Genomic DNA, 86,673 nt, shown 5'->3' with positions numbered 1-86,673 from the left:
GCTGAAGCGGCAACACAAGGCCAGCGACACCTAACACTATTGAAAGCGGCAACCCTAGCCGGTGGATATATCGCAACGGGCCGAATAGATGAACAAACCGCTATTTATGCGTTAGAAACCGTAGCAAGCGAGTGGCCGAATTTTACAAAGTCACAGAAAACAATTCGGGATGGAATCCGCAACGGTTTAACAAAACCGATTTATCCAGAAGAACAGGCAAAAGGTAGTTCCCGACCGGCTAACCCCCGCCCTGTTATAGTTCGTACTATAGCTGAACAATTGGCCCGGCCCGGTTCGATTCTTAAACCGGATGAATCGCAACTTGAGCGGTTAACGGTTGATTCATGCAATCAGTATCCGGTTGATTGGGCCTTATAAACAAAGCGAGTATCTATAACCAATCATATAGCATTGTATAGTTTCATTACTTCCTGTATACGGCGTTCGTGTTCTTCATCGCTGTAAAAGTTTCCGGCTTCAGCGTCCCAGCGTCGCTGTACCGATTGCCGGGCAATGGCTCGTTCCTGTCGCTCTTCTATAGGCAAACGCCAGATTGCTTTCAAATGGGGCTTATGCTCATCTAGCCAATTGCTCCATTCCATATCCTTACCTTTTCGTGGCCCTCCATCTTTTGTGGCATATGGATTTTCTTCATCTTCTACCATATAATTAAGAGTACTGAGTTTATTTTTGATTGACCTTTCGAAAACATACCCGTCCACTATGATTACCTTCATAGTTGTTAAAAAGTTGATTCCAATATGTAATTACTTTACCATTCCGAAGTTTCAATGTTAATGCGGGTTTGTTAAGATTTATTTTATCTGCAATCATAAACGAGCCATCATTCACTGACCTAAAATATAATTCAAACGAATCACCTTTATCATACCCTTGACACTCTAACTCATACCAAGTCTGGATGCCTATTGCTGTATATTTACAAAGATTCATCCCTCTGTATTTTTCATCAATTTTCAAAACGTACTCTACTCCGGTATCTTCAAACCTCCAAGTCCCAATCCAGTTTGTATTAACTTTATTACTTGTTAAAACAATTTTATTGGTATTTTTTATTTTTGGTTGTGAGTCACAAAGAAGCGAAATAGCAAAATAAGACAGTGCAAGTAATGTAAACTTCATAATTGATTATTTTAATATTTAGACAAATTAAATTCAAGTTGAACGCCTACTAGTTACATTTTTTGAATCAAAAAACGGATTTCCCTTCAACTATTGCTATTTCCTCATCCGTCAACCCATACAACCCATAAACTAAACTATCAATCTCCGCTTCTAAAGCGGAGGTATCAGCGGTTGAATCAATAGCTTTAGCGGTTAGGATTTTATTGACTATATCTGAAATTTCTTCTTGTTCTTGATTATCTGCTTTAACAATCGGAATTTGTTTTATATCACTTGGATTTAGTTTTGGAAATATATCTTTCCCGAAATTTGGCAAGGTTTTTTGACCGTAAAAACTTATAAGTTTTGAATTAGAACAACCAATTATAAAAGGGATTTTAGATGTATGAATTTCAAAAGGTTTAAAGGGGCTAATACTATGACCATGATAATATACCTCTTTAACAGCGCAAGCTTGTATACGCTTGTTTACACCCGGAATCTCACGAAATAAAATTCTATTCCCTTCGAAAAATCTCTTTTCACGTGGGGCGGCAAGCCATTCGCCATATCTTAACCATTCACCACCCCATTTTTGGACATACCTTTCTATATGCTTACCATCTAACCATTTGCCTGATGTATCATCTATAAATTGATTAGAATGAAAAACGCGGTTTTTAATAGTTTCTTTACTGTGCCCCCGATAGCTATCATAAGGAGTAATACCTTGAATGACTTCACCATATTCAGAAAGCCTGAAAGAATTTTGTTCTATTTTCTGAATCAAAGAATATATTATTGGGGGAATCCTGTACTCGATTTTTTTATTTATGTTAAGTTTCCATTCTGAAAGCTGTATTTTCCAGCTATTCTGACGATAAGTAATTTCAAAATATTCGTTTGTTACCGATTTTTGACAAAGAAAAGTTGCTGTATTTACAACTGCATCTTCAAAGACATTTTCGCCCCACACATTAACTGTTGCTAAAAAAGCATTATTTGCAATATAATCTCTAAGTTTTTGAGTTGTTTCAAGGTTCAGCCATAGTTCAGGTGCTATGTAGCATAAGATGCCTTTATCGCTTGCTATTTTAAGCCCTAATTCACTAAAGTATATGTAAGCATCAAATTTATACTGATAGGTTTTATATGAATTTTTAATATACTCCTTTTCTTTAACTGAAAATAAATCTCCATAAGGTGGGTTGCCGATAATCGCATTAAATCCAACAAAATCACCTTTATCATTCAGTACTTCAGGAAATTCAAAACGCCATTCAAACGAGCCGCGATAAAGGGCGTTGTTTTCAATGTTTGCTATTTCTGTTTCAATTTGTTCAATGTACTTGTCTGTTCGGCTAATTTCGGCGGCAACCAGTTTAGGGTCTTTTATTGGGTTGCCGAAAATATCAATATTGTTATTCAGCAAGACCCGTTGCCCACGCAGGTCGGCTAATTTTTTTCGTTTGGGGTCTCTATTAGATACCGTTTCGCGGAACTGGCTTTTTATTTCGTTAATGAAGCGTTGAAGTTCAGATTTAGCATCTTTTGTCTTTACTTCTTTGTAAGCTGTTACCGCGTCTTTATACGTTCTTAAGCTAAACTTCTGCTTTTTGAAAACGTCGCTTAAATCTTCGGTCAGGCTAAACTTGCTTAATAGGCTGTTCCCCTGTTTAATGTTTATATCAATGTTGGGTAAGGTTTCCAGTTCCGTAAAGCCAGATTCATCGGTATAGTAGGCGTTTTTTAATAGCTCAATCCAGAGCCGCAACCGACAAATCTTTACGGAGTTGGGGTTTATATCGACCCCAAACAGGCAGTTTTCAATGATAGACTGTTTTTCGTGAAACAAGGTCTTTTGTACCCGTTGGCGTTCGGCGGTCGGTTTGCCCGTTGCTCCCAAAACATACTGAAACGGGGTTTCGTCCTCATCCTGTACAATCAGTTCATCGTTCAGGATGCTTACGGTATAATCCTTTATCCGCTTGCCGGTTGCGTCCTGTAAGATGCCTAAGTCAGACTTTACCGCTATCAGTTCGTTTAGGGCCGACACCAGAAAGTGACCTGAACCAACGGCAGGGTCGCAAATGCGAACTTCATTAATCAGGGTATTGGCTTCAGCCCGGTCAAGGTCTTTGTTTTCGAGGTCGGCAAAGTCTTTACAATCCCAGCCTTTGGCATCGTTGAACTTTTGAACGACCGCTTTACGGATGGTTTCGCGGCACATATACTCCGTAATGAAGCCCGGCGTATAGAAGGAACCGTCTTTGTAGCCGTTTATCTTCTCAAAGATCAACCCTAGTACACTGGCATTAATCAGCGTCCGGTTCTTCTCCTGTATTTCTTCCCGGCTCTCTGATGCAAAATCATACGCGTCTAAGAAGGCAAACAGGTAAGCCAGCGTACTTACCTCTTTGGTGTTTTTATAAGCCGGGTTATCACTAAGAACACTGTTACGAAGTATGGGCAACGTTAGGCCGTTATCTAGTTGGTTGACCCCTATACTATCATTTTCTAATTCCGTTGTCTCAAACAGCGAGCTATTCAGGTACGGAACCCGGCCAAACTTGGTTTGAATGGATGCTTGCCGTTCGGACGGTTTACGGGCCAATACGCGAAAGAATAGTTTATTGAGTTCGTCAAAATCGGGTATCGTTTCCCGGTTTAGAAAGGTATAGTCTTTGTTGCCGCTGTGATACTTGACCAATTGCGACTCTAACAGCTTTAAAAATAGAATCCGATTGACCCACGTAATACATAGTTCCAACGCAACGCTAAACAGTTGCTCATCCGTTGTTGCTCCATACTGGCTACGGTCGTGAAGCTGGTAGAACTTACCGGATGAATCCAGTTCGATTAACGTATTTTCAAGTAATGAACCCTCATCCCGTTTGCCCGCTTCTTTGCGCCGTATGACTTTTTTACCGCCTTCTTTGACCTCCTCTAAGCCGATGAGGTGTAATAGTTCAGAATAGAATTTAGGGTTTAGGCGGTTGCTATCGGTAGCCGTTGGCAACTTCAGCAAATGCGTAGGAGACAGTATTTTATAGAGAGACAGTAAAGCCTTATCGTTTACCTTATCGGCATCGGCTACTATTTTCTGATAGTCCCGTATATCGAAATAGGTAAACGGTATTTCGTCGGTTAGTTCGGCCAAAAAGGGCTTTACAATTTCATTATAGAACAGGTCATTGTTCTTGCTGACCTTTTGGCCCGTTGCCCAGGCTTTGTACTCTTTGGTTAAATGAGCGTTACGGTAGAATAGCCGATCAATCAAAGCCGCGTCAAAGATGAACCATTCGAATACGTTGGTAATGACACAATGCCGAATGTCGCTGTTTTGGGAGCGTTGCCGTTCTTGAAAGTAGTATAGAAGTAGTTCGTGAAAGGCTTTAACGTTGAGGTTTTGCCGGGTTATCATTTCGCCCTTGTTGGCCGGACGCTTAACTTCAAACAGTACCCCGGCCTGAGTAGTGGCGTCCTTGCCTAAGTGAATGACAAAATCCGTTTTACCTTTTGGCGCAACAACGTGAGCATCCCGGTAATAGACCTCTTTCAAAAAGTCCATCAAGTGGTCTTTTACATTCTCTTCACTTTCCTTCTCATTTATGAGGGGTAAGAGCTTTAGGTAACTGGTTTTAAATCGCTCAATTTGTTCACGGGTAGCGGGTTGGAGAGCATAAACACGATCAAGGGATTTTGCCGGTGTGCGGGCGGTAAGCTGCATTCTTTTTTGTATATTTAAAGGGGTACCAAGTAAGGCAAAAAGCAACCTACTTGCAACCCCGCCAACCGGAATATATTAAAGGGTTTCATTCTGAAATAGAATAAAAATAGAATTTCTCATGCCATTTGAAACAGGACGGAGCAAAACCGGCGGTCGAACAACCGGAACCCCGAACAAGGCTGTAAAGGAATTACGGCACCAATTACAGGCCATTGTTCAAACCTCTTTAGATGAGTTGCCAGATACATTGGCCGCAATGGAACCCACCGACCGGGCGCGATTACTTACCGCTCTGTTACCCTATGTAATGCCCAAACTTAACAGCGTTGAACTCCGATCTGAACAAACAGAGGATGAACCAAAGAAAGGTTTACCCGAATGGTTAGGCGTTGCCGCCAGCAAAAAAGAAACGATCTACACCCATAAAAACTAACTCCTTATTATGGCTTTCGAAAAAGGACGCGAAAAAACAGGCGGTCGGAAAACAGGCAGTACCAACCGGGCAACCCTTGATATTAAATCGAAAATAGCCGCGCTAATCGACAACCAGTTTGATTCGATTGAAGCCGATTTAGAAGCGTTAGAGCCAAAAGACCGGGTAGCCGCCTATCTTAAATTCATGGAATACGTAGTGCCCAAACAACGGGAACAGAAAATAGACCTATCGACGCTGACGGACGAACAGGTAGACGACTTATTAAATAAGGCAATGGCTAAACTAGACTAACCATGAAGTTTATGGGCCTAAATCGGTCATTAAAGACACGAATCTTACTCAAGCTGTTAGAGGGGCAAACGGCCCCTTTAGCCAGCCTAAGAAAACCGCTTAGTCCTGACTTATCACAATGGACAAACGAAGAGTTACAAACCGAATACGAGCGTATACGGCAAAAGCAATACCGGCAAAAAGGGGTATTACCTCCGCCAATGCCTAACTTTGGTGCAATGAGTCTTGAGCAATTGTATAGCTACAAAGCCGCCCGTTTTAAAGCCATTTGATAACAGCTAGCTATGAAGCGAACTGAAAAGGTTCTATTACTGACGGCGTTAATAAAAGGTACGGTCACATCTAAACAGCTAGCCGATTTAAGGCAAAGTCAAGAGCCAATATACCTGACGTTAAATCTCGGAACTGACGACAACCCTATGGAGCAAAGCCCCAACGAACCGACCTATCATATTGACGTTTATTCGGATTGTACGGTAAAATGCTACGACCGCTACCCGAATAAAAAAATGAATAGAGACATACCTTACGACAATTAAAATTCTGTATGCTCAAACACCCTAATTTTATAAAAGTATCATATTTGAATTAAACTTCGAAAAGATACTTTGAACTAATCATTACTAAGTTAGCTATAGCAGATTTTAGTCAGAGTAATCTTAGTGAGATTATAAACCATATTAATAATCAACTTATGGATTTTTTAAACTTTACAAATGCATTGGAAGATCTTGTTGAAAAAGTAAATTTATCTTTACTCGCAGGAGTTTTAGCAGGATTAATTGCCATAGTCGCAGCAGTTGCTCAATGGAAAGATAAAAAAGAAGAAGAAAAGGAAGCTGAATCAAATAGGCTAAAAGTAGAAGCGGCACAAAAAGAAATAAAAATCTTGCAACTGAAAAGCCTAAAGAAAACAGATGAATTAGAGAAAGTATATATAGATTTAAATAATGCTAATAAGAAAATTATTGACCTTCAAGGTGAATTAAAGAATGAAATTACTGGAGGTGAAAGTAGACCAGTGCTAAGAATTTACAGCAGTGGACTGGTAACACATGAAGTATCTAGAAAAAAATATTTTATCCTAAACTTTGATCTTTATAATCCCAACAAATACGCACTACAAAATATACGAGTAGTATTTCACGATCTTTGGGGAAGAGAAATGATGCAATTAGGAGTTGTGCATTTTAGAGACGGATTATCCGTTGGTCTTAGGCCCCCAACCGTAGACGAACTTAATAATAGAATCTCTGTACATCATTTTGATAACATTGGTAGTTTAGCAAAAAATAATACCTATCCATTATATACTACAACTTTTTGTCCTGAACTAGCTAATATGGATACACCTGGATATGCTGTTGAAGTGAAATGGTACAATGGTAGTTTTGTGTATTTTGTAAATCTAAAAATCGAAAATGATAAATTGATAAATTTCGGAACAGAGATGTCTTTTAATGGACAAAAGGTAGATCATGAAAAATATATCGAGTTTCATTAGCATAAATCTCCATGTTTCTTAACACATTTCTTTTCGTAACAAATCATCGTCCTAAAAAAAGTAAAATTACAATCAATTATCTGTTACAATATAGAAGTAGATTTCCCGTTGAAAATGATTTAAAATAAACTATATATAACAATAATAATAAAGGCATGAAACGAATTGAAAAGATTGCTTTGCTTATGAAGATTGTAGATGGGAAAGCTAGTGTTGAAACCTTAAACAAATTACGCCAGTCTAAAAACCCCGGTGCTGTCGTTATTATCTATCAGTTTGAAGCATTCAACCCCGGCCCCGATGAGGTTGTTAGTTTTCATCATAAAGGCAAGCGAGTAACTATGCCTTATAAAGATATTCAGGCTTTCACACGGTATGAGTCGTTAACTATTTGTATGATTCCAGACAATGGCCGTAGAAAAGTACCTGAATCAAGATGAGTCGGAATACCTTGAACGGCAAACGCCAATTGCTTGCCGATCTGTTTGCAGGTAATACCGACAGTTTGCAGCAGTATCGAACCAGTCAGCAACAAGTAAACAGTCCGTACCGATGGATTGTAAATGATACCATAGCCGGGACGGTGTACGGTGTTGGTAAAGACGGTAGCCAGCACCCGCTTACGCCTAACGATTTAGCTGAAGCACCGCCAAACACCGTTTTTCAAATCGTTGACCATTCAGGCGGTAAACGAATACCTGAACCCGATGAGGACTACAACGCAAGTTTATAGAAATCCCTCTTTGTTTTTCTCGGTCTCTTAAAAAGAGGAACTCAAGTGAGTTCTACCCCTTTAATTGTATCCCAGTAAATAATTAATATACTTGAGTACTAAAACTATGAAACAGTAGATTTTACAGCAAACTCTCTTAATGCTTTCCGCCTAGTTTTACTATTTATTATTTCTTGAGGGATACTGTGAAATTTATTATCTGCTCTTAAAATCTCTAGAAGCCAATTATTTTTACTTAATTTTATAATCAAATCTTCTATTTTTTTTTCAACTTCGGGATTATTATTTTTGTTTAAACTTTTTTTATCGTCATCAGAGAATATTCTTTCAATTAACGTTAAATATACAAGTTCTATTCCCACTATATCTTTTAACTTTTCTAATACTGTAAGCTTAATAAAATCATCTAAAATTTTTGTATAGTTTTTGTCTTCAATATTATATTCTAAATTCCTTGCAAGATTCACTAAAAACGGGACATAAAACCGAGCTAATTTTTTTGAAATAACCCTCGATTCATAAACTTTTTTTATAACATTATTTAGTTTGTTAAACACTTGATCTTTACTATTAAAACGCACATCCCAGTATTGGTGATATTTTCTAGTAGATATGTCAGTAATATAGTAGTTTTGAAAAACAAGGAATTCATTTAATTCATTTTTAAGGTCTTCGTCTATAAATATACCTGCTCCTTTAAACCTTTCAATAATACCATATAGCTTTGAAGATTCTACCCCAAACCCGTATGTAAACACAACTCCTTTTATATATTCATCTTCAATTTGAATATCTTCATCATTCTTATCTAAATTTAAAATTCCTTTTATAATAGCGGCTCTAAACATAAAAGATTTTTCTACAAGCAAATTATATCGTAGTTCCTCTAAAAACTTAAGAAGTTTATCAATATTATTACACTGTATATAGCAATAATCTCTAAATAAATGAGCCTGAAATGAATACAATTCATTACTATCAGTTAATACTGCATTAAATGCAATATTAATTTGACCTTTAAAACTATTAATAGCTTCGATAAAAGCCTTAGGGTCGTCTTCAGCAAGTTCCCTTATACCAATAAGCTCAATAATAGAAGAGTAAGCCATATCAAAACCATTTTAGTGCTTGCCAAATAAAAATACTCTAATTAAATGTGAGTAGACTAATAAAGGTTTAAGATCATTAATTGTAAAGAATTTACACATCTTTAATTTAAAATTCTCAGGTTTCCTATCAAAATGACTCGTAATACCCCGTAGCGCCTTAGAATCTTTGGGACGTTTTGTTACCACAACAAACGCAAAAGGTTCCTCTAAAGAACTATCAAACTTTTTTAGAGCACCTAATATTTTCCTCCTACTCAATTGGCCTCCGAGTTTAGGAGCCTTTAAAAGTATTTCGATTATTTCCTCTTCTCGCATTTTTCTTTTGTTTTTTTCTGGCTCATTTGTGTTTTTAGAATTTGGACCATTAGGATTATTGTTTGTGGGTGTATTATTAAAAATACCACCATCAACGAATCTACTCCAAATTTCAATGAACTTGTCACCGTTCAACTTGTCCGTAACTGAATCTCGGGCGCATGAAGAGAAAGTAATGAACGTATCGTCATCTTTTATCGAATTCCCATAAGATAGTAATTGGCTATCTCTTGCAAAGATTGCCTTCGCTTGTGAAAAGGATTGTTTTGCAGAGATGGTAGAATATAAACTCCGTATTATTGGATGAGAGTAAAAATATAATGTATCTAAAAATACATCTGCTATTATATTGTGAACTGCCTTTTTAAAAAAGCTTCTCGATGAATCGCTTTCTTTCTCATCTTCATAATCTAATTCATATTGTTTATCAAATGACGGCCCTACTTTTGTATTTAAACTATTTTTATTTTTAGTTTTCTTAATATCTACTCCTACAATAAATGATGTATCTAAGTACTCGTTTAATTTATCAGGCTTATTGTGATTAGAAATAATATTTCCATCAATATCTATTATAACCCGAACAAGGTTTTTCCAAGCAGGATCGTTTTCTTTACCCCAAGTTTCTAGATAATTCAATAAATCAACGCTCGATTTTCGTTGTATCCTACTAAACTTTACTTTACTCCTTTTTATCAACCCATTATATTCAGATCCAGAAAATCTTTGCATAAGGTGCATGATAACAGTATTTATTTCGTCAAACGCATCATCATTCGCAATAGATAAATATATTTCATTCTGTACTGTACTTCTATCTGTTATAAAAATTGTATATCTATCTATATACTCAGGTTGTGGAACTAGTATTAAATTAAAACGTTTGACAGCATCTTGAATATTTAGGCCGATTCCGCCATAAATACTTTCTCTAACGTACCTATTCTTTATATTGTTGAAGGCCGCAGCTAAACAATGCACCTTTGCTTTGTCAACCTGACCACTTTGCAAACCAATAGCATAATTATTAACTATAATTGGGGCACCACTAACACCGCCCCAATCATGGATAGAATCAATCCTTAATTGTATCCAATAATCGTCATTACTTTTCAGCTTTACTTTATCTATAACTTTACCAGAGAAGGTAAAGCCTATATCTTCTGAAATATCTTCCGAAAAGCCTTTAGTTACAAAAAGTTTATTAATATATTTTATAGAGAAATCTTTTAAAGGTATGTAAGGTATCCTTAGAGATTTAAATCTTTTATAACTACTTTCAACTACTTTAAGTATTGCATAGTCAATAGCTTTTTCTTCGACATATTGACTTTCAATTAATTCTGCTTCTAAAGATTCCCTTCCGCTATTGGTAAAAATATTATAATGCAGCAAATTTGGATTTTCTATATCAGAGAAACCATGTCCTGCCGTCATTATCAGACCGTTGCTTGAAAAAAACCAACCTGTTTGCCAAGAGTTTTTAATAGATACTTTTACTATTGCTTCTTTTTGCAATTCTTTCATTACTTTGATGCTAGGTAGTGGATATAAGAAAGGAAATATAAGTCACTTATTAGAACAAGTATTACTAGCTCTTTTTCCATTTCATTGTAACTTTTGCTGTGCCTTCTGTTTGCACACCAATTATCCAACCTCCCGCAGACAAACTTATTGAAATCTCAATTTCTAACTCGTTAGGGCTAGATTCATCTATATACTCATTTAATTCTTTTCCGAAGGAGCGAATTATTTCCCCAACAGCTTTTTTTAAACCTACTCTAAACTCAGTTGAGTGACCAGCAGACGTTGTAGAAGCTTTAATACCGCCTTTTTTTTCATCTAACTTTACTTCATTAGATTCAGAAATTTCAGATGTAGGAGCTACATACACATTTATGTCACCAAATTGTTCGTATATGCCTTTCATAGTCAGGGGTTTGGGTGTGGTTTTAACCAAATGTGAATTATGTGAACCTTTTTTTCAAATGCAAATTTTTTTACTTTATTTAGTAAATGAACCATATACTGCACAAGGTCTTCCTTCAATATGATAGTTGTAGTGACAGAGCTTAGTCTACCCAAAAGCACTCTACAAGTTTTGTATCCTATCTGTACCACGCAAAATAATACTCTCTTATATATAATTGACTATCAATCAGTTATAACATGTAATTACATTCTGTATCGGAAAGTAGTCTCTGGCAACACGTTACTAGTATTAAGCAGGAAGGCGGGTATCCATCAGATACCCGCCTTCCTGCTTAATAGCAATATCCTACAGCAGACCATATATTTTGGTCAACAGTAACGTCCTGAAAACGAACAAAGCGCAGAACATACGGCCCAAAGACCAAAAATGCCTTTTTTATTATAGGCACTTTTATGGTAGATTTCGTTTCTGAAGTTTCACTGCACCATTAAACCCGATACATCGTATGCGCTCCAGGATAATGCTTTCCCCTTTATTGCATGCAATTCATTTCAATCCTACAGGAATGCGGCAACGGCCACCTGGCTATCCAGTTACGCAGTCACAAAGACAAATAACTATTCGTATAGGATAGACCTTTAGTATGCAGAACCCTTTCTTTGAGAAACCCATTCTTAATTCTCCTTACGCCTACCCAACCCGCCATTGGGAGCTGGATAAAGATGGTCAGCCTACACAAAACATCATTCATGACCGGCGACCTGCCGAGTTTATAACCCCCATCCCGAAGCCACGGAAGCGGAAACGAGCCGAAAACCAGCAATCCATCGTATTCGATGAAGGAAAGGGGCTGTCGACAACTAAACAGGAGTACGACCCCACGCCCTATATCAATCAGGTACGTCAGGAAGTAGAGAAGTGGCGGAGTTTGCCCAACCCGAATCAGTGGCAGGTGACGCCCGAAACAGCTCGGCTCCTGCAACACTGGCGTAACCATCCATTTAGCAGTATACGACCGTTCTTCTGTCAGGTAGAAGCGGTTGAAACGGCCATCTGGCTGTCGGAGGTGGCAGGTAACTCCAAAACAGGCAAAGCCATTCTGGAGCGCCTTGCCAACGCCAATCTGGACGCCAATCCGGAGCTGATGCGTGTTGCACTGAAACTGGCGACCGGAGCAGGGAAAACGACCGTTATGGCCATGCTCATTGCCTGGCAAACGATCAATGCCGTGCGTCGACCACAGAGCAAAAACTTCACGCGCGGATTCCTGATCGTAACCCCCGGCATTACCATAAAGGACCGCCTGCGAGTGCTGATGCCCAATGACCCGGAGAGCTACTATGCCAGCCGGGAACTGGTGCCGCCTGATATGCTCGATGACCTGCAACGGGCCAAGATCGTAATTACGAACTACCACGCCTTCAAGCTTCGCGAACGGATCGACATCTCGAAAGGGGGCCGGTTACTGCTTCAGGGGAAAAACGGGGAGGCTCTTGATACCCTGGAGACCGAAGGCCAGATGATTCAGCGGGTGATGCCCGATCTGATGGGGATGAAGAACATCATGGCCATCAACGACGAAGCCCACCACTGCTACCGGGAAAAGCCCCAGGCCGAGGAAGATGTGGCCGACCTGACGGGCGAAGATAAAGCCGAAGCCGAACAAAACCGGGAAGCGGCCCGGCTCTGGATCTCCGGCCTGGAAGCTGTTAAGCGAAAGCTGGGCATTATTCGGGTCATGGACCTCTCGGCTACACCTTTCTTCCTGAGCGGGTCCGGGTATGTAGAAGGAACATTGTTTCCCTGGACCATGAGCGACTTTTCGCTGATGGATGCCATCGAGTGTGGTATCGTGAAACTCCCCCGTGTACCCGTTGCCGATAACATTCCGGGAGGAGAAATGCCTATGTTCCGCAACCTTTGGGAGCATATTCGCACCAAAATGCCGAAGAAAGGGCGCGGGAAAGGCGCTGAGCTAGACCCGTTAAGCCTGCCGCCCCAACTACAGACGGCCCTCGAAGCCTTGTATGGCCACTATGAGAAAACGTACAAACTCTGGGTCGAGTCGGGCATCAAGGTTCCGCCCTGCTTTATTGTGGTGTGCAACAATACGTCCACCTCAAAACTGGTGTACGATTATATCTCCGGCTTTATCCGGCCCAACTCCGACGAGTCCGAAAGCTTTGTGGCCGGTCGGCTGCCGTTGTTCCGCAATTTCGATGAGAACGGCAATCCACTGGCCCGGCCCAACACGCTCCTGATCGACAGCGAACAACTGGAATCAGGCGAGGCACTGGATGATAACTTTCGCCAGATGGCCGCTCCTGAAATCGAGAAGTTCCGTCGGGAAATCGTTGAACGGTCGGGGAATGCGGAGGATGGCAAGAATATTTCCGATCAGGAACTGCTGCGCGAGGTCATGAACACCGTTGGTCGACCCGACAAGTTGGGTGGCTCCATCCGTTGCGTGGTGTCGGTGTCGATGCTCACCGAGGGCTGGGATGCCAACACCGTCACCCACGTGCTGGGCGTGCGGGCCTTTGGTACGCAACTACTGTGCGAACAGGTCATTGGCCGGGCATTGCGTCGGCAGTCCTACGAGCTTAACGAAGAAGGACTGTTCAATACCGAATACGCCGATGTGCTGGGTATCCCGTTCGACTTTACGGCCAAACCCGTCATTTCCAAACCGCAGAAACCCCGCGAAACCATTCAGGTGCGGGCCATGAAGCCGGAACGTGACCATCTCGAAATCCGATTTCCCCGCGTGGAAGGCTATAAAGTGGATTTACCCGAAGAACGTCTGACCGCCATTTTTACCGAAGACTCGGTTATGGAACTGACGCCCGATCTGGTTGGCGCTACAGAAACCCAGCAATCCGGCATCATTGGTGAACGTGTTGACCTGAACCTCGTCCATACGGGTGATGTGCGCCCCTCGCAGGTGCTATACGAACTGACGTCCCATCTGCTGTTTACGAAGTTTCGCGACCCCGGCGAAGCCCCCAAGCTGCACCTGTTCGGGCAGTTGAAACGGATTTGCAAGCAGTGGCTCGACACCTGTCTGGTATGCACCGGTGGCACGTACCCAGCTCAGCTCCATTACAAAACGCTGGCCGATAGGGCTTGCGAGCATATTACAGCGGGTATTACGAGCGCGTTGGTGGGCCAGAAACCCATCAAGGTCATCACCGACCCCTATAACCCCATTGGCTCCACCCGCTTTGTGAACTTCAATACCTCGCAACTGGACCGCTGGGAAACCGACGCCCGGAAATGCCACATCAACTGGGTCATTCTGGATAGCGACTGGGAGGCCGAATTCTGCCGCGTGGTAGAGCAACACCCGCGTGTGAAGGCCTATGTGAAAAACCATAACCTGGGCCTGACGGTACCCTACCGCTTTGGCTCCGAAAACCGGACCTACATCCCCGACTTTATTGTGCTGGTTGACGACGGACATGGCCCCGACGACTTACTGAATCTGATTGTAGAGATAAAAGGCTACCGGCGCGAAGATGCCAAAGTGAAGAAAACCACCATGGATACTTACTGGATACCCGGCGTAAACAACAGCAAACAATATGGCCGCTGGGCCTTCGCCGAATTTAGGGCCGTCTACGAAATTGAAGCTGACTTTGCGGCCAAAGTAGAACGGCAATTACACGAACTGATCGACGCAACCTTACCGGTTGAGACCTTATAATGGCAAAAAATACCCCTACTGATAAACTCATTACGTCCTTTACCCACGAGGACGAAACGCGCAAAAACATCCCGACGGCGGAATACCAATCCATGATGCAGCGGGCTGCCAAAGACCCTGTTCAGGTAGCCTACGAACGGCGCAATCGCGACCTGGACCCACAATTGGTGTGGCGTGGTAAAGACGAGCAGGACTGGAGCAATCTTATGGTACAGGCTCCCCCGCTGTATATTCAGGAGAAAGTACAGCCTAAAGCCCTCATTGACGACCTATTACGACAGAGCAAGGCGCAGGAACACGCGCAGGGTAAACTCGTGGCCGATCTGTTTTCCGACTTCAACGGCATTCCTAATGGCGTGGATAAAACGGAATTCTACCAGCATGATCAGCACTGGACCAACCGAATGATTCTGGGCGACTCCTTACAGGTAATGGCGAGTTTAGCCGAGCGTGAGGGCCTGCGCGGCAAGGTTCAGTGCATCTACTTCGACCCCCCTTACGGCATCAAGTTCAACTCCAACTTTCAGTGGAGCACCACGAGCCGTGATGTAAAAGATGGTAAAACCGACCACATCACCCGCGAACCCGAACAGGTAAAAGCCTTCCGCGATACCTGGCGCGACGGCATCCACAGCTACTTAACGTACCTGCGTGACCGCCTGACCGTAGCCCGTGACCTGCTCACCGACTCGGGCTCCATTTTCGTGCAGATTGGCGACGAAAACGTTCACCGGGTGCGTGCCGTTATGGATGAGGTGTTTGGGGATGAGAATTTTGTCGGTTTGATTGCGTATGCAAAGACCACAGGCTTCTCTGGTAATTACCTTTCCTCTGTTTGCGATTACCTGATTTGGTTTGCAAAGTCAGCGCCAAATATGAAGTATCGTAGTTTGTACGATGTGAAGCAGGCTGGTGGAGAAGGGGCATCAAAATACAGACCTGCATCTTCCATTGACGCACTCAAAAATTCTCCAATTGTGTTGACTCGCCTTGCGACGTCAGATCAGCTGACGTCGCAAGGCGAGTCAACACAATTGGAGAAACAGAAGTTCCAGTTTCGAAACTCGTCTTGGCAACCGTCTGCGGGACTTCATTGGAAAACGACTGTAGGTGGGCTAAACAACTTAGCGAAAGCGGAACGTATTATTCATGAGGGTAAGTCAATCCGATACGTACGATTTTTAGATGATTTCTCAATCTATCCTCGAACAAATGTGTGGCTAGATATTGGCGGTGTACAAAGTAGGACAGACCCTAAAGTTTATGTAGTTCAAACTGCTACTGAGGCAGTAAAGCGTTGTATTCTCATGGCCTCCGATCCAGGCGACCTAGTCCTTGACCCTACATGCGGATCTGGCACGGCGGCTTACGTAGCAGAACAATGGGGCCGCAGGTGGATTACCATTGATACATCGCGCGTTTCGCTGGCTTTGGCTCGTGCCCGCATCATGGGTGCCCGTTATCCATTCTATTATCTAGCCGATTCACCTGATGGGCAGTTAAAAGAAGCGGAAATCACCCGTAGTGCCATCAGTACCCAACCTACGCGGGGTAATCTCCGTCACGGTTTCGTCTATGAGCGGGTACCGCATATTACGCTTAAATCCATTGCCAACAACGCTGAGATTAATGTAATCTGGGATAAGTGGCAACAGAAACTGGAGCCCCTACGCGAAGCCCTCAACACCAAATTGGGCAATAACTGGCAAGAGTGGGAAATTCCCCGCGAGGCCAAACCTAGTTGGTCAGACGAGGCCACGAAGCTACACGCCGATTGGTGGCAGGCTCGCATTGCCCGGCAAAAGGAGATCGACGCCAGCATTGCCGCCAAAGCCGAGTCGGAGTACCTCTACGACAAACCTTACGAAGACAAAAAGAAAGTCCGCGTGGCCGGTCCGTTCACCGTCGAGAGTCTCAGCCCGCACCGGATGCTGGGCGTCGATGAAAACGATGAACTCATAGACCCGCTCCAGGTCAACAACCGCGCCAGGGCCTACGGGGGCGTTGAACGTACCTTCGAGCAGATGATTCTCGAAAACCTCCGCACTGCGGGTGTTCAGCAGGCGCATAAAGAAGACCGCATTACGTTTACCGCCCTCACCGGCTGGCCCGGCGATCTGATCTGCGCCGAAGGTCGGTACCCGGAAGGGGATCAGGAACGGCGGGCGGGCATTTTCATCGGTCCGGAGTTCGGCACCGTCCAGCGCGCCGATCTGGTAGCCGCTGCCCGCGAGTGTGGCGACGCCGGTTTCGATGTGCTCATTGCCTGCGCCTTCAACTACGAAGCCCACGCCACCGACTTCAACAAACTTGGCAGTATACCCGTACTGAAAGCCCGCATGAACGCCGACCTGCACATGGCCGACGATCTCAAGAACACCGGCAAAGGCAACCTCTTCGTCGTCTTCGGCGAGCCGGATATCGACGTGCTGCACCCCGACAAAGAAATGGTACAGGTGAAGATCAACGGGGTCGATGTGTTTCACCCCAACACCGGCGAGGTACGCTCCGACGGGGCAGAGGGCATTGCCTGCTGGTTTATCGACACCGACTACAACGAAGAGAGCTTTTTTGTCCGTCAGGCGTATTTCCTGGGCGCAAACGACCCCTACAAGGCACTCAAAACCACATTGAAGGCGGAGATCAATCAGGAAGCCTGGGAGTCGCTCAACAGCGATGTATCGCGCCCATTTCCAAAGCCAAAATCGGGCCGTATAGCCGTGAAGGTGATCAACCATTTAGGGGATGAAGTCATGAAAGTATTCCGTGTCGCGTAGACCGGGTTTTACCGTTCACACCTCTGCGATTCTTGAAAATCGCAGAGGTGCTCTTAACCACACTCAATAACATGGAATTTCGAATTGCGGACACCTTTACCGGTAGTCTGGGCAAACTCACCGGCGACGAGCAGAAAGCCGTAAAAAACACCGCGTTCGATCTACAGCTCAACCCGGCGCACCCCAGCCTGAGTTTTCATAAACTCGACAAAGTCAGGGATAAGAATTTCTGGTCGGTACGGGTCAGCAGCGACATCCGGTTGATCATCCACAAGACCGAAGGCAGCTTCTTGCTCTGCTACGTCGATCACCACGACGATGCCTACGCCTGGGCCGAGCGCCGAAAACTGGAAGTTCATCCCAAAACTGGTGCCGCCCAATTCGTTGAAATCCGCGAAACGGTACAGGAAATCCGGGTGCCGGTCTACCTACCTGCCGAAGCACCGGCCAATGTCGGAAAACCAACAAAAGGCAGCAAACCTGCCCCCAGAAAGCTATTCGAGCGGGTGTCTGACGATACCCTGCTCAGCTACGGCGTACCGCCGGAATGGCTGGCCGATGTGAAAGTTGCGGACGAAGATTCGCTGCTGACCCTGACCGACCACTTGCCCGCCGAAGCGGCAGAAGCCCTGCTGGAACTGGCTACGGGTGGCACCCCCAGCGTACCCAAACCGCTGCCCCTGGCAGCAGACCCCTTTGCGCACCCCGATGCCCTGCGTCGGTTCCGTACCATGTCCAACATGGAGGAGTTGCAGCGGGCGTTGGACTACCCCTGGGACAAGTGGGCCGTATTCCTCCACCCCGACCAGCGCGGCACCGTCGAACGCTCGTTTGCCGGTCCGGCGCGGGTGTCGGGTTCGGCAGGCACGGGCAAAACCATTGTTGCCCTGCACCGGGCCGTTTACCTCGCCCGGCAAAACCCCGACAGCCGGGTATTGCTCACCACGTTTTCGGATATTCTGGCCAACGCGCTGAAGGTTAAACTCCGTCGGCTAATCAGCAACGAGCCACATCTGGCCGAGCGAATTGACGTAGAAGCCATCAACAGAGTCGGGTTACGATTGTACAAACGTACGGTGGGCGTTCCGGTTGTGGCCCCATCCGCTCAGGTGATAAAATTGATCAGTCAGGCAGCCGCCACCGTACCAGAACAGAAATTCAGTGTATCCTTCCTGCTCTCGGAATGGGAGCAGGTGGTGGATGCCTGGCAGCTCAAAACCTGGGAGGATTACCGGGACGTAAAGCGGCTTGGTCGCAAAACGAAATTACCGGAAAACCAGCGGGCCAAATTATGGTTCATTTTCAGTCAGGTGATTAACGGTCTGACCGAGCTAAAGCTGGTCACCATGGCTGAGGTGTTCACCCGCTTAGCCACTTCCGTATCGGCAAAGCCCCCGTATGAGTTCGTCATCGTCGATGAAGCGCAGGATATAAGCGTGTATCACCTGCGTTTGCTGGCGGCCATAGGCGCAACGCGTCCAAACGCCCTGTTTTTTGCGGGCGATAGTGGTCAGCGAATCTTCCAGCAGCCCTTTTCCTGGAAAGCCCTGGGCGTATCGATACAGGGTCGCAGCAAAACGCTGACGGTCAACTACCGAACCTCGCACCAGATTCGCCGAAAAGCGGATCAACTGCTGGGCAACGACGTGTCGGACGCAGACGGAAATCTGGAAGAAAGGAGTAAAACCGTTTCGGTATTCAATGGCCCAATACCGGAGTTCACCTGCGTCGATACACCGGAGCAGGAAATCGCTTTCGTTGGCAACTGGATCGCTGCCCTCCATCGTACGGGTTTATCCCCCCACGAGATCGGCGTATTTGTTCGTTCCGACCGGGAAATAGACCGGGCCAAATTGGCGGTTCAGGCATCTGGCCTGCCGTTTCTGGTTTTGGACGAACAGGTAGAAACCATCAGCACCAAAGTGGCCGTCAGCACCATGCACCTGGCCAAGGGGCTGGAGTTCAAAGCCGTGGTCGTGATGGCCTGCGACGACGAAGTGATCCCCTCCCAGGAGCGAATCGAGTCGATCACCGATACGGCCGATCTGGAAGACGTGTATAATACCGAACGCCACCTCCTGTACGTGGCCTGCACCCGCGCCCGCGATCAGTTGCTGATCACCAGCGTCAATCCGAGTTCGGAGTTTCTAGATGATATTAGTATGTGAGGTGTGTTGAGGCTTCTTTACTATTCCTGAATGGAGTAGTCAGTATTTATTAAAACCAATGCGGACATTTTCATAAAATCAGCGACAACGATGGGCCTTTTTACTATTCCAGAAATCGAGTACTTCCACGAGGTCCAAGGTCGCACGTATCACGCTGGCGTGCTCGAAGATGAACTATTAGGCCATGTACTTTCTGACGGAGTATGGGAGAAAACAAAGCAGTGGGCTAAGTCTGTTCAAAGGTCTGAAATCGGGTTTGAGGTATCGTTCAGGAAGTCGTGGCAAAAGTCTGGTTGGGATAATGGTCGTGTTGCCCAAATCAAACCTTACACTTGGGCCAGAGTATTCAAACCGGGGGATGATGGTAAGGGCATTTACTTTACCATTGGCGTTGATGCAGGCTCACAGAGTTTACTGATAAAAATTCATTACCAGGAACAAGCCCGGGAACAGGCGAAAGCGTTGTTAACACCCCTACAGAGACAACTTTGCGAACGGCTCATAAAGTCAGCCGATGGATCGTATACTTATTGTCAGGAGATACGCTTACAAAACGTTGAGGAGTATTCTCTGGAGCGCCTAACCGCCGAAACGATTGCATTTATACAGAAATATGAATCGACGTATGACTTGATTATGCGGATGGTTTGGCCAACGTTAACGCTACCGCCTTTACCCCCGCCTGGACCAATATCGTTCGAGCCTGGTCTAGGCCCCAAATCAACTAATCCAAATGGGGTGTTGTACACAAAGCCAGAACAGACTATACAGCCAGCCCTAATCCATTTACAGGTCAGTTTGGCACTTCATAGGCATTTGTCGGAAATCTATGGTCACCAAGCTGTTAGCCGTGAAATGCACAAGAGTAACAACACACTTATTGACATGGTACGGCAGGAAGGTGACGGACTACTGTTCTACGAAATCAAGACGTATCCCTCTATTCGGACGTGCATTCGTGAAGCTATTGGTCAATTGCTGGAATACTCATACTGGACAACTGGTCAACTGGCAAAAGAGCTGATCATCGTTACCCCTTTGCCGGCAGATGAGGAGACACGGAGCTATATGAACAATCTTCGAACAACACTGAACTTACCGGTTTGGTATCAGCAATTCGATTTGTCTCAGAACACACTTAGCAGCAAGGTGTAAATGGTAATTTCGGATTCAGCTAACCGGTAATTTCACCTTAAATTTACCATATTAAATGGCTGGTTACCTTGCTATTAAGCTGACTGCACTGGTACAGGGATATTGATCGGTTTGCTGCGAAATCAACTGACCAATGGTCCTGAAATCTCCACGGTGTGCCCACATCGAAGCGCCTGACCTGCAGCACAGCACCTACCTGACCCGGCTGGACGGCCAAACCCTGTGGCTGGGCTTCATTCACATCAAAGGGCTGGACAAAAAACTGATTCAGGCCCTGCTGGATCAGCGTAGCAAGCAGCCCTTCACGAACCAGGAAGATTTCACCCAGCGCGTACCGGCGGGGCTGGAGCAACTCCTGATCCGGGTGGGGGAATTCCGGGGCCTAGGGTCGACCAAAAAGAAATTACTGTGGCAGGCCCACGCGCTGGTAAACAACTACACCCGCCACCTGACCGAAGTGGACCTGTTTACCTTACCTGAGCTGAACTGGTCGCTGCCCGCACTCTGGCAGGATGCGTTGGAAGACACCTACGATGAACTGAAACTGCTGGGGTTTCCGCTGAGGTCTCCATTTGCTCTGCTGGCCGGTGCCGTGCAGGGCATCAGGGCGGCTCAACTGCGGGGCCACGCAGGCAAGTGGGTAGCCATGACGGGCTACCCACTTGCCTGCAAGCGCATTACGGCCAAAAACGGTCGCCCCATAGTGTTCGGGTATTTTATGGACGTGGCCAGGCAGTATTTCGATACGACGTATTTTCCCCAAACGCAGGAGCGGTATTCGCTGCGAGGTGCCGGGCTGTACCTTCTGGAAGGCAAGGTCGTGCTGGAGTACGGCTTCCCCAGCCTGGAGGTTCGTCGGCTGGAGAAATGTCAGTTCTTGGGTGATTCACGGGAAGTATGATATTCCTAACGATGTACTTCACATCACCCAAGTATATCTTGCTATGCACTTGGGAGTGAATCTGAATGGCGCGCGACGATGAAACAGGCGTTTGATGCCCATACTATCAACTTCTCTGTCACAACAAGTTCACCATTTCGGCGGGTGTTATTACCGGTAGCTGGCTTTGGTCTGCTAGCCGGAAGTCTTTGGTATTACCCGTCACAAAGTACTGGATTGCGCTGTTGCCTAGGGCCGTCTGGTATTGAAACCCGTCCTCCAGATCGCTAATGGTCATCAACTGGCTGGCCGATAGAAAGGTCCCTTTATCGGCTCCCGCTACCTGCACCAGATGCAGGAAAGCCTGCAACGCTTCACGCTGTTTTTGCCCTCGCTTCCCGGCCCGGTGCAATACATAGGTCACGGTATACACCGAACCGGCAGAGATATAAATGGTCAGGCGATGTTCTTCAGCAGCCAGGAACAGGGTGGTCGCTTCTTCGGCAAACGTATCTTCACGATCCAGTAACCAGTCAAGAATTACGTTTGTATCCATAAAGATGGTCATAGGCCATAGCGGTCTTTGTACATCATGGCCCGAATCTGCCTGTCGGTTTTCTGGCTAAGCGATCCTTTGGCAATACCTCGTAGCTGTAAAGCGCCGGGCATGGCTGGAGCCGTTTCGGGCAGAACACTACTCACCGGATTCAGTAATTCCTCGATCATAGCCGACAGGGATTTGCGCTGCTGTCTGGCCAGCAACTTGGCACTGGCCACCACACGTTCATCCACCGTCAGGGTTAATTTCACCTTACCCATACACGTATCTTTTTATTTCTCATGCGAATATACGTATTAGATGAAAATTACGATCACTTGTCCTAAGAAAGCCAGGGCCTGCCACAAGCTCGCCTTATTCAAATTGCCTTAGACCCATGCAGACTGGCAGCCCAATTACAACAAATTAAATAGTGCATTATTCTACACCATTCAGTTAATATAAACGTTCAACTGCATATATTTATCCAAAAAAGGGCAGTACAATGCACCAATACTATATAATTGATACAGTCAAAAATCGTCGGGATGTTCTTCACATCACCCAGGAGTATCTGGCCGAACTGTCGGGGGTGAGTTTGCGTACCATTAAACAGATCGAATCCGGCAAGGGGAACCCAACCGTCGAAACACTGAGTAAACTGGCGGATGTTTTGGGTATGGAATTAACACTGGTCATTAAGCAACTGAATCCGTAACACCATGCGTCAGGCAGCAGTCTATCGAAACGGCGAACTGGCGGGCTACCTCATGGAGGAAAACCGCCGACAGTATCTTTTCCGCTACGACGAGCTTTGGCTTGCCGATCCGCATAAACCTGCTATCAGTCTTACTCTTCCCAAAACCCAATCAGAATACCGAAGTGATGCGCTATTCCCGTTCTTTTTCAACATGCTGAGCGAAGGGGTAAATCGGCGGTTACAGAGCGTTCAACTTCGGGTCGATGAGGCCGACAGCTTTGGCCTGCTGCTAGCCACCGCACAATACGACACGATTGGTGCCATCACCCTACGCCCGGTAGCTGACTTATGAGTTTACCCGTTATAAAAAATTGCCCCGGTACACTGGCAGAAAGCTTTACAACCTACAGCCCGCTCTGTTTGCGCACGGTATTCAATGGGCGCAAAGTCAGCCCTATCCTACCCTACGAGCTGCCCCAGAAAAGCGAGATCGTTGCTGAGTTGTTTATGGAAAATCGGAAACGAATTTCCATATCAGGGGTGCAGGAAAAGGAAAGCTTGGTTCTGGAGAAGAACAGCTTACGGCTGACCCATCCAGGCGAACAGGGAACCTACATCTTAAAGCCCATCCCCCGCGATATCAAAAAGGTGGATCAGGTACCGGCCAATGAACACCTCACCATGCAGATTGCCCGGCAGGTGTTCGGCATTAACACGGCAGCCAATGCCTTGATTTTCTTCCAGGATGGCTCTCCAGCCTACCTGACCAAACGCTTCGACGTAAAACCGGACGGCACGAAATGGGGTGTAGAGGACTTTGCGGCTTTATCGGGGCGAACCCACCATAACGCAGGCCCCAACTTCAAGTACACCTACAGCTACGAAGAAATAGGCCTATTGATCCGAAAGTACGTACCAGCCTGGCGAGTCGAAATAGAACGATACTTCGCCCTGGTGGTCTTTAATTTTCTGTTCTCCAACGGCGATGCGCACCTGAAAAACTTCTCGCTGATGGAGTCGGCCAACGGGGATTACTTGCTGAGCCCAGCCTATGATCTACTCAACACCCGTCTGCACGTAGACGACACGGATTTTGCGCTGGACAAAGGCTTATTTGCTGACGGTTATCAATCGGACGTATTCAAACGCACCAATCACCCGGGGGTTGCCGATTTTACGACCTTTGGCCAGCGCATCGGTATTCCGGATAAACGTATTGAGAAGTTGCTGGCCCCCTTTCGGGAACGGCAGGCTAAGGTCGATGTCCTGATCAACCATTCCTTTCTGGATGAAGCCAATAAGCGCGGATACCAACTGGGCTACAATACGAAACGAAATCAGTTGAATCAATAAATGCGTAGGGGGCAGACGGATATACTTGGTGGATTGGGCCCTTTTAGGGCTTTTTTTATGCTTGATTATCAATCCTTCGATTAATAATTCTCAGAAAGTCTACCAAATCTTATGAATAAAATAGGGTTTAACAAATCAGGACAATTCTTAGACTGATTACCCAGATGTTGGTATTGATACCGCTAGTTTAATGGCCTACTTTTAAGTCGTTGTTTGTTAGGCTTGACCACTATACTTTTTAAAACTCAAAACTATTTCAGATTACTACTGATCACGTTTCTGCACTAGCCGCCATTACTAATAAAACTAGAATCAACCAACATGCGTACTGCTTTCTGTTTTCTTATCTATCTGGCCCTGTCAACAACAGCATTAGCACAGTCTACTTTTCACGCCATTATCGTATCAGCTACGACCGATCCAATACTTTCGGTGCCCTGCCAAATTGATGCAGCAACAACTCAAGGGCTGTTTGGCTCTATTGCCAAAGCCCTCGGCTATCGCTACAAGCCTACTTTATTGATGGGTAGCCAATTCACATTCAATGCGTTATCTACAACGATTGATAGTTTGTCGTGCGCTCCCGATGATATCATCGTGTTTTATTTTACCGGACATGGATTTAATTACAAGAAAAACAACAGTGACTTTCCGTTGCTCCTTATGGACACCACTGCCCTTGATAAAAATCCCCCCCTGGCAGATGTACACGAGGTGCTCATGAGCAAAAAAGCCAGATTTTGTCTGACGTTCGGCGATTGCTGCAATCGGCTTATTGATCAAAAATTAGAAACTACACGATCCTTCGTGAAAGGCACTTCCTGCAACGCAGAAATTTATCGACAACTCTTCCTGGGCGAACGCGGTGGTATTCTGGTCAGTAGCAGTAAACGCGGACAGGTGTCGGGTGCCTCACTCAATGGCAGCCACTACACCTGGGCATTTTTACAGGCTCTGGATTATGCCTGTCACTATAACGAGCAGGTTAGCTGGAAGAGCCTGCTGGACGATACGCAAAGCCGGATGATGCAAATCACATCGGCCCGCGTGGCTGGTCAGGCGTCTATTTATTCCATCGGTGCTACCAATGCTGCCGCACAGGCAACGCTGGCAGGTACCAGCGCATATCCTACTCCGGCTAATCAAACGGCTGTTTCAAGGCCTGCTCCCAACAACGGGAATAGCCAGGTTTTAGTCGACCCACCAGCAACAGTGGCCGCTAACACGCAACCTGCCATATCGACGCCAGGACAGGCCCCTTCCTTCAGCGAGGTCAACCAGTTGTTGAACACCCTGACCGACGAGTCGTTGAGCTATGCCTATCGTAAAGGGCAACACGGACAAGCCAGCCGGTTTCTGTCATCAAATGCGAAGGTGCGGGTGTTTGTCAATACAACCGAAGTAGAGTGGGTGCCGGTAGACCGACTTATGGAACGGTACTCATTACTGGCGGCCAAAATTCAGCAGATAAACGTGGTTGAGAAACAATCCAAACTCGATGCATCAGGCCAGCATTATGAAGAACTGGCCGTTCAGGAAATATGGAAATGAGCCTTAATAAATCCTATCCTTCTGTCTAATTGCCTAACTAAAGTGATTACCCTATTCACCCAGTTTCTACGTAAAAACCAATTTTCATCATGAAATACATACTGTCACTCCTTATCTTAGTATTTGCCAGCCGGGGACAAAGTCAGTCACCGCTGTCAAATCAGGAGTTAGCGGATTTCCAGATACGAGCACGTACCCGCATCGAAGAACTGGAGAGTTACATCAGCACCATTGCGGATAAAGACCTTTCATTCGACGAACGGAATCAGGCTATTACAAACGCGCTGAAGCTGTTCACCAGAAATGCAACCATTCAGGTTTCACGGACATCAAACCCCAGCAGCATTAAAAATTCAGATGGCCCCGTTTCTCAGCCTATCCCCATTGCAACCTACTTTCAACGACTTAAAAATTTGCCTTACTCACAAGTAAAGGTAACTAACTTCAATGCAGCCAGGGTAGACGACTGGGTACTACAAAAAGATGGTTCGTACCAGGCAACAGGCTATTACTTCCAGAATTTCAAAGCCTGGCGACGAATAAATGGTCGATTGATTCCGGTAGTAAACCACCTCGATAAGAAAAAGATTGATGTGGATTTACGCATGCGCGACGACCCGGAATTTAAAGAAAAGCACTGGATGGTCTTATTTGAGAACATTAGTGTTTCCGCTACAGGTAAGGCAGCCGCTCAATAACTGCATCCGGCATTATGGTATACTACCTTATTTTCTGGTTAGCCAGCCTGCAGTTGAAAGAACGGCCTTCTCCCCTACCGATACCACTACTCGTTGGGAAACACATGGAAAGACCAGGCCTGTTTGTACAAACCGATACGTTGCCTCAACCGGTACTACCGTTTCGGTCCGACACGACCAGTCGGCTGAGTGCCCAACCGGATACCGTATCAGGGGGAATTGCACCGGTTAGGGAAAGCCTCCCGGGCGATTCACTTCCAATACCGAATGAGCCATTTATCACTGTAGACCGGCGAGAGGCCGAACCCTTTATGGGACAAAGCATTGCGTTTGTACGGGACTTCATAAACCGGCTCAATTACCGACGTACGCCCATGAACCAGATAGTTGATTCGTCAAGTCGACAGATGTACCCACGGGTTCGTTACATCCGATCCCTATTTGATGAACAGGACCCCCGCACCAGTCCACGCTCGGGGAAATTCAACCGGATTTATGAACAACTGGTCAACGAGTTTGTCGACGAGGTCGCCAGTGACACAGCTCAGGTATACATTCCCGAAATAGCCCGCAACTTATTTGGTGATGTAACGTATTCCGTGCGCTACAAAGGGGTTCTGAAATCAATACGTTTTTATCTGGTTATGACCCGTACCGAAAAATATTATGAGTGGAAAATCATTGATGTAGAGGCTCCATTTTTAAAGCCTGCTTCGACCGATACAGTCCAGCAATACGTAGCTCAGCGTGACACATTGCTTTTTATCGCTTCGCAAACGCACGAAACGCAGTTTCTGGCTCTGTACAACCACTTGCACGCCCGCCGAAATCTGATGGCGTTTGCTATTGATAACCCGCCTGCAAGGGGAAGGCTGGTCGCTCTATCGAAGGCTATAGAGAACGGCTCCCTATCCGTTGAAACAACTCAGTCGGTTAGCTTATATCTAAATACGGGTCGTGGCTGGGTTTTACGTCTGAATGATCTAAACCGTGAAAAAGAAAACTCAGGCTGGCTTATTACCGAGCTCTATGGACACAACAGCCTGAGCTTATTACCCCCATTACTGACTCAATACATTGATTTACGACCGGCTAATTCACCCAAATAATAGTTTTCTATCCACACCATGAAATTCATCATTCATGTTCTTCTCTTACTTATTACCTACGGGGCTTTTGGCGGGCAACCGATAGCCAGGCCTGATACGACCCGCCTTCCGGCAACGACAACGCAGGAGATTTCACGCTGGCTGGCTGATTTTCAACAGACTATCAATCAGTTGTCGGGCCAGGCTGATACGAGTCTGGCAAGGGATCAGCAGGCGTCTTTACTTGATCGATTTTTTGTAGCCGACACAGTCCACCTGCCGGGCCTGCTACGTATAGGCTTACCCGTGAATCGGGCAGCTGACTGGTTGACACGAATGAAAGCTGCATTTTGGGAGAGGAACTTCCGATTTGACATCGACCAACGAACGCGTTCCATTCAGGTAGTATCGTCCAATCGCCATTCAGTGCAACTACAGGTACTCGTCCCTGTTACCTTATTCGGTATTTACATAGCGAGTCGAAAACCTGTTCAGTACCGAGGTCAGTGGCGTATGACCCTCCGGGTCGATAAACACAAGGACAAACTGACCAACTTTCGAATCCAGTCGGTAGAAGCAAAAAAATGGGGTGATGAGCCGTCTGGATTAACGCTAGACATGGTGTCGCATTACCACCAGCAGTTAGAGGCCAGTCTGCTTCAGGTGCTGGGCGGGGGACCGAATCAGACAGAAGCGCTGTCCCGGATCAGGCAGTTGATACCCCAGGATACATTACTGCTTCGTACAGACCACCGTACAGATACCTTAGTCATTAGTCAACTAGGGGCTTCGGTCCAACAACGAAGCGGGTGGAATCTGTACCGTATTGCCTCATTTGATCTGCACTTCTGCACCGATTTTCTGCGTACTGCGGATGGTCACTACACAGGACGGCTCACCGTTTTGGAAGGAGTAACGGCGTCACTGGCGACCCCGCAACTCTACAAAAGCCAACGCACTGACGTAGTGCCTGTAGATCCCGAGATTGCCCAAAACAGCAGTTACAGGGCTACTTTATCGAATGTCGTATTAACCAACGAACCAAAATGAACCGCTTTCTGCTTGTCTTAATTCTATGCATGGCTGGCTTCTGCGCAATGGCACAGGATAAGCAAACGCTGCTTAAAAATGCCGATGAAGAGCGCGACTCATTAAAAGCCATACAGCTTTACAGCAAGATAATCGAGCAACATCCCACCGAATCACTTGCTTACTACGGGCGGGCTATTGTCAGGCGGCAGGCGGGGCAGCTCACCGAAGCGATCAACGACATTGAGCAGGCCATAAGGCTGAATGACAGTTCGGCTGTCTATTATGCTCAAAAGGCCTTTATTTACCTGTCCCTGAGCGAGTATGACCGGGCAGCCAACGATATTCGGCAGGCAATCAAACTAAGCCCTGGCACAGCCAACTTTTACAGCACACTAAGCTATTGCCAAACCAAACAGGGACGTTTTGACGAAGCTGAAAAAACGGCTCAACGCGGTATTGATCTGGACCCGACCTCTCCTTTTCCCTATAGAAATCGGGGGCGGGCAAGGTTGTACAAAGGACAGACCGATTTAGCCATCGCCGATTTTGAGGCCAGTCTGCAGCGTAAACACCGTGAGCCATTTCGTGTGTACAGCGACTTAGGCGAAGCGTATCAGCAGAAGAAGCAGTCGACAGAAGCCCTACGGTATTATAACCTGTCGCTAACCACCCAGCCCAGTTATATAGAGGCCCTCGTGCTGAAACGTCAACTGGAACGTCAGCTTCAGACCGGTGCAGTGCTGCCTACGTCAACCTTCTCAGGTCGGCGAGTGGCTCTGGTCATTGGCAACAGCGGCTACCGCAACGTCAACAGCCTGAACGGGCAACCTCTCAACGATGCCCGCGCCATGAAAGACCGCCTGGACAAACTGGGTTTCGTAACAGAGATTTTAACGGATATACACTACGACACGACACAGGCTGCCCTTAACCGATTCTATGCCAAGGCGAAAGGAGCCGATGTTGCCCTGCTGTTCTACGCCGGTCATGGTATTGAGCATAAGGGAACCAACTACCTGCTGCCGGTAGACGTAAACCTCAATCTGGAACGGCCAGATTCCGTAGAACAGCAGGCATTTTCGGTAACGACCGTGATCGACCAGCTCCAGAATGCCCAGCCACGTTACTGCATCCTGATTCTGGACGCCTGCCGCGACGACCCATTTAAACAATCTGCCACTGTGCCACCAACGCCCGTCAAACGGGATAGCAGTCGCGTCCGATCGACGACCGGCAAGCAGGCTCAGCCTCGACTACCGGTACATTCACTTCCCGATGATGGTACTCATCGGGGCTTTCGACCGGTACGGGTTGAAAGCAAAATCCGCAATTGTTATGTGGCGCTCGCCACAGCCCCTGGTGCTACGGCACGCAACGGCCCCAACCAGAACGGCTATTATACCGAGGCACTTCTGAAATACCTTCACCAGGGACGGCGGCTTGATGAAGTACTCCGGGATACCCGTAATGAGGTTATTCAACAAACGCAAAAAACGGGCAATAGCCAACAGCCAGAGTACATTGACCGGACCTGTGAGATTATGATTCTCTAACTATCCTCTAGCCATCCCTATGAAACGACTGGTACTCTTGTTTTGCTTACTGCCCTTACTCGCCCCTGGGCAGTCGTCAATCCGGTTCTCGCGGGGAGACAGCTTAAAATTCATAATTGAGTGCCGAAATGCATTCGAACTGTATATTACCCACCTGAACGGGATCGTCACCGATGCCCCTTCGCCGGGCGAGGCTTTATTTTTCCAGCAAACCGTCAATAAAGAGCACTTTTTATCAGACTCGGTGAGGGTCTATGATGACGTAGCCGAGCGGGAGGGAGAACAATATCCGGCCACTGAGTATTTAGGGCAGTTTTATAACAAGCGAGCTGTTTTGACGGTCCCGTTCGGCAAAGAAAGTTACCGACTAGGTCGTACGCCCGCAGGAAAACTCGAACTGGTTACCTACGTCGAACAAAGTGTGGAGTTCGGCAAGGTGCTCAAAGCCCGTATCAAACGAAAAAATCTGATCGGGGTTCATTTCGTGTTTAGTGTCTTTGCGGGCAACAGCGGGTATGAGCCCAAGGACTTCCGAATTGCCCTGATCGAACGCATCAAGGCAATTCCGGCAGGTCTGGCACCCTTTCCCACATCCATTAACCTGGACTCGATTCGCGCTCGTGAGCGTGATTTGAGCTGGATGGCCCACCGGGTGGCGCGGGCCATTCGGGAAAAGCTTCCTGCCAATATCAAAACCGTTTACTTAACTAAATTCTCTTATGAGAACAGCAACATTACCAATCCATTCTCGGATGAACTGATGAGTGCGCTCAGCTTTCGGTTACGCACAGACGAAGGATTAACGGTCGAACCCGCTTCTTCGGCGCAGGGTGTTGGCGTTCGGGGAGCTTACCGCCAGAAAGCCGATTATGTTGAAGTAACCGCTGAAATCTATGATATATCCACAGACAAATCCCTGGTTGCTCTCAAACCGAACACCGACCTACCCATGAACTGGGTGTACGAAAAGGGGTTGAAACTTAAGCCGGAAGGAAATGATCAGGCCATTACGACGCAGCAAAAACTGAACGAAGGCGCGCCCCCTTCTCCGCCCGGCCCGCCCAAACCAGATGCGCTGAAAATACAGCTGGCCACGTCGGCCAAAGTAGGCAAGCACATTGAATTCTGGCAAAACGACACGCTTTACGTTAAAGTGCGGGTCAATAAACCCTGCCACGTACGGCTGCTTTACATCCAGGCCGACGGGTCACCTTCGCTGCTCTGGAACGATTACGAAATCAAACCTGGCCAGGAAAATCAGGACATATGGTTTCCCGAACCATTTGTCTGCGTGCCCCCCTACGGCCAGGAGACATTAATAGCTGTAGCGGCCAATAACTCATTTTGCCCGGTCAGTACCAAGCAAAACATCTACGGTGTCGATGTATTGGAGGGAAGCCTCAACGACGCACTTAAAAGCGTTCGATGTACTAGCCGAGCAGTGGGCAGAGTGCCTCAGCAAGCCGAAACCAGACTGGTTGTAACAACGCGCTCAACAGATGTTGCAAAAAAATAACGTACTCTTTCCTATTCTTCAATCAATTAATTATGAGAAATCTAATCCTTTCTAGTCTGCTTGGCACACTGCTAACCCTGTTGCCACACCTTTCCTTTGCCCAGTCGGAAGTGGCGCAAAGCGTAAAACTCGAGAATGCGACGATTGTTGAGTTCAAAGCTCCGTTTCGGGAGATGTATGTTTCCTTTGAAGAGGACGACGACAACAGACACAGTGTGATTACGATTCAGGACACCACGCTGTTTATGAAGAAATCAGCATTCAACAAGCGTAAAAAAAGTACGATCAAACCCGATGAATTCATGCAGGCCATTGATTTTCGGGCAGGTATGAAAATCAATCTACAGGTGGATTACTTTCAGATTACTCAGCGGAACCTGGCTATCCGTATCTGCTTGCAGGAAAAATACTATGGTCCGACCACTATTACCGGACTATACGAGCGGCTTGAGGGCGACAAAGCTACCATTGATGGCCAGATGGTGGTTCTTACACTCGATAAAGGCAAGTCTATTGAAGGGCGCGAGGAATGGAAAAACAAGAAATTCACCTCTTTCAATGACATGCAGCTTGGCAGCGAAGTGCAGGTATGGGGCGAACGTAAACCGGATGGTATTATTTACGCCACCAAGGGTACCAACCGGCCATCCATGATGAGCAAAGAGGACTACCTGCTGCGAAAGGCGACCAACCAGGAGTTGAAGGTCACCAAAAATGAACTGTCCATAGCTGAAGCGTGGAAATTTCGGTTTATCACCAGCACATCGGCTCAGGATTATATCAGCACTATTGGTCGCCAGTTAGTGCCAGACTATATCCGCTCACTGCCCATTGACCATCCCGATCATATAGACTTCAAGTTTTACCTGGTCGATGATGAGAGCTTTAATGCGTCCTCTTACCCCAATGGGTCTGTGGTGGTGCATAAAGGATTGCTTACCAAGATCGACAACGAAGCCCAGCTAGCGGCTATTTTAGGGCACGAAATTGCCCACGTTACCCAGAAACACCATGCCTCTCAATTTAGACGGCATCAGAACTGGGAGGCTATCAGTACGTTTGGTGCCCTGGTTGCGATGGGAACAGGCGACATTACACCAGCCCTGGTCACCAAAGCGGCTGGCGAAATGGCCGTCAGTAGTTTTAGCCAGCAGCAGGAAGCACAGGCCGACCGTATTGGTCTGCACTACATGGTGAAGGCGGGCTACGACCCCAGGGAAGCGGCCCTGATCTGGAAAAAATTAGCGGAAGAAGATAAAGACGACCGACAGAAAGGTCAGCGCCTGGCCGCTATGAACTGGCTTCAAAAATCCTACAGTGTAAACGCCAGCTCCCAGCAGGCATCCCTGACAAACAGTATTGCTCAACGCAACGAACAAGCCGCTCAGTTAGCACAGACAGCGGCCAATACAATAGAAACGCAACCCCTATTTCCATCACACCCTAAACCACGGCAGCGATTTACAAACGTTAATTTCCTGATTTCAACGGCCTATGCCCAACTCGACTATGCAACCCTGAAAGGGAATTCCGACAAATTCAGGAATGTAGTACAGCTGTTGGGAGGGAGTACGTCGGAAACCATAGTGCCGCCCAGGGTAACTGACAAAAAAATCACGCCTAAACCTAAGCCTAAACCTAAAAAAGCATGATGCCATTCCGAGTCATTACCTATTTTTTTAGCTGTCTTGTCTGCCTCCTGTGCTTACCTGCCTGGGGGCAGACGCTGCACTTTCTGGTCTTTACCGATACCGATGATCCCGATATTGGAGGTGCTACCTTAAAAACACATACATATTTGGTCAACGACTTAGCTCCTGCTATTGCCAAACAGGCTGGCCTGGCGCTTAATTTGTCAAATCATTTTGGTGGGCATTGCCGCGTCAATGAACTCGACGAAACGATAAGTCAATTGAAAGCCGGTCCTGACGATGTCATCTTTTTTTACTTTGTCGGACACGGGTGGAATAGTCGCCTGAATGACTATCCATCGCTAATTTTTGGAAATGCCAACACCGATCGTACGAGTCTCGAAACGGCTTCCCGTAATCTGCTCGACATTTATCAGCAACTCCGCGCCCGCAATGCCCGATTAACCATTGCAATTGGCGAAGCCTGCAACAAGGAGCGGTCCGATGAGCCCCCTCTCACCTCGGGGCGTGCGGTCGAAATCATGAAAAACACGACTTATAATCCACAACGATTTCAGCGGTTATTTCGCAACTATCGGGGTGGTTTTGTTATGAGTAGCAGCAAGCGGGGTCAGTTTTCGCATAGCGACCCTAAAGGGGGATGGATGAGCGTTTCCTGGCAGAACGCAGTCCGGCAACAGATGGCAGATGGGCAAACTGGCCCGGCTACCTGGGATAAGCTTTTAAAAGACGTTGTTCAGCAGACAGAAAGCCTGGCCCGTGCGAATGGCGACCCACAAAATCCACAAATCAAAAATGACCTGATCGACTGTCCAACCTGCCAAAAAGCGCCCCCTACCCCAACAGGTCCACCAGTTGCCCCGCCAAACGGCCCATGTCCGCCGGTCAATAGTTATGTCAACGAAACGGCATTGGCAGGCATCCGTGAAGATCTACCCCTGCTTCAGGAGATGTATGAAAATATCGACTCTAAAAATGCGAACGCCTATGCCGCTCAGTTTCTTCATTTTTATGAAAATCAAAAGCCCTTTTACGACAATCTTGGGGATGTAATTTTTTATAAAGCCAGCCAACTGCCGGAGCACTGCCGACCAGAATTTGAACGTAGTAGCAAGTGGGTTCAGGAAAGTACGGAGGAGATCACCGATCGCTACGATTCTGTGCAAAAATATGCGTTAAAACCGCTTCAACTGGCTGCACAGGCCCGCAGTGAACTTCCTTCGCTAATTGAACGACTAAAGGAGATCCTGAAAAAACTTGATAAGTAATGATCATGTTTGGCCGCTTACCGGCATAAATAAGGGTGTAATGATTTCTGACCTGTTTCCAAACTTAATCAGGGCAGTTAACTTTATAGTCCCAGACAGACTGCCCCGTAGCCCTTACCGTGATGTATCGCGATTTGAGTTTGATCGTTTCGTGAATCTGATCCAGGGTTTTGAAATCGTAGATCGTACTGCCGAAGTAGGTGAACAGGGGCTTGCTGTCTTCATCAAGGTCCTCGGCTCTACCGTCGAATACCTCCAGTTTGTCGGGGTAACTATCGGTATAATAGTCAAATACAAACTGACCCTCCTCCTTCACCAGATCATATTCAGCCGTTACAACCATAATTTTGGTGGTTGTATACTCGGGGTTAGAGCCTGTCTGCCCGCCATTGCAGGCCGATAGAGACACTGAAAAGTTCTCTTTGGGCTCTTCCAGAATAGACTTTTCGCTGATAATGGGTTTCTCGTGCTTCTGGAAGAAATAGTAGGCAACGCCCCCCGCCAACAACAGTAACAGGAGCAAACCCAGCAGGCCCAAACACCCGAGTCCTCGTTTTACGGGCTTTAACGGATCCGGGATAACGACGGGAATGAGGTATTCGGCCTGAGCCCGGCTGAAGGTGTGCGACTGGGCGAGTGGAGCGTTGGGTACTTTGTCATCGTAGCACTGAACGGCTTCGCCGTAAAAAACATCATCCCGAACGAGATAGCCATTCCCATCCGACACACCCAACACCGATAAGCCCTGATAGGCCAGCCGAACAGGATGGTTTGGCACTACCTTTCCCTGTTGGTTGATCACTTTGAAGCGCATGGGGAAGGGTAAACGGTTCAGCTTAACGGGATAAGGTACAGACGGCTCCCGCTCATCAACCAGCACTTGCTGAACATTTGCTTTCTGCCCATTTGCGTCTATCTGGTAAACAGTAACTTCACTCAAATAGGGCACTTCGGGCAACGTAACCGTACCGCTGGCATCCGTTGTTGCCTGCAGCTGACGGCCCTCCCATTCAATTGTCAGCGGTTCGTTCAGCGCTGCCATATTGCTGGACAGGTAGGTAGCCTGAAGCACTACGGGGGTAACGGCAAAAGGGGTAAGACCCCGAATCAGGTCATGGGGAGCATTGTCTTCATCGAGGGTAAACCCCCAGTTTGTCAGAACGAAGCAGGGACCAGCGGGCGTATCAAAAAGTAGAATGTGTTCTTCAGAAGGCACTTCCAGAAAACTTTCAACGGTTCGCCGGAGGGTAAGATACTGCGTCCGGTCGTACTGGCCCGGATTTCGCTTAACGTACTTTATAATATCGCGAAACAAATGATTGACCTGCTCATTAAAAACGGGTAACATCTGTGCCCGCTCTGTAGCCGAAAGGCTGGCCAGCGTTCGATATTGACCGGGGTAGTCGCCAAACCAGGTCAGGTGATCGCGGGCGGGACCGGTAACGAGGGGTTCGGCAAACAGATAACTGTGTTCGGGCGTGAACAATCCGCGTACCTGTTCGTAACGCTTGATATTTTCGCCAACGGACGAATAAACAGGCCGTAGCCGCTTTAAAGGGGTGGTGAGGATTTCACGTTTCATAAATCAATGATATTTACGGTCTGTCGTTCTTTTTCCTGACTGATCTGACCATTCATTTCAAATCGCTCGTTACCCTGTACGATGGTAATAATGAACGGAATAGGCTCGGCAGTGGCGGTTCGGCGTTTGTAAAGCAATACCTGAATCGCGTATCGACCGGGGTGCGCCTGCTCCCAGTAAATATTTTCCTGAGGCTGGTCAGTCAGATTATTGTCATCCGCGTTGGCATCAATATCCAGAATACCCACGTAGCCGTTGTAATCGACCCGACGGTGACTGTACGAAATCAGATTACCGCCGGGATCGCTAATCAGTAAGTCAAGATCATCCGTTGTTTTCCAACGGAGATTAACGCTAAACATGCCGCGCTTTCCCTGCAATTCGAGTGGCCTGAGTTGAACGACATGTTCTACCTCCGCTGGATCGAGCTCGCTCTGCTCATCCATATAATCGGCATGAGCGATGTTTATGCAAACCGGTTCATTACCGTACAGAGGTACATTGGCAAAGGAGGCCCAGCCTGACGTACCACTCAGTAAATCAGCGGAGAAGGGGCCTGACATAAGCCGCACCGTGGCTTTATCAATGGGTTTGTTTGTGTTCGTGTCAACCACCCGAATATCGAACGATTGCTCACGGGCAACAGGCTCCAGGGTGATGGTTGTGATCAGGGGCGTAAACCCGGCAAGAATCAAATCAGCCGCATCGCGGTCAACAGAGATCGTTGTGGTTGCCGAATGAAATTCATCAGCACTCGCTTCAACATCGAACACCGGAAAATCGAACGGAAAAATATCGTTGAAACTAACATTTCCCTGCTCGTTGGTCAGTAGCCGCCGGGTTTGCCCTTCATAGTGAAGTACGACCGCTGCATCCGCCATAGGTTGCCGGTCCGTCCGGGAAATGACCTTCACATTGAGCATCAGGCGGGGCGTTACCATCCCTTTAGTCAGCCGGGCGACTAATCCTCTGACGCTGTTAAAATCCGTCTTCAAAAATCCCCAATTGACCAGAACAGGGCGCTTCCCAACCAGAAAAACGGTGTCAAAATCAGGGATTTCAAAACAGTCGTCAAGCAACCGGCGCAAGTCGTCGGCGTCACGATGATGGCGGGCTAGTTCATAAGCCGCATCGGCGTAGTATTTGAGTATACGTTTCGTACGCTCCTGTTGCTCAGGCAGCAGTTGACTCAGTGCGACCACCTCCCCTTTCAGGGTCGTATACCACCGAATCTGATCCCCTTCGATGATGGGTTCAGCAAACAGAGCATGAAGGGTATGTGGCCGCAAAATGGCCTGCAACACCTGATACCGACGAATACTCTCACCAACACCACTACCAAATACCGGGCGCAAACCAACGGTTGGCCGTGTGGCAACTAACTGCCGGGATAAAAGCGATGGGTTCATTAGATAGCGGGCTGTTGACGTCGTAGTTTTCTTACTTCACGACGGAGGCTATCGATCGTCATGGCACAAGGGTCGCGCGGGGCCTTCCCGCAAGCCGCCAGCGCCTTGTTCAACTGAATCATCGGGCCAACGATCCGGCGACTATTCGAAACGGTCAGACCTGTTTCGATGAGAATCTGTCGAATTTGGTCCGTGGTCAGATCCGATCGAATAGACTTCATGAGGGCTACGGCTCCGGCCACCATAGGTGCGGCCATGCTGGTACCCTGATAAGCGTCATATCCTCCTCCAGTCACAGCATTGTAAATTTTTACGCCTGGGGCCGAAACGGTTGTGAAAGCCCCATAGTTACTGAAATCGGCTACGGGGTAAGCTCCTTTCTCATCGGGCAAGCCAGTAGCCGCCACGACAATAATATTAGAAGCCGCATTTTCAGCATCCAGCTCGGCCGGCAGATTATCGTTGCCTGCTGACTTGACAATAACGATACCGTTTCGGGCAGCCTCAGCATGAAACCGTTCATACAGCAACTTATCTGATTGATAATGAGCCGTCTGCCGATACATCTGCACAAAACCGGCTAGCTGCCGGGGCGACATCGCCCGTAATTTTTGCTGAATTTCCGGAGCAGGAGACGAACCGAGAGACATACTAATTACCTGCGCTCCGTGCTGCATGGCATACTGAATACCATAAATGATGGCCAGACTGGATATATTTTTGGCCCCGCCAACCTGTATCGGCATTAACCGGCACGCAGGTGCAATACCCGATGTACCTTCGTTGTTCCCCCCGCGACCGGCTACGGTACTGGCGGTATGGGTGCCATGGTTTCCACCCTCCACGTCGCTGGTATTGACAACGTTACTGCCCGTAACCACATTCCAGGGAGAAACCACCTGACCCGACAACTCGGGATGGCCGGTTTCAAAACCTCCATCCAGCACTGCCACCGTCACATCCGGTGATCCACGCGTAATGTCCCAGGCGGTAAACGCCTGTATAGCCGTAAAGTACCAGTTCGTCTGCCGATCAGACAAAGCAGGATCATTCGGATTCATGCCCGTTTCGAACAATGTCTCGTCAAACACTACATACACTTCCGGCATTTGTGTAAACCACTTGCGCCAGGTATCTCGCTCGGCCGTTGGAATCTGCACCTGAAGGGAGCGGTATACAGTATCGTAGGCAACAATCTGAAGGTCGTTTCCAGGGTACTGCTTTTTTATCTTGTCGACAAACGCCACCAGATTCTGACCCTTTTTCAGGAACATGTTCAACCGGTTTCCAACAATGGGTTTATGCAGAGAATCTGCGGGATCGGTAATGATCTGACTTGTATCGATAGGCGGGATAACGCCTTGCTGTGGAGGCAGGTGCGGGCTGGGGGCAACAATATCGGCCGCAGGACCACCCGGCAACCAGCTCGGCCACCACTGGCGGGGCCATAGCCACCAGCATAAACCAAGCAGGAGCAACAGCAGCAACAGACCACCTAGTAAACCGGCACAACCAAACCCACGGCCGCCACCCGGTCCTCCTGCGTTTCCTGTAGTGCCCAGTCCTCCGTTACGCCACCAGAATCGCCACCGCCAGAATTGCCAGAACCGGCTGCGCGTCGTGGCTACTACCGGCGGTACAGTGCTATCAACTACTGTTGCGGTAGCGTTCGAAGGAATTACCGGCGGAGGTACCACACCGGAAGTGGGTGAAGGAGCCGGAGAAACAGGAAGCGGTTCGGACTTTACAAATTGACTAATCCGAAACCGATCCTGCCGGCTCCGATCTGAGTCGAACCCCCAAAGGACTAACACGATCTGATTTCCATCGACCAGCACACAATCGGGCGAGGGCACTTCAATAGCCAATCGTAACAGGGCGGCCAGTTGACTACCTTCGGCCGATGGCGATTGATCCAGTTCATCAGCATATTGCCGAATATTGGTTAGTTTGGCATCCAGCAAAGCACTCACCCGTATCCGCTCATCGGCGGCCAGTTGCGTTAGCGTTTTTCCGGTGCGGAAAGCATCCGTAAACCATTTGGCTTCGACCCGTCCCTGCTCCTGGGGCGCAGGAATGTAAGGTTCGGATAATAGACTGGCGTAATCGTCGCCAAAGCGGTTCTGCAGGAGGGATCGCAGTTGCGGGTACCGGCTATGGACGGGCTGGGCCAGCCACAGAACAGCACGATAGGGAGCCAGCAAGGTGCTGAATACGGTATAACGGGCAGGCATGGGTGTGAATAGTAAGGAATTAGCACTGATAGTCAAGCCCTTTGATGATCACTTCGAGCAAGCCGTTAATGCGGGCGCGTTCGGGATCAGCAAGATTAGCCTCTCGTAATACGTTGTATTCAAACGACTGATAATAGCCTCGAAACCACTGGCTGTACCAAAACCTTCCGGGATCTTCTACCGTTGGTTGAAGGCTTGTTTTATCGGGAACGGTTAGAACGGTATCGTCAAAAATAGGAACGGCAGGTGCGTTGGGAATCGGCTGAAACAAGGCTTTGTTACTTCGTTTATCCTCGGCACTAACGCGTGACCAGCCCAGTGTGTTGACAAATTCATTGACGGCTGCTCGCCCGATACTCAATACGATTTCCAGATTATCAGGCTGTTCAATATAAAGACCCACCTTGTCGGCCAGCCGGTCTTTCAGCGTATCACGCTCCATACTGCGAACCATCTCTTCCATCAGAATGTCAGCTTCTTCCTTCTGGAAGCCAAACCCATGCAGGAAAGCCCGATCGTCGGCAGTATCTTTTAGTTGTCCTACCCAATGTCCCAGAAAAATCTCAGCATACCGATACGCCAGATTTGGGGCTAATTTGGCCTTGGTGGCAACTGACGGCGTCTCTTTAAAGTCGCCCAGCATATCCTCCAGAAAATCAACAACCGACTGCTGATTTGCCTGTTCTGTTGTTGCCGTCGTTGTTCCATTAGCCTCCTTCATAAACATATCGGGCTGGCTCATGGCATCAATAGCCAGCTGCCTGTCCCACATCCCACCGCCCGTGTGTTGTTCGGCCAGCGTAAGCGTAGCCAGCAACTGGCCCAGGCGTTTTTGCTGAACAACCAGCCCGAGGGGCAGTTTGATCCGCTCACGCCGTTCGCGGGCACGTTTGAGTTTTTCCTCCACCGAACCGCCCTCATAGTGCGCACAGAGTGCCCGGCCAATGCCCTGCCGCACCTCTTGTAAGGCACCACGAAGCTGCTCTTCCTTTATAGCTGGATGACAGGCAGGTAAGAGGTATTTGAGCAGATAGTCGATACCATTGTGGCTTGGCTGGGTGGCTTCTTGCCACGCCAGTAATGGATTATGAAAATGGTTGACGGCATGCCTGCTTTGCACGAACGACTGCTGTAGATCGGCAAAAACCGGTTCAAAGCGAGTACTATGTTCTTCAATACCATCAACCACCTGGTAAGCGACCTGAGAATAACGAGGGTCGCGAATCATGAATGTATTCTTGAAAGCGCCCTGGTTATTCCATTTCCGTGACCACTTATCCAGAGACCCTTTGTCAATCTCTTTGTCGAAGAACGTTTCGAGTCGTTTTTCCCAAATGTCGTCGTGGAAGTGAGGTTGCCCAATTTTTCCGGGATCACATTTATCGATCTCAACATTTATTTTAGTCAGAATAAGGAAAAATGGATTCACCCTGGCCACGTCGCCACGAACATCAGCCGGAATGAGTTGGTTTAACGCATTTTCGCGGATCTCCCGTTCTTCGGCGGTTCGACCCACGTTAGCGCCTACCCACTGGCTGATCATACTGTTGATATTAAGTTTCCCTTTCACATCATTCTGCCGATCGTCCATGCAGAACAGTAAACTGCTGATACCAAACGAATCGTTGTAGCTGTTGAAAAGATAAAATACTTTACCGCGCAGAAACGGAGCCATTTTAGCGTTTGTTTCTGTCGCTTTCTGATACACCACCTCTTCGGAGCCTTCCATACTCCTGGCCCCTGGAAAATCCAGAATATCAGCGTATTGCAAAAATCGACGGGTCGAGTGCTGTTCAATACCTTTGGGCAAGGGTAATACCAGCTCGGCGGTGATTGTGGTTAGAATACTGCGATTCAGCAAGTGCGACTTTCCATTGATCATGACATTAACGGAGCCCGTATCTCTTTCGGGATCGCCCAGTTCGTCGAATCGTTTAACGTCCACAATCGTTTGATGCTGAGGGGCAATTGCTTCCAGACCGACGTAGCCTTCGGCGGCAAAATTCAGTTCACTTAGCCCCTGACTAATCTGCCGGAACAGATCTGTCATAAACGCATCTTCGTGCCAGAGCAGCGAGAAAGCGGACCAGCGATCCACGGGGCGCAGTTGCGGGATCAGTGATGCTATTTTTTCCCAATAACCATATCGGCGCAGCGTTCCGATCAGGTCCATACCCTGAAAGTTACGATTCAGGTAATCGCGTAAATCCAGAACATCATCTTCGCTCATGCCCGGTTGTTCACCAGCCTGCCGCAGATCATTTAACGACGCGATCAGCTTATCCAGCTTTTCGGCCGTCAGTTTATCAGGATAGCTTGAATTAATGACGTTGTACTGGTACCCCAGCGCCATGATCTTCACCACGTCAATCTGGCTTAACAAGCGAACCAGATAACCCGGCTGGCCAGACTGATGATGGGTAGTAAAACGAGTAACCACACCGGTAGCCTCTGTACCACCCCCTTTGGGATTGATGTCGTCAATAAAACTAATGGGACCATCATGACCGATAATCTCCCGTACGCGGTCGGCGGGTAGGCCCGCATTATCGATCTGGAGAAGCGACTGGCCTGGAATACGGGCCAGGTTGGAAACGAGATAGGATTTGCCGACCTGGCTGATACCGAACATGGCCAGAGCAGGCCGAAATCCGGCAGCGTACTGGAGCCGTTTAGCCTGTCGGCGCAGTTTGCCCAATTCATCGAGCGTGCTGATGCGCTTTTCCGGCTCGGCATACTGATTGAGCCAGTTCAGTCCATTCTGAATACTTTTCTGTAACTGCTGACTTTCCGAGGTAAGATTCCCAAACATATTGATTATGTGTTTCTGTCTGCGTGTATTGATTAATGCCAAAACCGGCAAAACGTGATCAGGCAACGATCACATCGGCATACATGACCACCGTTCGCGACTGCCGCCGAATGATCGCAAACGACCGACCCTCCACGATGGTACTTCCGCTCAGCCCATGAACATTGTGCAAAGCCGGATCGGGCTGAGGGCTTTCTTCGGGCGAAACGAAAATGTAGTCCGGGAAGGGTCGGGAAGCCCATTGCGCCACTTTTTCCAGGAGCGCACGTCGCTGTGGGATGTGTAGCCCCGACAGTCCGGCCAGCAAATCGGTCAGGGCCTGATGCGCCTGTTGTAAATCGATCTGTACCTCACCCGCAGGATGGCTTACCACCGCCTTTACGCGTGTCCATCCGGGCACGAAGCCTTTCAGAAACTCGGCCAGTCCGGTTGTCGATTGGTGGGCAGCTTCCAGCAATAGTTCGCGAATCGGAACCTCGTCATCAGCGATGAAGAACGACGCCACAAACAGGTCGGTGGGTAGTAAGGCGGCCTGTTCTTTACGAAGTCGAAAGGCTTCTACTTCAGCCCGTTCGCGTCCGGCCTGGGCCTCGGCGGTGAGTTGTGTGCTTTTCTCGACAGCTCCCTGTTGCTCAAACTGCTCCCAGCGCAATCCTTCAATCTGTTGAAGTAAGGGACGTTGCAGTTCCAGGGTTAAATTGGCTACCCCTTCGCCAATAGCCCGAATGTCTTCTATGGGTAAGATCGTCTGCAAGGCCCGACTCAGCCAGTCGGCATCCGTCAAAACCTCGTCAGCGTAAGGCAGAGCGAAATTGGGATTCTGGCGAAGCCGTTGTATACCCTCCTTGCCTAACAGGGCAGAAAGATGCGTAACAAGCTGATCGAGTGGGGTATCTATCGGGTGTGGAGTCATAAACGGGCAAGGTATTCGGGAATACGGAAGTACGTTCAGCGTGGGACATCAACCCACCCTGAACGCACCGTTGAACACTAGTTGAGGTAGGGATCAAGGATGAAATTACCGGTATCGAGCCAGTAGCCATAAGGGTCGGTTAGTGTACAAAGGGCTAGCCGCAAAGCGGGAATGTCCTGTCCGGTAGCAGGGTCCAGTACTGTTTGGGGGCGTAACAGCATCAGATTTTCTTTATCGCGGGCGTTGGGTCGACGAATAGAAACCTCCAGAGGCATTTTAGGGGTAAGTAGTTGTGCCGCTCGCTCGGAGGCAAACTCGATTTTGTATAAGGGCGTGGCAATCCACCGGTCGGTGGGCATCTGACGCATACCTATAAACGTATTCTTGCCATTGTTAAGCCAGAACGCCAACCCGCCCGGATCTTCGGGAGTCGTCAGCAGATGCTCTTCTTTTACACAGGGCGGCTGACCCTCCGTTAATAAACCGATATAATCCGCCGTAGAGGTCATACGAGCGGCCAATAGGCGCGTATCGAGCCTAAATCCACTTAAATTTCCCAATTCGGCGAGTAGGGCAATAGCGGCTCCGACCGACACGCACGTTTTAGGGTCTTTGATGGTGTACTCGTGGGGGTCACTAAACGGATACCAGAAACTGCGGTTGGTGGCCACCCGAAGCCGATTCATGGGTACGATACGATCCGGAGAAACGGGTAGATTTTCCAGAAACATATCCAGTACCGCCGGGAGCGTAGAGGGTCGGCCCGACAGAAGTACGTAATCGCAGCCATACTGACCGATTATCCCGCAAAGATCCCGCAGCATCTGTCCCAGCACATTCCGAATCACCCGGGTATTAATTTCCGTTGGCGATACTTCCCAGGACATGAACCGAATATCGAACCCGGTAGCGCCTTCCTGCCGAAAGCCCTCGTTAACGTATTCCAGCACGCTGGGAATAGGCGCTTCCTGCTGCTGAAAAAATTCATCGAACGGCACGATACGCGTCTGATCAGGCTGGCTGGTGATCTGCTCCAGCATCCCCTGAGCGATAACGGTTGCAATCTGGTTGGCAAAGAGTTTTTTACGGGTGCGGGTCGCGTCGGTATCCGTGGCCTGATAGGGGCCAAACAATTTATACAGCACCTGACTGGCCCGACCACACCCCCGCTGACGCGCTTCGCGGGCAATCTGTGGCAGTACGCACTCTTCAATGAGCTTCTTAAGTACTTGATCACCGGCCACGTTGAAGCCCTCCCAAAATACGGGATTCGGTATCAACGTCGTGGTAGCACCCGGCTCATATTCATAATGACTGATCATGAGATCGGTGGTGCCGCCCCCGATATCTACGCTGGCAATCATGAGCGATTTCTGGTCCGGTGCCAGGGTACCAGCCCGCTGATGGCCCATCGTCTCAAACAACAATGGCGCATTACGCACGCCAAACCGATGAACGACCTCATTATAAAGAAACACTAACTGGCTGCACGTTGCTTCATCGTACCCCCAGGTCGTACGCATCCGACGGGGATTATGCTCTTCGCGCATTTCCTTAAGGTTACTCGGTACCTCATTCCGCTCATTTTCCGCCAGAATAGTATGATCCGGAATAATCTCAAGTTCGGGAGAAATCAATTTATATTGATTACCATAATACTCACGCAGCGACTGGAGTGCATCGGCGGCACATTCGCGGAGTTTTACCCGTTCCGACTTGGGCATGGCTGTCGGGCAGGTTAATACAACCCTTCGCAATCGACGGGGCACTCCAGCCTCGCCCGATTTTTCCCGGTATTCGAAGCTGTTGATGTAACTCATCGTTTGCAGCAGAATTTCGGCCAGCGCAAACGTCATCAACGAACTACGGGCGTACTGAGGTGTTTGCCCGGCAAAGTAAGGCAGCTGCCCATTTTTGGCAGCCTGTTGGTTGGCCTTACTCAAGAGGGCACCATCTCGGGTAAACAAATCCGTTAGCGGAAGATCAGTAGCCGGAGTGTCTGTTTTTTCGATATTTACGGAATAGAATCCCCAGGGTTTCTCGCGCCGTGTTTCGTCCCAGAGGTATCGCTTTGGTGATGAAAACGTTGTTTCGTATTGACCACTTAGCGACTGGTTGTCCCCGAATATAATCCCATAGCGGGTAGCCTCCGGCCCAACACGAACAGGGCTGGGCCAGCGGAACAATCGTGAACTTTTGGGTTCACCTCCGTCGCCAAAGGGAGCCTCCATAAACGCCATTTTCATCTCAAATGGCTTGCTACTCGTCTGGATTGGATTCCACAATTCACGAATTGTAAGCCGCCGGGCATCGGTCAAGGCTAATTCCGGGTCTCGCTCACGGGTTGTGCTGTCCATAACCAATCCGCAGGTGCGTGAATTACCGACATCCAGTACCAGGTTGACGTCGATCCGCTGCCCGGCTTCATCATCTTTCAACACGACAGCCGGAAAGGCATTGGCCTTTTCGAGGACACTAAGTAAGGTCATGTACATCCCGATGTGCAACAGTTGCTGGGGCTGCCCTTCGGCGGTTAACTGGCGGGGTAACCGGCTCCGGCGTTTGTACTGTTCGCTCTTGAGTGTATCACGTACCCACGCCTGCGACAGCCAGAATCCGTTGGTATCTTCATGAGTTGCACAAACGAAACGGGTTTTACCACCTTTCTGATCAAAGCTGTCGGGAATAAGGTAATAGGTATGGTTGGTATCGGGCTTGTCCTTATCATCGCAACGCGTGTCGAAGGCGAGCACTAGCTTGTGTGTATAATTGCTACCTTCCGGTCGGTCCTGGCTACTAATCCGGCCCAAATACATTCTGGCCCATTTGTGGGGACCGGGTAAAAAAGATTGGGGGTCGTAATCTTCAACCCGGAAAAACGGGGCTGGTAACCAAACGCCTTCGAGCATGTTCAAGGCATCTCGCCCCTGGATGTTAACCAGGTAATCTTCGCGCAGGTAAAGTAGATTTGCCGTGTTAATCTTGCTCTCGTCTATGCTTCGGTCGGCCCGGAAGGCTTCGGCATTAAGGTCGATTCGACTCACATACCGGCCATTTTCCATCAGGTAGGGCGTGGTCAGATAAACGCGTTCATTATCGGGGTCATCTTGTTCGGCATATTCAAAGCGCACTTTTGTTGCGGGCGATGCCTCACCAAGGTTTAGTAAAATATCGTAGAACTGAATGCCAGAATTGGCAATAAGAGAAATTGGGTTCACGGCTGGAGGAGAGTTTTAGTAGTGGACAGACTACAGGAGATAAGCACAATAGACTTAGTTTACAGCCCATTGATTGCCCACCTGTGACTTTACTATTCATACACAGGTTCGAGGTATTTCTCGGAGCCGCAACTGCGGCAAACAATGGCTTCCGGAATGTTGGGGGTATTGCAGGTAGCCCCATTTGCCAGTGTATTTTTGCAGAGTTTGTACTTTATCGCCTTCGGTGGGGCAATATTCCCGCCACTATTCTGTATAACGGGACCCTCGTCGGCCGGGCGGAGTTTAAAATACTGTTTGTCCGATTGCCAGCCATCCATGCCAAGCCAGGCACCGTTTTGCTCAATACCAATCACATCGCCGGATGGAACGGGTCGACGGCTGCCTTCTCTGGGAATACCGGGTTTTTGCGGGACTGCTTTTAGCCCTCTAAAATCGACTTCGAACGAATACTCATTTTTATGTACCTGAACGATTTGGTTCGCACTACTCGCCAGTTGATTAATGGCTTCAGTTTGCGTAAGGTAAAAGCTCTGGCCCAGTGTGGGAAAGATCAATTTCAGTTTACGGGGATCAGTTTCCTGCTCCCAGGTAGCTTGTGGCATAAGATTCAGTGAGGTTTGAAAGCGGAGAGTGGGCTGGAAGGGGTAAATGATGCCTAATGAAATTGATACTTCATGGGCATCATTTAACCAGACAACCAGCAAAGAAAAATTTATGGTGTGGATAAATCGGCAGATGTAAAGGTGCGGTTTCAAGGTCCACTATCAAATACCCACTTTCTGGGATTTACACTAATGGTTTGCATGATTTTCAGAAATTTAAGCAGGTAAACAGTGGGTTTGTTGTATCATTGATTTACCAAACTGTTCCCCGGACACTTATTGATGGCCACTCTGGTAAAAACGTGATCATCGTTGCTACACATTTATGCAAACGTCTTCCACTCCGCCTGTTTCAGAACCTTGCCCAAAGATTAACCCCTATCACATTGCCAAAGAAAAGGGCTGTGGTCAGGCCAATAACTGCCCTTATAAAACCAAACCGGAGCTGATGAGGCCGGAGGACTTCGGACCCGGCGACGTTACAATCAGTTATAAAGACATCAAGTGTGCGCTTTGCGGGCGGGAACTGAAAGAAAAATGCCCAACGCCCCCTCCTCCACCCTGGCAGACATGGCTCAAAAAAAACTGGTTTATCCCGGTTGGTATTCTGGCGTTAGTTGCTCTGGCAATCTGGTGGAATATGCAACCTGAAATATGTTCTGAGGGCAAAGTACAGGGAGACACCTGTGTGGCATCAATCAAGTATGAAAAAGTGTGTGACGGGAAAGGCGGCTTTAAAACCGGCGATAAAATAGGACAATGCAACTCAATTCCTCTTCCGCCTGAACCATGCAAAGAGGGTACACGCTCGGGAACGATGTGTGATGAAGTCACCCATATTCAATACGAAAAATTCTGCGATGGAAAAGGCGGCTTCCGGCGTGGAAAAGTGCTAAAACGAAATAGCACAGATTGTGGCTATCCCGTTAAACCACCTCCTGTCAAATATCCCGATATGCCCGAAAGTGGCGAAGGCTACGGATCTGTATTTATTGATACGCGAGACAATAACTGTAAACAGCGTCTGTTTGAAGACGGTAAACCGAACGGGTCTAAAATTCTGGTCGACGATCCAGCCTGCCAAAACGCTCCCCGAATGACACCCCGATAAAAACCCGTTTACCATGACAGCCTCAGGTACTGTCATGGTAAACGACATTGCACAGGATCGTCAACGATGATCAATCAGCACCAGTACGAGCAGTACGCTCCCAGTCGCATCGGGTCGCACCGTAAACCGAATCCGGTCGGTCTCATAGTGCACCTGAGCGGGCGCAATGACTTCGGTAGCCGGAATAAGTTGCTGCAATTGAGCAGGTCGCGACGCGTTGCGGGCCGATACCCAACGCCGGGCGAGCTGGCTCTGATCCTGAGGCCGGTTAGCCAGCAGGAGCACTAGATAGTCGGTTCCAGCCGTGGAGTCGAGTTCAATGTAATTTGAAGGCGGGTAACTAATTGTTGTAGAAGCCCCCAGCAGCGGACTAAACTCAGTCGTTTGCCCAGCATTGGTTTCTGTATACGGATAGAGTTTATCCAGAGGGGCGTTGGGGCTGTTGTCGGTACCGAACACATAGAGATAAGCCTGACGGTCGTTACTGATCGAAAATTTGAATGAAGTTCCCGTCGAATAAGATTGGCTCATTCGATAGGTAAGTATGCCGGTGCGCTGTGACGTTGCGGCATCGAACTGTGCGGGCATCGAACCACCTTTTTGCTGCTCAAACGATAGTTCAGCCTGCAAGCCCCCAATGGCTTTTCGGTCGGCAGTTTCAAGCTGCGGGTAGACCTGCACACCATACCGGGTAAAAGCGGCCAGGTCGGCATAGCGTATCCAGCAAAAGCCGCCATCTGCCCAGTCTTCGCCCCGGCTATTGACGATGCGAAAAGCCCCTCCGAATTTAGAATTATCGTACCCCAACACACAAAGGGCGTGTCCCCTGAGGGTAGTCTGACGAGCCAGTACGCCCGCCATTTTGGACTTAACGGCGTTTGTTTCGTTGGCGGTGGGTTCCCAAAGTGACGCTTTCAGGTTTCCAAACGAAGGAACAACCAGAAAACTCACCACCACAGGTAGTCCTTCCGTTAACGCTGTTTTCAGATGGCTGATTCGTTCTTCCGGCGAATCCGTCAGGCCAAAAATACGCTGGGCTTCTGCAATTCGGTTGGCCTGTGCCTGTGCCCGTAGCTTAACCGTAGTCTGGCCGCAGGCCGGGTAACCAAGCGTTTTCAGGGGAACGATTCCACGCTGACGTATGACCTCAATAGCCGCATCGACATTTAACCCCTGACTACAATCGTAATCGTTGGGCAGTTTGGCTTCTTCGTACAGAAACGTTGGCGAAAAAGCCAATTCGGTAATGCGGTTACGATCCGTCAGGTGTTGTCGCTTGGCCTCTATAACGGTACGCAGATAATACCCCAGTGCAAACGCCATGCATGTACCCTGCCGCTCCTGACTGGCTGGCCTGGGACAGTAATTTTCATACATAACTGCTGACGGCAGGTTTCGTAAACCTCGTTTGGTCAGGACGGGTGGCTTAATGGGCAATCGCAGATAACTCTGGTCATCCATAATCAACCCATAATTAAATTCCTGTGCCCGTCCTTCCAGGCAAACACTGGTTACCAGCATAACAGCCAGCATAAGCACGAATTGCCCCCTTACCAGCCGGCCGAACAGCCAGGTAACACGATGATACACTACTTGCATGGTGTGGAAGAGTTTAGCTTACATCATTTCTTTTTTCAATCGCCGGGCTTCGGCTTCATACGGGTGACCTTTGGTACGGGCAATACGTGACAGGATAGCGCGTGCCTCGCGGGGTTTATCGATACGCAGATAGGCCAGACTTAAATACCATTCGGCCGTAGCACGCCAGTGGCCGGGGTAGCCTTCCAATACAATTTGTTGAAGAATTGTCGCTGCCTCCTGGTCACGTCTGCGTTTCAGAAGGCTGGCCCCTCGCAGCACATTGGCGGAGTCGATCGCTACCGCAGCAGAATCGTCGGGAGCGGCAGCGTCGGTATCAGGGCCGGGGCTAAACACAGGTGCATTTTTCGGGGAGGCCCGAAAAAACGCATCAGCCAGCAGATGGTCTGCATTGGCAGGGTCGACCGGGGGGGCTGTTGAAGCAGAGTCGACCGGGGTACTGGTGGGTATTGAGTCGGAAGGAGGCCGGTTGTTAACAGGTGGCGTTGGGCGGTCGGTTTGGGCTACGGGTGTTTTTGAGCCGGTACGTGTTGGCTGCTGGAGTAAATAAATAAAAAGACCCAGTAGCATAACGACACTGGCGGCAGCCACCCAGGCCATCGGGCGCCCCCACAATGGTTTCACAAGCGGGGATCTGTCCAGATCATTTTCGGGCTCCGACCCGGACTGACTACCCGACGGTATCTCATCGTCCATCGACACGTTGATACGCTTAAGCATGTCGGCGGCTTCGCGTTTATACGCTAACAATTGCATTCCCCGCTGGATAGTGCGCTGGTGGTCGACCTCTTCCCTGAGCAATGGATTCTGTTCAAGTTCAGCGTCGAATGCGACCCGTTGAGGTTCTGTCATTCGGTTGAAAATATAAGCCAAAATGGCCTCTTGTTGCTCTTCAGACAGATTCTCCACGGCGGATAGCGTTAAAATGTTTATCAAATAAAGTGTTGAATTGTTTCTTGGCCCGCTGATGGAGTTGCCGAACCGACATGTCGGTATAGCCATCTTCTTTGGCAAAATCGACAAACTTCTGCCCGTCGACATAATGCCGCCACATCAGTTCCTGGTTAGCGGGAGTAAGTTCGGCGAAGGCCCGTTCCGAAGCCCGATGAGCAGCCATATCATTGTCGGTTAGCTTGTACCAATCGTCAGGCTCATTCGTTTCCCGCTCACCGGTAAAGTCGGCAATGTCAATCATAGGGAGGTATTTCTTTGCTTTTTTGAGGTGGTCATGCCAGAGGTTTACGCAAATCCGGCCCACATAGCCAATGGGTTTGAAGCCCTTGCAGGTAAACTTACCCGATGCAATGGCATCCAGAAATATCATGACGGTATTCTGCATGGTATCTTCTGTTTCTTCGGGTGTCAGGCTATTACGAAGGGCAAACTGATAGAAGAATTTTTTCAGACGCCGGTTCATATAATCCCAGGCTCGTTCGTCCCGGGGATTTAACTGAGTGAGCGCTAAACAGAAACCCATTGGATCTTTTTCGTAATCGGTCGGATAGACTTGATTCATTAGCTGGTCATTATGTGTTAGTTGGCAGCAACTTCTTGTAAACATACACACAAGAACAAATTAACTCACCACTGATTCTACTGGAATAACAGGCAAATTCCGGCCTGTCTTTCTATGAGCAGGCTTTTTTGCCGGTAAGTAAATAAAGAAAAAACCGGCCTGTCCGGTACCCCGTCAGCAACAGGATTGTCTCTGACGAAGCACCGGACGGGGCGGGTTATACGCACTTATGCTACCTGATTTAACGAATGAGCTGTATTGATGAATGGGCCGGTCATGGGCTGACTGAACTCGCGGGTGGTAAACCGAAAGAAATCGAACCACAACTCCTCCCGTCGGGCAAAATAGAGCCAGACGCGTTGCTGCTTCCCACCCAGTAAAACAGTACCATCAAAGAGTGGGTGTTTAACGACCTGCATCTGGAAATCACGGATTCGGGCATAAACCGTTCCCCCCAGCACAATACCTTTTCCGGTAGCGTAGGCATCGGCCAGCATAAATTGATACACCTGCCAGCGACCCGCCCGGCCCAACCCGGACACGTCCATCCAGATGGCCCCGATCTCGACAATATCGTCGGGCGAGATCTGATGCTGCGCCAACAGGGCGGCCTGCGCGGTCGGGGTATGCACAGCCAGGTAACGATAGGGAGCCTGGTCATTGACGCAGTAACCCGCCAACCAGCGGTCAGGCTGCTGATCATCGTAAAAGATTCGTACTGTACCCTGCAGTAGAAAATCGGCATCGACGGGCATGCCCCCGCTACGCCCTGCGTACACCTTGCTAAAGCGATTCAGATCAATTTCTGTATTGAGTATGCTGGTGTGTAACATAGTGCCATTGTGTTTGTGTACAGGGATCTATGTCACTTGTCCTTAAAATGTGATCATTGACATGTTGCTGTTTTTTTGCGCTTCGTTACGTATCTTGAGCCCTCATTTAAATTGCTATCCCCCAAATGATTACGGAGAAAGAGATTAACATTTTGCTGGTTGATGACCACAAACTCGTTATCGATGGTCTGTCGAGTTTACTTCACGACGATACCAGAATTCGAGTAAGAGGGGTGTTTACCAGTGGCCTGGAAGCGCTGGCTTTCATTGGCGAGAACAAATCGCAGCAGTTGATCGATATTGTCATTAGCGACCTGCGCATGACAACCGGAGTGAGCGGACTACAGTTTGCGCTTCAATTACGGTCGATATCGCCGGAAACGAAGGTAATTATCCTGAGCATGTCCGAATCGCCCGACGATGTGCGGGCAGCCATCCGCATGGGCGTATCGGGTTATATCTCCAAGAGCCAGGATGTTCGCGATATTCGCAAAGCCATTCATGAAGTTATGCGCGATAGTAGCCGGACCTACCTGAGTCAGGAAATCCTGCGGCTGTTCATTGATTTATCAAGCCCGCAACATCCGGATGAAATTCGGCAGTTAACCAATCGTGAACTGGAGATTTTGAAATTGATTGCCTCGGAGCACACCACATCCGAAATCGCCGACCAGCTTTTCATTAGCGACGCCACCGTTGACACACACCGGCGCAATATTATCCAGAAACTGGGCGTGAAGAGTATCGTTGGCTTAACCAATTTTGCCATTCGGCATGGGTTGGTGTAAAAAAAGTGTCCATAAACTGATAGCGTTTTGCCAGTAAGTGGCATTGATAGACAGCAGGGTTGCCTACTTAATCTGTTGGCCTGACATTCCCACTGCCCGAATCCATGAAAACATGCTACACCTCCCTGGTGGCTGGCTTGCTATGCCTTACCACCCAACTGCTACCAGCTCAGCAAACGCCCGTTCAGTTTAATTACGCCGGTAGCAGAATTCAACGGGCACCAAACGCAAAAGTAGAATGTGGTGATCAGATCAAGATTACGGCAACAGGCGAAGTGATTGTTGGTATGCTTGCCGGAAAACGCACGCCTGTCGGTGTACCCGAGTATAGCGGTAACCAATACAATACGTTTCGTAACCTGCCCCACGGCGCACTTATGGTGTGTGTACTGGAAGAGGGTGCAGAATTTAATCTTTCCAACTACGCTTATCTGGGCTGGGAACTGTGCGGAAGTTCATACACCTTCACGGCAAAAAAAAGCGGCTTTCTTCTCTTCGATATCAATGACGATTTAAACTGGCGGTGGGACAACAAACCCGTTGGCAATGGCTTTCAGGTTAGCATCACGCTCCCCAGCCGAACGAAAACACCCGGTGACCCAAACAGTAAAACGGTCATTGGTGAACTGGCCGATAGTAAAGTGTACAGGCTAGGTAATAAGGTGAGCTACGACTGTAAACTATATGATAGAAAGCCCGATGGCTGGTGGGAAATCACCGACAAAGACGGGAAACCACTGGGCCTTTGCAGCGACAAGGAGCCTTATGTATATACCTACATCGGAAAAAATGAACAGGCAAAAACCGATAACGACGTATACGCTGATGTGGAGACACAAAAGTACGTAGTCTACCGACGGAAGAAGGTAGAAATATCCCAAATTGACAAACGCTGGTATTTACAAGACAACCGGGGGGCGTGTGAAGGTATCGTTGACCTGGAAAATGGTCAATTTTCCGTTCGGGAAACGAGTGATCGGTTAACCGAGATACTCAAACATCTGAACCGAAACCAGTTTAACCAGGAAGCTAAAGGGCAACTGACGTATTTATGCTCCCGGCGTGTAAAGTTGATTGGTAAACATCGATATTATGTGGATCAGTCAGGCTGTGTATGGACCTTATTATTAGAACGAGAATCGGTGTACCATCTAAATCCAGATCCCCCTCATCAGATAGCGTTTAAACTGGTCCGTATGGCATCGGGAGGAGCCTCTTTTGAGACGGTTCGGGTACCAGCAAACGACGAAAGTCGAACTAGCCTTTACATTATTGGCAACAATCGTGCTTATCAACTTAACGGACGCACATTTTACTCTGTCAATTTACGCGATACCGAAGGACGAGGCTCATACAACTATGCAAACTCAACTTATGGCTCAGTGAATTTCTCAAGCCACTATTGGGAGGATATGGCAGATCATAGTAGCTTTTTCGGTAAAGACTACAAAGATTATATGGTATTCCCTGAACGATTTGGCACACCTAATACTAGTGAAACAGCTTTTATCCAACAAATACGAAGCATACCTATGGATTATGAAAATGAACGTAGTTGTCCGGTTAGCAACAATGGAACAAATGGATTTAATTATCCATAGCCATTGGTTGGCTTGTCTTGATGTCAGTGATTTACCCTTCTATCGGGGTTATAGTCAGCGTGGGCATTGTTTGCGGCCGGTGTACAGGTACCCGGATTTGTATCCAGGTACCCTCTCCTTCAGGCAATTTCGAAAACGAGACAGTTCCCTCCAGACGTTCGATTCGTTCCCGAACGGTCCGCAACCCCCGACCGCTCCCATCTGCCTGCTGAAAGCCGACTCCATCATCGCGAACACTCAAACGAAGGCCAGCTCCCGCCGGATCGGGCAAAAAGCGGATACTGGCTTCACTAGCCTGAGCGTGTTTTAGTATGTTGTTGACCAGCTCCAGGCAAATGCAGTACAAATGAAACTTAGCATGGCGCTCCAACTCATCCTCCAGACCACTCAACTGCAGGGCAAACTGGGTTTTTCCGATACGGTTCAAACTGGCAATCAGTTGCTGAAGCGTATAACCAAAGCCAAGTTTTTCAAGCTCATCGGGCCATAGGTTATGGGAAATCAAGCGCACATCGTCATAGGCATCTCGTACCGTGTTCAGCAACGATTCCAGTACCTGAGGACTTATGTTAGCGGAATCCAGCTCACTCAGGCGGGCACGAACACTAAAAAGCACACTGCCCAGGTGATCATGCAGCTCATCGGCAACACGTCGGCGCTCCTGAATCTGACCATCGATCAGAGCTGCATCCAGCTCTTCGCGCTGGCGTAACTGCTCCACCAGAGCCAATCGCTCTACGTCGATCCGTCGGCGTTCTTCGTTGAGTCGCTGTTGCTGCTGTGAGCTAACATAACTGGCCAAACCGATAGCCATAAATAAAAACTCAAGCAATGAGCCAATATTCTGGGAATAATGAAGGAAAAACCCAGTTCCTGGTAATACATTAGTCCGGTTTAGCACAAATATTGTAAAACCCAACGCGTAGCACATTGAAGCAATAACGTAAAAACGAGCAGCTTGCTGACCATGTCGCCAGGTTCGAAGTCCCGCCAGGAACATAACGAAAACGAGTGGATACGAACTTAAAATAGCTAATGACTGGCTGGATATAGGTAGCCAGTTGGCTAATTTCACAAGCATAAGTACCGCACTAAGTGCTGAAAGCCAGCGCAGGAACTGCCAGAATACAACTGCCGAGTAACGCAGGTTAAGCGCATGTGAATAGAAGAGCGTGAAAGCAGCGATAACCGCCACCGAAAAAATAGCCAGATTATTTTCAATGAACCAGTGCGAATCAGGCCATAGGTACCGAGCTCCTATATTGCTACCCCGGGCAGATTCGTAGAATAGGTACGCCAGCAGATAAAGAGCTAAATACATATAGCCCCGATCATGGGTAAATAGCCAGATAATGGCATGATACAAGAACATCAGCAGAAGAATACCCCAGTAAATTCCCCAGAGTAGCGACGCTCGTTGGGCATGGTCCAAAAATGAATTCCGCTCCCAGACAGCTAACGGAAAATAGCTATGAACGTCCTTATTTTCAATATGTAAATACACCGTTTGGGGTTGGGCTGAGCTTTCCGGAAGGGGCAGTACGAAGGTGTGAAATGACAGCGGGCGCCCTGCTTTGCCTATAGCATCGCCTGCCTGAACGTGATAAACCGGCCGGCCCGCCCGCACAACATACATATCAATACGGCGAATATTACCAAACCCTACTTCAACTAAGTATTGGGAATGCTGTTGACTTTTATCCGGTTGAAACACAAAGCGAAACCAGTGGCTAGGTTTCGAAGAAGGTAGATTGGGAATTTCCTGATTAGTAGGCAGAAACCGGTGAGCAACAGCCGAACGTTGTACATCAGCCAGCAAAAGGCGGTAGGTTGGATCAGAAAGATAGTCAGTTTGTAACCCTATCAATTGAAACGGCTGACCACGCGGCAGATGAACTGGAATCGATGCCCTGCCAGGCAATGCATAGGCAAACCCAAAAGCTATCAAAAGTAAAAAGCAACGCATGAGTACGTATTACAGGAATAGGTGAATAGATGGCTCGACGGAATATAATGCGCCCGTATGAAAGTCCATAATGACAGCCCTAAAAATCATGGATTTTCGTAGGCAGTCTGCGGAAATTCCTGGTAGCGCTATAACTCGTCCCACCCGTACACGTCAAGGCCTGCTACCCTAAGTTTATCCTAGTACCGACCGAAACCTATCTTTTTCACTACCAAGGCATTAACTAAAATTTTCTGAACAGATTAACTACTTAACGCAGTTCATATACGTGCGTAAAAACGCTTTCCGTTACAAAACAACGCTTTCTGCCGAAGTGGGTAATTGGATAACGAACTCTGTTCCCTCCCCTTCCCGGCTTTGCACAAGCAGCCCTCCCCGATGGCCCTTGGTTATGATATCGTAACTCAATGACAGGCCAAGGCCGGTTCCCTCGCCCGTGGGCTTTGTGGTAAAAAATGGTTGAAAAACCTTCTGCTGAACACTCTGAGACATACCAATGCCATTATCAGCAATGACAATTTCAACAAATCCGTTTGCCTGACTAATGCGCACACTAACGACTGGCTGATAATCGTCTCCCTCCTGCTTCTTCCGCTCCCGAACAGCATAAAAGGCATTACTAAACAGATTTAAAAACACCCTGCTGACATCCTGTGACACAACATTGACCGTATCAACTGCCGAATCGTAGTCCGTGATCAGCTTACAGCTAAACTCTTTATCTTTAGATTTCAACCCGTTATAAGCCAGATACATATACTCATCGGCCAGCGCACCAAGATTGGTTGGCTGCATTTCGCCACTCCCGATGCGGGAATGTTCCAGCATACCTTTAACAATATTTGAAACACGCTGCCCGTGGTGGTGAATCTTGCTAAGGTTATCTTTCAGAAAGGCTAACAAGTTAGACTCCAGTTCGGGGGCTCGGGCCGGTTTGCTTTGTTCCAGCCTTAAGTCATCAACAATCTCGGCACTTATTTCAGCAAAATTATTGACGAAGTTCAGTGGGTTTTGTATTTCGTGAGCTATACCCGCCGTCAGTTCCCCAAGAGAAGCCATCTTCTCCTTCTGAATAAGTCGGGTCTGCGTACTTTTGAGTTCGGTCAGGGCCTGTTGGGTCTGGTCGCGTTGAGCCTGTATTTCGACCGTGCGCTCTTGTACTTTGTTCTCCAGATTTGAGTAAAGGATTGCATTCTGAATGGATATGGCCATCTGCGATGACAGCAGACTAACTATCTTCAGCCTTTCTTCGGTGAAAGCACCTACCGAAATATTATTTTCCAGGTATACAATTCCATACAGCTTATTTAAAAAAACGATTGGACTACACAGTATGGACTTAGTCTGATTCCTTACAATATAGTCATCGTTTCTGAACTTGCCCTGACTGGCAGCATCGTAAAGAACCACCGACTCCTGCAAATGAGATACATAGTTTATAATTGTTTGCGGTAGCTCTTTACTGCCTTCGACAGCACTATTTTGCATCGTTTTCACCTCGTCTGCTGAAGCGGAAGCCTGAATAAGTATCCGATCATCCTGCTTTAGTAAAAGCATCCCATTTTCAGCACCCGCATTCATCATAATGATGTTCATCATTTTGCTGAGAAGCGATTTTAACTCGATCTCACCCGAAATTGCCTGCGATGATTTTACGATGGTATCAACATCCAATGCATAGACTGGTTCGCCCCCCTCATCCCGAATCAGGTCTTTGCCATTCTCAGCCACGCCGTTTCGTATAGTCTTGAATAGCTGGGGGTAAGCCTCCCGCAAAAATTTAATTTTACCCTGCGCACCCCATTTGTTGAACAAGTAATAAGCATCTTTCCAGTACCCGGAAGAAGCTGTATCAATTCCGTGTCGACTAAAAAATTTTGCGGCTAGTTCATTAGCAAAAGCTTCATCAGCCGGCCAATCATTTTCACTCGCCAGTCGTATCGCTTTTTCATAAAGTTTGGTAGCCCCCAGAAAATCATCATCGATATTCGCCATCTCAGCTTCCATCAGATGCTGCATATGCTGAAAATTAGTTGGCTTATAATCTGCCCACTTTTTCATTTTAGCCAGCTCTTTTTTCATCCGCTTTTTTAACAGGTCTTTTGGCGGATCAGTACCATAAAGCAGAAATCCGGAAGAAGCAAAAAAAGAAACAGTGCTAAGGCGGGTTAAATTAATGAGACTAACGAGAGACTTAACGAATTGATCGGCCTGCTTAACCGCTTCATAAGACTTTTCATACTGGCCATAAAATAAGTATAAATACGCTTTATGAATATGGTACATACCAATTCCGGAAGAGTATTTCCGTTGCGTCATCTGTTCCAGGCAATGTGTTTCATCAAAGTCAGCATCATTCATGGAGTGTAACCCTTCCGTCAAACCCATTAAATTCTTCGTCAGCTGCAAATTCATATTTGCCGAATCAATGGCATCCGTATAGTTTGTATCCAGAACAACCTTAAGGTATTTTTTTTGCTCGCTCAATGATGTTGGGAGGTCAAGCGAAGGTTGCCAGACGGTACAGTTTGTTGCACAATAAGCTAAATAAAATAAATCACCAGAAAGGTAACCGGCTTCTATACCTTTTTTAAAAAATTCGCCGGTTGTATTCCAGTGATTATTAAAATGATGCGTTAAGACGCCATAAGCCGCAATTACCCGGCACCGGTACTCAATATCACCCAGTTTTTCGTTGAGTGCCAGACCAAGCTGACCAAAACTTTCTGCTGATTTTAAATCGCCAAACGCTTCTGATAAAACAGCGCCAAACGCTACATAAGCGTAAGCCGATTCTTCGCAATTTCCATGTTGCATGGAAAGGTTGACAATTTTAAGCTGTGTCAACCCATATAAACTATCATTCCCTAAAACAAAAGCAGATGGACCAATCTCGGTTAGTAGCCTTGCTGCAGCTTTTTTCTCCGGATCCTGCAATATGGGAGAATCCAATAAAGCAGCAGGTTTTCTTGTACCAAGTAGCCATTTGGCAAGGAGTACTTCTTTTAATACAACGGCCGACGACGGTTTTTCAGGTAATATATACCCTAGCAACCCAAGCCCTTCTATACCACAACGAATAGCTTCTTCTGATTTCCCTACGGTATTATATTGCCGTATTCTAAACGATAATATTTCAACTTTTTCTAGTTTGGTCCGGGCTTTTTCCAACAAAAGGCTCATACATCGTTCTGCCGTGTTATAATCGTTTGTCTGATAAGCATTTTGAGCATATCCAGCATACAAGTCAAACACCAGCTGATGATGTAAATCCCATGATGAATCTGGCATTAAATCAATACCTTTTTTAAAATAGGCCAAAGCAGCTGTATAAGCTACCGCCGACTGCGCTTTTCTTCCAGCCAGTAAATTCATATGGGCCAGATTAAGCTTCTCAGTTTCATCAATTAAATCAATTCCCTCATTAAAATGCCTTACTATCTCTATTATATGTTCACTCTTCTCTGAATCAGGTATTGTTTCCAACAGCATCCTGCCAATCGTCAAGTGCAATACTTTCCTGCTGTCTTCTGCTATACGTTGATAAACACTCTGTTGGATACGATCATGATGAAACTTATATAAAACACCAAAATCATCATCGCCAATAACCAATCGATAAGCTTCACTCGTAGGAACTATGATTTCATCCTCAAGAGCAGGCCAAAGAATCACGGACGTGTCGAAGGCATTCTTTTTGGTAAGTAAGCTAAGCGTTCTAAGATCAAATGTATTTCCAATACAGGCGGCAAGCTCTAATAATTCACGGCAATCTTCGGATAACTCACTTAACTTGGTTGCCATAAAGTCAACCACATTACTGGATATATTATGCTCAGCTATTTTTTTTATATTCCATGTCCATTTACCACTTAAGTAATCAAAAAATACCAATCCCTGCGTAAACGTCGTTTTAAACAATTCATACACATAAAATGGATTGCCAACAGTTCTTTTATAGATTATAGTGGCAAGTGCTTTAGTTTCTTGAGAACTCACTTTTAAGGTATCGGCAACTAGCTGATTAACATGAGTTTCCTCCAGGTTCGACAACTTTAACTCACTTACTTCATGTAGTTCTTTAACTTTTTCAATAGTAAGCTTTAAGGGGTGACCAGGCCCTGTCTCATTATCACGGTAGGCGCCAATAATGAATAAGTAGGGTATCCCTGTACTAATGAGGTCAGTAATCAGACGAAGCGAGGAATCATCACTCCACTGTAAATCATCCAGAAAGATGGTCAATGGATGCTCGTGTGTGGCAAATACGCGAATAAATTCACGAAGCGTAAAGAAAAAACGATTTTTTGACTCTGCCGGGTTTAATGGCTGTACCGGCCCCTGTTTGCCAATAATGTATTCAAATTCAGGAACAAGATCGACAAGAACCGGGGCATTTAAGCCCAGAACATTAATTAATTCGGTTTTAATTTTTCCCAACTTATAACTTGGCTCACTTACCAGGTCCTTTACCAGTTCAGCAAACGCAAGAGCAAATGCACTAAACGGAGAGTTGGCTTTGAACTGATCAAATTTGCCGGAAACAAAGTACCCATTTCTTTTTACAGTTGGCTTATGTATTTCGTTAATTAAAGCCGTTTTTCCAACACCAGCCGTTCCACTAATCAGAGCAAATCGACACCCACCACCAGAAACCTCCTTAAACAAAGACAGTAAACTTTCAATATCATGATCCCGTCCATATAGTTTTTCGGGTATATTGAATTTAGAATAAATATCTTTTTCCCCAACCGAAAAATTCAGAACATCTGGTCCATTTATAACATAAGTCAAACATTTATCCAGGTCATACTTAAGGCCGCTTGCACTCTGGTATCTATTTTCTGCATTCTTCTCCGTTAACTTTAAAATAATATCTGAAATAGCTTTCGGAATTTTTGAATTTAATTCAGCTGGTGGAACAATGTTTTTAGCTAAATGGTAATAGACCAACTCCATTGGCTCCTCGCTCGTAAAAGGCAATATGCCAAGCAGTATCTCGTAAAAAGTTATTCCTAAGGAATAAAAATCTGTTCGATAGTCAGTAGAGCGATTCATTCGACCCGTTTGCTCCGGAGAGATATAAGGCAATGTACCTTCCAGTATATATGGGTTACGCGCAGATGCACGTTCAAGAGACAACTTTGTAGCTAATCTAAAATCTATCAGAAATACATCTTTTGTATGAATATTAATAATTACATTTTTAGGATTGATATCTTTATGCATTATGTTTAATGCATGTAAATCGCCTAGAATAGTAGTAAGTTTTATGGCAATGTCGAGAAATTCGTCAAGGTCTAACCGATTCGAGATTAAATAATCAGCTAATGATATCCCATTAAAATCTTCCAGTACGATAATCGGTCTTCCCTTATAGTTTAGTAGGTCGTATGCTTTACAGACTCCGTTTACATCAATACTACTCAACAACGAATACTCTTTTTTCAAATAAGCAATTTCGGTTGCACCTGGGTATGGGTTTGCCAGTGTCTTAAATAGTACATTCTTCTTGTCTACACTTCGTATAGCCCGATAGATAACAGTACGTTTTCCTTCATAAATAACTTTATCAACTTTGTAACCAGGTATATTGTCTTCGCGTATCATGAGGTTAAGTTAAGCTAATTGGAACTGTGAGCGGTATCATTTTACAGGTAATTCATTTATTAACTATTTTTCCTGCATCTCATCTATGTTTTTGGTCTTTGTTAATAGTATAAACTGTCAGTTATATAATGAAATCCTTAGGTATTTTTATCTTCATTTTCTTGTAGAGTTCTGGTAGGTACATAGTAGGAGGCCTGAATCCTCCTACTATGTACGGTGGATTAACTTACCTGTAACATTTTTTCATCGCTCACCTGATTGACATCAACTGATGGGTCAAAACCAACTAAACAAGCAACAATAATCCATAATAACCAGCAGGCATTGCCAAATAACAGATACCCAAAATAGCCCAGAATTGGCATCTCCGAAAAGAGATGGTATTTATCCAGGTAAGGCACAGAATACTTCCAGTAATTTGGATTTGTGGGCATATCATCGTGAAACCATTCACTTCCAAAGTTCCAGAATTCCCAGAAAAACCCGTTCAGTAACGTGCTGATAGCGATTAGTACAACAAATGACCAGTCGCCCTTCTCACTAATTTCAGTGAAGGGGGTCCAGAAACCAGAAATTGCCATTGCCGGAACCAGGAGCGGCAACATACTTACCCAGAGCATCCAAAATAACTCGTTGGGAAAATAACCCATCAGGAAAAGGGATATACCGCCAATAACCAGACATATATACTGGCCCGTAGTTGAAAATTTGATTACCGGGCCAAACGAATATCGGTTCTTTATCGATTTGAACGTACGCAGCAGCCAATACCATTCAAAAATGGCAGGTAGTACCGTTGTGTATGACACTAACTGCCAGGAGATATTACCGAAATTACTAAGGATATTGTTGTTGGGGTAATACCAGTTTTCCAGAACAAAAAAATTCTGATATTCAAAAACGAACCAGCTAAAGGCCGATGTAACAGCCAGGATTTTTACGGTATTGGGCTTGGCTGAAATTAAGGATACACCGTTGTTTCGCTTGTAAACGATACCGTCCAAAACAAAAATAAATCCCCACCATAGCGGTACAAATGTGAAATTATCCGCAGGTTTCAGTACGTCAAATCGCCCCCACATCAGCAGCCAGCTAACCAGGACAACAACAATGGCTGGCCTGAACCAAACCGGATAGCTGCTATCTATTTTCTCAGCTTCTACCACGTCCGGCTTTTTCTTAAAGCCAAATAATTTCGGCAATAACAAAAAGGTTAGAATAAAAAGGGCAACTAGTGAGCAGACATTAAAATACGTTTGATTAAATGGTGGATCGTCAGCTACTTTTTGAGCCGGAAATAAGCCGTAGCCTGGAGGTAGTCCACCCCATTTCAGGTAACTTCCAAGTAAGGGCAGGATAAAGAAAAACAGGAACGAGATGATCAGTAATGTTTTCTTTTTCATGAATTAGCAGGGTCAGATTAAGTAGAAACAACTTGATGATTTTTTAAACCAAAACAAACAAATTGATAATTTAACCGATTTACAGTCAATCGTTTATCTACTTACAGGCACATCTCAGACCGAAAACGAGTCGCACGTCAAAATTTACTCCCTTTGCGTGAACTCGCCCTGAAAATGGCTGATGGGTACTGGCGGAGCAGGATTCGGCTCATGCGGCTGCAGCACCCGTTGGAACCACGACACATCGTGCCAGGACCCCATCTTGTAGCCAATGTTGGCGTAGGTTCCGATGTAGGCAAAGCCCATCGATTGGTGAAATAATTCGCTTGGAGGATTGGGGCTCGTGATGCCCGCGTAGGCATTGCAGTATCCCTGCCGACGCAACAAGACGAATAGCATTGAGTAAAGCTGCCGGGCTATTCCGCGCCGGTGCCCGGACGGATGCACGTATACTGACGTTTCGACCGACCATTGATACGCAGGCCGATCCCGATGCCGGGATGCATACGCGTAGCCAAGCACACGCCCCTCTTCCTCGGCAACCAGATACGGGAATTGCTGCTGAATTGTTTGGATACGGCTGGCAAACTCCAACAGAGTTGGCACTTCGTACTCGAACGTAATGGTTGAGCCTGTAATAAACGGCGCATAAACAGCCAGAATGGCGGGCGCATCTGCAGGATGGGCAAAACGAATAGTCATGGCACTGGGAAGATACTTAAACTTCAGCCAGTAACCATTGGGCAATGAGAAAATAAACACCGATACCAATCAGGTCGTTGGCCGTTGTGATGAACGGACCCGAAGCCACCGCCGGATTGATACCAATTCGGCTGAGTAACAAGGGCGTTACGGTTCCCATAAAGGACGCCAGCATAACGACCGCCAGCAGCGACGTAGCCACGACAAAAAACAGACGGGGTTCTGCGATTATAAAGGTGTAGGCACCGGCAATGAGCCCTACAACCAGTCCGTTGATGAGCGCCACCAGCAGTGTTTTGAGCAATCGTTTACCAAGACTTACACTTAGGCCCGAGGTATCAGCCAGGGTTTGCAGAATGAGGGATGACGTTTGAATACCAACGTTTCCACCGGTCGATCCGATAATGGGGATGAAGGCCGCCAGGGCTGCTATTTTACCAAGCTCGCTCTGAAACCCGTTAATGACCGTTGCTGCCATCAAGCTGCCAACCGCTCCGGCTACGAGCCAGGGCAGTTGCACTTTCGACCGCTGCCAAACGCTGTCGTCCTCTTCAACCTCTCCCGATAAACCGGAAATTACCTGAATATCTTCTTCGGCCTGTTCCGTAATGACGTCCACCACATCATCGATAGTGATTCGGCCCAGGAGCCGCTGCTGAACGTTCACGACCGGAATGGCATCCAGGTCATACTTCTGCATGACTTCGGCCACTTCGGCAACGGGTCGATAGGTTTCTACAAAAACAACGTCGTCGTCGTAGATATCGGCGATTTTGACGTTTTTCCGGGCCAGTACAATCTTTTTGAGCGAGACCAGCCCAAGCAATTTGCCAACATCATCGACCACGTAAACCGCATACACGTTTTCTACGTCTTCGGCTTGTTGGCGAATCTCTTCGATACAAGCATTGACGGTCAGGTTTACGTTGATCCGGATAAGCTCTTTCTGCATTAGACTTCCCGCCACGCCATCTTCGTAATGCAGCAAGTCCAGAATGAAACGGGCCTGCTCCCGATCTTCCAGCAAACCAATCACCTCTTCGCGTACCTGAATGGGCTGTTGATTCAACACGTCAACGGCATCATCCGAATCCATCTGGTTGATGAAGGGGGCAATCTCGGCCGACGTAAACAGCTTGAGCAAATTGGTTCGCTCGGTTTGGTCGAGGTTGGCAAGGATTTCGGCACCAACGGTTTTATCGAGCAGACTAAGCAGGTAATGCGCCGATTCGGGTGCCAGTTCATCCAGAATTCCCGAAATATCGGCCGGATAAAGCTCTTCCATCTCCGTCCGCAGCGTTGCATCATCGCCCGTGTCGATAGCCGACTGGATCTGGTCGAGGTATTCTTTAGTGAGTTCGAAAGTCATTAGTTGATGTATGATATAGGATGTATGATGTCACGGACGGTTACACCTCATACCTCATACATCAATCTTGTTAAGGTTACGAACTCGGCCACGCTTAGCTGTTCGGCGCGTTTGTCCATGAACGGGCTGGCGAGGGCGGCTTCGGATGGTGCAAGGGGCTTTAATGCGTTTCGGAGCGTTTTCCGGCGCTGGCTGAACCCGTGCTTAACCACCTGAGTGAACTTTTTTACGTCGCAACCCAGGTCAGTCGTAGCATTCCGTTTGAGCGAAATTACACCCGAGAAAACTTTCGGTGGCGGATTGAATACGCTGGGATCTACCGTGAATTCGTACTTGATGTCGTACCAGGCCTGCAACAACACGCTTAGTATGCCGTAATCTTTATTGCCCGGCCCCGAGGCTACCCGCTGCGCTACCTCGCGCTGGAACATGCCCACCACCTCCGGAACGCGGTCGCGCATGTCCAGTACTTTAAAGAGTATCTGGGTTGAAATGTTGTAGGGAAAATTGCCGATAACGGCAAAAGGCTCTGTATTGTCAGGCTGTTTGGTGGGCAGTAGATCCGGGCGGATATTGAGAAAATCGGACGCCAGAATGCGGCCTTCAAGGGCCGGGACATACTGCTTCAGATACTCCACCGACTCGCGGTCAATTTCTATAACGTACGTCTCAAACTGCTTATTCTGTAGCAGAAACTGGGTCAGCACGCCGGTACCCGGACCAATTTCGAGCACTTTGGTATACGGAACGCCGTCCGGTCCGGCATGTACGGTCAGAAGTTCGGCGATGCGCTGTGCAATACTCAGGTCTTTCAAAAAGTGCTGACCGAGTTCTTTTTTAGGTTTAACGTACATGTTGTATCAGGCCGCCAGAGCGGGCATTTTCGGCCAGTTCACGGACCAATACAAAGGTAAGCGCCATTGGGCGAATTATTGGCGGCTATTCGTCCAAAAGCTAACTACCATTCAGTTTCTGCCACCCTATTGTCCAAATTTACATGGGCTTCATAATAGAAGTTATTTCACAATTTAAGACACTAAGTAGGTTAGCTAAAATAGTTTAGGTTATTTACAGTCTCTTCAACCCCTAAATCCCCTAAAGGGGACTTGGCTCGTGCTTAAGCCAAGTCCCCTTTAGGGGATTTAGGGGTTAATCAGATTAACCTAAAGTAATTTCACACTAGTACTTAACTATCAATAACTTAATACATTTAGATGGAAGATTTCGTACGAATATCGGCTACTTCCCAATGTTGGTAACTACCCGTTGTTAATTCGATTCGTCGGGTTCCTCCTGAATTATTTTCAGCAGGGCAATAAAGCCAAGAGCGCCCATTAGCAGCATAACTAGGAAACGGGCTTGTAGTAAGCCGCGCAGTTGAAACCCGCAATTGTGAAATACAACGAAGAATACGGCCGCGAAATAGAGCACGGCAGAAAAACGAGCTAGATTTTTCATAGAGACAAAATCAATACAGGGGTAAGTAGTCCTATTAAATTGATGTAACTGTTTTTAGTAAACATCTGTTTATCAAATTATTCCGAAAAGTAGGGGTTCTTTTAGTAACTGGACAGCGCGGCTGCCGCAAAGGATTACCATAAAGATTTTTGATCTGCTTATCGGCAAAAGGATATAGGTCAAATCGGGTTTATGAACACCCCCAGGGGCGGTTGTATGCGCTAGGGGTGTACGAGTATTTCCACAAAAATCATCTGGGCAATATCCGGGCCGTGTATCGCGATTCAGCGGCATGATCAACAGACTCACGTCAAAAATCAATATCCGTCAGCTCGAAGTTCTGCTTCACCCGGATTGTCCCGTTCTCTTCGGTGCCGGGGTTATAGATAATTCGCTCGGGCTGGAGACCCTTTTGCACATTGCCGATGTCGCGCTTTCGGTTGCCATTAGCGTCGATAATCAGTCGGACACGGTATAAACCCGGTTTTAGTCGGCCGAAACTGTACGTTGGTGTTCCGTAAGCAGATCGGACTACAGTGTACTTATCGTCCAGCAATTCAACAATGAATTTATTTCCGGCAGCTCCCGTAGTGGCCGGGTTGACACGCCCCGCAATGAGGCCGTAGCTATCTTCTTCGGCAATGGTGTAGCGGGCCGAATAGCGGGCGAGCGTGTCGCCCTGAACACTGATGAACGCCCCTTTTTGCAGCCGAAACAGCAGCGTATCTTTCAGGTTTGTTTTCTGTCTGATAACCAGACGGGAATTGTTATTCGTCCAGGTCAGGTTGGCGGAGGTAAGTGTAAAGGGTTTCGTACTGTCGGGGCCGATGATGATCCGTTCGGTTTTGTAGGTAAAAACTGGTTTACTGAAGACCAGCGTAAACTCCAGATTATTGTCAATCGGTTCGTTCGATGGCGGGCTTACCTGCACTGTCAGCGGGCTTCGGTTTTTGGCTTTCGTTTTAAGAGGAGAGAAATAAATTCGCTCTCTCAGCTCCGTCACGTTTCCCACCGAATCCTCGGCCACAATGGTCAGGTGCAGGGTATCATCGGCAGCCCGGTTGGCAGGGCGAAAAAGACGAATCATTTTAGGCGTCTCCAAAAATGAAATCAGCGTATCGCCTTTGCTTGCTCCCGTCGATGCAACCGGTGCTGTTGTAGCAGGTGTAGCCGTTGCCGACGTGGACACGGCCGTCGTGGATACGGCAGACGTGGACACGGGTTTACCATATCGCAGTTTGTAGCTGGCAATGCCGCTACTGAGTTCGAGTCCGAGCGTTTCGTCGGTGCGCTCCCGCCGACTGATTCGGGGTTTCCCATAGCCGCGAAAGGCTACCAGATCAATGCCCGTATAGTTTCGAGTCAGGTTTAGGACGCTATCCCGGAAAGCGATTCGCTCGCCCGGCGTATTATTTACCAGATTCAAATCTTTATCGTCGAAACCATACACTTTATAGGGTCCGGCTTTTACGTTTTCAATGCGGTAATTGCCGCTGCTGTCCGTGCGGGCAAAGTACTGCGGGCGTTTTCGGTTGATGGGCAAGGTATCCGTCGCAGCAAACAGGCCCACCACAAAACCGAGCAATGGCTCGCGGCTTTCATCGTCCACCACATTGCCCGTTAGGTAAAGTGAGTCGATAACAGGGCCCGTACTAAATACTACTTTGGTATTTTTGGCAATGTTTCGTTCGGTAATATCTTTGATGCCATCGGCAAAGTCAATTGTGTAGGTCGTATTTGGCAGAAATGGCTTGTTGAAACTCAACCGGATACCGAGGGGCAGCGACTTCACGATAAACGTATTACTATCCTGGGGCGTAATCGTTATTTTCTGCTGAAGATTCTCACTGTTGACGTACTCATCGAATTCCAGTTCAACGGTTTTGCCGGTATAATTCAATTGGCGGGGGGTAGGCATACTGCTTACCAGTTTTGGTGCCAGCGTATCTTTCTTACCACCCGGTGGTTGAGCTACCTGCGCACAGTTTTGAAGCAGAATCGGAAGAATTAGTAAACAACTCAGGACAAGGTGACGAAACGACATGTTTTTAGATTCAAAAATCATTACAAAGGTAAACGTCCGTTCATCGTTAATCCGTACCGATTGACATAAAATGGGCCTTGGCTTCGTTACGTTCTATAGTAATTTAAGAAAATTTAAGGCCACTTGCGCCAATGACAGGTTAGCCTGAATAAGGATTTCTAATTTTGGGCCTTTTATAGACCCCCGTTATGTGTGATTAGGCATTTACCTGGCAGCCTGCTAAACTTTACTACCATTCATGATTCATACCCGTTTTTGTTTGTTGTCTCTTCTTGTTTTATCCATTGGCGGATTGGCTGGCTGTTCCAGTCCCGTCGATAAACTAGACGAACAGATCAGTAGTGCACTGGAGAATGACAACACCATTGACGTGACCGAAGCCGATGCCCTGCGCGTCTTTGTTTCGCAGGAAAGCAAGACGCTTGGCGATGACAAAAAAACGGCAGCCCTGCTAACGCCCGACGGTAAAATTGACGAATCGGCGCTGGCGGCTTACATCAAACGCAACCGGACATACCGAAAGCTGGCGAAAGACGGCAAAACGCCAACGATGTCTTTATCAGGAGCTGTAGCGTCCAGTAAACCCCTGCGCCTGAAAGTATACCTCGAAGCCAGCGGCAGCATGTTTCCCTACGACGCTCCCGGCGGAAATGGTGCCTTTAAACGGACACTTAACGATGTGCTGACCCAGTTCGATGCCATAAACCCCGGTCAGGGCAAGCTCTTCGTGGTGAACACGGAAATCAACGATCTGGGCCTTACGCTGCCCCAGTTCTTCAAACAGAAAGACATCTTTACAGTTGCGAAAACGAAAGGCAAAACCAGCAGCACCGACTTCGAAGGCATTTTCAGCGATATACTGCGAAATACGTCCGGCGATGATCTGAGCATACTGGTTTCAGATCTGATCTACTCCGATCCAAGTCTGGCAGGAATGAGCGCCCAGAAAACACTCGACGCGGCCAGTTCCCTGCTGACAACAGTTTTCAATCCCTACGCCAGTACCCATTCGATGCTGGTTATTAAGCTCAAATCCGACTTCGACGGTACGTACTACAGCTGGAACAATGCGAAGAAGAAATACACCGGCGAGCGTCCTTATTACCTCTGCCTGATTGGGCGCAACGAAACCATGCATCGGCTGTATCAGGATCAAACGTACCAGACTATCCGCCGATTCGACCAGTTGCCCGGCTATACCGACTCCTGGTTCTTTGGCCGGGATACCAAAGACGTTACCCCCTTTTACAGCATTCTGGTGAACGACCCCGCCCGCAAAGGTCGGTTCAAGCGTTCTGACGAAGAGGTCCGCAGTCATGCCAAAGCCATTCATGGACTGGAAGACATACAACCCGACGTTACCGACAAAAGCCTGACGATTCCAATAGCCGTCGACTTATCGGCGCTGAGGCTGCCCACGTCGTTATTGACCGATGCCAGTCAGTATGTCGTTGACGGTAAAGACAACTTCAAGGTATCGGCGGTACAAGCTTATTCCGGGGCCAATGGTACCACCCACAAAGTATTGTTGACAACCGAAAAACCAGCCCGTGGGGAGCGAACGGCCACCATTCGGTTGCGTCGCCAGTTTCCGCCCCGCTGGATCGCCAACACCAACACAACCAACGATGCCTCGCCGGATGCCAATTCAACCTTTGGTATTCAAAACCTGCTGCAAGGCGTCGAGCGCGCCTACAACCCTAACAACCAAACCGAATATTTCACGCTGACAATTAATTTAGAATGATTGAATGCGTCAATGAGAGAATAAGTGTATGCGTTACTTATTCTCTCATTGACGCATTCAATCATTCACTCATTGACCTATGGAAGAATCACTTTATAACTTTTACAATCTGTTCGTTAACGGCAGCCTGCTCGAAGATCTTTACCAGGAAGAACTGCTTTCTCCGCTGACCTGGACGGCCATTGGCTTGGCTTTTCTTGTCGCCTTTGCTTTCTACATCTGGCCATTTAACAAGGTAAGTTTTAGTGGCATGGGTAGCTGGCTGCTGATGATGGGCGTTAGTGCCCTGATACTTTTCGTCATTACGCTCGTTACCTGCTACCAGAAAGCCAATCAGGAAATTGCCCGCGACGAAGCCGACCCCGACCAGGGCACCCTCTTCGATCAGGGCGTCAGTGTATTTCTCAGTTATGCCTTCGAGATGGCGCTGCTAACGGCCCTTATTTTCTTTATCATCTCGATGGTGCTGAAAAATTTCAGTAAAAACGCCAAACATCGGCCCATGCTGTGGCCATCGAAATAATTTACCGTAGAGACGCAACCTTTTGCGTCTCCTGACAGGATGGTTTTGGCGTCTCCTGACCGGATAGTTCTGTGTGGTGCGATTTATTGCTGACGCGGCTGAGACGCGAAGGGTCGCGTCTCTACAAGAAAAAACAAAAAATATGGCTAAATTATTTGTATTCGCCATTGGCGGAACCGGCTCGCGGGTGCTGAAAGCCCTCACGTTTTTGCTGGCGTCGGGCGTGAAACTCAACAATACGGACGAGGTTATCCCCATTGTGCTGGACCCCCACGCCACCAACGACGACCTCCTGAGAACCAAGGATCTGCTGCGTGAATACGGCAACATCCGGGCGGGTTTACAGACGAAACCAACGTCGGGATTCTTCAGTACCGAGATTAAAACCCTCAACCGGTCCATTGGTGGCAATGCTACCATTGCGGATACCTACGTCTTTGAATTACAAGGCGTTCAGCAGGAGAAATTCCGGGATTATATTAATTACGAAGGCCTCGACGGCCCCAGTAAAGCCTTTGCCAGTTTGCTATTTTCGGAAGAAAATCTGGAAACCAAGATGGACATTGGCTTCGTTGGCAATCCCAATATTGGCAGTACGGTACTCAATCAGTTCCGCTATTCCGATGTGTTCCAGGCCTTCGCCGAGAACTTTGGTGCCAACGACCGGATATTCATCGTCAGTTCCATTTTTGGCGGTACGGGAGCAGCTGGCTTTCCCATCCTTCTCAAAAATATCCGGGGCGCTCAGGCCATCGGCCAGATACCGAATCCGGCGTTTCTGACCAACGCTAAAATCGGGGCCGTAACGGTGATGCCCTATTTTAGCCTGACCACCAATGAGAATAAACTTATCGACCCGGCTTCGTTCATTGCCAAAACCAAAGCCGCGCTGAATTATTACCAGAAAGGCGTTAACCCTTCGGTCAACGCGCTTTATTACATCGGCGACGATCAGACGAAAGCCTACACCTACGACCCCGGCGCGGGTGGACAGAAAAACGAAGCGCACTTTGTGGAAATGGCATCGGCACTGGCCATTGTCGACTTTATGAATACCGACGATAGTAGTCTGGCCGTTGCCAACGGACGACCCACCAACCCGGTTTACAAGGAGTTCGGGATCGAGCAGGATGGCATCAGTATCCAGTTGGGCAACCTGGCCGGGGCCACGAAGCAACTGATTAATTTGCCCCTCTCTAAAATGGCTTTGTTCAGCACTTACCTGAGCCAGCGCCTGCGTCAGGCGGCCGGAACGGTGCAGTGGTCGAAGGGAAATCCTCAAATTTCCACCTCCTTTCTGAACTCAGGCTTTTTCAACAGCGTCAAAAATTTCGATACAGCCTTCCGGCAATGGCTGACAGAAATGCGGCAAAATAAACGGTCGTTTGAGCCATTCCTGCTCGATGCGGCCAACCTGGGCCATACCGTCCGGGGCTTTGAGCCGAAAAAGAAAGGGATTTTCGGGGGCGAGTCGGATGTGAAACTCGACATTGTCGATGACCTTGACCAGACACTCAACAAAACCGCCGAAGGCAAAGCCTATGGCACCGAAGCGGATAAATTTATACAGTTATTTTCGGAAGGTACCGAGCGGTTCGTGCGCGAGCGGCTCCCGAAAGTGATGGATTATTAGCAAAAACATGCCAACAACATTCAGTTTACATAACCCTACTCCCGGCCTGCACTGGTACGTTAGTAAGCCCCTCGGTACCGACCAGATTGCGGCCATTCGTGACCCGCAGGGTGGTCAGACGGTGAAGCAGCCAACGTCCATTCCAAGCCCGTTTGCCCGGATGGACCTGGTGCGGTCGGCTTTTCTGAACCTGTCGCTCAAACCCGACCTCAGCGGCACCAGTAACGACCAGCGCATTGTATCGGACTGCCTGGATGTGGGTCAGCTCTTTTTCAATTACGACAAGCTCAAAACGTTTGTTACCATTACCCCGTTCGACATTCGCACGGACCTTACCCGTTTGCAGCAGTCGAACAGCCTGGGACATAAACGGCTTGGCGATGCCTTAAAGCTGTTTCTTGATCAGGATGCAGCCGAGTACAATTTCAACCAGATTAACCGGCTGTTTGTGCTGAGTTACCGGGGGCGGGTTGTGGGTGGCACATCGCCAAAAACGCTGTTCTTTAGTTCGGGAAATGACCTGAGCTGGGTTGATGTTACGATGGGGAACGACCGGCTATTCGACTCGTCGGTTTGCCCGTTGCATGAGCGTGACATTGAATACCAGAAGTTCTGGTACGCTATTAAACTGTTCATGCCCAACTTCCGCGACCGGTTCCGCGAAGTAGACGATTACCTGAATCGCAGCCGGGCACTCCTGCAACAGCAGAACCCGACCATGTTCTACGAACACATCGAATCGCATAACGGTCAGCCGCTGTTGACGCGCGAGCAGTTCGATCAGGATTTCGACGAACTGACCACCGGTCCCGGCGATGTCGTCGAGGTGCTGGGCTTCCCGCTGCGCAAGAAGAAATCAGATGCCCGCGCCATCGACAAGGTGAGTGACTTCATTATTAAGTCCGATAAATACGCTCGTCTAAATCCCAGCCAGCCGCGTCCTATGGCGCTGCAAAACCGCTTTTTCCGGCAGTTTACGTACGTACCGCAGGCGCAGTGGAACTCAAATATACCCGTTCCCTACTACGCCCGCGAGTCATGGCGTGAGAACCAGCGGCCTTTGCCGGGTCAGCCGGGCAACTACCCCTGGCTGACGGTCAGCGATTTTCTGGAGCCGTACCTCATCCGGTTGCCCTTCCCAACCGACCGGGGCCGATTCTTCGACGGCAACCTGCAAACGTCGGCTATCGAAAAGGGATTTCTGTTGCCGCTCAAGAAAGACTTCTTCGACTTCTTCGACGTTGATGATTTGCTAACGGGGCGCGTCCGGCTGAAAATGACTCCACAGGCTGGCGGCATCAACGTTACCCTCGATATTCCCGTTACAGCCCCTAACCAGCCGGGCAACCAGTTTATCACCTTCGAACGCTTGTACAGTCAAACCGTTGGGACGTCCAATGCACCCAATGAACTGACGAACGAAGGGATCATTGTCGAAAACTCATTCACGGTCAACATTTATCCGTTTGTTCGTTCCGGTTCGGTCACTGTCCCCGCCGATTACCGCGTTCAATTGATCGAGTCTGGTTTCGACAGCCAGAACCAGTATGATCTGACCTATTTCCGGCAGCAGACCAATACCGAAGTGACGGTCGAATCGAAACACCAGCGCACCGTTCGCCAGCAAAATACCGACGGATCGAGCGTGTACTATGTTTTGCGCGAAGAATTCGACTACCTGCAAACGCACATCCGTGGCGATGGTCGCGATATGCACGGCGTACTCATTCCCCGCTGGCAGGAGTACAATGGCGGCAGCAAACAGTTCGAGTTTTCGGTGGATTTTGGGACGACCAACACCCACGTCGAATATAAAGTTGATGGCAGTTCGCCCCGGCCGTTCGATGTGGCCGAGCTAACTCCGCAGGTGGCCACGCTGGTGGCTCCGGCTCAGTACAACCCGGCCTTGTTCGAGTTGTTCCTGCTGTACGATCTGGAGTTCGTTCCGCCAACCATCGGCCCCGGCCGCCCCGATAACTTCCCGACGCGCACGGCCATTGCCGAGCCCATGAATTTAAGCTTCAACCAGCAAACCCAGGCCCTGGCCGACTTCAATATTCCATTCTATGTGGAGCGGCAACCGGCCGGTTCCAACCGCATAACGACCAACCTGAAGTGGGCTAAAACCAGCGACCAGACCGAACGACGCGTAGAAGCGTTTCTGGAAGAGTTGCTGATGCTCATCAAGAACAAAGTTCTGACCGAAGGCGGAAATCTGGCCCAGACAACCGTGTACTGGTTCTTTCCGGCCAGCATGACACCGGGGCGAGTGAGCCAACTCCGCGCCGACTGGCAGCAGCTTTACGACCGCTACATTGGTGGGTCGGCCGGGCGGCTGCGCGAAGTATCGGAGTCGGTGGCACCGTTCTACTATTACAAACAGAACCCAACGTTGAGCGCATCGGCCCGGCCCGTGATCAACGTCGATATTGGCGGTGGTACGTCGGACGTGGTGGTGTACGAGCGCAACGAACCCAAGTTGCTGACGTCCTTCCGGTTTGCGGGGAATGCCATTTATGGCGATGCCTTCAGCGAATACGGTGCTGCCAGCCACAACGGGTTTATCCGCAAATATGCCGATCGAATACAGACGCTGCTCGACAGCCAGAGTCTTGGCAACCTGAGCGACAACAACCGGCGAATGCTGGATACAAACCGCTCGGAAGACATCATGGCTTTCTGGTTCTCCATTGAGAAGAGCAACGATGTAAAAGCCAAAAACATGCTGTCGTTCAATGGTATGCTTGCTAAAGACGAAGACCTGAAAATAGTGTTTGTGCTGTTCTACACGGCCTTACTGTACCACGTTGCCCGGCTCATGAAACACCGGGGCATTGGTTTGCCGGGGGCCATCACCTTCAGCGGTACGGGCTCGAAAGTGCTGACAATTATCAGCGCCGACGACCAGATGCTAGGGAAGCTGGCGCGGGCAATTTTTGAGAAAGTGTACGATAAAACCTACGATACCAGTGGCTTAACGTTGTTCTACGAGCGCAAAGGACCGAAAGAGGTTACCTGCAAAGGTGCCCTGATGCAACCGGCCAACAACCGCCCGGTCGATACGGAAGCGATCAGCTATGTGTATCCGGCCACGTTCAACGACGAGTTTGAGTCGCTTACTTACGCCGACCTGCGGAAACCGGAAGTGGTCGAGTCATTGCTAAAGGAAACCAACGAGTTTATTGACTTCTTCTTTGCCATCAACCAGCAATTCAGCTTCGTCAGGAACCTCAACGTGTCGTCGCGGTCGCTGGTTGTTGCCCAGCAGGAACTACGGACGCATCTGGATACGTCGCTCATGGACGGCATCCAGCGCAAAGAGGGCGATGTTGTGGCAGAATACAGCGGCATGACGGATGCACTGGGGGCACCTATTGAAGAAACGTTGTTTTTCTACCCGCTCATTGGCGCGATTAATAAACTGGCAAACGCGCTGGCATAATACTGGTACCGTCGGGCTGCTCCCGTTAGCCCGGCGGTGCCCTTCTGTCTTGTACAACTCATTCATTTTACACAACCGGGCCAGTGGCCCGGTACGACAATGAACCTATTAAAATGTACGTTTCGAACGACAGTTGTTCTACTCGCGTCGGCTTCGCTCAGCTTCGCCCAGAATGCGAATCAGGCGGCTGTTGATACTCTGACGAAAGATGTGGCTATTGCGGTCTTCGCGAAGATAAGCCAGCCCAAAGCCCAGGAAATTTACGCTCAGTTGCTCGCCTGTGACGACGGCTGCGACCCGCAACAGGTAATCCGGGGAGTTGGCAGCTGGGATCAGGTAGGTGCCAAGATGCAGGAACTGAGCGAACTGAAAAACACCGCTCGTTTTGTAAGCCTTCCACCCGAAGAAGCCAATGTGGCCATCCGAAGGCAACTGGCGATATTCTACGAAAAATACAAACGCGATAAGAATTACGGGACGCCCTTGAGCCCGGACGTACAGGCGCGGATTCTAGCCAAAATTGACGCTATTCTTCCCCCTGCCGAACCTCAACAGGCAACGGCTCCGGCCAAAAGCCCCTCCACGGCTGCGCAAACTGCCGTGGAGGAAGAAACGAGTATAACACCCGCTACGCTCCAGCTGAGTCAGTTGGAACGTCAGGCAAAAGAAGCGGAGAAAAAGCAACTCTGGATGCTGCTTCTGGGGGCCGTTGGTGGCTTGATTTTAGGAGCCGGTGCCGTTTATCTACTGGCCTACCGTGGAGCGCAAAATGAAGTAGACAGGCTACTTAGAGAAAACAAAAAGCTAAGTAAGGAGAATGACGGGCTACGAAATAAACCCGTCAATGAGCCCAGGAAGCCACAAAGTGATGTTGTGCAGAAGGCCAGCGCCTTCGACGCCATCGTGACTGAGTTAGGCACAGACAACCCATTGGCGGCTATTCGGCAACTAACCAGACAGCCAAACTCGCCCGGTACCAGCCCGGCCCCTAAAGTAGTTCCCCGAGCCCGCCAGAGTGAGTCGGTCGTTGAGCCGACCCCACCCCGGCCTACACCTGTCCAAAAACAGGCGGTTAATGAACAGGCACCTGCGCCAACACCGGTTCCTGCGCCAATAGCTGTTCCTACACCCGTACCTGCTCCACAACCCGCTCGCTCAGTGGTGTTTTACTTTCCCCCACCCGATCCAAACGGGCAGTTCGACAGCCAGCACAAAGCTGATTCCCTCTCCCCCGAATCCGCTTATCGGTTCAGCATCGACGCCAAAAATCCATCCCTGGCGACCTTTCGGTTCGAAGCGGAGCCGGGTCGGGTGGCACGTTTCCTTACGTATCGAAATTACATGATTGAGCCCGCCTGCGACAGCGAAAACAGTTATATGACCTCACACACCCGCATCAGCATGCGTCGGGACGGTGAGGCCGTACTGGAGAACGGCTCGTGGCGCGTAAAAACAAAAGCGCTGATCCGGTACGAATAAGGCCTTATAGTGTTATCTCAACAAGCATGAAAAAACTACTCATCCTCTTACTCCTTCTCGGCAACCTGCTTTACCTGGCGGGCTGTTCGGGATGCTCGCGGTCGGGTAGTCATCAGCCACGCCGAAGCAAACGCAACAGCACCGCCAAAACGGAGAAACAACCGGCAGAAACACCCCCCGACACCAACCGGCAACCCACACTTACAAAAATGGGCAGCGGCCCTACTGAGGTGACCATGAGCAAAGAAAACGGCGTTTATACCGTCCCCGTTATTGTGAATGGAACACGTATGAAGTTTATCCTGGATACCGGCGCCAGCCTGATTTCCATATCGGCCACCGAAGCCGAATTTATGATGAAGCAGGGTACCATTACAGACGATGACGTTGTAGGGCAAGCCCGCTTTCAGAATGCCAACGGCGACATATCGCCCGGCGCTATTATTCGGCTCAAATCGGTACAGATTGGCAACCGGGTGCTCGAAAATGTCAACGCCAATGTAGTGAGAACGGCCAAGGCACCCTTGCTGCTCGGCCAGTCGGCGTTATCACAGTTCGGTAAAATTTCAGTAGATTATCGACGTAATGTTGTGACGTTCGATTGAAATTCGGTGTTTTACACAATTATAGCATTAAGCCCGTCTTTCCTCCATGACCGAAACCGAACTCACCGATCGACTTCGTGAAGCTATCGTGCTTTATGGCCCTGATGTTTGGCGTACTAATGGCTACCTTAAAGACGCCCCGAAAGCGGGCTTATCGGAGGATGAGGCCATCAAACGCGCCAGTGATGTAAATCAGGAAGTTGCCAACAATAGTCTATTGTTTCAGAGTATACAGACGCGCATTGCCCGGCTAACCGTGCCATCGCGAAGCCAGTACATCGAACAGGACATAAATCAGATTATCAACGCAGCCGCTTCGTTGAAGTTATCGCCCGATTTTGTCAAAAATCGATGGATACCCACGGTATTGCAACGACTGGAGGTGGCTTCGAAACCAATACGCACCGAACCCATTGTTGTACCTGCTCCCAAACCCGTTGAAACACCCACGTTTGAGGAACTCATTGATCGAAAACCCGAGCCACCCAAGGCCGTTATTCCTGAACCAGCGGTAACCCAACCGGCACCTGTCGTTCCTCCCGTTAAGGCCGGACCGGCGGTTACGAAACCGGCTCCGGCGGTGGCCCCTCAACCAGCTATAGCCAAACCGACTCCGTCTATTCCAGTTCCTGATCCCGTTGTAACCAGACAGGCTCCTTCTCCAGTTAATCGATCTACCACTACCAGACCGGCCCCCGTAGTTGCATCACCAACGCCTGCGCCAACGCGGTCAGTAACCCCACCGCAACCGGCTGCAACGGAAAAAATCCCGGAGCGCCCTCCGGTTGTTCGGTCGTTTACAGCCACACCAGGCCGTGTCCGGAAGGGCCAGCCCGTTACGCTGGCCTGGTCGGTAGACAACCTGCTGGCGGTTACGATCGATGATTTGGGAGAAGGACTTTCGCCCGTTAACCGGGGTTGGGTGAAACCAACGAAAACGACAGACTACACCCTTTTCGACGCCAATAACAATCCCTTAAGTACCGTTCGGGTGGTGGTTATCGAGCCGGACCGAAGCGGCATCTACGGCGTTTTGTTTGCGCTGGCCTTACTGGCTGGCATTTACTGGTACATTAAACGAAATAATTCGCAGGCACCGGACGATGAACCAAAGGCCAGAATGGAACAGAAAACGGACTCTTCATCGGGCAAACGCAAAAGTCGCAAACGAAGTATAAATCAGGAACAAGCGCAAAAGCCAATAGAAGTCAGTCCGGATGAAGAGACCTATATACCACCAGACATGATCGATAAGTCTGACGTCGCCATTGTGGAGAAGCCTAAAAAAGCAGACCCGCCTGTCATCAGGAAACAACCAAAGGAAGAGATAGCCTCGTCAGAACCTGAGCCCAAACCCGCCACGCCCGCCGACGCCCGGCAGGGAAAATACAAGGAAGCTTTTGGGGATAAACCCTACGACAAAGTGGAGCTGGGCACCGACGAACGGGGCTGGCGTCGTGCCCGGAGCCAGGGTCGCTGGGGGTTTATAAACGAACAGGACGAATGGGTGATCAAACCCGAATTTGAAGCCGTTACACCCTTTCGGGGCAACACCGCTGCCGTATTCCAGAACGGACAACTCATGACGATCAACCGGCAGGGCGAGCAGGTTAAGAATTAAGTTGTGAAATGGGGAGGGATGATTAAACGCCATATTTCTAACATATGGCGTTTAATCATCCCTCCCCATTTCACAACCCCAGCGTAACGGTCAACTTCTGAAATGCGGTCCAATAAGCCGAGGACGTGAAGCCAATGCCATTTCCTGGAAGAACCTTGACCGGATATGGACTGTTGCGGATTTCCTGCGCATTGATGTAAAAATGCAGGGAATTTCCACGTCGCTGAATGGTGAGTCGATTTCGGTTTTTCTCCACCGATACCCCTGGTGCCATAAAATCGGCGGGCATGTAATCGCTGAATGTTCGGCCATTGGTTACCCGAACTACGGCTACTTCGCCTTTTTCATTCAGCATGAAGGCGTTGTAATTGAGTGAATCCCGAACACCAAACAACAGGCCACCCGCCGGTACCTGTCCCGAATCGGCTAACATATCCATTTTAATCGTGTATTGGTCCGCAGCATTCAGGTTGATCTCATTGGGTAGCTCAACTGTACTGAACGATAGCTGCTGCGTATTGGCCACCCGCTTACGGATGCTATATTGCCCTAAACCAACCTGGTAATAATAGTCGCCCTGGTTGCCTGCTCGCCAGCCATTGCGATTAGTCGCAAAATCGCCCGTAAAGGCGGGCCTGAATTCAGCTGTTCCCGTTGTTAATGGACTTCTGCCGGTTACTGGCTGAATTCGCTCGGCAACTGTCGTAGTAGAACTCTGAGTCGGCGTTACGGCTTCCGTTCGAGCCTGTTCCGGCGGCTTAACAGGCGGGAGTGGTTTGAGTGTCACGTGCTGCCACTCGCTGGAAGCCGAGAAAATAGCGGTTTTAGGCCGTCGACCCGCCGACTGGGCAAACGTGTCTATGAAAAACAGGGCCGTAAAACCAATAATCAGAACTAAGCGCATAAATAAAACGGGACAAAAATTAATTAGAATGAATACCGCACTACCGCCGTTGGCTGGCCTGCCTGAAGGCCGGGTCGAAGCATCAGACTTTTAAAACGTTTTGCTTCTTTCTGTATCTGACTGTTACGCAGTCCTTTAATAAACGTTAGCACGACATCGGCAGCGGCCACAACGAGGGCACCCCGTGTAGCCAGAAAATACCGCTGATGATGGCCATTGGCCGTTTGGTAATACGGCTCGCCCGCTTCCCTGTTTTTCTGCTGCTCGTAAATAGCATAGGCATCCTGCGACTTCGTGCGCTCCATAAACCCGTAAATAAGCAAACCATAAACACCAACTGTTACCAATGGGCGCAGGCCTATTTTGGACTTAGGTGTCTGGACAAAGATATTACCAACACCCGGCGCAACCGCCGAAAGCAATGCCCACGCCGGTCCTTTATAAGGTATCTTCTGAAGCTTACCATCACCGGCGGGTACAAGTGTCTCTGTTTCTACGGCCTGACTGGCTGGTTTTTTCGGCGGATCCGCTTCCTGGGCGACGGGTGCAGTAACCACTGCCGGTGCCGATTGGACTACCGGCGCAATGGTGTCGGCAGAAAAAATGGATGGTTTGGCGCGCCCGGCGCTTTTTTGCGGGGAGAGCGGTTCGGATGCTACGCGCACGGGGGGCTTTTCGCTAACCGGAATAGGCTCAGCTTTAGCAACGGGTTTGGCGGGTACCACTTCGGGGCGTGCCTCTGTTAGTACGGGAGTCGTTACCACCACTTTTGGCGCGGCCGGCGGCTCCTTTGTAGCAGGCGGAGGAGTCGAGGCTATTGGATTCCCTGACGCGCTAATCCGCGCTTTCACCAGGACCCTCGCCTGAATATCTTCATTGAGTGAATACCCATTGGCCAGAGCCTCCCAAACAATACGATGGTCGGAACCGGCCGTAAGCCGTGTCCCAACATCGCCACTGACATATTGGGGCAAAATTCGTAATGTACCGCGCAGGCGACTACGCACGTCAAGAAAAACAGAATCCCCGGATCGGGTATTTAACAGATCGTAAAACACCTCAATCCGGGACGAGTCCGCGACCCGTATCCGAACATTGCGTACACGCTCCTGGGCCAGGCCCGACCCGGCTAAGGATACACAGGCTATTAAGAGTAAAAGTTGGCGCATAATAATTAGTTAGTGACGGTGATTTTACGGGTGGTCGTAAACGTATCATCGCACGAATTAACGAGAACAAGGGTGACGGTATAGGCTCCCGCCTTTTCGTAATTGTAGGTAACACGCGTACCAACCCGGTTTTTACCCTTGCCATCGCCGGGGTCCCAGCCTACTATGCCAATATCACCCTGCGGATTATCGAGAAAAAAGGTAACGTCCAATCGGTCGGAGGTGAAGCCAATACCCGCCGTGGGCTTGGCACAGACCGGGAAGTTTTTCTTCGCCAGATCAAACGGCTCACAAGCGACCGAAGCCACAATAAGCAGTAATAAACTCAAACGTTTTAGCATAAAAGCTATCTGAAATGTAACAAAGTGAACAATAGTTACGTAACTAATACTGAATCATATAGCCGAAAAACGTTTCCAGGATTCATTTTTGTGGATGAGGAAGCTGAACATTTTTCGTAAATTTAAAGAGTCTGACGACATATCAACTCACTAACGTACCCATGCGCTGGTCTGCCAAAACCAAAGATGAACTGGTAGCCGAAATCCAACGGCTACAGCACGAACGAAACGACGTAGTCGTAACCGATGCGCTGCCCGCCTTCGACGTTCGCCAAACGGTTGACCAACTCAATCTGGTTGGCCTGACCATCGAACGCGACGGAACCCTGAGCTATGCGAACCCGTATACCTACCGGGTAACAGCCTGGCAACCGGAGCACATCATTGGCCAGAACTTTTTCGACATTTTCATTCCCCCCGCCGAACGCGCCAAACTCGAATCCGAATTTGAAGACGCACTGACAAAAGGCGGTTTTCCCGAACAAAAAGAGATTACACTACTGGCTCGCTCAGGTGCCTTGCGCAATGTACAAGTCAACTCATTTATAATCAATGGTACTAACGGACATGTTTCGTCATTTACCTTAATTGGTGAAGATGTAACGAACAAACGACGCGTTGCCTCGGCCCTGTCAAACACCAATGCCCAATTGCAAGACCTGGTCGATAACACGTCCGACCTGATTCAGCTGCTCACCCTCGATGGTAAGTTTATCTTCGTGAACCGGGCCTGGCGCGAAGCACTGGGCTACAATTCCGACGAAATATCGGCCTTGAACCTCCGCGACGTTCTCCACCCCGACTACGCCGACAGCACCCTCGGGCTGCTTAAGCGAATTCAGGAAGGCGACAAGCTGCCTTACGTCGAAACGGTCTTTCGGACCAAGAGCGGTAAAACCCTGTTTCTGTCGGGAAGCGTCAACTGCCGGTTCGACAACGGTCGGCCAACGGCTTTCCGGTGCATACTGCACGATACAACAGGCAAAATACGAGCCGAAAAATCGCAGAAACTGTATTACAGCATTGCCAACTGGACCATCAATACACCCAACCTCGGCGAATTCTATCACAAAATTCACGAAGAGTTAGGGAATATCATCGATGCCCGCAACTTCTTCATTGCCCTCTACGACTCCAGCAAATCGTACCTGTCGTTTCCCTATTACGTCGACGAGTACTTTGGCGGAAATATGCGGTTTACGAAACGAAAGCTGGGAAATGGCCTGATCGAGTACACCATTCTGGCCAATAAGCCGCTGTTCCTCTACGAGAAAGACATCCGTAAACTGGCCGACCAGCATCACGTTGACCTTTACGGCCAGCTTCAGCCGCAAGTCATGCTCACGGCTCCGCTCCGAATCGGCGAAGAAATTACGGGCATCATCGGGGTGAAATCGTACAACGACGCGCAAACCTACGGCCCCCGCGATCTCGAATTACTGGAATTTATTTCGGGTCAGGTGGCGCTGGCCATTGCCCGCAAACAGTCGGAAGCCCGGCTCGACAAGCAGAACGCCCGCCTGAATGCCATCTTCGACAGCAGTACCTACCTGATCTGGTCGGTCAATAAAGCGTTGAAGTTGACGTCGTTCAACAAAAACTATGCCCGGCTGATCGAATACCAATTAAATGAATCACCATCCATTCAGGCCAGCGCACCCGATCTGGGCTGGCGAATGATTGGCGAAGACAACCGTAAAAACCTGGAAGACCGATACCGACAGGCATTCCGGGGCTTTGCGCAGAATTTCGAGCTATTCTTCGAAACGCCCAAAGGCGAAACTTACCTCGAATTTCACCTTAACCCGATTTTACTGGCGGGTGGCGTTATCGACGAAGTGTCCGGCATTGCCCGCGACATTACCAACCGCAAACGAGCGGAAATTGCTACCCGGCAGAGTGAAGAAAAATTCCGGGGTATTTTCGAGAATTTGCAGGACATCTACGCCCGTGTAGATCGCAAAGGGCGCATTACCATGATCAGTCCGTCGGTATTTAAACGGATGGGGTATACGCCGGACGAAGTGCTGGGTCAGGAAATCACTAAGTTTTTTATTGACGAGAACGACATCCGGCACGCCATGTTCAAGCTTGGCCGCAACCGAAGCCTTCGAAATTTCGAGGCCAGCATGCATCGGAAAGATGGCAGCGAACGGCAGTTTATGTTCAACATGCTGATGTTGAACGAAGGGCCCGGCAGCGACTCGGTAGTGGCTGTACTAGCGCGCGACATCACCGAACTGAAACGGCAGTCGGCCGAGTTGGTGAAGGCTAAGAACGAAGCCGAACGGTCATTAAAGGTGAAAGAGCAGTTTTTGGCTAACATGAGCCACGAAATTCGGACACCCATGAACGGAGTTATCGGTATGATCGACCTGCTCAATGACACAAAGCTGGACGAGGAGCAGCGCAGTTACGTCAAAACGGTGAAACGTTCATCGGAAACCCTGCTGAATATCCTGAACGATATTCTGGACTTATCGAAAATCGAAGCCGGTAAAATGGTACTCCACGAAGCACCTGTGGCCTTTAAGGAGATTTTCGAAAAGCTTATTGCGTTGTTCGGGCAGCAGGCTAATTCCAAAAACAACGAACTGACGTATCACATCGGCCCCGACCTTCCCACTTTTGTTATTGCAGACCAGACCCGACTCCTGCAGGTGTTGTCGAATTTAACCTCCAACGCGATCAAATTTACGGAGAACGGCACCATTCGGGTGGAGGCTTCCCTTATTAGCAAACGGGGGAAATTCAACCGGATTCGGGTAGCCGTTAAAGATTCCGGAATTGGCATCTCGCAGCAAAACATCAATCTGCTGTTCAATTCATTCAGTCAGGTCGATACCTCGTCGCGGAAATCGTTTGGTGGAACGGGCCTGGGTCTGGCGATCTCAAAGGAGTTAGCCAGCCTGATGAAAGGCGAAATTGGCGTCGACTCAACCGTAGGCATGGGCAGTACGTTCTGGTTTACCGTCGAACTGAAGGAAACCAGCATTAGCCCAACGCAGCAAACAACGGAAGTTGCCGAAATAGCCCTTGCCAACTTCTTCAGCACATATCATCCCAATGTGTTACTGGTAGATGACAATGCCGTAAACCGCAAAGTTGCGAGCGAAATTCTTCGCAAGGCTGGCTGCGTGGTTACCACGGCCGACAGCGGACCGGCGGCCATCGGTGAGGTAGAGAAACGGGCAGCGGGTACCGAACCAGGCTTCGATGTTATTTTTATGGACATTCAAATGCCCGACATGGACGGCGTAGAAACCACCCGAAACCTGCGCAAGCAGTTTGGCACTCAGTTACCAACCATTGTTGCCATGACGGCCTACTCGATGCGCGAGGACCGGGAGCGGTTCATCAGCCAGGGTCTGGACGATTATATTGCCAAACCCATCCGGGCCCAGAGCCTGATTGCGAAAGTAAAAGAACTGACCGATGCCAACCGGGCCAAACAACAACCCCAATCACCTAAAGCACTCAAACCAGTCCCCTCTCTAACCGACCCTAAGCTGCCGATTATCGATGAGGAAATTGTTGGGCAACTGCGGGACATTGGTGGCCAGGAACTGGTCGACAGCATCATGGAAGAGTTCGTAACGGAAGCTAATGATCTGGTTACAGGTGC

63 protein-coding genes and 1 pseudogene (1 of these 64 cut by a window edge) are annotated in these 86,673 nt (G+C 48.5%); 34 read left to right on the top strand and 30 right to left on the bottom strand.

Annotation, left to right across the window (positions count from 1 at the left end):
- A pseudogene (locus tag CRO74_RS31790) lies at positions 1–378 on the top strand (hypothetical protein); the annotation flags it as partial.
- Between the two features lie 23 nt (positions 379–401).
- On the opposite strand, the gene CRO74_RS30950 reads toward CRO74_RS31790, so the two are convergent.
- The 3 genes from CRO74_RS30950 to CRO74_RS30940 all read right to left on the bottom strand — a co-directional run bounded on the left by CRO74_RS30950 (position 402) and on the right by CRO74_RS30940 (position 4,855).
- Positions 402–665, bottom strand: a complete 264-nt coding sequence (locus tag CRO74_RS30950) for a hypothetical protein (RefSeq protein ID WP_097132170.1) — start codon at positions 663–665, stop codon at positions 402–404.
- Between the two features lie 19 nt (positions 666–684).
- Complete coding sequence (locus CRO74_RS30945; RefSeq protein ID WP_097132168.1) at positions 685–1,143, bottom strand: DUF5991 domain-containing protein; 459 nt, start codon at positions 1,141–1,143, stop codon at positions 685–687.
- A 67-nt stretch (positions 1,144–1,210) separates the two neighbouring features.
- Positions 1,211–4,855: a type IIG restriction enzyme/methyltransferase gene (locus CRO74_RS30940; protein ID WP_097132166.1), complete on the bottom strand. Its 3,645-nt coding sequence runs from the start codon at positions 4,853–4,855 to the stop codon at positions 1,211–1,213.
- A gap of 118 nt (positions 4,856–4,973) precedes the next feature.
- Here CRO74_RS30940 and CRO74_RS30935 point away from each other — a divergent pair, with 118 nt between their 5' ends.
- The 6 genes from CRO74_RS30935 to CRO74_RS30905 all read left to right on the top strand — a co-directional run bounded on the left by CRO74_RS30935 (position 4,974) and on the right by CRO74_RS30905 (position 7,819).
- Entirely contained in the window at positions 4,974–5,288 is a 315-nt protein-coding gene (locus CRO74_RS30935) for a hypothetical protein (protein WP_097132163.1), read from the top strand.
- Between the two features lie 9 nt (positions 5,289–5,297).
- The gene (locus CRO74_RS30930; RefSeq protein WP_097132161.1) at positions 5,298–5,582 is read left to right on the top strand and encodes a hypothetical protein; all 285 of its coding nucleotides are present in this window, start codon (positions 5,298–5,300) and stop codon (positions 5,580–5,582) included.
- Between the two features lie 2 nt (positions 5,583–5,584).
- A complete protein-coding gene (locus tag CRO74_RS30925; protein WP_097132159.1) occupies positions 5,585–5,854 on the top strand; it encodes a hypothetical protein in 270 nt (89 codons plus the stop codon).
- Between the two features lie 422 nt (positions 5,855–6,276).
- Positions 6,277–7,086, top strand: a complete 810-nt coding sequence (locus tag CRO74_RS30915) for a hypothetical protein (protein ID WP_097132156.1) — start codon at positions 6,277–6,279, stop codon at positions 7,084–7,086.
- Positions 7,087–7,241: 155 nt separating this feature from the next.
- Complete coding sequence (locus tag CRO74_RS30910; RefSeq protein WP_097132154.1) at positions 7,242–7,526, top strand: hypothetical protein; 285 nt, start codon at positions 7,242–7,244, stop codon at positions 7,524–7,526.
- On the top strand, positions 7,523–7,819 hold the full coding sequence (locus CRO74_RS30905; protein ID WP_097132153.1) for a hypothetical protein: 297 nt from the start codon (positions 7,523–7,525) through the stop codon (positions 7,817–7,819). The genes CRO74_RS30910 and CRO74_RS30905 overlap by 4 nt, the downstream gene beginning before the upstream one ends.
- A 104-nt stretch (positions 7,820–7,923) precedes the next feature.
- Here CRO74_RS30905 and CRO74_RS30900 read toward each other — a convergent pair whose 3' ends face one another.
- The 3 genes from CRO74_RS30900 to CRO74_RS30890 form a co-directional block, all read right to left on the bottom strand.
- Positions 7,924–8,928 carry a hypothetical protein gene (locus CRO74_RS30900; protein WP_097132151.1) on the bottom strand — a complete coding sequence of 335 codons (1,005 nt, stop codon included), beginning with the start codon at positions 8,926–8,928 and terminating at the stop codon, positions 7,924–7,926.
- 12 nt (positions 8,929–8,940) lie between these two features.
- A complete protein-coding gene (locus tag CRO74_RS30895) occupies positions 8,941–10,770 on the bottom strand; it encodes a S1 family peptidase (protein ID WP_097132149.1) in 1,830 nt (609 codons plus the stop codon).
- Between the two features lie 64 nt (positions 10,771–10,834).
- The gene (locus tag CRO74_RS30890; protein ID WP_097132147.1) at positions 10,835–11,173 is read right to left on the bottom strand and encodes a hypothetical protein; all 339 of its coding nucleotides are present in this window, start codon (positions 11,171–11,173) and stop codon (positions 10,835–10,837) included.
- Positions 11,174–11,819: 646 nt separating this feature from the next.
- Between CRO74_RS30890 and CRO74_RS30885 the strand changes: the two genes are divergently transcribed.
- From CRO74_RS30885 to CRO74_RS30865, 5 genes are all read left to right on the top strand, one after another.
- Positions 11,820–14,882 (top strand): BPTD_3080 family restriction endonuclease, encoded by a 3,063-nt coding sequence (locus tag CRO74_RS30885; protein ID WP_097132145.1) that lies wholly within the window; start codon positions 11,820–11,822, stop codon positions 14,880–14,882.
- Positions 14,882–17,659: a site-specific DNA-methyltransferase gene (locus CRO74_RS30880; protein WP_097132143.1), complete on the top strand. Its 2,778-nt coding sequence runs from the start codon at positions 14,882–14,884 to the stop codon at positions 17,657–17,659. Before CRO74_RS30885 ends, CRO74_RS30880 begins: the two co-directional genes overlap by 1 nt.
- 71 nt (positions 17,660–17,730) lie before the next feature.
- Positions 17,731–19,827: a 3'-5' exonuclease gene (locus tag CRO74_RS30875; protein ID WP_097132141.1), complete on the top strand. Its 2,097-nt coding sequence runs from the start codon at positions 17,731–17,733 to the stop codon at positions 19,825–19,827.
- A gap of 90 nt (positions 19,828–19,917) precedes the next feature.
- Positions 19,918–20,982 (top strand): hypothetical protein, encoded by a 1,065-nt coding sequence (locus tag CRO74_RS30870; RefSeq protein WP_097132139.1) that lies wholly within the window; start codon positions 19,918–19,920, stop codon positions 20,980–20,982.
- A gap of 133 nt (positions 20,983–21,115) precedes the next feature.
- A complete protein-coding gene (locus CRO74_RS30865) occupies positions 21,116–21,883 on the top strand; it encodes a helix-hairpin-helix domain-containing protein (RefSeq protein WP_097132136.1) in 768 nt (255 codons plus the stop codon).
- Between the two features lie 118 nt (positions 21,884–22,001).
- On the opposite strand, the gene CRO74_RS30860 is transcribed toward CRO74_RS30865, so the two are convergent.
- Both CRO74_RS30860 and CRO74_RS30855 read right to left on the bottom strand, forming a co-directional pair.
- Positions 22,002–22,418, bottom strand: a complete 417-nt coding sequence (locus tag CRO74_RS30860; RefSeq protein WP_179830351.1) for a type II toxin-antitoxin system VapC family toxin — start codon at positions 22,416–22,418, stop codon at positions 22,002–22,004.
- Between the two features lie 8 nt (positions 22,419–22,426).
- Entirely contained in the window at positions 22,427–22,681 is a 255-nt protein-coding gene (locus CRO74_RS30855; RefSeq protein WP_097132132.1) for a DUF6364 family protein, read from the bottom strand.
- Between the two features lie 224 nt (positions 22,682–22,905).
- On the opposite strand from CRO74_RS30855, the gene CRO74_RS30850 reads away from it, so the two are divergent.
- The 11 genes from CRO74_RS30850 (at position 22,906) to CRO74_RS30800 (ending at position 34,811) form a co-directional block, all read left to right on the top strand.
- Positions 22,906–23,118 (top strand): type II toxin-antitoxin system RelB family anti-toxin, encoded by a 213-nt coding sequence (locus tag CRO74_RS30850; protein WP_097132130.1) that lies wholly within the window; start codon positions 22,906–22,908, stop codon positions 23,116–23,118.
- 4 nt (positions 23,119–23,122) lie between these two features.
- Complete coding sequence (locus CRO74_RS30845) at positions 23,123–23,452, top strand: HipA N-terminal domain-containing protein (protein ID WP_097132128.1); 330 nt, start codon at positions 23,123–23,125, stop codon at positions 23,450–23,452.
- Positions 23,449–24,453 carry a type II toxin-antitoxin system HipA family toxin gene (locus CRO74_RS30840; RefSeq protein ID WP_097132126.1) on the top strand — a complete coding sequence of 335 codons (1,005 nt, stop codon included), beginning with the start codon at positions 23,449–23,451 and terminating at the stop codon, positions 24,451–24,453. Before CRO74_RS30845 ends, CRO74_RS30840 begins: the two co-directional genes overlap by 4 nt.
- Before the next feature lie 321 nt (positions 24,454–24,774).
- Positions 24,775–26,004, top strand: coding sequence for a caspase family protein (locus CRO74_RS30835; RefSeq protein ID WP_097132124.1), 1,230 nt, complete (start codon positions 24,775–24,777; stop codon positions 26,002–26,004).
- Positions 26,005–26,093: 89 nt separating this feature from the next.
- On the top strand, positions 26,094–26,702 hold the full coding sequence (locus CRO74_RS30830; protein ID WP_097132121.1) for a hypothetical protein: 609 nt from the start codon (positions 26,094–26,096) through the stop codon (positions 26,700–26,702).
- Positions 26,703–26,716: 14 nt separating this feature from the next.
- Positions 26,717–27,811, top strand: coding sequence for a hypothetical protein (locus CRO74_RS30825; RefSeq protein WP_097132119.1), 1,095 nt, complete (start codon positions 26,717–26,719; stop codon positions 27,809–27,811).
- Between the two features lie 18 nt (positions 27,812–27,829).
- Positions 27,830–28,840 carry a hypothetical protein gene (locus tag CRO74_RS30820; RefSeq protein WP_097132118.1) on the top strand — a complete coding sequence of 337 codons (1,011 nt, stop codon included), beginning with the start codon at positions 27,830–27,832 and terminating at the stop codon, positions 28,838–28,840.
- A complete protein-coding gene (locus tag CRO74_RS30815; protein ID WP_097132116.1) occupies positions 28,837–30,375 on the top strand; it encodes a caspase family protein in 1,539 nt (512 codons plus the stop codon). Before CRO74_RS30820 ends, CRO74_RS30815 begins: the two co-directional genes overlap by 4 nt.
- Before the next feature lie 19 nt (positions 30,376–30,394).
- A complete protein-coding gene (locus CRO74_RS30810; protein ID WP_097132113.1) occupies positions 30,395–31,891 on the top strand; it encodes a hypothetical protein in 1,497 nt (498 codons plus the stop codon).
- A gap of 32 nt (positions 31,892–31,923) precedes the next feature.
- Positions 31,924–33,543: a M48 family metallopeptidase gene (locus CRO74_RS30805; protein WP_097132112.1), complete on the top strand. Its 1,620-nt coding sequence runs from the start codon at positions 31,924–31,926 to the stop codon at positions 33,541–33,543.
- The gene (locus tag CRO74_RS30800) at positions 33,540–34,811 is read left to right on the top strand and encodes a caspase family protein (protein ID WP_097132110.1); all 1,272 of its coding nucleotides are present in this window, start codon (positions 33,540–33,542) and stop codon (positions 34,809–34,811) included. The genes CRO74_RS30805 and CRO74_RS30800 overlap by 4 nt, the downstream gene beginning before the upstream one ends.
- 64 nt (positions 34,812–34,875) lie before the next feature.
- Here the strand turns inward: CRO74_RS30800 and CRO74_RS30795 are convergent, their stop codons facing one another.
- The 7 genes from CRO74_RS30795 to CRO74_RS30765 form a co-directional block, all read right to left on the bottom strand.
- Entirely contained in the window at positions 34,876–36,393 is a 1,518-nt protein-coding gene (locus CRO74_RS30795) for a hypothetical protein (protein ID WP_097132108.1), read from the bottom strand.
- Positions 36,390–37,802 carry a DUF2135 domain-containing protein gene (locus tag CRO74_RS30790; RefSeq protein ID WP_097132106.1) on the bottom strand — a complete coding sequence of 471 codons (1,413 nt, stop codon included), beginning with the start codon at positions 37,800–37,802 and terminating at the stop codon, positions 36,390–36,392. Before CRO74_RS30790 ends, CRO74_RS30795 begins: the two co-directional genes overlap by 4 nt.
- Positions 37,802–40,036, bottom strand: coding sequence for a S8 family serine peptidase (locus CRO74_RS30785; protein ID WP_097132104.1), 2,235 nt, complete (start codon positions 40,034–40,036; stop codon positions 37,802–37,804). Before CRO74_RS30785 ends, CRO74_RS30790 begins: the two co-directional genes overlap by 1 nt.
- 19 nt (positions 40,037–40,055) lie before the next feature.
- The gene (locus tag CRO74_RS30780; protein WP_097132102.1) at positions 40,056–42,848 is read right to left on the bottom strand and encodes a virulence factor SrfC family protein; all 2,793 of its coding nucleotides are present in this window, start codon (positions 42,846–42,848) and stop codon (positions 40,056–40,058) included.
- A 58-nt stretch (positions 42,849–42,906) separates the two neighbouring features.
- The gene (locus tag CRO74_RS30775) at positions 42,907–43,761 is read right to left on the bottom strand and encodes a hypothetical protein (protein ID WP_097132099.1); all 855 of its coding nucleotides are present in this window, start codon (positions 43,759–43,761) and stop codon (positions 42,907–42,909) included.
- 77 nt (positions 43,762–43,838) lie between these two features.
- Complete coding sequence (locus tag CRO74_RS30770; RefSeq protein WP_097132097.1) at positions 43,839–46,979, bottom strand: virulence factor SrfB; 3,141 nt, start codon at positions 46,977–46,979, stop codon at positions 43,839–43,841.
- 92 nt (positions 46,980–47,071) lie between these two features.
- Positions 47,072–47,584: a hypothetical protein gene (locus CRO74_RS30765; RefSeq protein WP_144036014.1), complete on the bottom strand. Its 513-nt coding sequence runs from the start codon at positions 47,582–47,584 to the stop codon at positions 47,072–47,074.
- 325 nt (positions 47,585–47,909) lie between these two features.
- Here CRO74_RS30765 and CRO74_RS30760 point away from each other — a divergent pair, with 325 nt between their 5' ends.
- Complete coding sequence (locus CRO74_RS30760) at positions 47,910–48,695, top strand: hypothetical protein (protein ID WP_097132094.1); 786 nt, start codon at positions 47,910–47,912, stop codon at positions 48,693–48,695.
- A 60-nt stretch (positions 48,696–48,755) separates the two neighbouring features.
- On the opposite strand, the gene CRO74_RS30755 is transcribed toward CRO74_RS30760, so the two are convergent.
- The 4 genes from CRO74_RS30755 to CRO74_RS30740 form a co-directional block, all read right to left on the bottom strand.
- Entirely contained in the window at positions 48,756–50,294 is a 1,539-nt protein-coding gene (locus tag CRO74_RS30755; protein ID WP_097132091.1) for a C1 family peptidase, read from the bottom strand.
- Between the two features lie 18 nt (positions 50,295–50,312).
- On the bottom strand, positions 50,313–51,146 hold the full coding sequence (locus CRO74_RS30750) for a tetratricopeptide repeat protein (RefSeq protein WP_144036012.1): 834 nt from the start codon (positions 51,144–51,146) through the stop codon (positions 50,313–50,315).
- Positions 51,147–51,186: 40 nt separating this feature from the next.
- The gene (locus CRO74_RS30745; RefSeq protein ID WP_097132087.1) at positions 51,187–51,810 is read right to left on the bottom strand and encodes an RNA polymerase sigma factor; all 624 of its coding nucleotides are present in this window, start codon (positions 51,808–51,810) and stop codon (positions 51,187–51,189) included.
- A gap of 227 nt (positions 51,811–52,037) precedes the next feature.
- Complete coding sequence (locus CRO74_RS30740) at positions 52,038–52,643, bottom strand: hypothetical protein (RefSeq protein WP_097132085.1); 606 nt, start codon at positions 52,641–52,643, stop codon at positions 52,038–52,040.
- A gap of 125 nt (positions 52,644–52,768) precedes the next feature.
- Between CRO74_RS30740 and CRO74_RS30735 the strand changes: the two genes are divergently transcribed.
- The gene (locus tag CRO74_RS30735; protein WP_097132082.1) at positions 52,769–53,431 is read left to right on the top strand and encodes a response regulator; all 663 of its coding nucleotides are present in this window, start codon (positions 52,769–52,771) and stop codon (positions 53,429–53,431) included.
- Between the two features lie 104 nt (positions 53,432–53,535).
- Positions 53,536–55,032 carry a hypothetical protein gene (locus CRO74_RS30730; protein WP_097132080.1) on the top strand — a complete coding sequence of 499 codons (1,497 nt, stop codon included), beginning with the start codon at positions 53,536–53,538 and terminating at the stop codon, positions 55,030–55,032.
- Positions 55,033–55,063: 31 nt separating this feature from the next.
- On the opposite strand, the gene CRO74_RS30725 is transcribed toward CRO74_RS30730, so the two are convergent.
- The 8 genes from CRO74_RS30725 to CRO74_RS30690 all read right to left on the bottom strand — a co-directional run bounded on the left by CRO74_RS30725 (position 55,064) and on the right by CRO74_RS30690 (position 69,584).
- Positions 55,064–56,998, bottom strand: coding sequence for a sensor histidine kinase (locus tag CRO74_RS30725; RefSeq protein ID WP_097132078.1), 1,935 nt, complete (start codon positions 56,996–56,998; stop codon positions 55,064–55,066).
- 288 nt (positions 56,999–57,286) lie between these two features.
- A complete protein-coding gene (locus CRO74_RS30720; protein ID WP_097132076.1) occupies positions 57,287–62,608 on the bottom strand; it encodes a trifunctional serine/threonine-protein kinase/ATP-binding protein/sensor histidine kinase in 5,322 nt (1,773 codons plus the stop codon).
- Positions 62,609–62,829: 221 nt separating this feature from the next.
- Complete coding sequence (locus CRO74_RS30715; protein WP_097132074.1) at positions 62,830–64,011, bottom strand: small-conductance mechanosensitive channel; 1,182 nt, start codon at positions 64,009–64,011, stop codon at positions 62,830–62,832.
- Positions 64,012–64,155: 144 nt separating this feature from the next.
- On the bottom strand, positions 64,156–64,713 hold the full coding sequence (locus CRO74_RS30710) for a GNAT family N-acetyltransferase (RefSeq protein WP_097132194.1): 558 nt from the start codon (positions 64,711–64,713) through the stop codon (positions 64,156–64,158).
- Between the two features lie 16 nt (positions 64,714–64,729).
- On the bottom strand, positions 64,730–66,082 hold the full coding sequence (gene mgtE, locus CRO74_RS30705) for a magnesium transporter (protein WP_097132072.1): 1,353 nt from the start codon (positions 66,080–66,082) through the stop codon (positions 64,730–64,732).
- A 47-nt stretch (positions 66,083–66,129) separates the two neighbouring features.
- The gene (gene rsmA / locus CRO74_RS30700) at positions 66,130–66,936 is read right to left on the bottom strand and encodes a 16S rRNA (adenine(1518)-N(6)/adenine(1519)-N(6))-dimethyltransferase RsmA (protein ID WP_097132070.1); all 807 of its coding nucleotides are present in this window, start codon (positions 66,934–66,936) and stop codon (positions 66,130–66,132) included.
- Positions 66,937–67,351: 415 nt separating this feature from the next.
- A complete protein-coding gene (locus CRO74_RS30695; protein ID WP_097132068.1) occupies positions 67,352–67,540 on the bottom strand; it encodes a hypothetical protein in 189 nt (62 codons plus the stop codon).
- A 310-nt stretch (positions 67,541–67,850) separates the two neighbouring features.
- On the bottom strand, positions 67,851–69,584 hold the full coding sequence (locus CRO74_RS30690) for an Ig-like domain-containing domain (RefSeq protein ID WP_097132191.1): 1,734 nt from the start codon (positions 69,582–69,584) through the stop codon (positions 67,851–67,853).
- Between the two features lie 238 nt (positions 69,585–69,822).
- On the opposite strand from CRO74_RS30690, the gene CRO74_RS30685 reads away from it, so the two are divergent.
- The 7 genes from CRO74_RS30685 to CRO74_RS30655 all read left to right on the top strand — a co-directional run bounded on the left by CRO74_RS30685 (position 69,823) and on the right by CRO74_RS30655 (position 80,634).
- Positions 69,823–71,331, top strand: a complete 1,509-nt coding sequence (locus CRO74_RS30685) for a hypothetical protein (RefSeq protein ID WP_097132066.1) — start codon at positions 69,823–69,825, stop codon at positions 71,329–71,331.
- A 79-nt stretch (positions 71,332–71,410) separates the two neighbouring features.
- A complete protein-coding gene (locus tag CRO74_RS30680) occupies positions 71,411–71,854 on the top strand; it encodes a hypothetical protein (protein WP_097132063.1) in 444 nt (147 codons plus the stop codon).
- 142 nt (positions 71,855–71,996) lie between these two features.
- Positions 71,997–73,487, top strand: a complete 1,491-nt coding sequence (locus CRO74_RS30675) for a hypothetical protein (RefSeq protein WP_097132060.1) — start codon at positions 71,997–71,999, stop codon at positions 73,485–73,487.
- 7 nt (positions 73,488–73,494) lie between these two features.
- Complete coding sequence (locus tag CRO74_RS30670; RefSeq protein ID WP_097132058.1) at positions 73,495–76,929, top strand: acetate and sugar kinases/Hsc70/actin family protein; 3,435 nt, start codon at positions 73,495–73,497, stop codon at positions 76,927–76,929.
- A gap of 99 nt (positions 76,930–77,028) precedes the next feature.
- Positions 77,029–78,408 carry a hypothetical protein gene (locus CRO74_RS30665; RefSeq protein WP_097132057.1) on the top strand — a complete coding sequence of 460 codons (1,380 nt, stop codon included), beginning with the start codon at positions 77,029–77,031 and terminating at the stop codon, positions 78,406–78,408.
- A gap of 26 nt (positions 78,409–78,434) precedes the next feature.
- Positions 78,435–79,013, top strand: a complete 579-nt coding sequence (locus CRO74_RS30660; protein WP_097132054.1) for a retropepsin-like aspartic protease family protein — start codon at positions 78,435–78,437, stop codon at positions 79,011–79,013.
- Between the two features lie 46 nt (positions 79,014–79,059).
- A complete protein-coding gene (locus tag CRO74_RS30655) occupies positions 79,060–80,634 on the top strand; it encodes a WG repeat-containing protein (RefSeq protein ID WP_097132052.1) in 1,575 nt (524 codons plus the stop codon).
- Between the two features lie 70 nt (positions 80,635–80,704).
- Here CRO74_RS30655 and CRO74_RS30650 read toward each other — a convergent pair whose 3' ends face one another.
- From CRO74_RS30650 to CRO74_RS30640, 3 genes are read right to left on the bottom strand one after another with little or no spacing between them, the layout of a single operon-like run.
- Positions 80,705–81,538 (bottom strand): hypothetical protein, encoded by an 834-nt coding sequence (locus CRO74_RS30650; protein ID WP_097132049.1) that lies wholly within the window; start codon positions 81,536–81,538, stop codon positions 80,705–80,707.
- A gap of 23 nt (positions 81,539–81,561) precedes the next feature.
- Entirely contained in the window at positions 81,562–82,707 is a 1,146-nt protein-coding gene (locus tag CRO74_RS30645) for a hypothetical protein (RefSeq protein WP_097132048.1), read from the bottom strand.
- Positions 82,708–82,712: 5 nt separating this feature from the next.
- Positions 82,713–83,048, bottom strand: a complete 336-nt coding sequence (locus CRO74_RS30640) for a PKD domain-containing protein (protein ID WP_097132046.1) — start codon at positions 83,046–83,048, stop codon at positions 82,713–82,715.
- Positions 83,049–83,209: 161 nt separating this feature from the next.
- Here CRO74_RS30640 and CRO74_RS30635 point away from each other — a divergent pair, with 161 nt between their 5' ends.
- Positions 83,210–86,673: the 5' portion of a PAS domain S-box protein gene (locus CRO74_RS30635; protein WP_097132044.1), read on the top strand. 214 nt of this gene lie beyond the right edge of the window; only the first 3,464 of its 3,678 coding nucleotides appear in the window; the start codon lies at positions 83,210–83,212; its stop codon lies beyond the right edge, outside the window.

The sequence above is a fragment of the Spirosoma fluviale genome, from assembly GCF_900230225.1.
Lineage (GTDB): Bacteria > Bacteroidota > Bacteroidia > Cytophagales > Spirosomataceae > Spirosoma > Spirosoma fluviale.
The sequence above is the reverse complement of the archived record's forward strand: the minus strand, read 5'-3'. Positions and strand labels throughout refer to the sequence as shown.

Excerpts from the sequence above, each read along its gene's own strand:
- CRO74_RS30950 (WP_097132170.1), bottom strand. The coding sequence starts at position 665 with ATGGTAGAAGATGAAGAAAATCCATATGCCACAAAAGATGGAGGGCCA.
- CRO74_RS30945 (WP_097132168.1), bottom strand. The coding sequence starts at position 1,143 with ATGAAGTTTACATTACTTGCACTGTCTTATTTTGCTATTTCGCTTCTT.
- CRO74_RS30940 (WP_097132166.1), bottom strand. The coding sequence starts at position 4,855 with ATGCAGCTTACCGCCCGCACACCGGCAAAATCCCTTGATCGTGTTTAT.
- CRO74_RS30935 (WP_097132163.1), top strand. The coding sequence starts at position 4,974 with ATGCCATTTGAAACAGGACGGAGCAAAACCGGCGGTCGAACAACCGGA.
- CRO74_RS30930 (WP_097132161.1), top strand. The coding sequence starts at position 5,298 with ATGGCTTTCGAAAAAGGACGCGAAAAAACAGGCGGTCGGAAAACAGGC.
- CRO74_RS30925 (WP_097132159.1), top strand. The coding sequence starts at position 5,585 with ATGAAGTTTATGGGCCTAAATCGGTCATTAAAGACACGAATCTTACTC.
- CRO74_RS30915 (WP_097132156.1), top strand. The coding sequence starts at position 6,277 with ATGGATTTTTTAAACTTTACAAATGCATTGGAAGATCTTGTTGAAAAA.
- CRO74_RS30910 (WP_097132154.1), top strand. The coding sequence starts at position 7,242 with ATGAAACGAATTGAAAAGATTGCTTTGCTTATGAAGATTGTAGATGGG.
- CRO74_RS30905 (WP_097132153.1), top strand. The coding sequence starts at position 7,523 with ATGAGTCGGAATACCTTGAACGGCAAACGCCAATTGCTTGCCGATCTG.
- CRO74_RS30900 (WP_097132151.1), bottom strand. The coding sequence starts at position 8,928 with ATGGCTTACTCTTCTATTATTGAGCTTATTGGTATAAGGGAACTTGCT.
- CRO74_RS30895 (WP_097132149.1), bottom strand. The coding sequence starts at position 10,770 with ATGAAAGAATTGCAAAAAGAAGCAATAGTAAAAGTATCTATTAAAAAC.
- CRO74_RS30890 (WP_097132147.1), bottom strand. The coding sequence starts at position 11,173 with ATGAAAGGCATATACGAACAATTTGGTGACATAAATGTGTATGTAGCT.
- CRO74_RS30885 (WP_097132145.1), top strand. The coding sequence starts at position 11,820 with ATGCAGAACCCTTTCTTTGAGAAACCCATTCTTAATTCTCCTTACGCC.
- CRO74_RS30880 (WP_097132143.1), top strand. The coding sequence starts at position 14,882 with ATGGCAAAAAATACCCCTACTGATAAACTCATTACGTCCTTTACCCAC.
- CRO74_RS30875 (WP_097132141.1), top strand. The coding sequence starts at position 17,731 with ATGGAATTTCGAATTGCGGACACCTTTACCGGTAGTCTGGGCAAACTC.
- CRO74_RS30870 (WP_097132139.1), top strand. The coding sequence starts at position 19,918 with ATGGGCCTTTTTACTATTCCAGAAATCGAGTACTTCCACGAGGTCCAA.
- CRO74_RS30865 (WP_097132136.1), top strand. The coding sequence starts at position 21,116 with ATGGTCCTGAAATCTCCACGGTGTGCCCACATCGAAGCGCCTGACCTG.
- CRO74_RS30860 (WP_179830351.1), bottom strand. The coding sequence starts at position 22,418 with ATGGATACAAACGTAATTCTTGACTGGTTACTGGATCGTGAAGATACG.
- CRO74_RS30855 (WP_097132132.1), bottom strand. The coding sequence starts at position 22,681 with ATGGGTAAGGTGAAATTAACCCTGACGGTGGATGAACGTGTGGTGGCC.
- CRO74_RS30850 (WP_097132130.1), top strand. The coding sequence starts at position 22,906 with ATGCACCAATACTATATAATTGATACAGTCAAAAATCGTCGGGATGTT.
- CRO74_RS30845 (WP_097132128.1), top strand. The coding sequence starts at position 23,123 with ATGCGTCAGGCAGCAGTCTATCGAAACGGCGAACTGGCGGGCTACCTC.
- CRO74_RS30840 (WP_097132126.1), top strand. The coding sequence starts at position 23,449 with ATGAGTTTACCCGTTATAAAAAATTGCCCCGGTACACTGGCAGAAAGC.
- CRO74_RS30835 (WP_097132124.1), top strand. The coding sequence starts at position 24,775 with ATGCGTACTGCTTTCTGTTTTCTTATCTATCTGGCCCTGTCAACAACA.
- CRO74_RS30830 (WP_097132121.1), top strand. The coding sequence starts at position 26,094 with ATGAAATACATACTGTCACTCCTTATCTTAGTATTTGCCAGCCGGGGA.
- CRO74_RS30825 (WP_097132119.1), top strand. The coding sequence starts at position 26,717 with ATGGTATACTACCTTATTTTCTGGTTAGCCAGCCTGCAGTTGAAAGAA.
- CRO74_RS30820 (WP_097132118.1), top strand. The coding sequence starts at position 27,830 with ATGAAATTCATCATTCATGTTCTTCTCTTACTTATTACCTACGGGGCT.
- CRO74_RS30815 (WP_097132116.1), top strand. The coding sequence starts at position 28,837 with ATGAACCGCTTTCTGCTTGTCTTAATTCTATGCATGGCTGGCTTCTGC.
- CRO74_RS30810 (WP_097132113.1), top strand. The coding sequence starts at position 30,395 with ATGAAACGACTGGTACTCTTGTTTTGCTTACTGCCCTTACTCGCCCCT.
- CRO74_RS30805 (WP_097132112.1), top strand. The coding sequence starts at position 31,924 with ATGAGAAATCTAATCCTTTCTAGTCTGCTTGGCACACTGCTAACCCTG.
- CRO74_RS30800 (WP_097132110.1), top strand. The coding sequence starts at position 33,540 with ATGATGCCATTCCGAGTCATTACCTATTTTTTTAGCTGTCTTGTCTGC.
- CRO74_RS30795 (WP_097132108.1), bottom strand. The coding sequence starts at position 36,393 with ATGAAACGTGAAATCCTCACCACCCCTTTAAAGCGGCTACGGCCTGTT.
- CRO74_RS30790 (WP_097132106.1), bottom strand. The coding sequence starts at position 37,802 with ATGAACCCATCGCTTTTATCCCGGCAGTTAGTTGCCACACGGCCAACC.
- CRO74_RS30785 (WP_097132104.1), bottom strand. The coding sequence starts at position 40,036 with ATGCCTGCCCGTTATACCGTATTCAGCACCTTGCTGGCTCCCTATCGT.
- CRO74_RS30780 (WP_097132102.1), bottom strand. The coding sequence starts at position 42,848 with ATGTTTGGGAATCTTACCTCGGAAAGTCAGCAGTTACAGAAAAGTATT.
- CRO74_RS30775 (WP_097132099.1), bottom strand. The coding sequence starts at position 43,761 with ATGACTCCACACCCGATAGATACCCCACTCGATCAGCTTGTTACGCAT.
- CRO74_RS30765 (WP_144036014.1), bottom strand. The coding sequence starts at position 47,584 with ATGCCACAAGCTACCTGGGAGCAGGAAACTGATCCCCGTAAACTGAAA.
- CRO74_RS30760 (WP_097132094.1), top strand. The coding sequence starts at position 47,910 with ATGCAAACGTCTTCCACTCCGCCTGTTTCAGAACCTTGCCCAAAGATT.
- CRO74_RS30755 (WP_097132091.1), bottom strand. The coding sequence starts at position 50,294 with ATGCAAGTAGTGTATCATCGTGTTACCTGGCTGTTCGGCCGGCTGGTA.
- CRO74_RS30750 (WP_144036012.1), bottom strand. The coding sequence starts at position 51,146 with ATGACAGAACCTCAACGGGTCGCATTCGACGCTGAACTTGAACAGAAT.
- CRO74_RS30745 (WP_097132087.1), bottom strand. The coding sequence starts at position 51,810 with ATGAATCAAGTCTATCCGACCGATTACGAAAAAGATCCAATGGGTTTC.
- CRO74_RS30740 (WP_097132085.1), bottom strand. The coding sequence starts at position 52,643 with ATGTTACACACCAGCATACTCAATACAGAAATTGATCTGAATCGCTTT.
- CRO74_RS30735 (WP_097132082.1), top strand. The coding sequence starts at position 52,769 with ATGATTACGGAGAAAGAGATTAACATTTTGCTGGTTGATGACCACAAA.
- CRO74_RS30730 (WP_097132080.1), top strand. The coding sequence starts at position 53,536 with ATGAAAACATGCTACACCTCCCTGGTGGCTGGCTTGCTATGCCTTACC.
- CRO74_RS30725 (WP_097132078.1), bottom strand. The coding sequence starts at position 56,998 with ATGCGTTGCTTTTTACTTTTGATAGCTTTTGGGTTTGCCTATGCATTG.
- CRO74_RS30720 (WP_097132076.1), bottom strand. The coding sequence starts at position 62,608 with ATGATACGCGAAGACAATATACCTGGTTACAAAGTTGATAAAGTTATT.
- CRO74_RS30715 (WP_097132074.1), bottom strand. The coding sequence starts at position 64,011 with ATGAAAAAGAAAACATTACTGATCATCTCGTTCCTGTTTTTCTTTATC.
- CRO74_RS30710 (WP_097132194.1), bottom strand. The coding sequence starts at position 64,713 with ATGACTATTCGTTTTGCCCATCCTGCAGATGCGCCCGCCATTCTGGCT.
- mgtE (WP_097132072.1), bottom strand. The coding sequence starts at position 66,082 with ATGACTTTCGAACTCACTAAAGAATACCTCGACCAGATCCAGTCGGCT.
- rsmA (WP_097132070.1), bottom strand. The coding sequence starts at position 66,936 with ATGTACGTTAAACCTAAAAAAGAACTCGGTCAGCACTTTTTGAAAGAC.
- CRO74_RS30695 (WP_097132068.1), bottom strand. The coding sequence starts at position 67,540 with ATGAAAAATCTAGCTCGTTTTTCTGCCGTGCTCTATTTCGCGGCCGTA.
- CRO74_RS30690 (WP_097132191.1), bottom strand. The coding sequence starts at position 69,584 with ATGTCGTTTCGTCACCTTGTCCTGAGTTGTTTACTAATTCTTCCGATT.
- CRO74_RS30685 (WP_097132066.1), top strand. The coding sequence starts at position 69,823 with ATGATTCATACCCGTTTTTGTTTGTTGTCTCTTCTTGTTTTATCCATT.
- CRO74_RS30680 (WP_097132063.1), top strand. The coding sequence starts at position 71,411 with ATGGAAGAATCACTTTATAACTTTTACAATCTGTTCGTTAACGGCAGC.
- CRO74_RS30675 (WP_097132060.1), top strand. The coding sequence starts at position 71,997 with ATGGCTAAATTATTTGTATTCGCCATTGGCGGAACCGGCTCGCGGGTG.
- CRO74_RS30670 (WP_097132058.1), top strand. The coding sequence starts at position 73,495 with ATGCCAACAACATTCAGTTTACATAACCCTACTCCCGGCCTGCACTGG.
- CRO74_RS30665 (WP_097132057.1), top strand. The coding sequence starts at position 77,029 with ATGAACCTATTAAAATGTACGTTTCGAACGACAGTTGTTCTACTCGCG.
- CRO74_RS30660 (WP_097132054.1), top strand. The coding sequence starts at position 78,435 with ATGAAAAAACTACTCATCCTCTTACTCCTTCTCGGCAACCTGCTTTAC.
- CRO74_RS30655 (WP_097132052.1), top strand. The coding sequence starts at position 79,060 with ATGACCGAAACCGAACTCACCGATCGACTTCGTGAAGCTATCGTGCTT.
- CRO74_RS30650 (WP_097132049.1), bottom strand. The coding sequence starts at position 81,538 with ATGCGCTTAGTTCTGATTATTGGTTTTACGGCCCTGTTTTTCATAGAC.
- CRO74_RS30645 (WP_097132048.1), bottom strand. The coding sequence starts at position 82,707 with ATGCGCCAACTTTTACTCTTAATAGCCTGTGTATCCTTAGCCGGGTCG.
- CRO74_RS30640 (WP_097132046.1), bottom strand. The coding sequence starts at position 83,048 with ATGCTAAAACGTTTGAGTTTATTACTGCTTATTGTGGCTTCGGTCGCT.